Annotated in this window: 101 protein-coding genes, 2 tRNA genes and 1 pseudogene (2 of these 104 only partly in view); 56 read left to right on the forward strand and 48 right to left on the reverse strand. The window is 67.3% G+C overall.

The window, feature by feature from the left end; translation table 11 throughout:
- Positions 1-364, reverse strand: the 5' portion of a protein-coding gene (recA, locus tag AC1RRV_RS04870) for a recombinase RecA (RefSeq protein ID WP_492858453.1). Its footprint begins 707 nt before the window's first position; 364 of the gene's 1,071 nt are visible here — the first part of the coding sequence; it begins with the start codon at positions 362-364; its stop codon lies off the left edge, out of view.
- 255 nt (positions 365-619) lie between these two features.
- On the opposite strand from recA, the gene AC1RRV_RS04875 reads away from it, so the two are divergent.
- Positions 620-2,239: a matrixin family metalloprotease gene (locus AC1RRV_RS04875; RefSeq protein ID WP_492858454.1), complete on the forward strand. Its 1,620-nt coding sequence runs from the start codon at positions 620-622 to the stop codon at positions 2,237-2,239.
- A 93-nt stretch (positions 2,240-2,332) separates the two neighbouring features.
- The gene (locus tag AC1RRV_RS04880; protein WP_492858455.1) at positions 2,333-3,937 is read left to right on the forward strand and encodes an EAL domain-containing protein; all 1,605 of its coding nucleotides are present in this window, start codon (positions 2,333-2,335) and stop codon (positions 3,935-3,937) included.
- A gap of 119 nt (positions 3,938-4,056) precedes the next feature.
- On the opposite strand, the gene AC1RRV_RS04885 is transcribed toward AC1RRV_RS04880, so the two are convergent.
- Both AC1RRV_RS04885 and AC1RRV_RS04890 read right to left on the reverse strand, forming a co-directional pair.
- Positions 4,057-5,880, reverse strand: coding sequence for a DUF885 domain-containing protein (locus AC1RRV_RS04885; protein ID WP_492858456.1), 1,824 nt, complete (start codon positions 5,878-5,880; stop codon positions 4,057-4,059).
- A 112-nt stretch (positions 5,881-5,992) separates the two neighbouring features.
- Complete coding sequence (locus tag AC1RRV_RS04890; protein WP_492858457.1) at positions 5,993-6,370, reverse strand: nuclear transport factor 2 family protein; 378 nt, start codon at positions 6,368-6,370, stop codon at positions 5,993-5,995.
- A gap of 73 nt (positions 6,371-6,443) precedes the next feature.
- On the opposite strand from AC1RRV_RS04890, the gene AC1RRV_RS04895 reads away from it, so the two are divergent.
- Positions 6,444-6,965, forward strand: coding sequence for a GNAT family N-acetyltransferase (locus AC1RRV_RS04895; RefSeq protein ID WP_492858458.1), 522 nt, complete (start codon positions 6,444-6,446; stop codon positions 6,963-6,965).
- Positions 6,966-6,980: 15 nt separating this feature from the next.
- Here AC1RRV_RS04895 and AC1RRV_RS04900 read toward each other — a convergent pair whose 3' ends face one another.
- A complete protein-coding gene (locus AC1RRV_RS04900; RefSeq protein WP_492858459.1) occupies positions 6,981-9,221 on the reverse strand; it encodes a hypothetical protein in 2,241 nt (746 codons plus the stop codon).
- Between the two features lie 179 nt (positions 9,222-9,400).
- Here AC1RRV_RS04900 and AC1RRV_RS04905 point away from each other — a divergent pair, with 179 nt between their 5' ends.
- From AC1RRV_RS04905 to AC1RRV_RS04915, 3 genes are all read left to right on the forward strand, one after another.
- Positions 9,401-9,718: a hypothetical protein gene (locus AC1RRV_RS04905; protein WP_492858460.1), complete on the forward strand. Its 318-nt coding sequence runs from the start codon at positions 9,401-9,403 to the stop codon at positions 9,716-9,718.
- A 48-nt stretch (positions 9,719-9,766) separates the two neighbouring features.
- On the forward strand, positions 9,767-10,180 hold the full coding sequence (locus AC1RRV_RS04910; RefSeq protein WP_492858461.1) for a LuxR C-terminal-related transcriptional regulator: 414 nt from the start codon (positions 9,767-9,769) through the stop codon (positions 10,178-10,180).
- Between the two features lie 120 nt (positions 10,181-10,300).
- Positions 10,301-10,819: a DUF4199 domain-containing protein gene (locus tag AC1RRV_RS04915; RefSeq protein WP_492858462.1), complete on the forward strand. Its 519-nt coding sequence runs from the start codon at positions 10,301-10,303 to the stop codon at positions 10,817-10,819.
- On the opposite strand, the gene AC1RRV_RS04920 is transcribed toward AC1RRV_RS04915, so the two are convergent.
- The 7 genes from AC1RRV_RS04920 to AC1RRV_RS04950 form a co-directional block, all read right to left on the reverse strand.
- Positions 10,816-12,387: a DUF5605 domain-containing protein gene (locus AC1RRV_RS04920; protein ID WP_492858463.1), complete on the reverse strand. Its 1,572-nt coding sequence runs from the start codon at positions 12,385-12,387 to the stop codon at positions 10,816-10,818. The genes AC1RRV_RS04915 and AC1RRV_RS04920 overlap by 4 nt on opposite strands.
- A 141-nt stretch (positions 12,388-12,528) precedes the next feature.
- The gene (gene cckA, locus AC1RRV_RS04925) at positions 12,529-14,610 is read right to left on the reverse strand and encodes a cell cycle histidine kinase CckA (RefSeq protein ID WP_492858464.1); all 2,082 of its coding nucleotides are present in this window, start codon (positions 14,608-14,610) and stop codon (positions 12,529-12,531) included.
- A gap of 103 nt (positions 14,611-14,713) precedes the next feature.
- Entirely contained in the window at positions 14,714-15,808 is a 1,095-nt protein-coding gene (flhB, locus tag AC1RRV_RS04930) for a flagellar biosynthesis protein FlhB (RefSeq protein ID WP_492858465.1), read from the reverse strand.
- 9 nt (positions 15,809-15,817) lie between these two features.
- Complete coding sequence (gene fliR / locus AC1RRV_RS04935) at positions 15,818-16,573, reverse strand: flagellar biosynthetic protein FliR (RefSeq protein ID WP_492858466.1); 756 nt, start codon at positions 16,571-16,573, stop codon at positions 15,818-15,820.
- A gap of 16 nt (positions 16,574-16,589) precedes the next feature.
- Positions 16,590-16,853 (reverse strand): flagellar biosynthesis protein FliQ, encoded by a 264-nt coding sequence (gene fliQ, locus AC1RRV_RS04940; protein ID WP_492858467.1) that lies wholly within the window; start codon positions 16,851-16,853, stop codon positions 16,590-16,592.
- Positions 16,854-17,093: 240 nt separating this feature from the next.
- Entirely contained in the window at positions 17,094-17,393 is a 300-nt protein-coding gene (locus tag AC1RRV_RS04945; RefSeq protein ID WP_492858468.1) for a hypothetical protein, read from the reverse strand.
- Between the two features lie 62 nt (positions 17,394-17,455).
- Positions 17,456-18,835, reverse strand: coding sequence for a hypothetical protein (locus AC1RRV_RS04950; RefSeq protein WP_492858657.1), 1,380 nt, complete (start codon positions 18,833-18,835; stop codon positions 17,456-17,458).
- Between the two features lie 379 nt (positions 18,836-19,214).
- On the opposite strand from AC1RRV_RS04950, the gene AC1RRV_RS04955 reads away from it, so the two are divergent.
- Complete coding sequence (locus AC1RRV_RS04955) at positions 19,215-19,694, forward strand: ribonuclease H family protein (RefSeq protein ID WP_492858469.1); 480 nt, start codon at positions 19,215-19,217, stop codon at positions 19,692-19,694.
- A 108-nt stretch (positions 19,695-19,802) separates the two neighbouring features.
- Here the strand turns inward: AC1RRV_RS04955 and AC1RRV_RS04960 are convergent, their stop codons facing one another.
- Positions 19,803-20,180: a methylglyoxal synthase gene (locus AC1RRV_RS04960; protein WP_492858470.1), complete on the reverse strand. Its 378-nt coding sequence runs from the start codon at positions 20,178-20,180 to the stop codon at positions 19,803-19,805.
- A gap of 163 nt (positions 20,181-20,343) precedes the next feature.
- Between AC1RRV_RS04960 and AC1RRV_RS04965 the strand changes: the two genes are divergently transcribed.
- Entirely contained in the window at positions 20,344-21,546 is a 1,203-nt protein-coding gene (locus tag AC1RRV_RS04965) for a glycosyl hydrolase 53 family protein (protein WP_492858471.1), read from the forward strand.
- 249 nt (positions 21,547-21,795) lie between these two features.
- Here the strand turns inward: AC1RRV_RS04965 and AC1RRV_RS04970 are convergent, their stop codons facing one another.
- The 4 genes from AC1RRV_RS04970 to AC1RRV_RS04985 form a co-directional block, all read right to left on the reverse strand.
- Positions 21,796-23,394, reverse strand: coding sequence for a peptide chain release factor 3 (locus AC1RRV_RS04970; protein WP_492858472.1), 1,599 nt, complete (start codon positions 23,392-23,394; stop codon positions 21,796-21,798).
- A 9-nt stretch (positions 23,395-23,403) separates the two neighbouring features.
- The gene (locus AC1RRV_RS04975) at positions 23,404-24,936 is read right to left on the reverse strand and encodes a tetratricopeptide repeat protein (RefSeq protein WP_492858473.1); all 1,533 of its coding nucleotides are present in this window, start codon (positions 24,934-24,936) and stop codon (positions 23,404-23,406) included.
- A gap of 2 nt (positions 24,937-24,938) precedes the next feature.
- Positions 24,939-26,420, reverse strand: a complete 1,482-nt coding sequence (locus tag AC1RRV_RS04980; protein WP_492858474.1) for a DUF1570 domain-containing protein — start codon at positions 26,418-26,420, stop codon at positions 24,939-24,941.
- Positions 26,421-26,542: 122 nt separating this feature from the next.
- Entirely contained in the window at positions 26,543-28,042 is a 1,500-nt protein-coding gene (locus tag AC1RRV_RS04985) for a DUF1570 domain-containing protein (protein ID WP_492858475.1), read from the reverse strand.
- Between the two features lie 197 nt (positions 28,043-28,239).
- Here AC1RRV_RS04985 and AC1RRV_RS04990 point away from each other — a divergent pair, with 197 nt between their 5' ends.
- The gene (locus tag AC1RRV_RS04990; protein ID WP_492858476.1) at positions 28,240-28,374 is read left to right on the forward strand and encodes a hypothetical protein; all 135 of its coding nucleotides are present in this window, start codon (positions 28,240-28,242) and stop codon (positions 28,372-28,374) included.
- 7 nt (positions 28,375-28,381) lie between these two features.
- Here AC1RRV_RS04990 and AC1RRV_RS04995 read toward each other — a convergent pair whose 3' ends face one another.
- Both AC1RRV_RS04995 and AC1RRV_RS05000 read right to left on the reverse strand, forming a co-directional pair.
- The gene (locus AC1RRV_RS04995; RefSeq protein WP_492858477.1) at positions 28,382-28,762 is read right to left on the reverse strand and encodes a hypothetical protein; all 381 of its coding nucleotides are present in this window, start codon (positions 28,760-28,762) and stop codon (positions 28,382-28,384) included.
- A 136-nt stretch (positions 28,763-28,898) separates the two neighbouring features.
- Positions 28,899-29,228, reverse strand: a complete 330-nt coding sequence (locus AC1RRV_RS05000) for a DUF1491 family protein (protein WP_492858478.1) — start codon at positions 29,226-29,228, stop codon at positions 28,899-28,901.
- A 66-nt stretch (positions 29,229-29,294) separates the two neighbouring features.
- Here AC1RRV_RS05000 and AC1RRV_RS05005 point away from each other — a divergent pair, with 66 nt between their 5' ends.
- A complete protein-coding gene (locus AC1RRV_RS05005) occupies positions 29,295-30,185 on the forward strand; it encodes a hypothetical protein (protein WP_492858479.1) in 891 nt (296 codons plus the stop codon).
- Between the two features lie 124 nt (positions 30,186-30,309).
- Here the strand turns inward: AC1RRV_RS05005 and divJ are convergent, their stop codons facing one another.
- Positions 30,310-32,058, reverse strand: coding sequence for a cell cycle sensor histidine kinase DivJ (gene divJ, locus AC1RRV_RS05010; protein ID WP_492858480.1), 1,749 nt, complete (start codon positions 32,056-32,058; stop codon positions 30,310-30,312).
- A 197-nt stretch (positions 32,059-32,255) separates the two neighbouring features.
- Here divJ and AC1RRV_RS05015 point away from each other — a divergent pair, with 197 nt between their 5' ends.
- The 4 genes from AC1RRV_RS05015 (at position 32,256) to AC1RRV_RS05030 (ending at position 34,998) form a co-directional block, all read left to right on the forward strand.
- A complete protein-coding gene (locus AC1RRV_RS05015) occupies positions 32,256-33,050 on the forward strand; it encodes a sensor histidine kinase (RefSeq protein ID WP_492858481.1) in 795 nt (264 codons plus the stop codon).
- Positions 33,051-33,117: 67 nt separating this feature from the next.
- A complete protein-coding gene (locus AC1RRV_RS05020; protein WP_492858482.1) occupies positions 33,118-33,543 on the forward strand; it encodes a SufE family protein in 426 nt (141 codons plus the stop codon).
- Positions 33,536-34,489: an oxygen-dependent tRNA uridine(34) hydroxylase TrhO gene (gene trhO, locus AC1RRV_RS05025; protein ID WP_492858483.1), complete on the forward strand. Its 954-nt coding sequence runs from the start codon at positions 33,536-33,538 to the stop codon at positions 34,487-34,489. The genes AC1RRV_RS05020 and trhO overlap by 8 nt, the downstream gene beginning before the upstream one ends.
- Positions 34,490-34,548: 59 nt before the next feature.
- Positions 34,549-34,998, forward strand: coding sequence for a PA2169 family four-helix-bundle protein (locus AC1RRV_RS05030; RefSeq protein WP_492858484.1), 450 nt, complete (start codon positions 34,549-34,551; stop codon positions 34,996-34,998).
- A 16-nt stretch (positions 34,999-35,014) separates the two neighbouring features.
- On the opposite strand, the gene AC1RRV_RS05035 is transcribed toward AC1RRV_RS05030, so the two are convergent.
- From AC1RRV_RS05035 to AC1RRV_RS05065, 7 genes are all read right to left on the reverse strand, one after another.
- Positions 35,015-35,683, reverse strand: coding sequence for a DUF6456 domain-containing protein (locus AC1RRV_RS05035; RefSeq protein ID WP_492858659.1), 669 nt, complete (start codon positions 35,681-35,683; stop codon positions 35,015-35,017).
- A gap of 62 nt (positions 35,684-35,745) precedes the next feature.
- A complete protein-coding gene (locus AC1RRV_RS05040; protein ID WP_492858485.1) occupies positions 35,746-36,117 on the reverse strand; it encodes a helix-turn-helix domain-containing protein in 372 nt (123 codons plus the stop codon).
- Positions 36,118-36,237: 120 nt separating this feature from the next.
- The gene (locus AC1RRV_RS05045) at positions 36,238-37,158 is read right to left on the reverse strand and encodes a hypothetical protein (protein WP_492858486.1); all 921 of its coding nucleotides are present in this window, start codon (positions 37,156-37,158) and stop codon (positions 36,238-36,240) included.
- Between the two features lie 13 nt (positions 37,159-37,171).
- Positions 37,172-38,110, reverse strand: coding sequence for a sugar kinase (locus tag AC1RRV_RS05050; protein ID WP_492858487.1), 939 nt, complete (start codon positions 38,108-38,110; stop codon positions 37,172-37,174).
- Positions 38,111-38,112: 2 nt separating this feature from the next.
- Positions 38,113-39,891, reverse strand: coding sequence for a DUF885 domain-containing protein (locus AC1RRV_RS05055; RefSeq protein WP_492858488.1), 1,779 nt, complete (start codon positions 39,889-39,891; stop codon positions 38,113-38,115).
- A 108-nt stretch (positions 39,892-39,999) separates the two neighbouring features.
- Positions 40,000-40,074: transfer RNA gene (locus AC1RRV_RS05060), tRNA-Gly, on the reverse strand.
- A gap of 48 nt (positions 40,075-40,122) precedes the next feature.
- Positions 40,123-40,197: transfer RNA gene (locus AC1RRV_RS05065), tRNA-Gly, on the reverse strand.
- 148 nt (positions 40,198-40,345) lie between these two features.
- Between AC1RRV_RS05065 and AC1RRV_RS05070 the strand changes: the two genes are divergently transcribed.
- The gene (locus tag AC1RRV_RS05070; RefSeq protein ID WP_492858489.1) at positions 40,346-41,206 is read left to right on the forward strand and encodes an SDR family oxidoreductase; all 861 of its coding nucleotides are present in this window, start codon (positions 40,346-40,348) and stop codon (positions 41,204-41,206) included.
- 72 nt (positions 41,207-41,278) lie between these two features.
- Positions 41,279-41,785, forward strand: coding sequence for a cupin domain-containing protein (locus tag AC1RRV_RS05075; protein WP_492858660.1), 507 nt, complete (start codon positions 41,279-41,281; stop codon positions 41,783-41,785).
- Positions 41,786-41,815: 30 nt separating this feature from the next.
- Here AC1RRV_RS05075 and AC1RRV_RS05080 read toward each other — a convergent pair whose 3' ends face one another.
- A complete protein-coding gene (locus AC1RRV_RS05080) occupies positions 41,816-42,688 on the reverse strand; it encodes an alpha/beta hydrolase (RefSeq protein ID WP_492858490.1) in 873 nt (290 codons plus the stop codon).
- Positions 42,689-42,743: 55 nt separating this feature from the next.
- On the opposite strand from AC1RRV_RS05080, the gene AC1RRV_RS05085 reads away from it, so the two are divergent.
- Together AC1RRV_RS05085 and AC1RRV_RS05090 are read left to right on the forward strand one after the other, a co-directional pair.
- A complete protein-coding gene (locus AC1RRV_RS05085; protein WP_492858491.1) occupies positions 42,744-43,931 on the forward strand; it encodes a glycosyltransferase family 4 protein in 1,188 nt (395 codons plus the stop codon).
- Positions 43,928-44,899, forward strand: coding sequence for a glycosyltransferase family 9 protein (locus AC1RRV_RS05090; RefSeq protein WP_492858493.1), 972 nt, complete (start codon positions 43,928-43,930; stop codon positions 44,897-44,899). The genes AC1RRV_RS05085 and AC1RRV_RS05090 overlap by 4 nt, the downstream gene beginning before the upstream one ends.
- Here the strand turns inward: AC1RRV_RS05090 and AC1RRV_RS05095 are convergent.
- Positions 44,896-45,642, reverse strand: coding sequence for a methyl-accepting chemotaxis protein (locus tag AC1RRV_RS05095; protein WP_492858494.1), 747 nt, complete (start codon positions 45,640-45,642; stop codon positions 44,896-44,898). The genes AC1RRV_RS05090 and AC1RRV_RS05095 overlap by 4 nt on opposite strands.
- Before the next feature lie 194 nt (positions 45,643-45,836).
- Positions 45,837-46,436, reverse strand: a complete 600-nt coding sequence (locus AC1RRV_RS05100) for a YitT family protein (protein WP_492858495.1) — start codon at positions 46,434-46,436, stop codon at positions 45,837-45,839.
- Between the two features lie 273 nt (positions 46,437-46,709).
- Between AC1RRV_RS05100 and infC the strand changes: the two genes are divergently transcribed.
- From infC to AC1RRV_RS05175, 15 genes are all read left to right on the forward strand, one after another.
- Positions 46,710-47,231, forward strand: a complete 522-nt coding sequence (infC, locus tag AC1RRV_RS05105) for a translation initiation factor IF-3 (protein WP_492858496.1) — start codon at positions 46,710-46,712, stop codon at positions 47,229-47,231.
- Between the two features lie 136 nt (positions 47,232-47,367).
- Entirely contained in the window at positions 47,368-49,296 is a 1,929-nt protein-coding gene (locus AC1RRV_RS05110) for an alpha/beta hydrolase family protein (protein ID WP_492858497.1), read from the forward strand.
- Positions 49,297-49,387: 91 nt separating this feature from the next.
- Positions 49,388-50,578, forward strand: coding sequence for an MFS transporter (locus tag AC1RRV_RS05115; protein ID WP_492858498.1), 1,191 nt, complete (start codon positions 49,388-49,390; stop codon positions 50,576-50,578).
- Positions 50,579-50,642: 64 nt separating this feature from the next.
- A complete protein-coding gene (locus tag AC1RRV_RS05120; protein WP_492858499.1) occupies positions 50,643-52,592 on the forward strand; it encodes a S9 family peptidase in 1,950 nt (649 codons plus the stop codon).
- A gap of 155 nt (positions 52,593-52,747) precedes the next feature.
- Positions 52,748-52,948, forward strand: coding sequence for a 50S ribosomal protein L35 (rpmI, locus tag AC1RRV_RS05125; RefSeq protein WP_018061454.1), 201 nt, complete (start codon positions 52,748-52,750; stop codon positions 52,946-52,948).
- A gap of 15 nt (positions 52,949-52,963) precedes the next feature.
- Positions 52,964-53,320 carry a 50S ribosomal protein L20 gene (rplT, locus tag AC1RRV_RS05130; RefSeq protein WP_492082977.1) on the forward strand — a complete coding sequence of 119 codons (357 nt, stop codon included), beginning with the start codon at positions 52,964-52,966 and terminating at the stop codon, positions 53,318-53,320.
- A gap of 144 nt (positions 53,321-53,464) precedes the next feature.
- Positions 53,465-54,538, forward strand: a complete 1,074-nt coding sequence (gene pheS, locus AC1RRV_RS05135; RefSeq protein ID WP_492858500.1) for a phenylalanine--tRNA ligase subunit alpha — start codon at positions 53,465-53,467, stop codon at positions 54,536-54,538.
- Positions 54,538-54,936 carry a hypothetical protein gene (locus AC1RRV_RS05140; RefSeq protein WP_492858501.1) on the forward strand — a complete coding sequence of 133 codons (399 nt, stop codon included), beginning with the start codon at positions 54,538-54,540 and terminating at the stop codon, positions 54,934-54,936. Before pheS ends, AC1RRV_RS05140 begins: the two co-directional genes overlap by 1 nt.
- Entirely contained in the window at positions 54,936-57,374 is a 2,439-nt protein-coding gene (gene pheT, locus AC1RRV_RS05145; protein ID WP_492858502.1) for a phenylalanine--tRNA ligase subunit beta, read from the forward strand. The genes AC1RRV_RS05140 and pheT overlap by 1 nt, the downstream gene beginning before the upstream one ends.
- Positions 57,375-57,641: 267 nt before the next feature.
- Positions 57,642-57,788: a hypothetical protein gene (locus tag AC1RRV_RS05150; RefSeq protein WP_492858503.1), complete on the forward strand. Its 147-nt coding sequence runs from the start codon at positions 57,642-57,644 to the stop codon at positions 57,786-57,788.
- Positions 57,789-57,912: 124 nt separating this feature from the next.
- On the forward strand, positions 57,913-58,209 hold the full coding sequence (locus tag AC1RRV_RS05155; protein ID WP_492858504.1) for a hypothetical protein: 297 nt from the start codon (positions 57,913-57,915) through the stop codon (positions 58,207-58,209).
- Positions 58,194-58,493, forward strand: a complete 300-nt coding sequence (locus tag AC1RRV_RS05160; RefSeq protein WP_492858505.1) for an ACT-like domain-containing protein — start codon at positions 58,194-58,196, stop codon at positions 58,491-58,493. The genes AC1RRV_RS05155 and AC1RRV_RS05160 overlap by 16 nt, the downstream gene beginning before the upstream one ends.
- Before the next feature lie 55 nt (positions 58,494-58,548).
- Complete coding sequence (msrA, locus tag AC1RRV_RS05165) at positions 58,549-59,148, forward strand: peptide-methionine (S)-S-oxide reductase MsrA (protein WP_492858506.1); 600 nt, start codon at positions 58,549-58,551, stop codon at positions 59,146-59,148.
- Positions 59,149-59,268: 120 nt separating this feature from the next.
- Entirely contained in the window at positions 59,269-60,645 is a 1,377-nt protein-coding gene (locus tag AC1RRV_RS05170) for a DUF4139 domain-containing protein (protein WP_492858507.1), read from the forward strand.
- Positions 60,645-62,339, forward strand: a complete 1,695-nt coding sequence (locus AC1RRV_RS05175) for a DUF4139 domain-containing protein (protein WP_492858508.1) — start codon at positions 60,645-60,647, stop codon at positions 62,337-62,339. The genes AC1RRV_RS05170 and AC1RRV_RS05175 overlap by 1 nt, the downstream gene beginning before the upstream one ends.
- Positions 62,340-62,351: 12 nt before the next feature.
- On the opposite strand, the gene AC1RRV_RS05180 is transcribed toward AC1RRV_RS05175, so the two are convergent.
- Positions 62,352-63,074: a DUF1134 domain-containing protein gene (locus AC1RRV_RS05180; RefSeq protein WP_492858509.1), complete on the reverse strand. Its 723-nt coding sequence runs from the start codon at positions 63,072-63,074 to the stop codon at positions 62,352-62,354.
- Positions 63,075-63,236: 162 nt separating this feature from the next.
- Between AC1RRV_RS05180 and lepA the strand changes: the two genes are divergently transcribed.
- The 8 genes from lepA (at position 63,237) to AC1RRV_RS05220 (ending at position 74,263) form a co-directional block, all read left to right on the forward strand.
- Positions 63,237-65,045, forward strand: coding sequence for a translation elongation factor 4 (lepA, locus tag AC1RRV_RS05185; protein WP_492858510.1), 1,809 nt, complete (start codon positions 63,237-63,239; stop codon positions 65,043-65,045).
- 31 nt (positions 65,046-65,076) lie between these two features.
- Positions 65,077-65,490: a very short patch repair endonuclease gene (locus AC1RRV_RS05190; RefSeq protein WP_492858511.1), complete on the forward strand. Its 414-nt coding sequence runs from the start codon at positions 65,077-65,079 to the stop codon at positions 65,488-65,490.
- A complete protein-coding gene (locus AC1RRV_RS05195; protein ID WP_492858512.1) occupies positions 65,487-66,650 on the forward strand; it encodes a DNA cytosine methyltransferase in 1,164 nt (387 codons plus the stop codon). The genes AC1RRV_RS05190 and AC1RRV_RS05195 overlap by 4 nt, the downstream gene beginning before the upstream one ends.
- Positions 66,647-67,477: an Eco29kI family restriction endonuclease gene (locus AC1RRV_RS05200; protein WP_492858513.1), complete on the forward strand. Its 831-nt coding sequence runs from the start codon at positions 66,647-66,649 to the stop codon at positions 67,475-67,477. Before AC1RRV_RS05195 ends, AC1RRV_RS05200 begins: the two co-directional genes overlap by 4 nt.
- A gap of 113 nt (positions 67,478-67,590) precedes the next feature.
- The gene (locus tag AC1RRV_RS05205) at positions 67,591-69,969 is read left to right on the forward strand and encodes a glycoside hydrolase family 2 TIM barrel-domain containing protein (RefSeq protein WP_492858514.1); all 2,379 of its coding nucleotides are present in this window, start codon (positions 67,591-67,593) and stop codon (positions 69,967-69,969) included.
- 86 nt (positions 69,970-70,055) lie between these two features.
- Entirely contained in the window at positions 70,056-70,445 is a 390-nt protein-coding gene (locus AC1RRV_RS05210; protein WP_492858515.1) for a hypothetical protein, read from the forward strand.
- Between the two features lie 318 nt (positions 70,446-70,763).
- Positions 70,764-73,778, forward strand: a complete 3,015-nt coding sequence (locus AC1RRV_RS05215; RefSeq protein WP_492858516.1) for a TonB-dependent receptor — start codon at positions 70,764-70,766, stop codon at positions 73,776-73,778.
- 242 nt (positions 73,779-74,020) lie between these two features.
- Entirely contained in the window at positions 74,021-74,263 is a 243-nt protein-coding gene (locus AC1RRV_RS05220) for a RebB family R body protein (RefSeq protein WP_492858517.1), read from the forward strand.
- A 30-nt stretch (positions 74,264-74,293) separates the two neighbouring features.
- Here the strand turns inward: AC1RRV_RS05220 and AC1RRV_RS05225 are convergent, their stop codons facing one another.
- Both AC1RRV_RS05225 and AC1RRV_RS05230 read right to left on the reverse strand, forming a co-directional pair.
- Positions 74,294-75,073: a protein NO VEIN domain-containing protein gene (locus tag AC1RRV_RS05225; protein WP_492858518.1), complete on the reverse strand. Its 780-nt coding sequence runs from the start codon at positions 75,071-75,073 to the stop codon at positions 74,294-74,296.
- Positions 75,074-75,124: 51 nt separating this feature from the next.
- Positions 75,125-75,697, reverse strand: coding sequence for a hypothetical protein (locus tag AC1RRV_RS05230; protein WP_492858520.1), 573 nt, complete (start codon positions 75,695-75,697; stop codon positions 75,125-75,127).
- A 63-nt stretch (positions 75,698-75,760) separates the two neighbouring features.
- Here AC1RRV_RS05230 and AC1RRV_RS05235 point away from each other — a divergent pair, with 63 nt between their 5' ends.
- Entirely contained in the window at positions 75,761-75,934 is a 174-nt protein-coding gene (locus AC1RRV_RS05235; protein WP_492858521.1) for a hypothetical protein, read from the forward strand.
- Entirely contained in the window at positions 75,931-76,551 is a 621-nt protein-coding gene (locus tag AC1RRV_RS05240; protein ID WP_492858522.1) for a glutathione S-transferase family protein, read from the forward strand. The genes AC1RRV_RS05235 and AC1RRV_RS05240 overlap by 4 nt, the downstream gene beginning before the upstream one ends.
- On the opposite strand, the gene AC1RRV_RS05245 is transcribed toward AC1RRV_RS05240, so the two are convergent.
- Positions 76,481-77,581 carry a D-alanyl-D-alanine carboxypeptidase family protein gene (locus AC1RRV_RS05245; RefSeq protein ID WP_492858523.1) on the reverse strand — a complete coding sequence of 367 codons (1,101 nt, stop codon included), beginning with the start codon at positions 77,579-77,581 and terminating at the stop codon, positions 76,481-76,483. The two genes, AC1RRV_RS05240 and AC1RRV_RS05245, sit on opposite strands and share 71 nt — an antisense overlap.
- Before the next feature lie 119 nt (positions 77,582-77,700).
- On the opposite strand from AC1RRV_RS05245, the gene AC1RRV_RS05250 reads away from it, so the two are divergent.
- Complete coding sequence (locus AC1RRV_RS05250; RefSeq protein WP_492858524.1) at positions 77,701-78,780, forward strand: L,D-transpeptidase family protein; 1,080 nt, start codon at positions 77,701-77,703, stop codon at positions 78,778-78,780.
- A 148-nt stretch (positions 78,781-78,928) separates the two neighbouring features.
- On the opposite strand, the gene AC1RRV_RS05255 is transcribed toward AC1RRV_RS05250, so the two are convergent.
- On the reverse strand, positions 78,929-79,681 hold the full coding sequence (locus tag AC1RRV_RS05255) for a class I SAM-dependent methyltransferase (protein ID WP_492858525.1): 753 nt from the start codon (positions 79,679-79,681) through the stop codon (positions 78,929-78,931).
- 166 nt (positions 79,682-79,847) lie between these two features.
- Between AC1RRV_RS05255 and AC1RRV_RS05260 the strand changes: the two genes are divergently transcribed.
- From AC1RRV_RS05260 to AC1RRV_RS05275, 4 genes are all read left to right on the forward strand, one after another.
- Complete coding sequence (locus tag AC1RRV_RS05260) at positions 79,848-81,950, forward strand: acylase (RefSeq protein ID WP_492858526.1); 2,103 nt, start codon at positions 79,848-79,850, stop codon at positions 81,948-81,950.
- An 87-nt stretch (positions 81,951-82,037) separates the two neighbouring features.
- A complete protein-coding gene (locus AC1RRV_RS05265) occupies positions 82,038-82,670 on the forward strand; it encodes a beta/gamma crystallin-related protein (protein ID WP_492858527.1) in 633 nt (210 codons plus the stop codon).
- Between the two features lie 12 nt (positions 82,671-82,682).
- Complete coding sequence (locus AC1RRV_RS05270; protein ID WP_492858528.1) at positions 82,683-83,069, forward strand: beta/gamma crystallin-related protein; 387 nt, start codon at positions 82,683-82,685, stop codon at positions 83,067-83,069.
- An 83-nt stretch (positions 83,070-83,152) separates the two neighbouring features.
- Entirely contained in the window at positions 83,153-83,290 is a 138-nt protein-coding gene (locus tag AC1RRV_RS05275; protein WP_492858529.1) for an entericidin A/B family lipoprotein, read from the forward strand.
- A 6-nt stretch (positions 83,291-83,296) separates the two neighbouring features.
- Here AC1RRV_RS05275 and AC1RRV_RS05280 read toward each other — a convergent pair whose 3' ends face one another.
- A complete protein-coding gene (locus tag AC1RRV_RS05280) occupies positions 83,297-83,461 on the reverse strand; it encodes a hypothetical protein (protein WP_492858530.1) in 165 nt (54 codons plus the stop codon).
- A 272-nt stretch (positions 83,462-83,733) separates the two neighbouring features.
- Here AC1RRV_RS05280 and AC1RRV_RS05285 point away from each other — a divergent pair, with 272 nt between their 5' ends.
- From AC1RRV_RS05285 to AC1RRV_RS05300, 4 genes are all read left to right on the forward strand, one after another.
- A complete protein-coding gene (locus AC1RRV_RS05285; protein WP_492858531.1) occupies positions 83,734-84,138 on the forward strand; it encodes a DUF983 domain-containing protein in 405 nt (134 codons plus the stop codon).
- Positions 84,139-84,274: 136 nt separating this feature from the next.
- Positions 84,275-84,430, forward strand: a complete 156-nt coding sequence (locus tag AC1RRV_RS05290) for a DUF3309 family protein (protein WP_165185512.1) — start codon at positions 84,275-84,277, stop codon at positions 84,428-84,430.
- 66 nt (positions 84,431-84,496) lie between these two features.
- Positions 84,497-85,930 (forward strand): MFS transporter, encoded by a 1,434-nt coding sequence (locus AC1RRV_RS05295; RefSeq protein WP_492858532.1) that lies wholly within the window; start codon positions 84,497-84,499, stop codon positions 85,928-85,930.
- A 98-nt stretch (positions 85,931-86,028) separates the two neighbouring features.
- The gene (locus AC1RRV_RS05300) at positions 86,029-86,778 is read left to right on the forward strand and encodes a DUF599 domain-containing protein (protein WP_492858534.1); all 750 of its coding nucleotides are present in this window, start codon (positions 86,029-86,031) and stop codon (positions 86,776-86,778) included.
- Between the two features lie 572 nt (positions 86,779-87,350).
- Here AC1RRV_RS05300 and AC1RRV_RS05305 read toward each other — a convergent pair.
- Positions 87,351-88,886 (reverse strand): methyltransferase regulatory domain-containing protein, encoded by a 1,536-nt coding sequence (locus AC1RRV_RS05305; protein WP_492858535.1) that lies wholly within the window; start codon positions 88,884-88,886, stop codon positions 87,351-87,353.
- A 184-nt stretch (positions 88,887-89,070) separates the two neighbouring features.
- Between AC1RRV_RS05305 and AC1RRV_RS05310 the strand changes: the two genes are divergently transcribed.
- Positions 89,071-90,360, forward strand: a complete 1,290-nt coding sequence (locus AC1RRV_RS05310) for a glycosyltransferase (protein WP_492858536.1) — start codon at positions 89,071-89,073, stop codon at positions 90,358-90,360.
- Here the strand turns inward: AC1RRV_RS05310 and AC1RRV_RS05315 are convergent.
- The 12 genes from AC1RRV_RS05315 to AC1RRV_RS05370 form a co-directional block, all read right to left on the reverse strand.
- Positions 90,357-91,949 carry a TolC family outer membrane protein gene (locus AC1RRV_RS05315; RefSeq protein ID WP_492858537.1) on the reverse strand — a complete coding sequence of 531 codons (1,593 nt, stop codon included), beginning with the start codon at positions 91,947-91,949 and terminating at the stop codon, positions 90,357-90,359. The two genes, AC1RRV_RS05310 and AC1RRV_RS05315, sit on opposite strands and share 4 nt — an antisense overlap.
- A gap of 56 nt (positions 91,950-92,005) precedes the next feature.
- A complete protein-coding gene (locus AC1RRV_RS05320; RefSeq protein ID WP_492858538.1) occupies positions 92,006-93,043 on the reverse strand; it encodes a glycosyltransferase family 4 protein in 1,038 nt (345 codons plus the stop codon).
- Positions 93,040-94,077, reverse strand: a complete 1,038-nt coding sequence (locus tag AC1RRV_RS05325; RefSeq protein ID WP_492858539.1) for a glycosyltransferase family 4 protein — start codon at positions 94,075-94,077, stop codon at positions 93,040-93,042. The genes AC1RRV_RS05320 and AC1RRV_RS05325 overlap by 4 nt, the downstream gene beginning before the upstream one ends.
- A gap of 3 nt (positions 94,078-94,080) precedes the next feature.
- Positions 94,081-95,196 carry a DegT/DnrJ/EryC1/StrS family aminotransferase gene (locus AC1RRV_RS05330; RefSeq protein ID WP_492858540.1) on the reverse strand — a complete coding sequence of 372 codons (1,116 nt, stop codon included), beginning with the start codon at positions 95,194-95,196 and terminating at the stop codon, positions 94,081-94,083.
- Complete coding sequence (locus AC1RRV_RS05335; RefSeq protein WP_492858541.1) at positions 95,193-95,840, reverse strand: acetyltransferase; 648 nt, start codon at positions 95,838-95,840, stop codon at positions 95,193-95,195. Before AC1RRV_RS05335 ends, AC1RRV_RS05330 begins: the two co-directional genes overlap by 4 nt.
- A complete protein-coding gene (gene gmd / locus AC1RRV_RS05340; RefSeq protein WP_492858542.1) occupies positions 95,840-96,817 on the reverse strand; it encodes a GDP-mannose 4,6-dehydratase in 978 nt (325 codons plus the stop codon). The genes AC1RRV_RS05335 and gmd overlap by 1 nt, the downstream gene beginning before the upstream one ends.
- 139 nt (positions 96,818-96,956) lie before the next feature.
- A complete protein-coding gene (locus AC1RRV_RS05345) occupies positions 96,957-98,267 on the reverse strand; it encodes an HlyD family type I secretion periplasmic adaptor subunit (RefSeq protein WP_492858543.1) in 1,311 nt (436 codons plus the stop codon).
- Positions 98,268-98,323: 56 nt separating this feature from the next.
- Entirely contained in the window at positions 98,324-100,045 is a 1,722-nt protein-coding gene (locus AC1RRV_RS05350; protein WP_492858661.1) for a type I secretion system permease/ATPase, read from the reverse strand.
- Positions 100,046-100,394: 349 nt separating this feature from the next.
- Entirely contained in the window at positions 100,395-101,627 is a 1,233-nt protein-coding gene (locus tag AC1RRV_RS05355) for a glycosyltransferase family 4 protein (protein WP_492858545.1), read from the reverse strand.
- Between the two features lie 31 nt (positions 101,628-101,658).
- On the reverse strand, positions 101,659-102,384 hold the full coding sequence (locus tag AC1RRV_RS05360) for a hypothetical protein (RefSeq protein WP_492858546.1): 726 nt from the start codon (positions 102,382-102,384) through the stop codon (positions 101,659-101,661).
- A 2-nt stretch (positions 102,385-102,386) separates the two neighbouring features.
- Entirely contained in the window at positions 102,387-103,058 is a 672-nt protein-coding gene (locus tag AC1RRV_RS05365) for a Fe2+-dependent dioxygenase (RefSeq protein ID WP_492858548.1), read from the reverse strand.
- A 224-nt stretch (positions 103,059-103,282) separates the two neighbouring features.
- Positions 103,283-109,480 carry a hypothetical protein gene (locus AC1RRV_RS05370; protein WP_492858549.1) on the reverse strand — a complete coding sequence of 2,066 codons (6,198 nt, stop codon included), beginning with the start codon at positions 109,478-109,480 and terminating at the stop codon, positions 103,283-103,285.
- A gap of 266 nt (positions 109,481-109,746) precedes the next feature.
- Here AC1RRV_RS05370 and AC1RRV_RS05375 point away from each other — a divergent pair, with 266 nt between their 5' ends.
- The 3 genes and pseudogenes from AC1RRV_RS05375 to AC1RRV_RS05385 all read left to right on the forward strand — a co-directional run.
- The gene (locus tag AC1RRV_RS05375; RefSeq protein ID WP_492858550.1) at positions 109,747-110,046 is read left to right on the forward strand and encodes a helix-turn-helix domain-containing protein; all 300 of its coding nucleotides are present in this window, start codon (positions 109,747-109,749) and stop codon (positions 110,044-110,046) included.
- Positions 110,047-110,112: 66 nt separating this feature from the next.
- Positions 110,113-111,747 (forward strand): hypothetical protein, encoded by a 1,635-nt coding sequence (locus AC1RRV_RS05380; protein ID WP_492858551.1) that lies wholly within the window; start codon positions 110,113-110,115, stop codon positions 111,745-111,747.
- 653 nt (positions 111,748-112,400) lie between these two features.
- A pseudogene (locus AC1RRV_RS05385) lies at positions 112,401-112,770 on the forward strand (FkbM family methyltransferase) (its annotated part continues 473 nt past the right edge of the window); the annotation flags it as partial.

Genomic DNA, 112,770 nt, shown 5'->3' on the forward strand with positions numbered 1-112,770 from the left:
GATTGACGCCGAGCTTGAACGCATAGCCTGGATCCAGCGCGTGTTCGGCGTCGACGAAGGCGGCGGTGCCGCCGGCCTTCTGGACCTCAGCCACCACGTGCAGGGCCAAGGTCGTCTTGCCCGAGCTTTCCGGGCCATAGATCTCGATGATCCGTCCCTTGGGCAGACCGCCGATGCCGAGCGCGATGTCCAGGCCGAGCGAGCCGGTGGAGACGGACTCCATCTCGACCTTGCCCTTTTCGCCCAGCTTCATCACCGAGCCCTTGCCGAACGCGCGATCGATCTGGGCGAGAGCCGCCTCTAGAGCGCGTTGCTTGTCGCCTTCATCCTTGCCCACGAGTTTCAAAGCCGCCTGACTGGTCATTGGTTGTCCGCCCTTATTCCATGATTCCGGTAGCTCGCCCGGCGCTTCCCGCGCCTCGCCTCAACCACCTGTGGAACACCCTTAATGCGTACACACTTTGTTCCAGGTTCGCAAGATGTTCTCATTCACAGAAACGACCGTTTCTGACGTAGCCCCACAAGGGGTCTGGAGTAGCGGATCAGGCTGGCTTTTCAGCCGATTGACTTTGACCAGCCACCGGCGCCCTCTTTTCCCACGCGAAGCGAAGAGGAAGCCATGCCTGTCCTTTCGGGTGAACGTTGGCCGGCGGCCGGTGGTGTCACGACGATCACCTGGAGCTTCGCGACCGCGAACTACAGCACGCTCCAGACCAAATATTCCGGCTACAAGGACTTCGACTCCCAGATCAACGCCAGCGTCCAGGGGCTGATCCAGAACGCCTTCGCCGCCTGGGAGGCGGTCGCCAACATCGACTTCGTGATGGTGGCCGACTCGTCCATCGTGAACATCCGGGTGGGCAACCTCTATATCGACGGCTACGCCGCGCCGGGCCAAGGCTCGACGCTAGGACGGACCAGCAGCTGGTTCGTCGGCGTCAACTACACCGCCGCCCAGATCGTCTTCGACGTCGACGCCTACGACGACACCGCCACCCTGTACGAGGTGGCCGTCCACGAGATCGGCCACGCGCTGGGGCTGGACCACAGCCCGATCGTCAGTGCGGTCATGTACTATCTGGCCAACAGCCAGAACCTCAGCGGCAAGCTGTCGTCGGACGACATCGCGGGGATCACCGCGATCTACGGCGCGAAGGGCGCAACGGTCGTCGACGACTATCTCGCCACGACGGCCACAACGGGGGTGGTCACCGTCGGAGGCTCCAAGACGGGCGTGATCGAGACCGTCGGCGACGTCGACTGGTTCAAGGTGACCCTGGTCGCCGGCCACACCTATCGGTTCGACCTCGAAGGGTCATCAAGCGGCGCCGGAACCTTGCCGGACCCGATGCTGGAACTGCGGTCGAGCACGGGCGCGCTGTTGGGCTCCTATGACGACGGCGGGACGAACCTGAACTCCCGCGGCTCCTACACCGTCCAGACCGGCGGGACCTACTATCTGGCCGCCCAGTCGCTGATCGCGTCAGACACGGGCTCCTACAAGCTGTCGGTGACCGACATCGCCGCGACCCAGCCGTCGCAAGCCGTGCTGACGGCCGGGACCAACATCCTGCGCCAGACCGCCAACGCCACGGTCACCGACCTGGCGACCAAGGTCGGGGCCGGGACGCTGAGCCAGGCCAGCGCCATCGCCCAGATCGTCAAGACGGCCGACGCCACGACCTCGGTCGCGATCCTGAGCTATCAGTTCTTCACCGGCTCGATCCCGTCGCTGGGCGGCATCGACTATCTGGTCTCACCGACGGGCAGCAATCCCAACAACATCAACTCGGCCTACTACCAGCTGTTCTCGCTGGAGAACCGCTACATCAACTTCGCGGTCAATCTGGGCAAGGTCGGCGCGGGACAGGCCCAGTTCCAGGCGACCTACGGATCGCTCGACCTGTTCGCGGCCACGCGCCAGGCCTATGCAACCATCTTCGGCGCCGCGCCCAGCGACGCCAAGCTGCACGCCCTGCTGGATCCGACGTTCGTGATGAACGGCCAGACCATGACCCGCGCCCAGTACTTCGCCTACTACGGCGGCGACGGCGCCAACGGGCTGGGGACCAAGGCGGCCATGGTCGGCTGGCTGCTGGCCGAGGCCGAAAAGGCGGACGTGGGCTCCTATGCCCTGTCCAACGCCGCCTTCCTGACCGACCTAGCCGACGGCGCGAATTTCGCCGTCAACCTGATCGCCGTCTATGGCCGGCCAGAATATGTCTATCAAGCCGGCTGACCCATAACCGATATCGGGCTTCGCCCGCTCAGCGCGAAACCGGTCCTTAAGTCCCGCCGTGCAAGTCTCCCCGCTCCTTGGGGGATTGCCGTCTTGTCGATCGATCCGCGTCGCCTTCTCGGCCTGGCGTTCGCCAGCGCCGACCTTCTCGTGGAACTGCAGGGCGGCCGCGTGCGCCTGGCGCTGGGCGCCGCCCAGAAGGTCATGGGTCTCAGCGAGGCCAGCCTGACCGGCCAATCCTGGTCCGACCTGTTCCATCCCGACGACCAGCCGCTGATGGACGCGATGCTGGCTTGCGCCGACGACAGTGTGCGTCGCGGCCCCATCGTCCTGCGTCTGGCCGAGAAGGATGGCCGCCATGTCCGTATCATCCTGCGCGCCCTGCCCGAAAACGACGGCCGCGTGTCCTGCGCCATCACCGCCGCCCAGTCGGCCGGTCCGCCGCTGACCGCCAGCAGCCTGCAGGCCCGCGAGTCGTTCGACGACATCGCCCGGGGCCTGTTCGAAGCCGCCCGCGTCACCGGCCTGGAGCTGGAGCTGGCCATGGTCGAGTTCGCCGGCCTGAGCGACATGCGTGAAGGCCTGACGCCCAGCGAGGCCGCCGCCCTGGACGTCCGGGTCGCCAGCGCCGTCCGCGCCGAGTCGCATGGCGGCGCGGCCGCCACTCAATTGTCTCCGGACCGCTTCGCCCTGCTGCGCCAGCGGGACGATCTTCCCGAGAACATGGTCAAGCGCCTGACCCGCATGATCAGCGCCGAGGCCAGCGCCCACGTGGTGCCGATGGAGGGCGGCGGCTCGTCCCGCGCCATGCGGGCCCTGCGCTACGCGCTCGACGACTTCCTGCGGGAAGGCCTGAAGGACATGCCGCCAACGACCCTGTCGGAGGCGATGAACCGCTCGGTCAAGCGCACCCTGGCCCGCGCCGGCGCCCTGGGCGTGGCGGTCAGCCAGCGCCGCTTCACCCTCGCCTACCAGCCCGTGGTTTCGCTGGCGACGGGCCTGGCCCACCACCACGAGGCGCTGGTGCGCTTCGAGGACGGCGGCAGCCCGTTCGCCCTGATCCGCATGGCCGAGGAATTCGACCTGATCGAGGAGCTGGACCACGCGATCGTCGAACAGGCGGTCAAGAAGCTGGCCAACGACCAGGAGCGCAAGCTGCGACTGGCGGTGAACGTCTCGGGTCGCACGATCGGTAACGAGACCTTCGTCGACCATGTCGGTCGGCTGCTGTCGAAATACGACGAGGCCAAGGGCCGGCTGATCTTCGAGATCACCGAGACCTGCGCGATCGACGACCTGGCCGTCGCCAACCAACACATCCAGAGCCTGCGCGGCATGGGCTCGATGGTCTGCCTGGACGATTTCGGCGCGGGCTCGTCCTCGTTCGCCTATCTGCAGCAGTTGCGCCTGGACATCGTCAAGATCGACGGCCGCTACGTCCGCGAGCTGGCCGACAACGGTCGCGACGGAGCGCTGGTGCGCCGGCTGGTCGAGCTCTGCAAGGATCTGAAGGTTCGGACCGTGGCCGAGATGGTCGAGACGGTCGAGGTCGAGGAGGTCTGTCGCCAGGCCGGCGTCGACTTCGCTCAGGGCTGGCTCTACGGCAAGCCGCTCGACAAGCCCGCTCCCGCCCTGCGGCCCAGCGCGCCCGTCAAGGGCGTGGCGCGCCGCGCCGGGGCGTCGGAGAGCTGGGGGTAGAAGCTCCTCCCCTTTGGGGGAGGTGGCCCAGGTGGCCGGAGGGGGGGGCGGCGCCGCATAGGCAGCGCCGCCCCCTCCGTCGCTCCGCGACACCTCCCCCAAAGGGGAGGATCGTTTCCTCAGGCCTTGCCGCCCTTGGCGGCGATGTAGTCGTCGATCGCGCGTTCCAGCACGGTCAGCGGGGTCATGCCCGAGAGCAGGCCCGCATCGTGGAATTCGCGGATGTCGAACTTCTTGCCCAGGGCCTTCTTGGCCTTCTCGCGGATGCGCAGCCAGACGATCTTGCCGATCATGTAGCTGCAGGCCTGGCCCGGCCACACGACATAGCGCTCGATCTCGGTGATCGAACCGCTTTCCTCGTCGCCCATGGTCTCGGCCATGTACTTCACGGCCTGCTCGCGGCTCCACTTCTTGTGGTGCATGCCGGTGTCGACCACCAGGCGCACGGCGCGGAACAGGGCGTCGTGGAGCATGCCGATCTGGCCGCGCGGATCGTCCTTGTAGATGCCCATCTCGACGGCCAGTTGCTCGGAATAGAGCGCCCAGCCTTCGGTGTAGCCCGAGAAGCCGATGATCTTGCGGATCATGGGCAGGCCCTTGGCCTCGTTCGAGATCGACAGCTGCAGGTGGTGGCCCGGGACGCCCTCGTGCACCGTCAGGGTGGTCAGGGTGTACTTGGCCTGTTCGGCCGTGTCGCGCAGGTTGATCCAGTAGATGCCGGGGCGCTTGCCGTCGAGCGAGGGCGAGTTGTAGTAGCCGCCCGGCGCGCCGGCCTCGATGGCCTTCGGCACCCGCCGGATCTCAAGCGGGGCCTTGGGCAGGGCGCCGAAATAGGCCGGCAGCTGCTTTTCGATCCACTTGGCCTTGGTGTTCAGGTCGGCGATCAGCTGTTCCTTGGCCGGGTCGGTGTTCGGATAGATGTCCTTGCCCAGCTCGCGCATGCGGTCGCCGACCGTGCCCTTGGGCATGCCGATCTTCTTGAACAGCTTGTCGGCCTCGGCCTCGATCGACTTCACCATGTCCAGGCCCAGCTGGTGGATCTCGTCGGGCGTCAGGGTCGCGGTCGTATAGTTCTTCAGCGAGGTGACGTAGTAGTCACCGCCGTCCTTCAGGCGCCAGCAGCCGGCGTCGTGCACGGCCTTGCCGCGGACGCTTTCCATCAGGGCGATCTGGCGCTTCAGGGCCGGCAGGACCGACCCTTCATAGACCTTCGAGGCCTCGGCGGCCCAATCGCCGGCGATGTTCTTTTCCTTGGTCCGGCGGGCGATCGACTTGACCAGCGGCGCCTCGGCCGTCGGGGTGTTGGCGAAGGCCTTCATCTGGATCAGGGTCTTGTCGATGATGAAGTCCGGCGGGATCACGCCGTCGGCCATGTCCTGCTTGGCCAGGGCGGTTTCCTGGTCCATCAGGCGGGCGAAGCCCTCCATCCGCGACAGATAGGCGTCAGCGTCGGCCTTGGTCTCGATGCTGTGCTGGGTGTCCAGGAAGTCCGGCATCTGCTGGTAGCTGCCGGTCAGCTGGCTGAGGATGTAGGGCGCGCCCGAACCGCCGCCGCCGTAGCTGAACTTCTTGTTGCCCTCGTCCTGGACGGCCAGCACGAACTCGACGGTGTCGTAATTGACGGCGTCCATGCCCTTCAGGGCGCGGCGGTCGATGCCGCGCAGGGCGGCCAGTTGCTCACCGGTCTGGGCCGCGCCGGCCTTGATCGCGGCGGACGAACGATCGGTCAGCAGGCCCTTGGTCCAGGCCAGGTCACCATGGTCCAGGCCCAGGCCCGTGGCCGTCTCGGGCGACTGGCGCAGCTGCTTGGCCATGATGTCGTCGAACAGGGCGTTCAGCTTGGCCACTTCGCCTTCGCGGGCCAGGGCCATGGACGGCAGTCCGCCCGTGGCGGCGAAGCCCGCGGCGGCAGTGGCGAACATCATATGGCGGCGATTGAGCAAGGCTTTCCCTCCCAGGACGCTAATCGGAGGACGAAGGCGTAAGGCCGCCGCCCGGCGCGGCGAAATTAATTCCGAGTCATGTGCCGCCGTCCAGCGATGGTTCCGGTCACACTCAGATCAAGGTGACGAAAAGCTCGTTTTCGATCATCCACTGGCCGGTGACCTTCTTCCAGGTGGCCAGATAGGTCCCCGATTGCTCGGGCGCGTCCTTCCACGAACCGACCCAGCGGCCGTGTTCGGCGGCGCGAGTCCCCTCGGCGTTCAGCGCGATGGTCTCGGTGGTGCGGACATAGGCCCCGAAGCCCTTCTCGGCGAACTGGCTGGCGAAGGCGGCCAGAACGTCCTCGGCGCCCAGCAGCAGCGAGCCGTCGCCGGCGATCAGGGTGACGCGCGGATCGAAGAACGGCCGCAGGCGCGCGGCGTCCTTGGCGGCGATCAGCTTGTTGGTCAGTTTACGGCGGGCGGCGATGGCGTCTTGCGGCGTGGTCATGGGGCCCTAGATCTTCACGGGTCGGCGAGCCGGTGTAGCTTGCGCGGCGCCAGAACCGCAAACCCGAGTCGTCATGAACGTTCCAACCCTGACCACCGCCCGCCTGACCCTGAGCGCGCCACAGCTGTCGGACTTCGAGGACAGCCGCGCCATGTGGGCCGACCCGCTGGTGGTCAAGCACGTCGGCGGCCGCGCCTTCACCGAAGAGGAAAGCTGGACGCGCCTGATGCGGGCCCGCGGCCTCTGGGAGGTGCTGGGCTACGGCTACTGGGCGGTGCGCGAGACCTCGACCGGCCGCTATGTCGGCGAGGTCGGCTTCGCCGATCTGCGCCGCGACCTGGAGCCCAGCCTCTACGGTCTGCCCGAGATGGGCTGGGTGCTGGCGGCCTGGTCGCACGGCCATGGCTTTGGCACCGAGGCCGTCCGCGCGGGCCTGGCCTGGATCGACGAGGCGATAGCGCCGCCGGTGGTGCCCTGCATCATCGACACCGACAACACCCCGTCGATCGCCCTGGCGACCAAGGTCGGCTTCACGCTGAAGACCCACACGACCTTCAAGGGTTCGCCGATCGTGGTGATGGAGCGGCGGCGCTGACCCTTCGGCGCGAGACTAGCTGAGGGCGAACTCCGGCTTGCCGTAGACCCCGATCATGTCGATGGCCAGGTTGGCGCCGTCGGCCAGGTCGGTCAGGAAGGCGGCGTTGGAGAGCGCGTAGGTGCCGACATTGGCCTTCTCGGCCTCGGCCAGCAGCCAGCCGACCATGGCGGCCTTGGTGCCGATCCCGTTCAGGCCATCCTTGCCGTAGCTGTCGAAATAGGCGTCGCGGCCGCCGCCCAGCAGCAGGGCCACCTTGGCGTCCGTCGGCGTGGTCCCGAAGATCGTGGCGTAGGCCTTCTTGGTCGCCTCGGCCAAGGAAAGCGCGCCGTATTCCGCCGCGAACTTCTGGCTTCCCTCCCCCAGCTTGCCGAGGTTGACGGAGAAGTTGATGTAGCGGTTCTCGAGGTTGAACTTCTCGTAGTAGGCGGAATTGAGATTGTTCGGATTGGGTCCATCCGGCGAGACCAGATAGTCCACGCCCCCGGCGCTCGGGATCTTGCCGGTGAAGAACTGGTACGCCATCAGCGCGACGCTGACCGTGTCCATGGCGAAGCCGATGGTCTTCTGGATGATGGCGGCCGCGCTCTCCCCCGCCTGGACGTTCAGCAGATAGTCGCGGGCGCTGGTCGGAAGAGCGTGGAGGATGTTCTCGAAGACCTTGAGAACTTGGAGTTGGATGGGCGTGAGGTCGATCACGGTCGCCTTCGCGACACCGTTCGCCCCCTTGTCATAGCCCAGCAGGGTCAGGGCGGCGGCGTCCAGCGTCTGAATGTCCTCGAACACGCTGAGGCCGGGCCTCATCAAGGTCGGTTGGCTGTCCTTCAGTGGCACGAAATGATCGCCGGGATTTCCAGATGCGCTGATCAGGGCCCAATCGGTTCCGAGCAGGGATATTTTCCGGGCCGAGGTGTAGTTGACGCCGTCGACCGGCCCAGTGACCTCCGCCTTGGCTTGCGTCACCGCCGTCCACGAGGTCGCCCAGCCCTTGTCGCTGGCGTAGCGTCCAAAGCCCAGGCCGTGCATCAGCTCGTGGACCAGCAGCGACTTGGCGTCGATGCTGGTTCCGAAACTCGAGGCGTCAACCATGGCTTTCGCCGCCCAGTCGAGCAGGGTCGCCTTGTCCTGCTGGCCGGAATAGAAGGCCGACAGCCCCGCCAGATCGACCCCGATCGAGATGTCGGCCGTCGCGGCGTCGCCGTCGCGACCGGTCAGGTAGCGATACAGCGTCTCGGGCATATAGACGGGCCGCAGCTTGGCCGGGTCGCCGTCGGGCGAATAGAGCTTCAGCACCAGATTGCCGATAGCGTCGGCCATGAACTCGCCGCCCAGCGATTTTGGTCCCAGGGCGATGGTGATCCCATTGGGCAGGCCGCCAGAAACCTGATCTGAAATCCGCTGCAGCGCCGCGTTGATGTCGCGCAGAAACGCCTCGATCGCCGGCGTCATCGTCACGCCGGCGGGCAGGGTGACCGTCGCCACGGGCCCCTGGGACCCGAAGGTCAGGGTCTGGACGGCCGTGGCCTGCGAGACGGTTACGGTCTGCTTGACCGGATCGGCGTCCTTCAGCAGCAGGCCCAGGGTTTCCGAGGTCGCGTCTGGAAGCGCGTCCCCGTGGTAGGTGACCTTGATCTCCTTGGAGGTCTCGCCCGGCTTGAAGACGATGCGGCCGACATCCAGCATCGGGTTGTGCGACAGGTCGGGCCGCAGCGTGTAGGCGCCCGTGTCGTTGGTCATCACCCAGTCGGTGTCGTACTGCAGCGTGAGGGGCGTGGTGCTCGACACCATCGGCGCGACGTCCAGCACGATCTCGCCCTTGTTGATCCCCACGTCCAGCTTGACGGTGAAGGTGACCTGTTGATCGCCCGAAGCGCCCGCGACGGGACTCCCCGCCGTGATCTGCGCGACATGCACGCGGTCGGCGATCGTGACCCGATAGATGAAGGTGGTGATGTCTCCGTCGTCGTTCTCGATCACTTCCAGGTCGAAAAACTCGTTTCCTTCCCGCGCGCCGTCCAGGAAGTAGTCCACGACGAACGAATAGCCCGTGCTGGGGTCGACCACCGAACCGCTGGCCCCGAGCACGACCGAAGGGGCCGCGCCCTGCTTGGACCGGAACTGGAAGTCCTCGCCATAGGTCGCCGTCCCGCCGGACAGCACCCGGTAGACGTAGGTCAGTTTCTGGTTGTCCTCGCCGACGATGACCGTGGAATTCGCGCCCTCGGTCTCCGAGATCGATCTGTTCACCGTCGGCATGGGCATCTCCACGAGTCGCGGAAGCGCCTCGGCTGATCAACCTTTGTCGTCATACGGCGAGGCCGCCGGCAAGTGACCCATTCGGTCTACCTGCCGGGCCTCCTTCTTTGTGTTCTTCTGAGGCATTGACGCGCCCGGCGCGGATGGGAACACCGGTCCAACGGTGCTAGGACGGCGGCATGGTTCGCAAAGTCACCGCCAAGATCGTCCCGCCGAAAGACCCTACCGCCGAGGCCGACCGCGCCTGGTTCGAGGCCCATCCGGAGCGCCGGTTCCACCTGCGCGATCCGGCGCCGGTCGAGTTCAAGGACCCGCTGGGCGATCCAGGCGAAGGTTTTTCCTGGCGCGTGCTGATCGCCCGCCTGCCCGACGGCGGCCGCCTGCGCCTGCCGGTCTCGCTGTCGTGGGAACTGCACAACGACCACGCCAAGGACCAGCACCTGAAGATCCTGTTCGACCAGGTCGCCCCGCCCGAAGCCAAGGCGCGGCTGGACTAGGCCAATCCCGCCATTGACGGTCGGCGCGGTTCGCGCACCTTTCCGCCCATGATCCGCACCGTCCTTCTCTGGGCGCTGGTCCTGGCCGTCGGCGCCTTCGCGCTGCAGTGGCTGGAATACCGGTTCCTGGCCCGCGCCTTCTCCTGGCAGATCTATGTGGGGCTGATCGGCATGGCCTTCGCCGCGGGCGGAGTCTGGATCGGCTGGAAGCTGGCGGCGCGCGCTCGCCCGGTGACTTTCGCCCGGAATGACGCCGCCCTCGCCTCCCTGGGCCTGACCGGCCAGGAGGTGAAGGTGCTGGAGCGCCTGGCCGCCGGACGCTCCAACAAGGAGATCGCCCGCGACCTCGGCCTCTCGCCCAATACGGTGAAAACCCACGTCACCAACCTCTACGGCAAGCTGGAGGTCAGCCGCCGCACCCAGGCGGTCGGCAAGGCGCGCGAGCTGGCGCTGATCCCTTAGCTTGACCCTCGCCCGAAGACGCGAAACGGTCGATCTCACCCTTTCGGGCGATACCGTTTCGGCGACGAAACCGGCAACCGTCAGGGCGCGTCGCAGGGGGCGGCGCGGAGGAGGACCACCATGCAACGCACCATCCTGACCTACGGCCTGATCTCGGGCGCGATCATCATCCTGGGCATGATCGCCAGCATAAACCTGTCGGGCCTGCACAGCGTCTGGATCGGCTACCTGATCATGCTGATCGGCCTGTCCTCGATCCTGCTGGCCGTGAAGTCGCATCGCGACAAGGTGCTGGGCGGGGTGATCAAGTTCTGGCCGGCCTTCCTGGTCGGCCTTGGCGTCGCGCTGGTCGCGGGGCTGGCCTACGTGCTGATCTGGGAGGCCTATCTGGCCATCACCCACTACCGCTTCATGGACGAGTACACGGCCAGCATGCTGGCGCAGAAGAAGGCCGCGGGCATCTCCAGCGCCGACTACGCCAAGATGGCCGCCGAGATGGCGGAGATGAAGAAGAACTACGCCAACCCGCTGTTCCGCATGCCCATGACCTTCGCCGAGATCTTCCCGGTCGGCCTGCTGGTCGCCCTGGTCAGCGCGGCCCTGCTGCGCAATCCGAAGTTCCTGCCGGCGAAGGTCTAGACCCGGCTCACGCGCACCGCCATCCACGGCCGGCCGGGCAGCGCCACGGTCGGCCGCTTGGGGTCGTGCAGGAAGTAGGCGTCCTTCTTGGCCATGACGAATTCGCCGTCGACCGGGGTCACGGTCATGTTCCAGGTGTCCAGCACTTCGACCTTGAAGCGCTCGCCACCTTTCAGTTCGTCCTTGGGCAGGGCCACGGCCCACTGGGTGGGCGCGACCTGGCCGAAATAGCGCAGGTAGTAGGACCCGGCCCTGCCGCCCAGGTGCTGGTCCCACCACTTGTCGATCGGCTCGAAGCCGGGTGTCGGGCCCGCCTCCATCACCGTCTTCAGGAAGGCCAGGCGCGGGGTGCTCTGGCCGTGCAGCTTGCCGCCCTTGGCGGTCCAGCCGTCGCCAGCCCCCGTGGGCCCCTTGTAGATCTCGCCGTGGCCGACATAGGTCCCGGCGACCAGGCCGTGCCAGAAGCGCTCGACCATGCCCTCTGGCGTCAGGTCGCCCCAGCGCTGGTCGATATCGCCCTCGTAGCGAACCTCGTCATAGATCACCGGCTTCTTCCAGACGCTGCGCAGGAGTTCGGCCCGGGTGTCGTCCAGCACCGCCGCGCCGTTCTGGATGCTGGCGTGGGTGATCCACGGCCGGCCGTTGTCATAAAGCTCCCGCCAGTTGTGGATCGAGCACAGGCGGCCGTAGGGATCCTCGGCCTTGATCAACTGGCCGATGCGCTCGAAGTCGGCGACGGACTTGGCCTTGACCAGGTCGTACTCATTGGCCAGCGACCACCAGACGTTCGAGAAAGCCGCGAAGCGCGCGACCATGTAGCGGACATAGCGATCGTCCCGCGCCGGGCTCATGGCGTGCCAGCCGCTCTTGGCGTCGTAGGGATGGAACAGGATCAGATCGGCCTGGATCCCCAGCTCGCCCAGCCGCCGGACGCGGTCTTCCAGGCGACGGAAATAGGCCGGGTTCAGGCGGTCGAGGTTCCAGCCTTCGCCCACCTTCTCGAACGGGAAGATCGGCTCGGCCGCCACGTTCGGGAAGACGCACATCCGCACCTTGTTGAACGGCGACGCCTTTAGGCTGGCCAGGGTCTGGTCGCAGAGGGTGTCGCTCTGCTGGGCCCAGGCATAGGCCGTGGTGCCGATCTGGCGATACGCCGTCCCGTCGGCATGGGCGAAGTGATAGCCGCCGGCGACCAGGAGCGGACCATGGTCACCGTCGCGCGGAGCCACGGCGGTCAGTGTTCCGACCTTGCCGTTCAGCGCCGCGACCGGGCTGCTGGTCCGCCAGCGCCAGACGCCCTCGCGCGGCGGACTGAAGCGCAGGCGATAGGTTCCGTCGCCATCGTAGAAGCCGTGAACCTTGAGGCTCGCCTTGCCGTCGGTGAACACGGCCGACAGCGGCGTATCGAAGGGATTGGCCGCGCTCGAGCCCTTGAGGGCGATGTCGTGGACGCCCCAGCGCGGGACGGTCGATCCGGTGGCGCTAGCCGGCCCGGCGAGAAAGGCCAGGCCCAGGCCCGTGGCTTGGCGGCGAGTTAGCGGTAGCGAGCGCATGGTCCGAGTAGGCACGATTCACCGCCGCGCCCCTAGTGGGGAAGCCCTGCGTCCTTCGAGGCCCGCTGCGCGGGCGCCTCAGGATGAGGTGTTCAGTGCAATGAGATCCTCATCCTGAGGTGCGCGCTCCTGAGCGCGCCTCGAAGGACGCAGTGACTAAGCCGCCTGCAGCTGCTGCTTGACCCGTTCGGCCAGGGTCTTGATGTCGATCGGCTTGGGCAGGAAGGTCACGCCGGTCTCGCCTTCCAGCAGGTCGCTGAACTCGGCCTCGGCATAGCCCGAGATGAACATCACCGGGGCGGCGCCCAGATAGACGCGGGCCTTCTTAAGCAAGGTGGGCCCATCGATGCCAGGCATGATCACGTCGCTGATCAGCAGGTCGATCGTGCCGGCGTGTTCCTCGGCGATCAGCAAGGCCTCTTCGCCGTCGCAGGCTTCCAGCACCTCGTAGCCGCGAGCGCGCAGCAGGCGGGCGGCGACGGTGCGGACGGCGTCCTCGTCCTCGACGAACAGGATACGGCCGGCGCCCGACAAGTCGCGGGCGGCGCGCGGCTTGACCGGCTCGGCGGCGGCGGCGGCCTGGGCGGCCACGACGCCCGCCGGGGCCTCGTAGATCGGCAGGAAGATGCGGAAGGCCGCGCCTTCGCCCGGACGGCTATGGACGTGAATCCAGCCGTCGCTCTGCTTGACGATGCCGTAGACCGTGGCCAGGCCCAGGCCCGTGCCCTCGCCCACCGGCTTGGTGGTGAAGAACGGGTCGAAGATCTTGCCCATGACGTCGGGCGGGATGCCGGGACCGTCGTCGCTGACCTCGATGAAGGCCACGTCGCTTTCGGCCGCCGGGTAGCCCAGCTGGATGGCCTCGTCGCGGGTCAGGCGGGCGGTGCGGATGCGCACGATGCCGCCGCCCTTGGCCGCGCGCACGGCGTCGCGGGCGTTGACGGCCAGGTTCATGACCGCCGTCTCGAGCTGGCTCTTGTCGGCCCGCACCTGCGGCAGGTCGCGGCCATAGTCAGTGATCAGCTTGACGTCTTCACGCAGCAGACGGCGCAGCAGGACTTCGAATTCCGAGATCAGCTCGCCCAGGTCCAGCACCTCGCGCTGGACGGTCTGCTTGCGCGAGAAGGCCAGCAGCTTGCGGACCAGGTCCGCCGCGCGCACGCCCGTCTGGCGGATCTCGTTCAGGCCCTCGTACGACGGGTCGCCGACCGGATGGCGGTGCAGCAGCTCGTCCAGGCGCAGCTGGATCGCGGTCAGCAGGTTGTTGAAGTCGTGGGCGACGCCGCCGGCCAGCTGGCCGATGGCCTGCATCTTCTGCGACTGGGCCAGCTGAAGCTCCATCTGCTTCTGCTCGGACACGTCGATCATGTAGGCCACCACGCGGTCCTCGGCGCGGTAGAGATAGAGGTGGACGATCCGGCTGGGGTCGCGGGCCAGGCGCACCTCGAACGGGCCGGCCCGGCCTTCGTTCATGCGCGTCTGGGCCTCGTTGCGGGAGGCGGGGTCGATCAGGTCGCCAAAGACGACGCCGACCTTGCCGCCGGTCATGGTCGTCAGGGCCGTGTTGGTCTCCAAGATCTTCGACTTGAAGGGCTCCAGCCCTTCCAGCAGGGCCGCGCCGAACGGCGAGGCGCTGGCGAAGGCGTCCAGCGAGCTGGGCGGCGGCGCGGCGCGCTCGGCCACGGGAGCCGGGGCGGCGATCTCGGCCGCGGGCTCGGGAACGATGATCGGCGTCAGGCGGATCAGCAGGCGACCGCCGGCCAGGCGCGAGACCTTGGCGGTATGCTCGAGGCCGCTGGCGCGTAGGACGCCCTCGGCCATCTCGCCCTTGCGGGCCTGGACCAGGGCGGCGAACAGGCTGGAGCCGGCCACACCCTTGGGCAGGCGCCGGGACTCGCCCATCACCTCGCGCCAGGACGGGTTGGCGGCTAGGAGGCGACCGTCGGCGGCGGCCAGGGCGGCCGGCTCGCTCAGGGCCTCGATGAAGCTTTCGGCCTGATCAGCGTCGTTGCCCGCCGCACCCGAACCCTTGATGGCCACCAGGCCCAGGATCGAGACGCCGGCCACGCCCAGCAACAACAGCAGGCCCGCCAGGGTCGTCGGGCCGGCCTTCAGCGCCGGAGCAGCCGAAAACGCCGCCGCCGCCACGAAGAACACCGCCGCGCCGACCAGCCACGGATCGAAGCGCCGACGCGATGCGCCGGTCGAAGCTTTATCCTGGAGCTGCAAATCGGCCATGGGCGCGGTGCTTACCTTCGCTACGGTGAGGCTGCGACTCACCCGCAATGGGAGAAACCATAGCCTTTCCCACGCGCTAGGTCAGTTTTTGGAGAATCTGGGTCTAGAGCGGACGCGCGCGGCTCTCGCGGGCCTGCGGCTTCTTCCCGTTCATGATGAAGCTGATGACCTTGGCGACGGCCTCGAAGTGCTCGACCGGGATCTCTTCATCGACCTCGACGGCGGCGTAGAGGGCGCGAGCCAGGGGCGGATCCTCCAGCACCGGCACGCCGTGCTCCTCGGCGACGGCGCGGATCTTCAGGGCCAGTTCGTCCATGCCCTTGGCCACGCACAGAGGCGCGGGGGTCTCGCCGGCTTCGTATTTCAGCGCCACGGCGTAGTGGGTCGGGTTCATGACGACGACGGTCGCCTTGGGCACCGCCTGCATCATCCGCTGGCGCGACCGCTGCATCTGGATCTGGCGACGCTTGCCCTTGATGTGCGGGTCGCCGTCCGACTGCTTGTACTCGTCCTTGATCTCCTGGAGCGTCATGCGCATCCGCTTCATGAAGCGCTGGCGCTGCCAGAAATAGTCAAAGGCCGAGGTGCCGACCAGGAAGATGAGCACCATGATCAGCAGCTTCTTGGAGAGCTTCAGCGCCTCCGGGATCAGCGCCGCCACGTCCATGCCGACGAGGTTGCGCACCTCCTCGACATTGGGCTTCAGCACCATCCAGGCGATGATGCCCGTGACGATGAACTTCACGGCCGACTTGGCGAACTGGACGAAGCCGTCGATGCCGAAGATCCGCCCCAGGCCCTTGAGCAGGTCTAGCTTGCTGAAGTCGGGCTTGATCTTGTCCGGCGTCAGCATGAAGCCGGTCTGGGCGACATTGGCGACCACGCCCAGGAACGCGGTGACGATCATCACCAGCACCAGCGGCGGCAGGGCGGCCATGGTCGCCCGCTTCATGACCACCATGGCGCCGGCGCTCGAAAGGTCGGTCGTGCCGGCATGAGCGATGAACGGAACCAGGGCCGCCATCAGGTCGCGGGTCAGCCAGCCGCCGGCGATCAGGATCACCGAGGTCGCACCGAGCAGCGACGCCAACTGCGGGATGTCCGCGCTCTTGACGACGTCGCCCTTGGCGCGCGCGTCCGAAAGCTTCTTGGCTGACGGTTCTTCTGTTTTCGACTCGGGATCTGTGTCGTCCGCCATGCGCGCCCCCTAGCTGAACACGTTCAGGAGGACGCGGTAGCGGTCGGTCCAGACCATGGCGATGCCGCCGAGCGACAGGGCCAGCAGAGACAGGCCCAGCACGACGCTGAGCGGAGAGGCCACGAAGAAGATCTGGAAGGCGGGCATGACCCGGCCGACCAGGCCCGTGGCGAGGTTGAACACCAGAGAGAACACGATCACCGGCGCGGCCAGTTGGACGCCCAGGGTGAAGGACTGCGCCACCGTCTGCACCGCCAGGGTGACGGCGTCGTTGACTGGCACCGGTCGGGTGAACGGGAACAGGGTGTACGACTTGACGATCGCGCCGATGAACAGGTGATGCAGGCCCGTGGCCATCACCAGGGTCAGGCCCAGCATCGACAGGAAGGTGGCCACCGCCGTGCTCGAGCCCTGCATCGAGGGATTGGTGCTCTGGGCGAACGACAGGGTGGTCTGCATCGAGATGATTTCGCCGGCCGTGGTCAGCGAGGTCATGAACAGTCGCAGCACCGACCCGACCATCAGGCCGATCAGGATCTCGTGGATCACCGCGCCGACCAGGCCGCCCAGCGTCGTCGGGATCGGCGGCACGGTATTGGCGACCAAAGGCCCCAGCAGCAGGGCCAGCAGCAAGGCGAACGAAAGGCGGATACGCGGCGGGACCGATTGGTCGCCGATGCCCGGCATGGTCATAACCATGGCGCCCACTCGCGAGAACACGAGCGCGGCGACATAGACCTCAAATGCCGTGGCGAAGGAATTCACGGGCCTTTGCCCTTCCCTACATGCCAGCGATGCGGGCGGCGATCTGGCGCATGAAGCCGCTCATCAGAGAGCCCATCAGCGGCAGGAAGATCAGCAGCGACACGAAGATCGCGACGATCTTGGGCGCGTAGACCAGGGTCTGTTCCTGGATCTGGGTCAGGGCCTGGAAGAGGCCGATCGAGACGCCGACCACCAGGCCGACGATCAGGACCGGAGCGCAGAGCTGAAGGGTCAGCCAGATCGCATCGCGACCGACATCAAGAACTTCTGCGCCCGTCATGCAAAGCCTCGTCGGATTCGGCCGTACTGGCCGTTGGGATTCGAGACGTGAACATGCGCGAAATATGGTTAACAGGCCGTTAGGACTTGTCGCCAAAAGGTCTCGAAATGGGACCCGCGACGGTGGGTCGCGGCGCCACGCTGAACTGGACCCCAGATGTGGGGAGGGGCGGGCGCGCCCTGCCCTACTATTGGCAAAGCCGCATCCCGCCCCTCTGGGAGACTCTCTGGGTCTTGGCGGTTACCGGATGCGGATACGCACCGGAACCTGAATATAGGAACCCGCGCGGCTCTTGCCGTCCGGGCCCAGCAGGTCGACTTGGAACTGCGAGGCCATCGACAGGGCAGCCTGGCCGACGCCGAGGTCGCCGGGGGTCTCGTCCTGCACGGTGCAGGCCGTCAGGCGGCCGTCGTTCTTGACCAGGCAGTTCAGCACGGCCACGGCCATGCGCGGTTCGGAAGCCGGAATGAGCATGTCGGACGCGCCCTTCGCCGGAGCGGCGTTGGAGATGGCGGCGGCCAGAGCGAGCGAAACGATCACGAGTTCATCCCTTACTTTGTTTTTGTCAGGCGGCCCTTCCGCCGCCTGTGTTCCATTTCGGATCAGGCGGCCTGGGCCTGCTTCAGTCGTTGCAGACCTTGTGCCGCCAGGTCGGTCAGCGAGCGCAGGCCCAGTTCCGAGAAGACGTCGAAGGCGCAGGCCAGGGCCGCGCCGGCCCGGGCCAGGCGGCCATCGTCGCGACCGGTGATCTCGACGCGGGCTTCGTACAGGCGAGCCAGGTTCATCTGGGCCACGGCCCAGCTGGCCGGATCGCGCCCACCGGGCGCGGCGGAAAGCTCGGCCTTGAAGGCCAGCTCGGCGGCGTCCAGCACCGCGAGATCGGCGGTCAGCTCGGCGCAGCGGGCCAGGCAGAGGGCGCGGTTGTTGGCGACCACGGCGCGCAGGGCCAGGGCCGGCTGAAGCTTCAGCACCTGGGTGGCGCGGTCATAGGCCGAGACAGCCTGTTCGAAGGCGCGCTCGTTGGTCGAGGCCTCGCCCAGAGCCTGCAGGGCCGCGCCAAGGGACGCGCCGGTGCGGGCCCAGTCCATCGGGCTGTGGTCGGCGGACAGCACGTCCACAGCGGCGAACTGCGCTTCGACGCCGTCGGTGATGCGCGACAGCTCGCCGTCCAGTTCGCCCAGCATCACCAGAGCCTGGCCGCGCAGGCTTTCCAGCCGGGCCCAGGCCAGGGGTTCGAAATCGGGATCCAGCACGCCGGCGGCCGTCTTGGCCTCCGAGATGGCCAGTTCGGCCAGGCCCCGGTCCTTCAGGCGTTCGCCACAGGCCAGGATCAGCTCGATACGGGCGGCGCGCTGGTCGGCCAGCAGCAGACGCGCCGGACCGCCCTTCACGCGCTTGGCGGCGGCCAGAGCGCGCAGCGGCGCTTCATAGGCCTGCACGGCGGTGAGCGCGCGCTCGACGTCATTCTGGGACAGGGCCACGCGGCCATCCAGGCCGGCGGCGAGCGCGCCGCACAGGGCGGTGCGCTGATTGGCCGGCGTGCGGGCCAGGGTCGCCGAGGCGGCCGCGACCAGCCCCTCGTCGCCGAACAGGTCGGCGCCCAGCACCGCCAGCACCGCCTGCTCGCAACGGGCGGCGGCCAAGGCGTCGTGGCGACGCTCGGTCTCGAAGATCTTCACGGCAGCTTCGGCCTGGGCCGCGCCCTTTCTAAGGGCGGTGGCGTCGCCGTTGCGACGGGCCAGCTCGCGCCAGACCACGGCGGCTTCCAGAAGGCGGGCCCCGCGATCCTTGGCGCCGATCCGGCCGGCGACCACATCGGCCGATCGCGCTTCATTGGTCAGAAGGCGCACATCCAGCAATTCCAGCAGCGAAGTGTCGCCGCCAGTCAGGCCTTCACGCCATGCCCCCTTGAAGCCGCTATCGGCGTCGACGCCGAACAATCGCTTCAGATCCCGCCCGAACTCGAACATCGCCTCGCGCACTCCGCCTACGGATCGTCCCACGTCGGGACGTCCGACGAAGGTTCAACGCGTAATCAGCAAAACCGGAGCCAACGCCTTTAACAAGTGGTTAACATGTGTTTACGCGCCGTTAACCATAAATATTTCCCATATATTTATGCCTTGATCGAATTTTCGACCAAAATGGGTGAAGACGTATTGAATTGGCACACTTCTTGCTATGCCGAATACAAGCAGAGCCTCAAGGTGTTGTCATTTGTTAGAACATTGTTCATTGAACTTAAAATGACGTTAACCCTAAGAATTCATCCCCAGTTTACCTTTCGTTCACGGACACCCTCCCCCAGCGCCGGCGAAGCACGCTAGAATTCCAACGGAATCGTTGTTTCGGAGCCTGCCCATGGCCGCTGTCACCCTGTGGATCGCCAGCCTCTGCCGTCCCGATCCGGGCTATGGCGGCTGGGCCTATGTGCGGCGGCTGAACGGCGAGACCGACCCCGCAGCGATCAAGGGCGCCGCCGGTGGCGAGCGGCGCACCACCGCCGCGGCGATGAGCCTGACGGCTCTGACCGAAGCGCTGGGAAGCCTTTCGGACCTGCCGGCGGACATCTCGGTGACGCTGCGGTTCCTGGACATCGACCTGGCCGGCCAGTTGGTCGCCTCGGACGGCGTCTACGCCACCGCCGAGCCCGCGGCCTGGGCCGCCGCCCGCGCGGCGGTCGCGGCCCGTCCCGCCCTGGCGCTGGTCCCATCCTCGCCCAGCGACGCGGCCAATGGCTTCCTGGCCGCCTGGGCCGAGTTCGGGCTGGACACGGCCAAGACGCGCGGCAGTTTCAAGGCCGCGATCCCCAAACCGAACCTGTTGAAGTTCCCAGGCTGATCCTCCCCCGCTGGGGGAGGTGGCCCAGAGGGCCGGAGGGGGCAGCGCGGCCTATGCTGCATTAGCCCCCTCAGTCGCTCCGCGACAGCTCCCCCAGAAGGGGAGCACCTACTGGCAACCCACGATCAGGTCCGCCGTCGCCGGATTGCAAGCGAACGGGATGTTGGCCAGGGTCGCCAGGCGGATCAGCGCCTTGACGTCGACGTCGTGCGGCTGGGGCGACAGCGGGTCCACGAAGAAGATCAGCACGTCCAGCCGATCCTCGGCGATCATGGCCCCCAGCTGCTGGTCGCCGCCGAGAGGGCCGCTCTTCAGCCGCACCAGGTTCAGCTTCGGCAGCGCGTCCAGGATCCGCCCGCCGGTGGTGCCCGTGGCGAACAAAGCCTTGTCCTTCAGGAAGTCGGCATGGGCCTTGGCCCATTCGACCAGCTCGGCCTTCTTGTCGTCGTGGGCCACCAGGCCGATGGCGAGCGGAGCGACAGTCATGCGGACGATCCCGAACAGCGGTTTCCGGCTGGTATAGCGACTCGACGCGGCCCCGCCAGCCCAGCCCCTTCCCTTGCGGCCGCCCGCGTGGCTAAAATCATAAAATGAGACAATGTCTCAATTTATGAGACTAAGCGCGAACAACGCGCCTGGGAGGATAGCCATGCCGCCGCTCGATCGCCGCGCCCTGATAACGAGTCTGCCTCTGCTGGCGGCCGCCCCCACGGCCTTCGCGGCCCAGAAGGGCGTGCGGCCGGGTCCGTTCCTGCTGGGCGCCGACGTCTCGTGGATCCCGCAGGACGAGGCCGACGGCGCCGCCTACTTCCTCAACGGCCAGAAGCGCGACGTCCTGGCCATCCTGGGCGACGCGGGCTTCAACGCCGTCAAGCTGCGGGTCTTCGTCGATCCGGCCAATGGCTATTCGCGATCCCGGCCCGTCGATCCCTGGTGCGGCAAGGACCAGACCGTGGCCATGGCCAAGCGGGTCAAGGCCGCCGGCCTGCACCTGACGATCAGCTTCCACTACAGCGACACCTGGGCCGACCCGCAGAAGCAGGCCAAGCCCGCCGCCTGGAAGGACCTGCCGTTCGATGGCCTGGTCAAGGCGGTCGGCGACCACACCCGCGACGTGCTGAACGCCCTGAACAAGGCCGGCGCCCCGGCCGACATGGTGGTGATCGGCAACGAGATCACCTTCGGCCTGCTGTGGCCCGACGGCCGCGTGCCGTTGCCGATGAAGACGGGCAATCCCAATACCGACGCCGTCCACCTGGACGTCCCCGACGCTGGCGGCTTCGACCAGCTGGCCGCCCTGCTCAGCGCCGGCCTCGACGCCTCCCGCCAAGTCGCGCCCAAGGCCCGGACCAGCGTCCACAACCACCTGGGCCGCCACTGGCCCATCGTCCAGCACTGGATGGACAGCCTGCTGGCGCGCGGCGTGCGCTTCGACGCCACCGGCTTCTCCTGCTACCAGCAGGCGGCCGAGGGCGACTGGGCCAGGACCTTCGGCGGCTTCACGGAACGCTATCGCGACCTCGGCTTCTACGCGGCCGAATATTCCAGCCGGAAGCGCTACGTGAACGACCTCGTCCATGACGCGCCGGGCCAGCGCGGCTGGGGGACCTTCATCTGGGAGCCGACCCGCCACCAGGAGGCGGTGTTCGACCAGGACGGCCATAACGCCGGCGAAGGCCCGCGCCCTAACCTGCTGTCCCAGGGGATCAACGGCGCCGAGGCTCCCGGCGCGCCCCAGGCCGTTCCGTCGCCCCGTCCGGAGCGCAAGACCCACGGCGGGCGGTATGACGCCAATGGGTTGCTGGAGGTCTATCGGGGGATGGCGCGGGCGTATGGGCTGCGGAGGGCGTAGGTCGCAGGAGGCCTGCGTCAGCTCAGGGTGGGGAGCGGCCGCATAAGATCCTCCCCCTTTGGGGGAGGTGGCCCAGAGGGCCGGAGGGGGCAAGCTGGGCATATGCCGCATTAGCCCCCTCAGTCGCTCCGCGACAGCTCCCCCAGAGGGGGAGCATCTGAACTTCCGCTCAGCGCCGTTTGCGGACATTGAGTTTGGCCGCCTGGCGCACCGAGACCCTCTCTCTCAGAGAGAGAGAGGAGTCAGCCCCTAGCCCCGTTCCTTCGTCCGCTCGAAGCGCACCTTCGGGTAGCGCTCCGCCACGTAGCCGATCTCCCAGGACGACTTGCCCAGGAACACCGGGGCTTCGTCGATGTCCTGGCCCATGGCCGACTTGTGCTTGCTGACGAAGTCCTCGACGTCGGCCCGGTCGCCGACCAGCCAGCGGGCCTCGGCGTAGGGGCTGGCCTCGAAGATGCAGTCCAGCTGGTATTCGTTGGCCAGGCGATCGGCCATGACCTCGAACTGCAGTTGCCCGACGGCGCCGACGATGAAGTCGCTGCCGATCATCGGACGGAACAGCTGGGTGACGCCCTCCTCGGCCAGGCCTTCCAGCGCCTTCTTCAGGTGCTTGGCCTTCAGCGGGTCCTTGACCCGTACGCGGCGCAGGATTTCCGGCGCGAAGTTCGGCAGGCCCGCGAAGCGCAGGGCGCCGGTCTCGGACAGGCTGTCGCCCACCCGCAGGACGCCGTGGTTGGGGATGCCGATCACGTCGCCGGCGAAGGCGTCCTCGGCCAGTTCGCGGTCGGAGGCGAAGAACATGATCGGCGCGTTGACGCTCATGGCCTTGCCGGTGTTCTGGGCCTTCAGCTTCATGCCGCGCGTGAAGCGGCCGCTGGTCAGGCGCAGGAAGGCGATCCGGTCGCGGTGGTTGGGGTCCATGTTCGCCTGGACCTTGAAGACGAAGCCCGACACCTCGTTGTCGCCCGGGGCGACATGGGTCTCCACGCCGGCCTTGGTGACCTTGGCCGGATGCGGCGGCGGGGCGTAGCTGCCGATCCCGCCCAGCAGTTCCGACACCCCGAAGTGGCGCAGGGCCGAACCGAAGAACACCGGGGTCATGTGGCCTTCCAGGAACGACTGGACGTCGAACGGCTTGCTGGCCTCGGACACCAGCATGGCGCCCTCCTCGACCTCGGCCTGTTCCTCGGGCGTCAGATACTGGACCACCGCGTTGGAGTTGATCGGCACCGGATCGGGGTGACCTTCCTCGTCCGTCGAGCTCTTCTTGGCGTAGGGGATGAACTTCTGGCCGCGCAGGTCCAGCATGCCCTTGAAGCGCCCGCCCGAGCCGGCGGGCCAGTACAGCGGCGCCGGGTCCAGGGCCAGCTTGGACGAGACCTCGTCCAGCAGCTCGAACGGGTCCTGGGCCTCACGGTCCATCTTGTTGATGAAGGTGATGATCGGGATGTCGCGCAGGCGGCAGACCTCGAACAGCTTCAAGGTCTGGGGCTCGATGCCCTTGGCGGCGTCCAGCACCATGATCGCCGCGTCGGCGGCCGTCAGGGTGCGATAGGTGTCTTCCGAGAAGTCCTCGTGGCCCGGGGTGTCCAGCAGGTTGAACATCAGGCCGTCGTGGTCGAACGTCATCACCGACGCCGAGACCGAGATCCCGCGTTCGCGTTCGATCTTCATCCAGTCCGACTGGGTCCGGCGGGTCTGGCCGCGGGCGCGCACGGCGCCGGCCGCGCGGATCGCTCCGCCGGCCAGCAGCAGGTTTTCCGTCAGCGTGGTCTTGCCGGCGTCGGGGTGGCTGATGATGGCGAAGGTGCGCCGACGGGCGGCTTCAGCGGCGGGGGAAGAGCTCATGGCGGGGGACTACCCCTCCGGAGCGTCCTTGTCACCTTCCTCGGCGGTTCCGGTCGGTCGACGTCGGGCGATGGCCTCCTCGAAACGCCGCCTGGCCTCGGCCGCCTGGGGGCCAGCGTGCGGATCGTTGAACACCGGCTCCACCAGGGCGGCGGCCTCGTCGAAGCGGTCGCGCCTCATCAAGGCGTCGGCGGCGGCCAGGCGGAATTGCGCCACCTGAGGGGCCAGTTGCTGGGCCCGCAGCAGCACGTTCACGGCGTTGTCGTTGGGATAACCCGGCTCGCCGCGCCGACTGATCCCGTAGTCATAGAGTAGCAGCGCGTTGTTGGTATCGACGGCGAAGCCCTTGCCGAACCAGTCGCGGGCTTCCTTCAGGTGCTTCGGCGCCTGGGCGGGTTCGGCCCGGGCCTGCAACATGCACGACCAGCCCATGATCTGGATGGCCTCCACGTCGCGCGGGTCGATCTCGATACGGCGTTTCAGCAGGGTCTGGGCCTTGGCACGGTCGCCGAAGTCGTTCTCCGCCCGCGCCAGGGTCAGGTCGGCCAGGCGATCGCCGGGATGGCGGGCCGCGCGCTCGCGGATCATGGCCAGGACCTCGGGACGCTGTTCCTTCGGCACGCCCATCTTCAGCCGCTGGTTCTCCAGCAGCAGGTCGTCGGCCGAGGCTGGCAAGCGGATGACCGCCAGCTGCCCCGCGCTCGACGGCGGACGCGCCATGCGCCGCCCCGGCAGGGCGCCCATATAGCGCCTCAGCACCCGTTCCAGGTCCGCCAGCGGAACGCCGACCGCCTCGGGCGCCAGGGCCACCGGATCGCCGCCCTCGGCCACGGCCTGGGCGTAGCGGGTCAAGCGCGCCAGCCGTTCGGGATCGGACATCATGTAGTGGGTCAGGATCCAGGATTGGGCGTAGAAGGCGGCGATGTCCGTCCTTCGGCCGGTCAGGGCCCGCCGCCCCAGGATCTCTTCGAACGGCGTCCAGGTGTTGGTGCCGCGCAACCAGGCGATCCGCCGACTGGTGACCCCCACCTCCACGACATCGGGCTTGAAACGCGCCGTCATGAAGTACTCGGCATAGCCCTCGACCAGCCACGAGGCGTAGGCGGCCGGCGCGTTCTGCTTCATGAAGTGGTGGGCGTACTCATGGAACAGCACCTGACGGCCGCGTTCGTCGTCGCCTTCCAAACACAGCGCGGCGAAGACGTCGCCGATGGAGGCGCTGTAGAAGCCGCTGATATGGGGCGCCAGCTCCGGCCGCACACGTCGAAGGTCGATCTGGCGCGGCGTCAGGTAGATCGGCAACGGCCGCTCGTCGCCCGGACCGCTCAGTCCGTGCAGGGCGCGCAACAAGCCCGCGAAGTCCTCGAGGTCGTTGGCCATCTCGACCAGCGCCTTCTGGCCCACGCGGCCGTAGAGCGAGAACGATGGCGTGCTCGTGTGCAGCCAGTCGCCCGCCGCTTGAGCGCGCGCGCCGACCGCGAGAGCCAGGGGCGCCATCCCGACGCTGACCGCGAACGTTCGCCGCGACATCGATCCAGACATACTCAGTCCTTCTTGTCCGTGGCCGGCTTCTCTTCCGGCATGGCCTTCAGCATGGCCTGAGCCGCCTCCGAGTCGCCACCGCCATGGGGACTGCCGGCCAGGGGGCGCAGGACGATGCGGGCGTTCTCGTAGTCCTTGGTCTCGACCAGCACCCTGCCGGCGTCCAGCCGCAAATGCCCCACCTGGGGCGCCAGCAGCATGGCGCGCAGGCGCACATTGACCAGATTGTCGTTCAGCGGCTCCATCAGCTTGGCGTCGGCATAGCCGTGCAGCACGCGCGGGTCGTCCGGATCGATCTTGAAAGCCCGCGCGAACAGCTTGCCCGCCTCGCCCAGGATCTCCTTGCGCCGCGCCTCGTCCGCCCGGGCCGCGGACAATCGGCTTTCGCCCAGAACGACCAGCGCCTCCTTGTCCTGCGGATTGGTCGCCAGAAGCGCGTTCAGGGCCGCCTCCCCCGCCGCCCGGTCGCCGAACTGGGTCTCGGCCTGGCCGCGGACCAGCTTGGCGAACCGATCGTCGGGATAGCGCGCCGCCGCCGCCCGGATCGCCTCCAGCGCCTTGGGCTGATCGGCTTTGGGGACGCCCAGTTTCAGGCGCTGCCCTTCCAGGAGCAAGGCTTCGGCGGCGGGGCTGAGCGCGGTGACGGTCATGGACGCTTCCTGCGGCGTGGTGCGCGGCAATGCGCCCGCCGCCAGCGGATGATCCATGTAGGTCCGCAAGTTCCTGCGCAGTCCCTCCATGTCGTCGCCATAGATCGCCTGCCAGGCCTCGGGCGGCTTCCGTCCACCCCGCACGGCCTCGAGATACGTGCTGAGCTTCTTGCGGCGTTCCGGATCCGAGAGGATGTAGTGGGTCAGCAGCCACGCCTGGGCGTAGAAGTTGGCCGTCTCCCACTTGCCGAGCTCTCCGGGACGCTTGCTCAGGATGTCGCCCATCGGCAGCCAGGTCATGCCGGGCGCGGTCAGGGCGTAGGCGCGGGCCTTGTTGTAGCCGCCTACGATCATGCGTTGGGCGCCCAGGTCCACGGTCATGTAGTACTCGGCATAGCCCTCGACCAACCAGGCCGGATAGGCGCTGGGATAGTACCGCAGCATGAAGTGGTGCGTGTACTCGTGCAGCACCACGTCATCGCCGCGGTTGGGATCGTTCTCGTAGCCGCCCCCGTCGCGGATGGCCAAGGCGAAGACCTCGGTCGGCGCGGTGATGTAGAGCCCTGCCGTATGGTCCCGGGCCTGGGGAACGGCGCGGCGAAGCTGATCGAGATCGGCGACCAGATACACCGGCAGCTTGATCAGGGTGAGCTCGTCCTTGGGCCGCCCATGCAGGCGACGCAGCAGGGCGTCGAAATCCTCGAGCATCGACGCGTACTCGCGGACAGAGCGATCGCTGCGCCCATAGACGACGAAGTGCTCGCTTTCGGCGCGCTTCCACTCGGCATGGGCGGCCAGCGGGGCAGACAGCGCCAGCGCCGCCAGCCCAGCCATCACGGACGCTCGCCTCGACTTCGAACCCGCCCGCATGACGCCACCCCAACTTCAATCTTAAATTGAGCCTAAACGGCCTGCCGACACGAATTCAAGGTCAAAGACCGGCGAGAGCGTCGTCCCTACTTCGCCGGCGTCGCCATCTTCTCCTGGATCGTCTTCAGCAGGCCGGCCGCCGCCTCGGCGCCCTTGCCGCCGTGGGGATTGTTGGCCACCGGCTCCAGCATCCGGACCGCGTCGGCATAGCGCCCCCGCGCCGCCATGGCCTGGCCAGCGGTCAGGCGTATCGTCAGCACCTGGGGCGCCAACTGGGCGGCCAACTCCAGGACATTGAGCGTATTCTCGGTCGGATAGCCGGGCTCGCCCATCCGGGTTCGCGCGAAATCGTAGAGCGTCTGGTAGCTGTCGGGCTGGGCCTTGTTGGCGCGGCCGAAGTACCGGGCCGCCTCGGCGACCATGGCCTTGCTCTCTTCCGGCTTGCCTTGCAGCGCCTTGGCCGCGTCCAGGCGGCTCTCCCCCGCCAGGCGCAGGGCCTCGGCGTCGTCGGCGTGGCCGGCGATCCAGTCGTCGAGAAGCCTATGAGCCACCGCCCGGTCGCCATGATCGGCTTCGACTCGAGCGAGGGTCAGGGTCGCCAGGCGATCACCGGGATATCTGGCCGCGTCGGCGCGCACGGTCTTGAGCAGCTTCGCGCCCAGTTCCTTGGGCGGCCCACGCTTGGCCATCTGGTTCTCGAGCAGCAGGTCGGCGGTCGAGGCCGGCAGGGCGGTGACCGCCATCGGGAAGTCCGGCTGTTTGTCGCGAACCAGGGTCTTGTTGGGAATGGCGCTGCGCAGATAGCCGAGCAGGACGCGCTCCAGGTCGTTGACGGCGATGCCGGTGGCCTTGGGCCAGGCGATCAGAGCGTCCTCGCCCCGGGCCGTGGCCGCCACGAAGGCCGATAGCCGCCTCTTCCGCTCCGGATCCGACAGCATGTAGTGGGTCAGCAGCCAGGACTGGCCGTAATAGAGAAAGCCCTGCTGCTCGGTCAGCTGGCCAGGCCGCTTGGTCAACAGGTCGCGCGACGACACCCAGGACCCATTCAAGAGACCCGAGACGCGCCCGCCGTTCGGCGCCCCGACCAGGATCTTCCTGTCCTCGAAATTGGCCGTCATGAAGTATTCGGCGTAGCCCTCGATCAGCCAGGCGGGATAGGCGCCGGGATAGTGCTGCAGCATGAAGTGGTGGACGTACTCGTGCAGCACCGCGTCATCGGCCAAGCCGTTCGACTTGCGGATCGCGATGGCGAAGATGTCGGTCGCGCCCGCCGTATAGACGCCGGCCGCGTGCTCCTGCTCCGGAAAGACGCGGCGCAACTGATCGGCGCTACGCACCAAGTAGATGTCCAGCTTGCGGGCGCCGTCCTCCTGATCCGCCGCGCGACCGTGGAACAGCCGCAGCAGGGCGTCGAAATCCTCCAGCTTGGCCGTGAAGTCGCGCAGGCTGCTTTCGCCGCCGTCGCTGTAGACCACGAAGTGGGCGCTCTCGGCCTTCTGCCATTCCGCGTGGGCCGCGCCGGCTCCGCCCAGCATCGCCGCCCCAAGGGCCGCGCTCAGCATCGCGCGACCGAATCCCGAAACCATGACGCCCCCTTTCACAACTCGGAATTGAGGCTAGGCAGCGAGACGCGCCCGTAGCAAGGCAAACCCGCCCGCTGGCGCGCCGGACCTGCCCGGAACCGCGACAAAATATCCCTATTCGAATAATGGGTTTGGAGTCATGCTTCCCAAATCCCGCACCGTCGACGTCAGATCGGCGGGTGGATGGAGGAAATCGAAAGATGGCTCTGCTTGACCATCATCGCGGTCACGACCGGCAGCATCCCGCCGGCAGCGCGCTGTGCATCGGCGTCACCCTGGCCGGACTGGTCGTCCTGGCCGTGACCTTGAGCTGGTTGTTGAGCTTGGTCGGTTGAGACCGACCTAGGCCGCCAGTCGCCGCCAGACCTGGCGGTCGGCTTCGAGGTTGGTGAGGGCGCCGGCCTTCTGGCGCTCCAAAAGCGCGCCCATGACCTCCAGGCTCAGCTGAGCGTAACGCACCTGCACATCGTCCACCCGGCATCCGCGCCCCGGCGCCACGAACAAGGCCGCGTTGATCTCCGGCGCCTTGGCCACGATCAGCGCCGCAAGGCGTTGGACCCGTTCAAGATCCTTGCGGTGCAGCAGCGGCTCTTCCGCGAACAGCTCCTTGCCCAGCTCACCGACATAGCTCAGCGACAGCGCCGCGAACCGGTCGCGCGCCATCGGCGGGGCCAACTCGGCCACGTCGAAGCTCAAGACAGTGTCGTTCATGAGGAAAAGCATGGCGCTACTGGATGCGTGTCTCTGGGAGGGGTTGAAGCCCACGCACTCTGCGCCAAACACGCTTTAGGTCCCGTTTAGGAGCAGGGTTAACGCCCCCTTTGAGTCGAGTTGTCCACACCCGCTCCACCTATGAGATTCAGGCTTCGACGGGTTCGGTCAGGAAATGACGCCCGTCGCGGTCCTCGATCTCGACCACCCAGACGTCGGGATCGATCCGGGCGGTGCGCTCGGCATAGGCGTCGAGATCGGGCTCGAACTCGGAGCGGATGGGCTGCATCCAGAAGCGCTCGCCGTCGCCGCGCGTGGCCTCGCTGTAAAGGTGCGCGGTTCCGGCCCGGCGGTCGACCACCTTGACCAGCACAGCCCCCGCCCGCGCGTCGCCCTTGCGGGCCACCATGGCGAAGGCGCCGCCCAATTCGGCGCGGCGGATCAGCGCCCCAACCCAGATATCCGTCGAAAGAAGCATCGCTAACCGAACCGCAACCACACAGGGGTTATAGGTCGCCCCCTAAGTCTCGAAGCATACGAGAAAATGACGCCAAGTACCGACCAGAAAGGTCGCGTGGCGCGATGGATCGGGGTGTCGATTGGGTTGGCGGCCATGGCCGCTCCCACCGCGCTGCTTGCCGCCAACGCCGCCGACCAGCTTTACGAACGCACGCTGATGACAGCGGCCGATGGCCGCTGCCGGCTGTTCGCGCCCTCGATCTCGGCGGCGCTCGACGCCTCACGGGCCCAGGCGCGGGGCGCGACGCTGCGGTCTGGGGCCAGCGAGCAGCAGGTCAGCGCCCTGGAGCAGCGCGCGCGCGTCAAGGCCGCCGGCGCGGCCTGCGATTCAAAGGACCTGACGCTGGCCGCCTCGCGGGTGAAGTCCGCGTTCGACGGCTATTCGCAGATGCTGAGCATGAACTATCCGGGCGACGTCGCGGCCTGGAAGGCTGAACGCTCGGTCTCGGCGACCATCCCCGTCTGGCGGCTGTCGCAGCCGTCGACCTTCGGCGTCGATCGCCTGATGTTCGGCCTGGCCGGCCGCGCCAAGGCCCTGACCGCCGTGGCCACCTTCGACAGCGGCCAGCGCCCCTATGCCGCGCGGATCATCGTGCGCGACACCGGCCGGACGCTGGGCCCCTATATCGACGCGCGCTCGGGTCGGAACCTCAGCGGCAAGGTCGCGCCGCGCAACGCCAGCCTGGTGTTCATCGCCGAGACCCGCGAGGAGGCTCCCCTCACCCTGCTGCCGACCGGCGCCAAGACGGGCCTGGCCTTCCGGTTTCCGACGGCGGCGGCCGACGCGATCTCTCGGTTGGACCCGCGCGAGGCGGTGACGGTTGAATTCGCCTTCACCGGTCGCGGCGAGGAGGTCACCCGCAAGGCCTATGTCGAGGTCGGGGACTTCGCTGCGGGACGGGCGTTCCTGCGCTGAGGCCTCGCCCGGCCTAGAGCGCGTTGGGCGAAAGTGTGAGCGGTTTCGCCCGGCAACCGCGCTCTAAGTATTTGAAGATAGAGCCTGTTTATCGGGTCAGAGGTCCCTCTGAACCCGACAGGCTCTAGCGCGGCGAGAAGGCGATGACGTTGTCGCCCAGGTCCGCCGGCGTGATCTTGACCTGATGAATGACCGGCGGCGCGGGCGCCGCGGCGGGCGCTACCTCGACGGGCGGGGTCTCGCCGACCGGCGCCAGCAGAACCGGCAGGCGCACCGAAACGGTGGTCCCGGCGCCCAGACGGCTCTCGATGATCATTTCGCCGCCGTGCAGCTTGGCGAAGGCGCGCACCAGGGAAAGTCCCAGGCCCGTGCCGCGCGCGCGCTGCTCGGCGCCGCCGGCCTGCTCATACGGACGGCCCAGGCGCTCGAGGTCCTCGGGGCTGATGCCGACGCCGGTGTCGGCGACGACGATCTCCAGCACCCCGTCATAGCCATGCGCCGTGACCGTCACCTGGCCGCCGCGCGGGGTGAACTTCAGGGCGTTGGAGACCAGGTTCAGCACGATCTGCTTCAGGGCCCGGCGGTCGGCGTCGACCTCCAGCTCACCCGGCGGCAGCACGCCGCGCAGCTGGACGCCGGCGGTGTCGGACTGGACGCGCAGCAGGCGCATGGCCGCCTGCACCGCCTCGCGGGCGTCGAACACGCCGCGCTGCAGCTCGAAGCGCTCGGCCTCGATCTTCGACATGTCCAGCACGTCGTTGATCAGGTCCAGCAGGTGGCCGCCGCTCTCGTGGATCAGCTCGGCGTATTCGGCGTAGCGGTCGCTGAGCGTGCCGAACATCTTGGCGCGCATGATGTCGGAGAAGCCCATGATGGCGTTGAGCGGCGTGCGCAGTTCGTGGCTCATATTGGCCAGGAAGCGGGCGCGGCCCGCGGCCAGGCCCTCGGCTTCGGCGCGGGCCTGGTCGAGCGCGGTCTCGCGGTTGCGGTCGACCGTAACGTCGCGCAGCACGCCCACCAGATGGTTCGGGGCGACGCGATGCAGGTCCAGGGCCACAGTGCGCTCGACGCCCAGGACCGGATTGAAGATCAGGCCGGCCTCGCCTTCGCGATGCGCCGCGACGATGGCGGCGGTCAGGCGCTGGCGGTCGCCCGGCGCGGCCGCGGCGATCAGGCCCTTGTTGACCAGATCGACGGCGGTGATCCCAGGCGGCGGCGCGCCGCGCACCGCGGTCACAGCGCCCTGCCCCCGCACGGCGATCGCCAGGTGGGGCAGACCGTCCAGCAGGGTCTCCAGCGACATGATCTCGGTGGCGTGACGGTCGCCGCGCGCGCCCTGGCGGCGGTGGCCGATCAGCAGGCCCGCCGAAAGGCCAAGGCCGGTGGTGACCAGGGCCAGGAAGCCCAGCACGAAGGCCAGCGGACCGGTCGGGATCGGCGGGGCCAGGCCGGAAAGTTGGGTCAGGGCGGCGACGCAGCCGCCGATCAGGGCCAGGGCCGCGCCCTCGGCCAGACGCCGGGGCTGGTCCAGGATCGAGGCCGCGGCGACCGGCGCCAGGCACCAGGCGGCCATCGCGCCCGAGACGCCGCCGGTCAGCACCGCCGCCAGCGAGCCCCCTACAGCCCACAGAACCAGCAGTAGCGACTGGGTGCGCTCGTCATTGCGGGTGAACACCAGGGCCGCCAGGGCCGGGACCGCGCCCGAGATCAGGGCCGCCCATACGGGCCAACCACCAGGGTTCTGGGCGAACAGGGTCGCGGCGGCCGCCAGACAGATGAAGGCCAGCCAGCCCATGCGCCACACGTGCGCGGGATCGAACCCCGCCGGTGGGGCGGAGCGTCGGAGCGGGTCTGGAAGCGTTTCGATTTCCAAGGCCGGTCGACTTAAAGCCCGGTGGACAAGTTTCACCGTCGTCAAAGCTTAACGCGGAGGGACCGTTCCCTCCAAGGCCGCACAATCGTTAAGCGACCTTTCCGCGTCGGTTCGTTGTGGACGGAAACGGAATCGTAAGCGCCGTAGGGCATCTTCCGGGCTCAAGCCATCACGGACAGAAGGTCCGGGAGCCCACCATGCCAGAACCGGCGTCCCTGGACGCGTCGCTCGACCGCACGTTCGCGGACCCTTCCCCGGCGGATCGCCGGGCGGCCGCGCTGGAGCGTCGACGCGTGGCTCTCGACGAGCGGAAGCGCTCGTTCCTGCGCATGGTCAGCCACGAGCTGCGCACCCCGCTGAACGCCGTGATCGGCTTTTCCGAGATCCTGTCCCAGGAGCTCTACGGACCGCTGGGAAGCCCGCAGTACAAGGAATACGCGACGATCGTGCACGACAGCGGCATGAAGCTGCTGAAGCTCGTGAACCAGATCGTCGAGCTGGCCAGGCTGGAGGGCCACGTCACCGATATCGAGATGACGCCCGAGCCGATCGACGAGGCGCTCGAGGACGTGCTTGAGGGCCTGCAGCCCGAGATCGCGCGCCGCGAGGTGATCGTCCATGTGGTCGGCCAGGGCGCCCTGCCCAGCGTCACCGCCGACAGCCGGGGTCTTCGGACCATGCTGCACAATCTTTTGCAGAACGCCGTTACGCACTCGCCCGCTGGGGGAGTCGTGCATGTCACCGCCGCCCGCATCGGCCGCGAGATCGAGATTACCGTCCGCGACCAGGGCCCCGGCGTCGAGAGCGCCGAGCTGCCGCGCCTGCTGCAGCCGTTCGAACAGGGCGGCTCGACGCTGACGCGCGCCAACGAAGGCGCGGGCCTGGGCCTGCCGATCGTCGACCTGCTGTCACGGGCCATGGGCGGCCAGCTGAAGCTGTCGTCCAGCCTGGGCGCGGGCTTCCTCGCGCGGCTCATCCTGCCGGCGGGATAGGGGCGAAACTCGCTCCTTCCGCCGCCCGCGCTTGCCTTGGGCGGGCGAGGCTCCTAAACGCCGCGCCATGACCAGTCCGATCGACATCGCCCTCAACGACCTCGCCGACGAGTTCGAGCTCCTCGGCGACTGGGAGGAGCGCTACCGCTACGTGATCGAGCTGGGCAAGGAACTGGCCCCGCTGACCGACGCCGAGCGCTCGGACGAGAACAAGGTGCGCGGCTGCGCCAGCCAGGTGTGGCTGGTCACCCAGCCCCAGGCCGACGGGACCCTCAAGTTCCGCGGCGATAGCGACGCTCACATCGTCAGCGGCCTGGTGGCCATCATGCTGCGGCTCTATTCGGGCCGCGCGCCGGCCGACATCGTCGCCTTCGACGCCAAGGAGGCCATGGACAAGCTGGGCCTCTCCGGCGCGCTGTCGTCGCAGCGCTCCAACGGCCTGAAGTCGATGGTCGCGCGCATCCAGCACGATGCGAAGGTCGCCCTTGGCTAACTACCGCGTCGCCGCGCTCTACCGCTTCACGCGGTTTCCGGACCCGGCGGCGATCCAAGGCCCGCTGGCGGCGCTGTGCTGCGGCCTGGGCGTCAAGGGCACCCTGCTCCTGGCCCCCGAGGGGATCAACGGCACCATCGCCGGCGAGGACTCCGCCATCGAGGCGGTGCTGGACCACATCCGCGCCCTGCCCGGCTGCGAAGGCCTGGCGCCCAAGACCGCCTGGGCCGAGCGCATGCCGTTCTACCGGATGAAGGTGCGGCTGAAGAAAGAGATCGTCACCCTGGGCGAGCCCGACCTCGATCCGGCCGCCAACGCCGGGACCTATGTCGAGCCCGCCGACTGGAACGCCCTGATCGCCGACCCCGATGTCCTGGTCATCGACACCCGCAACGACTACGAGGTCGCCGTCGGCGCGTTCGAGCGCGCCGTCGATCCCAAGACCGCCAGCTTCTCGGCCTTCCCCGCCTGGTTTCGGGACTATCGCCAAGGCCTCGAGGCCGAGCGCGGCCCCGACGCGCCGCCGCTGAAGGTCGCCATGTACTGCACGGGCGGCATTCGCTGCGAGAAATCGACCGCCTTCCTGAAGTCGGAGGGGATCGAGGACGTCTTCCACCTCAGGGGCGGCATCCTCGACTATTTGGAGCAGGTTCCCGAGCCCGAAAGCCTGTGGCGCGGCGAGTGCTTCGTCTTCGACGAGCGCGTCGCGGTCGGCCATGGCCTCTCCCCCGGGACCCACGTCCTGTGCCGCGGCTGCCGCATGCCGGTCAGCCCCGCGGGCCGCCGCTCGCCGCTCTATGTCGAGGGCGTTTCCTGCCCCGCTTGCCACGACCAGCGCGGCGAGGACCAGAAGGCCCGGGCCGCCGAGCGTCATCGTCAGGCCCTGCACTGCGAGGCCTTGGGCATCGAGCACGTCGGCGCGACCTTGCCGCCCAAAGAGGGCTGAACCCTTACCCCTCGCCCCGCGTTGACACGGCTCCCCCTTCTCAACGCGGAGCCCGCGCGATGCACACCAACGAAGACCACATCAAGCTCGTCAACGGCCTGGTGGAGACCACCATCGACAGCGCCGACGGCTATGCCGAAGCCGCCAAGGACGCCGACGCCTCTCGCTACCAGGACCTGTTCCAGCGTCGCGCCCAGGAGCGCCGCTCGGTCGCCTCGGAACTGCAGGACGAGGTCCGTCGCCTGGGCGGCGAGGCCAAGGACGACGGCACCATCCTGGCCGCCGCCCACCGCGCCTTCCTGAATCTCAAGGACGCCGTCACCAAGGGCGACGAGGCCGTCGTCAGCGAGGTCGAGGCCGGCGAGGACTACATCAAGGCCAAGTATGAAAAGGCCCTGAAGGACACCGACGTCGATCCCCAGACCCGCGCCGTGATCGAAAAGGCCTGGACCTCGGTGAAGTCCGGTCACGACCAGATGCGCGATATCAAGCACGCGCTGAACAGCTAGGTCCGGCCGGGGACCCTCACCCCATCCGATAATGCCGCGCCAGGCGCTGCAGGGCGAGCTTCAGCACCGCCTTGCCCGCCCGGCGCGGCAGCTTCAACGCGCGCTCGGCCGCTTCCAGGGCCGAGCCCATCAGGCAGACCCGTTCGAGGATCTCGCGCAGGCCTGGTCCCACCGCCGCAAGGGCCCTGGCGATCCGTTCGCGCGTGGCGTGGTCGCGCTCGGCGGGGGCCAGGCCCGGACGGCCGCCGGAAACCCTGGGCGTGGCCTCCCACCGCATGGTCATGCGGCCCTGGACGCCCAGGCTCTCGAACTCCTCGCGCAAGCGCTCGGCGGCGGCGGCCTCGACCGAGGTCAGCCAGGGCCTTCCTTCGCCGTCGCGGCGGCGGGCCAGCCAGGCGATCGGCGACTCTCCGAGATTGCGGCGCGCCGTTCCAGCGGGCAGGTCGACGGCTTCCTCGATGACGCCCGGACGGCCGGGCGGCGGCAGAACCACCGGATCTGGACGGTCCGTCATGGTCCAGCCGCCTTGCGGTCGGGGCCTCAGCGTCGCTTCGCGGGCCAGGGCCTGAAAGGCCGCCTCGTCCAGGGTCAGCATCACGCTGCGCCGGCGGCTCGCACCCAGCCGTACGCCGTAGCCCAGCCCCAAGGCCTCGACCACGGCTCCCGGGCGCGAGAGCAGCCGCATGGCCCGCTCGGCCAGACGACGAGCCTCCAATTCGGCGTCGAAGATCTCGTTGGGAGCCGCCCTCACTGCGGAATGTCCTCGGCGTGGGCTGGCGCCTGCCGCAGGCAGGCCTCCAGATCGGTGAGCCGGCGGTCGAAGGCCGCGTCCTCGCGCATGTCCTCGATCTTGCGACAGGCGTGGCCGCAGGTCGTCCGGTCGCGGCCGAATGCGAAGGCCACCCGGGCCAGGGGCCAGTGGAACGTGATGTGGGTCAGGTAGATGGCCAGCTGCCGCGCGCGGACGGCCGCCTGCGACGCTCGTCTGGGCGCGGTGATCTCGGCCGCCGACACGCCGGTGGCCAGGGAAACGAGATTAGTGACAAAGCCGACCGTCAGGCGGTCGCGTCGGGGATCGGGCGAAATCGCCCAAATGTCCTCAAGGGCTTGAACCAACATGGCGTCCTCTCCTCCCGGCCGCGAGCACGACCGGCGAACACCACTATAGGTTTATTTTCCCAATGAGAGGAAGATATTCCTATTGCACCCGCACCCCTGAAGCCTAAGCCATTGATATGCCTAACCCATGACCTCCACTACACCCGCCGGTGCGCGGGGATTCATGGGCATTGGCCCCGGTTCGGCGCCCTCCTCTTCCGGCGCTCGCACCGAAGGGATTCGGTCGAAAGCCGCGAAGAGCTTCGCCACGCCCGCTTCGTTCAAGACGGCTTTGCGTCCGCCCGCCCGACGGCAAGCTTCCAGCGCCAAGGAAAGCCCCGCCCCGTCATCGGCCAGCATGTCCGAAGGACAGCCGGCGCGAAGCGCTTCGACCATGGCTGGCGACGGTTGCGGCCCTTCCCGTAGCCATTGCTCGGCGAGGCGGACATTCCGACCGAACAGCCGGACCATGTAGGCGTTGCGGGAGGCGAGCTGCAGGTAGCCCGCCGGGTGCTTGAGGATCATCGGGAAGTAGGGCGCGAGGGATGGCAGCGCCGTGTTGGCGTAGAATTCCGCGCCCCAATAGGCCTCACCGATCCCGGCATAGTGGGCGGCGTCGCGCACCAGCGCCATGCCGGACTCCGCGACCGGCAGGATCTCGACCTTCGGCTTGCGGATGTCGACGGTGTCGTTGGCGACATCGACGTACAGCGAGCCCAGTTGGATGGCGTTCTGGAAATAGCGCTCCCGCAGCACGCCCCACATCGTGTTGATGCGACCGCCGCGTTTGACGAAGGCGTTGAGCGCCCTCTCGGCCGCCGAATGACGGCTGCTCAACCGAGTCGGCAAACGTCGCAGGACGTCGCCGGTGATCTCCATGCAAAGCCCATACGGATAAGGCTTTCCGTGGCCGCCGCGCGGCGCGGCGCCGAGCTCCCGGTCGGTCTCGGCGCGAAGGTCGAGGAACAGCGCCTCCAGCGCCGGAAGCGCCGGAACCAGGAACTGGCGAGTCAGCCCCGCCTGCAGGCGATCGACGGCGAGGCTCTCGGTGAAATCAAGCATACGGGGACCATGGTCAGACCGAGCACAGCGCCTCCAGAGAGGCCTCGGCGGGCAGAATCGCGCCGCGATGGGATACCACGAGCGCCGCCAGGGCATGGGCGCGTCGTACGGCCGCATCGATCGGCAGGCCGGCCAGGCGCGAGGACAGATAGGCGGCGTTGAAGCTGTCCCCCGCCCCCGTGGTGTCGACCGCCTTGACGCGACCGGGCGCCGGCGTGGCCGTGCGGCCATCGGGCCGATGGACGTTGACGGCGTGGCTCTCGTCGCGGGCCACGACCTCCGCGCCGGCGGCGGCCCACTCGGCGGCCAGGTCCTCGGCCTCGCGGTCATAGAGCGGGCGGCTGTCCTCGCTGCTCAGCGAGATGTAGCGGCACGAGGCCACGACGCCGTCCAGGGCGGAGCGCGCGGCCTCCGCGTTCGGCCACAGGGCCGGGCGGTAGTTGAAATCCAGGGCCACGGCCACGCCATGCGAGTGGACATAGGCCAGGACGTCGCGCAGCCGCGCGCGGCCGATGTCGCCGATCACCGCCAGGGTCACGCCCGACAGGTAGACGAGGTCACTGGCCTTGGCCGCCTCGATCAGCTGGTCGGCGGTATGGGCCGAGAACAGGTCGCGGATCGGGGCCCGCTCGCGCCAGTAATGGAACTTCCGCTCGCCCTGATCGTCCAGGACGATGGCGTAGAGCCCCGGCAGGCGGTTCTCGACCTGGCGGACCAGGCGGGTGTCCATGGCCTCGCGGCGCATGGTGGCCATCACGCCCTCGCTGAACGGGTCGCCCTCGCCCAACGCCGTGCAGTAGGCGACGTCGTCGCCCAGGCGGGCCATGTAGATCGCGGTGTTGAAGGTGTCGCCGGCGAAGCCCATCCGGTACAGCGGCGCGCCGCCCGCTTCGGGCGCTGCTTCCGGCGACAGCTCGACCATGCATTCGCCGAGGACGGTGATCTTGGCCACGGTCAGCCCTTCTTCTTGGTTGGCTTGCCCTGCTGGGCGATCCAGGCGTCGATCCGCGTCTCCAGCACCGACAGCGGCAGCGAGCCGTGCAGCAGCACGGCGTCATGGAAGCCGCGCTCGTCGAAGCGGTCGCCCAGCTTCTGTTCGGCGCGCTTGCGCAGCTCGATCAGCTTCAGCTCGCCCATCTTGTAGGCCAGGGCCTGGCCGGGCCAGGAGACGTAGCGCTTGAGCTCGACCTCGATATTGACCGGCGAGAGCGCGGTGTTGTCGGTGAAGCAGGCGCGGGCCTGGTCCAGGCTCCAGCCCTTCCAATGCATGCCCGTGTCGGCCACCAGACGGCAGGCGCGCCACATCTCGTAGGACAGCCGGCCGAACAGCTCATAGGGGTCGCGATAGATCCCCATCTCCTCGCCCAGCCACTCCGAATAGAGCCCCCAGCCCTCGCCATAGGCGGTGAAGTAGGTGTTGCGGCGGAACTCCGGGACGCCGACCTGCTCCTGGGCCAGGGCGGTCTGGATGTGGTGGCCGGGCGCGCCTTCGTGCAGCACCAGGGCCGGCAGCTCGTAGAGCGGCCGCTGGTCCAGCTCCGAGGTGTTGATCATCAGTCCGCCGGCCCGGCCGATCTTGGGGTCGCCGCCGAAATAACGGCCGGTGGTGTAGCCCCGCTCGATGCTGGCCGGCACGGGCCGCACGCCATAGGTCAGGCGCGGCAAGACCCCGAAGTGGGCCGGCAGCTGGTCATCGGCGCGCTTGGCGATCTCGCTGGATTTCTCCAGCAGCTCCTGGCGGCTGGTGGCGTAGAAGCGCGGCTCCTTGCGCAGCATGGCGATGAAGGCGGTCAGGTCGCCCTGGAAGCCGGCGGCCTTCATCGTCTCCTGCATCCGGGCCCGGATACGCGCCACCTCGGCCTGACCGACATCGTGGATCTGGTCCGGCGTCAGATCGGTGGTCGTGTGCCGGCGAGCCAGGAACGCGTAGTAGCGCTTGCCGTCCGGCAGGTCCGAAGCCGCCAGGCTCTTGGCCGCGTGCGGGACGTATTCCTCGCTCATGAACTTGACGAAGTCGGCGCGGGCCGGGGCGACCTTGGCGGTGAGCGCCTTCTCGCCCTCGGCGACCAGGGCCACGCGGGTGGCGGCGGGGACGCTATCCGGCAACACGCGCAGCGGCGCCATCAGCGGATCCTCGGCCAAGGGCGTGGCGGCCGCGCGCTGGGCGCGCTCCAGCACCGTCTGAGCCGTCGACACCGCCTGGACAAAGCCCGTGCTCACGCCGCGTCGGGCATTGGCGATATTGGCCGCGTACCAACCTGGCATGCCGTTCAAGAGGGAGATCCAGCGCCTGGCCTCGCCCTCGTTGCGCAGCTTCATGCCGCTGGCGCGGTACAGCATCATGACGTCGAAGCCGCCGTCGCTGCTGAACGGCATCCGCGCCTCGTCGAAGCCGCCGGCCTCGATCCGCTCGCGCAGGCTGAAGCGCAACAGGTCCCGGGTCAGACGCTCCTCGTCGGTGAGCCCCTTGGCGTCGAGCGAGATGAGCTCGGCCTGGATCTTCTTCAGCTTGGCGGCGCGGTCCGCGTCGGCGGCCGGCGAGACGTCGGGCAAGCGCCAGCGGGCGTCCGCGGCGCCGCCGGAATCGGGATCCTCGCCGGGATCGCCCAGCGCCTCGTAGCGCACGACCAGGCCCGTCAGGGTGGAGGAAGGGCCGGCCCAGGCGGCCGAGGCCGTCAACGCGGCGAGACAGGCGCCAGCGAGGCCGGCGCGCCAGGAAGCGGTGCGAGTCATGCGGCGGAGCTTAGGCCAAGGCCCAGCGCGGATCGACACGCGAATCGTCGATCGAGCCCTCTCGGGGCGACCGTCGGATGCATCAAATATTGGGAAGAAGATCGAGAATGGAGCGGGCGAAGAGATTCGAACTCTCGACCCCAACCTTGGCAAGGTTGTGCTCTACCACTGAGCTACGCCCGCCCATTCGCGAGATATGGTCTCATCCAGACTTCCCGGAGACCGGGAGAATGGAGCGGGCGAAGAGATTCGAACTCTCGACATCAACCTTGGCAAGGTTGCGCTCTACCACTGAGCTACGCCCGCATCGGCGAGGCTCAAAAGGAGCGCCCCGCGACGAGGAGGCGGCTTATGGCAGAGGGCTTCGCGCTTGGCAAGCACCCTTTGAGGGGTTGCGAAGCGGGTTTTTTCAGAGGCTTGATCCTGGCAGGTTTCCGGGGGCGGAGTTCTAGCGTTGCGTCTGTTCGTGTTCGGTCTGGGCTATGTCGGCGAGGCCTTCGCCAACGCCTTGCGGGCGCGCGGCTGGGAGGTCGCCGCCACGGCGCGGGACGGCGATCAGGCCGCCGCGCTGCGCGCCCGGGGAATCACGCCCGCCGATCCGACCGACCGCGACGCCATGGCCGCCGCGCTGGTCGGCGTGAACGCCATACTGGTCACCTCGCCCCCTGGACCCGACGGTTGTCCCGCCTTGGAATCGGTGATCCCGGCCCTCGCCCAGGCCCAGGCCTTTCCCGACTGGATCGGCTATCTCTCGACCACCGGCGTCTACGGCGACTTCGAGGGGCGCTGGGTGTTCGAGAGCTCGCCCCTGAAGGCCCAGTCGGTCGAAGGCGCTCGCCGCGTGGGGGCCGAACGGGACTGGCGCCAGGTCGGGCGCGGCATGGGCCTGACGGTCACGACCTTCCGCCTGCCCGGCATCTACGGCCCTGGCCGCAGCGCCCTGGACCGCCTGCGGGCCGGCGAGGGCCGGCGCATCGTCAAGCCGGGCCAGGTGTTCAGCCGCATCCATGTCGACGACATCGTCTCGGGGCTGCTGGCCTCGCTGGACCGGCCGCGCGCGGGCGGCGTCTACAACCTCGTGGACGACGAACCGGCCCCACCGCAGGACGTCATGGAGCACGCCGCCAAGCTGCTGGGCGTCCCGGTCCCGCCAGACCTACCCTTCAATGAACTGGGCATGTCGCCCGCCACCCGCCGCTTCTACGCCGAGAACAAGCGCGTCTCGAACGCGCGGGCGAAAGCGGAGCTTGGGTGGCGGCCGGCCTATCCGACGTATCGCGAAGGGCTGGCGGGGATCTTGAAGGCGGGCGGCTGAAGGCGGCTAAGGGTGGTAAGCGGTTATCCGCGTTCATGGCTTGGCGACCTAGGGAGAGCTGCGGTGAAGACAATGGCTAGAACCTTCGCAATCGGCGCGACGTTATTCGTGTTCTCAGTCTCGTCGGGCGTCGCCACCGCCGCCGCGCAGACGAACTCCGCTCAGGCGGCCGAGCCGTCCGGTTTCGCGAGCGGCGCGGATGTCCAGGCCCAGCTACGCCAGATGCTCGCCACGATGAAACCCGATCAAGGATTCATGTGGCGTCCCTTGGTTCGTGACGGCGCCACCGTGGCGGCGATCGAAATATGGAAGAAGCCGGGCCGTCCCGCTGTTCACCCCGCCGAAGCGGAATACGCCATCGTGCTGGAAGGCTCGGGCACGCTTGTTTCGGGCGGCGCCATGGCCGATTCAAAAGTCAGCAACGCCAACCTGGTTGAGGGAAGCCGGATCGAGGGCGGCACGACACGGTCACTCGGACCAGGCGACGTCATCCTGATTCCAGCAGGCGTACCCCACTGGTTCGGCATTACCGGCGACCGGCTGGTCCTGGTGGGAATCAAATTGCCCAGCGCGAAATGACCGGTCCGGCGAGAGCGTATTGGCGCCGGGCTACTCGTCGTCGATCGCTGGCGTCCGCGGCGTGATCCCCACCGCGTCCAGTCCCGCAGCATTGCGCAGCCGCGCCGCGCGGGCCAGGCGGCGGGAAACGAGATCCCCCTCCTCCGGCTCGGCCAGGCCTCGCGCCTCGGCGACAGCGGCGACCAGGCGCTGCAGGTCCTGCGGGCGCGACAGGCGGTGGTCGCCGTCCTTGATCAGGCTGAAGACGACGTCGGTCGAATTCATCGCATTGGCCAGCTCCAGAGCATGGGTCCACGGCACGTCCGGGTCGGCCCCGCCCTGTAGAACCCGCACTGGGACATCGATCGGCACGGGGCCCGGCAGGATCGACCACCGCGCCCCGTCCTCGAGCAGTTCGCGGGTGATGGCGTAGCCGCCGTCGTCATAGTCGGACGGTCGGATCCAGAAGCCGTCGCGAGCGATCGCCGCCTTGGCCTCGGCCGAGAGCTCGGGCTCCATCAGCTTTTCGGTGAAGTCCGGGGCCGGCGCGATCAGCACCATCGCCTTCACCCGGTCGGGTCGGGCGATCGCCGCCAGGCACGACAGCCAGCCGCCCATGGAAGAACCGACCAATACCAGCGGCCCTTGCGTCAGTTCGTCGATCACCGCCAGGGCGTCCTCGCGCCAGCGGCTGATCGTGCCGTCCCGGAACGCGCCGTCCGACTCGCCGTGGCCGAAATAGTCGAAGCGGAGGTACGACCCGCCGGTCGCCTGGGCCTGCTCGGCCAGCACCTCGGCCTTGGTCCCGGTCATGTCGGAATGGAAGCCGCCCAGCCACACGACGGTAGGCCCCTCGCCGTCCACGCGGCGGAACGCCAGCTTCGCGCCGTCTTCGCGCGTCAGGGCGCTTCGGTATTCGGCCATGGCGTCGCCTCGATCCTTTCGGTAACTACAACCGCGTTGTTTTCGCGAGAGTCGCGTGCCCGACCTACCCGCCGATTTCACCCTGCTGCAAGTGACGCCGGAACTGGAAACCGGCGGCGCCGAACAGACGACGATTGATGTCGCCCATGCGGTTGTGGCGCAAGGCGGCAAGGCCTTGGTCGCGACCAAGGGCGGCCGCATGGCCGCGCGCCTGGAGGCCGACGGCGGCCGTCTGGCCCAGATGCCGGCCCAGTCCAAGAACCCCCTGATCATGCTGGGCAACGCCGCGCGGCTGATCGACCTGATCCGGCGCGAGAAGGTCAGCCTGGTCCACGCCCGCTCGCGCGCGCCGGCCTTCAGCGCCCTGTGGGCGGCCCACGCCACCAAGACCCCGTTCGTGGCCACCTATCACGGCGTCTACAACGCCAAGTCCAACCTCAAGCGCTGGTACAACGCGGTCATGACCAAGGGCGACCTGGTCATCGCCAATTCCGAATACACCCGCGAGCACGTGATCAGGGAACACGGCATCCCGCCCGAGAAGGTCGTGGCGATCCCGCGCGGTGTCGACCTGTCGCGCTTCGAGCCCGGCGTGGTCGGGGCCGATCGCGTGGACGCCCTGCGCAAGGCCTGGGGCGTGGCGCCGGGCGAGCGACGACTGAAGGTTCTGCTGGCCGGCCGCCTGACCCGCTGGAAGGGCCAGGCCCTGCTGGTCGAGGCCATGACGCTGCTCAAGGCGCGCGGCCAGGACAAGATCCTGCTGCTCCTGGCCGGCGACGACCAGGGCCGCAAGGCCTATCGGGCCGAGCTGACCACCGCCATCGCCGCCGCCGGCCTGGAGGACGCGGTCAGGCTGGTCGGTCATTGCGACGACATGCCGGCGGCCTATCTGCTGGCGGATCTCGCCATCGCGCCCTCGCTGGAGCCCGAAGCCTTCGGCCGCACCGCCGTCGAGCCCCAGGTGATGGGCCGCCCCGTCCTGGCCTCGGACCACGGCGCCACGCGCGAGACGGTTCTGCTCGGCGAAACCGGCTGGCTTGTCGCGCCCGGCGACGCCAAGGCCTGGGCCGACGCCCTGCTCGAAGCCTGCGAAGTCGGCGCGGCTCGGCGACAAACCATGGGACAAACGGCCCGAACGCGAGCCCGGCGGTTGTATTCGGTGGACGCCATGTGCGAAGCGACGCTCAAGGTCTATGCCCACATCTTGGGGGCGCGTGCATTGGGTTCGGAGCGTTCGTCTTGAGCAAGGAGATCAAGAAGGTCCTGGTCATCAAGCTGGGAGCCCTGGGCGACTTCGTCCTGGCGCTCGCCGCGATGAAGAAGATCCGCGAGGCTCATCCCAAGGCCAAGATCACCCTGCTGACGACCCCGCCGTTCGAGGCCTTGGCCAAGCTCAGCCCCTATTTCAACACCGTCGAGACCGATGGCCGCCCCGGCGACTTCGGCGAGACGATGGCCATGATCGGCCGGATCCGTAAGGCGCGCTACGACCGCATCTACGATCTGCAGACCAACAGCCGGACCAACTGGTACTTCCAGCTGCTGCGCCCGTTCGCGCCGCAATGGAACGGCATCGCCTTCGGCTGCGCCCTGCCCCAGAAGGGCAAGTCGCGCCTGCACATGCACACGCTGGAGCGCCATGCCGACCAGCTGCGCGCGGCCGGCATCTGGCCCGACGCCCCGACCGAGCCGGGCAGCGCGCCGCCGCCGGACCTGTCGTGGATCCTGCGCAAGCAAAAGGAGCTGCGCCCCGTCGCCGGCGCCGCCACGCCTAAGCCCTACGTCCTCATCGTGCCCGGCGGTTCGTCCCATCGGCCCGAGAAGCGCTGGCCGATCGAGTGCTACGCCCAACTGGCCTCGCACCTGAAGGCGCGGGGCCTGGACATCGTCATCATCGGCGGTCCGCAGGAGAGCGCCATGGCCCGCCATATCCAGAAGGCCACCGGCGGCGCGCGCGACCTCACCGGCCGCACCGACTTCGCTCAGCTTGCGGTGCTCGGCGCCAAGGCGGCCCTGGTCGTCGGCAACGACACCGGCCCGACCCACTTGCTGGCCGCCGCCGGCGCCCCGACCATCGCCCTGTTCTCCGACGCCTCGGATCCCGAGCTGTGCGGCCCGCGCGGACACGTGGCGGTGATCCGCTCGCCGGACCTGAAGGCCCTGCCGGTCAGCACCGTGGCCAGCGCCGCGTTGTCACTGCTGCCGCACTAGCGCGCCAGCACCACGCCCAGATCGCGCATGATCCGCTGGGTGGCCGACTGCATGCGGCCGGCCAGGTCCTTGATCTCGTTGGCGATCACCGCGAAGCCCGCCCCCGCCTCGCCGGCGCGGGTGGCCTGGATCAGGGCGTTGATCGAGATCATCCGCACCCGGGCGCCGATCTCCTCGATCTCCTCCAGCAACTGAGCCGCCGTCTTGCCGGCCGAGGCGGCCTGGCGGCGCTCGCTCTCCGCGATGGCCGAGAGTTCGCTGTTCAGCACCGCCACAACCTCGTTCAGCACCTTCAGGAGGTTCTCGGCGACGAAGTCGGCCAGCCGTTGCAGCTCGCGCGCGTCCGGCTCGCCGCTCGCCGCCACGCCGCTCAGCCCCTCGAAGCCGCGCGTGAAGCGACCGACAGCCGGCGCATAGCCGGGCGCGCGGGTCTCGATCAGCCGGGCCAGCCAGGCGGCCACCGGCTCCGGCAGATCGCCGCCGCCGCGCCCCAGGAAGCGCCCGGCGATGGCGGCGAAGGCCTGGGCCGCCGCGCGGGCCCCGCCGCGCGCCATCTCGGCCTCCGGACCGCGAGCCAGCGCCAGGAACATCACCGCCCGGTGGGACAGCATCCGCTGCCGCCCGGCCTGATCGATCAGCGGGCCGAGATGGTCCTTGAGGCCCGGCGGCGGCGGAAGCGCGTCGGAAACCACCGACTGGGCGGACGAGAGGGACTTCTGGAACGAGACGTTGAAGGCGGACATGGCGCTCTCGACTTCGCGCGAACCGTGATCCGCGCCGCCGGAGCGCCCTTGCTCCTCAGGATGCGCCAGACGCCGTTGCCTGCGCGTCGCCGACTAGACCTCAGGTTTAGACGCCGCGCCGTCGGAGAAAGCGCCGGCCCGCCCCAAAACGTTCGCGGCGCCCAAGCCGCGCGCATGGCGAGCATGTTTCAGCGTCAGTAGCCCGCATAGCGTCCAGGCTTATGGTTGGCGATGATCACCGCGCTCAGGGCCACGGCGCTGGCGATCGACAGCAGCAGCTTGTCGAAGCTGATGGTGAAGAAGGCGGCGGCGACCACCAGGCAGTCGGCGGCCAGCTGCACCTTGCCGGCGCTGATCCCGCGACGCTCCTGCAGATAGAGCGCCAGCACGCCGACCCCGCCGACGCTGGATCGGTGACGGGCCAAAGCCAGAATGCCCATGCCGATGATCGTGCCGCCGAACACCGCCGAGAACACCGGATCGACGCTTCCGACCTTCAGCCAGTAGGGCATGGCGAAGGCCAGGCCCGCCAGCAGGAGGTTGGTCGCCAGGGTCTTGGCCGTGAACGTCCAGCCCAGGGTGCGCTGGGCCAGGATGTAGAACGGCAGGTTCAGGACGAAGAACAGCACGCCCACCGGCCAGCCGCTCAGATACGAGACGATCAGCGCCACCCCGGCCACCCCGCCCGTCACCAGGCCGGCGGCCTTGAGCAACGTCAGGCCCACGGCGATGAAACTGGAGCCGATCAGAAGGGCGTGGACGTCCTCAAGGGCGGAATGGCGGTGCTGATTCATGCGGTCGGGACAGGCGTTCTGATCAGGGAAAACTCGTCCCCGCCTCGCCGTTCCCGCCCCTTTATCCGCCGAAGACGCTTCGGGGGCCGGCCAGAGTCAAAAAAACTGGACCGCCCGGCGTCTCTTTGGTCGCCTTCGCTTGATACAGCGCGGCCGGCGCGTCATATATCACTTTCTCGCGGCGCGCCCAGCGCGGTGCGCGCGCGTTCAGCTATACCTTCAATATCTACTCTTCACATCAACAGCCCCGGAGCCGCCCCTATTCGCCGTCCTATGCAAACGCCGCCCGTTAAAGACGGACCGCGTATCAACGATGAAATCCGCGTCCCCCGCGTCCTGCTGATCGACCAAAACGGCGAGAAGCAGGGTGAGATGCCGACCTCCTCCGCGCTTGAAGCGGCGGAAGAAGCTGGCATGGACCTGGTGGAAATCGTTCCGAACGCCAATCCGCCCGTCTGCAAGATCCTGGACTATGGCAAGTTCAAGTTCCAGGAGCAGAAGAAGAAGAACGAGGCGCGCAAGCGGCAGAAGGTGGTCGAGCTCAAGGAGATCAAACTCCGCCCGAACATCGACATCCACGACTACGAGGTTAAGGCCAAGGCCATGACCCGTTTCTTCGAGGAAGGCGACAAGGTGAAGGTCACCCTGCGCTTCCGCGGTCGTGAAATGGCGCACCCCGAGCTGGGCATGAAGCTGCTGCACAAGGTCAAGGCCGACTTCGACGAAGTCGCCAAGGTCGAGTACGAGCCGCGCATGGAAGGCCGGCAGATGATCATGATCCTGGCCCCGCGCTAGATCTGGTCTTCAGGCAGATATCGAAACGCCCCGGTCCTCGCGACCGGGGCGTTTTGCTTTGTCCGCCCGATCCGATTTCGAGCACCTCGACAGCCCCGCAGCCCCTGGTAGAGTTTCGCCAAGTAGGGGGATTCACGTGCTCAAGACCTTGTTCGCCGCCCTCGCGGCGTGCTCCGCCCTGATCGCCTCGCCGGCGCTGGCGGCTAAGCCCGACCTCGCCGTCTATGGCCGTCTGCCCAATGTCGAGGATGCGGCGATGTCGCCGGATGGCTCGAAGATGGCGATCATCGTCACCAACGGCGACCAGCGCTACCTCGCGATCCGTACGATCCAGGGCCAGTTGCTGAAGGGCGTCGTGGCCGGGACCACCAAGCTGCGCAGCATCGGCTGGGCCGGCGATCAACACGTGATCATCGTCGCCTCGCAGACCACCGCCGTATTCGGCCTGCAGGGTCCCAAGCGCGAATACTACTCGGCGATCGACTTCGACGTGGCCACCGGCAAGCTGAAGCCTCTGCTCCAGACCCAGAAGGACTCGATGAACGTCATCCTCGGCGCGCCGATGGTGCGGACGATCGATGGCGACCCGACCGTGTTCCTCGAAGGCGTCCACTTCGTCAACGACGTCGGCCTGGACATACTGTTCCAGATCAACCTGCGGACGGGCGCCACCCGCATGCTGGACTCCGGGGCAACCGAGGACACCGACGGCTGGCTGGTCGACGCCGCCGGCAAGCCGGTCGCCATGACCGCCTATGACAGCCGTCGCGGGAAATGGCTGCTGCGGCTGAGAAGCGATCGCTGGCGCACGATCGACGAGGCCGACACGCCGATGGGTTCGTATGGCCTCTCCGGCTTCGGCCGCGACGGCAAGTCGGTGCTGGTCTGGCGGACCACGGACGACAACAAGAGCGTGCTGCGCGAATACCATGCCGACGGGACCAAGGAAGATGTCGCCGAGGGGGCCGAGTTGGACGGCCTCCTGCACGACCCGGGCAGCTTGGCGCTGCTGGGCGGCTATCAGCTGAAGGGCGACGAACTCCGCTACATCTTCTTCGACAAGTCCAGCCAGGCGACCTGGAACGCCGTGGTCAAGGCGTTCGAGGGCGACCGCGTGACCCTGGCCTCTTGGTCGGCCAACCGGCGCAAGGTTATCGTGGTCGTCGACTCCGCCACCCTGGGCCCGGCCTACGCCCTGGTGGACCTGGACGCCAAGAGCGCCAGCTTCCTGGGTTCGGTCCATCAGGGCCTGACGCCCGAGGGCGTCTCGCCGGTCCGCTCGATCAAGTACAAGGCCGCCGATGGGCTGGAGATCAGCGGCTACCTGACCCTGCCGCAAGGTCGCGATCCGAAGAACTTGCCGCTGATCGTCCTGCCGCACGGCGGCCCAGAAGGTCGCGACGCACCTGGCTTCAACTGGTGGAGCCAGGCCCTGGCCTCGCGCGGCTACGCCGTCCTGCAACCGAATTTCCGAGGGTCGGAGGGCTTCGGCTGGGACTTTATCAAGGCCGGCTTCGGCGAGTGGGGCAAGAAGATGCAGACCGACCTATCGGACGGCGTCCGCCATCTCGCCAAGCAGGGGATCGTCAATCCCAAACGGGTCTGCATCGTCGGGGCCAGCTATGGCGGCTACGCGGCGCTCGCCGGCGCGACCCTGGACAAAGGTGTCTACCGCTGCGCCGTGTCGGTGGCCGGCCCGTCGGATCTCAAGCGGTTCCTGCTGACCAACATCCGCAACAGCAATGGCGAGATTGGCGCCTCCCAGCGCTACTGGTTGCGGTTCATGGGCGCGGACGGCGCCCGCGACCCCGACCTTGCCGCCCTCTCGCCCGCCCAGCAGGCCTCCGGCGTCGACATCCCCGTGCTGCTGATCCACGGCAAGGACGACACCGTGGTCCGCTACGACCAGAGCCAGGCGATGGCCGACGCTCTGCGGAGGGCCGGAAAGCCGGTGAACTTCGTCACCCTGGACGGCGAGGACCATTGGCTCTCGCGCGGCGGGTCGCGACTGAAGATGCTGACCGAGACCGTCGCCTTCGTCGAACAACACAACCCGCCCGATTGAACCCGCGCGGCCCCGCCGTCTCGACGTGGGTCCCCATGGGGCGCCGGAAGGGTCGCCAAGCTGGAGGTTCGAGCGTAAACCGCCCGTCCTGATGTCCGAACCCGCCCACAGCAATCGCGCCCTGGCCGTCCTGCTCCTGGTTGTCTTCATCAACCTGGTGGGCTTCGGCGTGGTCATCCCGCTGCTGCCGTTCTACGCCAAGTCGATGAACGCGGCGCCGTGGCAGGTGACGACGATGTTCGCCTGCTACAGCCTCGGCCAATTCTTCGGCGAACCGTTCTGGGGACGCCTGTCGGACCGGATCGGCCGGCGGCCGGTCCTGATCGTCACCATCCTGGCCAACACCCTGGCCTATATCGCCCTGGCCTTCGCGCCGAACATCTGGATCGCCATGGCCGTGCGGCTGCTCGGCGGCTTCGGTAGCGGCAACATCTCGACGATCCAGGGCTACATGGCCGACGTCACCCCGCCCGAGAAGCGGGCCGGGCGCATGGGCCTGCTGGGCTCGGCCTTCGGCGCGGGCTTTGTCATCGGCCCGGCCCTGGTCATCGTCATCCACCCGGGTGCGGGGCACCTGGGCTACCAGCTGCCGCTGTTCCTGGCCGCCGCCATGGCGGCGACCGCCGCCGTGGGCGTTATCCTGTTCGTCAGCGAAAGCCGCGCGCCGTCCGCGCCCGGAACGCCCCAGGTTCACCGGCGCGAGGCCCTGGCCGCCGCGGCCGCCCACCCGATCCTGTCGCGCGTGCTGCTGGTGACCCTGGTCTCGACCGGCGCCTTCGCGGGGATGGAGTCGGTGTTCGGCCTCTATGCCGACGTTCGTTTCGGCTGGGGCGCCAGCCAGGTGGCCGCCTGCTTCGCGCTGATCGGGATCATCGCCTCGGTGGGCCAGGGCCTGCTGACCGGGCGGCTGGCGCGGCGTTTCGGAGAGGGGCGCGTGCTGGCCACGGGCCTGTCGATCATCGCCCTCAGCCTGCTGATCACCCCGTTCGTGGCGATTCCCGCCCTGGCCGTCGTGGCCGTCGGCTGCACCGCCTTTGGCCAGTCCCTCGTCTTCCCATGCGTGGCCGCGCTGATCTCGCGCGCCAGCCCACCGGACCGCCAGGGACAGATGCTGGGCCTGAACATGGCCGCGGGCTCACTGGCCCGCATCGGCGGCCCGCTGCTGGCCGGCCCGCTGTTCGGCCTGACGATCGGCGGCCCCTACTGGTTCGGCGCGGCCCTGATGCTGCCGGCCATCGGCCTGGCCCTGGTGATTGTCCACAGGACGAAGGCGGCGGCCTAGACTTCCCGGCTGGACAGTCGAAAATCGCAACCCTACCGTGCCGCCCCTGTCTTGGGGGACGTTAATGTTGAAATTGTTCGCGGCCGCGTCGATGGCGCTGGCCCTGTGCGTTGGCGCGGCCGAAGCCGCGGCTCCGCTGGAGGCCTATGGCCGCCTCCCCGCCATCGAGAGCGTGCAAATCTCGCCCGACGGCGCGGCGATCGCCCTGATCGCCTCGATCAACGACGAGCGGCACGTCATCGTGCGGTCGCTGACCGGCCAGGTGTTGGCCTCCGCGACAATCGGCTTTCGCAAGGTGCGGGACGTGCAGTGGGCCGACGCCGATCACGTGCTGATCGTCGTCTCCACGACCTCGGCGATCGACGGGGTCAGCTATGTTCGTGAGAACGGCCAGGTCGTCAGCCTGAACATCCGTGACGGAAAGCTTCAGCAGTTGCCGGCCAAGGCCCTGGACACCGTTCTAAACGTGGTGGCGGGTCGGCTGCAGCCGGGCGTGGATGGCAAGGAGGCGGTGCTCTACACGCCGCTCTACGTCACCGACAAAGACAACATGCAGTACCGCTCCGGCCACCTCGACCTGTTCAGAATCGATCTGGACACCGGCGTCGCTCGCCGTGTGCAGATGGGCGACAGCGAGACCTATGACTATCTGGCCAGGGCCGACGGCGCCGTGCTCGCCAAGGCCAGCTATCGCGAGCGCGGACAACTGGACGCGGCTAGTTGGACCCTGGCGCTGCGTAAGGGCGGTGGCTGGCAGACGGTCTTCTCGACGAACGACGCGGTCGACTTCCCGGACCTCTGGGGCGTAACGCCGGATGGCCAAGCCGTCATCATCGACACCTGGGATGAGACCGCCAAGATCTGGCGTCCGACTCCTGTCGCGCTCGCTGACGGCAAGATCGGCGCTTTCATCGGGCCAGCGCGCGAACAGGGAGGCGTCGTGGGCCCGGACGGCGTTGTCCTAGCCTTCACCCGCGCTCAAGGCGACTTCTACGAATACGATTTCCAGGACCCGAGGATGAAGGCGATCTGGCCGGCATTCCGCAACGCGTTCAAGGGCCAGCAGGTGACGCTGTCGTCATGGACCCCGGACTTCCGAAAGCTGATCCTGTTCGTCAGCGGCGTAACAAACGCCGGCGGCTACTATCTGGCCGACACCGTGACCAAGCGGGTCGACCCGATCGGCTCGGCCTACCCGAAGATCGCGGCGGCGGATGTCTCGACGATCCGGGTGGTGCGCTACCCGGCGACCGACGGCCTGGAGATCGAGGGCGTGCTCACCCTGCCCAAGGGCAAGCCCGAAGCTGGTCTGCCCCTGGTCGTGCTGCCGCATGGCGGTCCACGCGCCAAGGATGATGCGACCTTCGACTGGTGGGCGCAGGCGCTCGCTTCGCGCGGCTACGCGGTCCTCCAGCCCAACTTCCGAGGCTCGACGGGATATGGACCGGCCTTCAAGGAGGCCGGCTATGGCGAATGGGGCGCTAAGATGCAGACCGACGTCTCGGACGGTGTCGCCTATCTCGCCAAACAGGGAACCATCGATCCCAAACGGGTGTGCATTGTAGGGGCCAGCTACGGCGGCTACGCGGCCTTGGCCGGGGTGACGCTGCAGAAGGGCGTCTATCGCTGCGCCGTCTCGGTGGCTGGCGTGTCGGACCTCGGCAAGATGATGACCGACGACAGCCTGCGCTACGGCGAGCGCAGCGCTCGTGTCCGCGACATGAAGCGGCTGTTCGGGACCGAGACCGCGACGGATCCCAAGCTCGACGCCCGGTCGCCTGCGACCCAAGCGGCCCGGTCCGACGCCCCGATTCTGCTGATTCACGGCAAGGACGACACCGTCGTGCCGATCGCCCACAGCCAGAAGATGGCCAATGCCTTGAAGAGCGCCGGCAAGCCTTACGAGTTCGTGGTCCTGGATGGCGAAGACCACTGGCTGTCCACCAGCGCCACGCGGCTCCAGATGCTGGGCGCCGCCGTGACCTTCCTGGAAAAGAACAATCCGCCGAACTGAGACCGGGGATCCGAACGGTGTTCGGGGAGAGGATGCTTGCGTTGTCTCCCCGTTTCGCCTACTAACCCCGCCTTTCCGGAACCGCCTGGCCAATTGGCATGCCATGGCGGTTCGTCTTGCTATCCCAGAGGACGGGGCGAAAGCTCCGACGCGAAATGCCTAAGTTGAAGACCAAGTCGGGCGCTAAGAAGCGCTTCAAGATCACGGCCACGGGTAAGCTGAAAGCCGGCGTCGCCGGCAAGCGCCACCGTCTGATCGGCCACAACGGCAAGTACATCCGCCAAAACCGCGGAACGAAGGTGATGAGCGAGGCTGACGCCAAGACCATCCGTTCGTACCTGCCCTACGGCCTTTAAGAGGAGCGCTGACACATGGCTCGCGTCAAACGGGGCGTTACCGCCCACGCCAAGCACAAGAAGGTTCTTGAGCAGGCGAAAGGCTTCTACGGCCGCCGCAAGAACACCATCCGCACCGCCAAGGCCGCCGTCGATAAGGCCGGCCAATACGCGTACCGTGACCGCAAGGTGCGCAAGCGCGCCTTCCGCTCGCTGTGGATCCAACGCATCAACGCCGGTGCTCGCCTCGAAGGCTTCACCTACTCGCAGTTTATCCACGGCCTGGACGTGGCGAACATCGAGATGGACCGCAAGGTCCTGGCCGATATCGCGGGCAACGACCCGGCTGCGTTCAAGGCTATCGCTGACAAGGTCCGCGCCGCCTTGGCTTAAGGATATCTGGGCTTCTTGAAGTCCAATCGATCCTGAAAAGCCCTCCGGTGCGAACCGGAGGGCTTTTTGCTGCGCGTTTCCTTGGCGCGGCGGGACGCTTCCCGGTTCCAACCGCCCCCAAAACCGCCTAGACGGATGCCCGTCATGACCGATCTCAACACTCTCGAATCCGACGTTCTGGCCCAGGTGGCTGGCGCGGCCGACCTCCAAGCGCTCGACGCCGTCCGCGTGGCCGCCGTCGGCAAGACTGGCTCGATCTCGGGCCTGCTCAAGACCTTGGGCGCCATGAGCCCCGAGGAGCGCAAGACCCGGGGCGCGGCGATCAACGCCTTGCGCGACAAGGTCGCCGAGGCCATCGCCGACAGGAAGGCCGTCCTGGAGGCCGCCGAACTGGACGCGCGCCTGGCCAGCGAGACCCTGGACCTGTCCCTGCCCGCCCCGCATCGCCGCAAGGGCAGCGTCCACCCGACCATGCAGACCATGGACGAGATGGTCGCCATCTTCGCCGAGATGGGCTTCGCCGTGGCCGAAGGTCCGGACATCGAGGACGACTTCCACAATTTCACGGCCCTGAACTTCCCCGAGAAGCACCCGGCCCGCGAGATGCACGACACCTTCTTCTTCAACACGAAGGAGACGGGCGAGCGCATGCTGCTGCGCACCCACACCAGCCCCGTGCAGGTGCGGACCATGGTGTCGCAGAAGCCGCCGATCCGCATCATCGCGCCGGGCCGCACCTATCGCGTGGACAACGACGCCACCCACACCCCGGTATTCCACCAGGTCGAGGGCCTGGTGATCGACAAGGGCATCCACATGGGCCACCTGAAGTGGACCCTGGAGACCTTCCTGGCCCGGTTCTTCGAGACCGACGCGGTGACCACCCAGTTCCGCCCGCACCACTTCCCGTTCACCGAGCCGTCGGCCGAGATGGACGTGCAGTGCGACCGCACCGGCGGCGAGATCAAGATCGGCCAGGGCACGTCGTGGCTCGAGATCCTGGGCTGCGGCATGGTTCACCCGAACGTGCTGCGCGCCTGCGGCATCGATCCGGACGAGTACCAGGGCTTCGCCTTCGGCATGGGCGTCGATCGCCTGGGCATGCTGAAATACGGCATGCCGGACCTGCGCGACATGTGGTCGTCGGACGTCCGCTGGCTGGCCCACTACGGCTTCAGCGCCTTCGCCGCGCCGAACCCGGCCTCGGGCCTCAGCTGATGAGCGGCCAATCGTTCCAGCCGGGCGGCCGCCCGGGCCGCATCCCGACGGACGCCAACGCGGCGCTGTTCGAGAACGTCGACATCTCGCTGTTCGACCTCTACCGGACGGTGCTGGCCAAGGGCGAGAGCGTGATCCGCGACCGCACGTTCCGGAACTGCCGGATCGAAGGTCCGGTGGTGATGCTGGTGCGTCCGGGCACGACGTTCGACGCCACTGATTTCGGCCCTACCGAGGGCGACATTCGCAACATCGTTCTGCGGCCCGCTGGTCCGGAGAGGGTGATCGGGGCGATCCCCGTCGAGAACTGCGCGTTCGAGCGCTGCCAGTTCCAGGGCGTCGGGTTCACCGGCGCCGAACCCTTCCTGCAGCAGGTCCTGGCTCTGGATACGCACTGATGAAATTCACCCTGTCCTGGCTCAAGGACCACCTTGAGACCACCGCCACCGTCCCCGAGATCGTCGCGGCCATGACCATGGCCGGGCTCGAGGTCGAGCACGTGATCGATCCGGCGACCAAGCTGGCCCCGTTCACGGTCTGCAAGATCGTCGAGGCCGCGCGCCACCCCAACGCCGACCGCCTCCAGGTCTGCCAGGTCGACACGGTCGACGGCCGCAAGGAGATCGTCTGCGGCGCGCCCAACGCTCGTCCCGGCCTGACCACCATCTACGCCCCGATCGGCGCCTATGTGCCCGGCCTGGACGTGACCCTGGTCGAGAAGCCGGTGCGCGGCGTCGTGTCGAACGGCATGCTCTGCTCGGCCGCCGAGCTGGAATACGCCAGCGAGAGCGACGGCATCATGGAGCTGCCCGACGCCCTGCCGGTCGGCGCGTCGGCCGTGGACGCCCTGGGCCTGGAAGCCGTCATTGACTTCGAGGTCACGCCGAACCGCCCCGACTGGCTGGGCGTCGCCGGCATCGCCCGCGACCTGGCGGCCGCCGGGGTGGGCAAGCTGAAGGACCTGTCGATCGCGTCGATCCCGGGAACCTTCGCCTCGCCGATCACCGTCAAGGTCGACGGCGACGCCTGCCCGGCCTTCGCCGGCCGCTATATCCGCGGCGTCAAGAACGGTCCCTCGCCGAAGTGGCTGGCCGACCGCCTGACCGCCATCGGGCTGCGCCCGATCAGCACCCTGGTGGATATCACCAACCTGATCACCTACGACCGCGCCCGCCCGCTGCACGTCTATGACGTCGCCAAGCTGTCGGGGACGGTGATCTCCACGCGCCTGGGCCGCCACGGCCAGAACGGCGACGAGCACCTGATCGCGCTGGACGGCAAGACCTACGAACTGACGCCCGAGATGTCGGTGATCGCCGACGCCAACGGCGAGCGGCCGATCGGCCTGGGCGGCGTGATGGGCGGCGAGAGCACCGGCTGCTCGGACGACACCGTCGACGTCTTCGTCGAGAGCGCCTGGTTCGACCCGATCCGCACGGCCCAGACCGGCCGCGCCACCGGCATCGCCAGCGACGCCCAGTACCGCTTCGCCCGCACCGTCGACACCGGCTCGCTGGTTCCCGGCATCGAGCTGGCCACTAAGCTGATCCTGGACCTCTGCGGCGGCGAGCCGTCGGAAGTCGTCTTCGTCGGCGAACTGCCGGCCGCCCCGGGCCCGATCCTGTTCGACCCGGCCTATGTCGGCCAGCTGTCGGGCCTGGAGATCGAGCCCGAGAAGTCGCTGAAGATCCTGACCGACCTCGGCTTCAAGCTGGACGCCCCCAAGGATGTCTCGCCGACCGAGTTCGCCACCCATGCCGAGAGCGCGGTCTGCGTGACCCCGCCCACCTTCCGCCGTGACGTGGAAGGCAAGGCCGACCTGGTGGAAGAAGTCGCCCGCATCGCCGGCTACGGCGCCCTGCCCTCGACGCCGCTGCCGGAAGTCGGACGCGCCGTCGGCGGCGTGCTGACCGCCAAGCAGGCTCGCGGCCGTATGGCGCGCCGCGCCCTGGCGGCCGCCGGCTATGCCGAGGCCGTGACCTTCAGCTTCACCAGCCGCAAGACGGCCGCCCTGTTCGGCGGCGGTCAGCCCGAGTTGCTGCTCGCCAATCCGATCGCCTCGGAGCTGGACTGCATGCGCCCGTCGCTGCTGCCCAACCTGATCGAGGCGGCCGGCCGCAATGCGCGCCAGGGCTTCCCCGACGCGGCCCTGTTCGAGATCGGCCCGACCTTCCACGGCGAGCGCCCGAACGACCAGCGCACCGTGGTCTCGGCCATCCTGGTTCCGAAGGCCCCGCGCGGCTGGGACAAGGCGGCGCAAGGCGATGTGTTCACGGTGAAGGCCGACCTGCTGGCCCTGCTGGAAGAGCTGGGCGCGCCGGTCGCTTCGCTGCAGACGGCGCAGGGCTCGGCCTCGCCCTGGTGGCATCCGGGCCGCTCGGCGCGCCTGCAACTGGGCCCCAAGGCGGTGATGGCCGAGTTCGGCGAGATCCACCCGGCGGTCCTGAAGGCTCTGGACGTGGCCGGCCCGGTCTTCGGCTTCGAGATCACCCTGGAGGCGATCCCCGAGCCGAAGAAGAAGTCGATCAAGTCGCGCCCGGCCTTCTCGCCCTCGGCCCTGATGCCTCTGACCCGCGACTTCGCCTTCCTGGTCGAAAAGGCCAAGCCGGCGGGCGACCTGGTCAAGGCCGCCGTCGGCGCCGACAAAGCGCTGATCACGGCCGCGCGCGTATTCGACGTCTATGAGGGTCCCGGCGTGCCGGAAGGCTTCAAGTCGGTGGCCATCGAGGTGGTCGTGCAGCCGCGCGAAGCCACCCTCACCGACGCCGAGATCGAGGCCCTGTCGGCCAAGGTCCTGGCGGCGGCCGAAAAGGTCGGCGGCAAGCTGCGGTCGTAAGACCTAAATCCTCCCCCTAGCGGGGGAGGTGTCCGCAAAGCGGACGGAGGGGGAAGTTCTGCGCGCTTGCGACTTCCCCCTCCATCGTCCCCGCAGGCCGACACCTCCCCCGCTAGGGGAGGATTGCTGAGTTTCTGGGCGCCGCGCCCTCACCCGGGCAAAACCCGCCTCCCCCGCGACCGATCGCCTCCCGAACAGGCAAGACCTTGCGCGATCCGAAACGTCACGCTACCTGTAACAAGCGCTAACTGGATTCATCGCTTCCACATGCAATCGACCTTCGCCTTTGCCGCCTTTGCTGCCACCGGCCTCGCCGCTGTGGTCGCGATGTCGTGCGTGGCGATGTGGAGCATGATTAACAACCAGATTAAAACCGTTCCCATTCGGACGGGGCAAATTCGGCGCAAGCGGTAGGAACCCTACCCACCAAACAGCCGAAGGATCGCAAGATCTCCAAAAAGCCCCGCTCCCACGAGCGGGGTTTTTTGTTGCGCGGTTCCTCGGTCCTCAAAGTCTCTCAAGCAAGGACCAACCACCAATGAGCTACCTGCCCTCTCCACCCGCTTTCCATAGCGACCAGGACGGGATCACCGTCCATCAGCTGCTGCTGGCCGCCCAGGACGCCCCGAGCGCGCTCGACGCCGTCCGCCAGGGCCTGGCCGACAGCGGCGCCGAACTGTGCGGCCTGACCCTGAAGCCCGTGGGTCAGATCGTCGAAGCCAGCTTGCGCGTCCGTCACCTGGGCGACCAGGCCGCCCGCCTGCTGGCCCGCGACCTCGCCGCCTGGCCTGGCGTGAGCTCGGCCTCGGTAGAGCACCAGTGGGTGCGACCGTGAGCCTCGCCGAAGACTCGAAACCGGACGACGACGCCCTTGCTGGTCTTCGGCGCCGTCTCTTCCTCGTCACCGCCGACGACACGCCTGACGCCCTCATGCGGGTGTTAAACGTGGCGTCGGTGCAGCAGACCCGCCTGCGCGCCCTGTCCGCCGCTCCCGAGGGCCAGCACCTGGCCATTAGGCTCGAGATCGACGACCAGGGCGACGCCCGGGCCGAGGTGCTGGCGTCGCGGCTGTCGGCCTGTCCGTCGGTGCGCGGCGTCGGCTTCGGTTGGCGGGCGTAACCTTTCGGACTTTCCGTGCGTATCTAGGACGACACCCCGCGTGAAAGAGTCCTCGATGCGCCGCTTCCTCGTCACCCTCGCCGCGACCTTCGCCATGTTCGGCCTGACCAACGCCTTCGCCGCGACGCCGAAACCCGCCAAGACGGAGACCGCTGTCTTCGCCGGCGGCTGCTTCTGGTGCATGGAGCACGACATGCAGGGCGTGCCGGGCGTCATCAAGGTCGAGAGCGGCTACACCGGCGGCCACGTCAAGAATCCGACCTATCGGGACGTCACCAGCGAGACCAGCGGCCACTACGAGGCCGTGCGCGTCACCTACGACCCCGCCAAGCTGGAATATGGCTTCCTGCTCTATCGGTACTGGAAGCTGGTCGACCCCACCGACGACGGGGGTCAATTCTGCGATCGCGGCCCGTCGTATCGCCCCGCCGTCTTCGTCTCCCCCGCCCAGCGCCCGATCGCCGAGAAGTCCCGCGCCGAGGCCGCCAAGCGCCTGAAGATGGGCTCGATGAAGGCCCAGATCCTGGACCTGAAGACCTTCTATCCGGCCGAGGAATACCACCGCGACTACGCCAAGCGGCACGCGCTGGACTACAATCTCTACCGCACCGGCTGCGGGCGGGACGCCCGCCTTAAGCAAGTTTGGGGCGGCTAAGCCGCCCCAAGGGCGGGACGCTCGCCTTAGGCAGATCTGGGGCGGCTAAGCCCAACCCCGTCTCGACTCCGCCCCAATCCCGTGTAGCTCTACCTTTCGTAGAGACACGGGAGGACCACGATGAATCGTCGCGCGCTGCTGGCCACGGCCGGCCTGTTGCTGGTCCCTCTCACCGCCCATGCCCAAGGCCGCGAGGTCTCGGTCACCATCTACAATTCCGACCTCGCGCTGGTCGAAGACGCCCGGCCGCTGGACCTGAAGGCCGGTCGCCAGCGGCTGGAGTTCAAGGACGTCTCGGCCGCCATCCGCCCCGAGACGGTCAGCCTGTCCGCGCAGGGCGTGACGATCCTGGAGCAGAACTTCGACTACGACCTGCTGACGCCCGACAAGCTGATGGAGAAGGCGGTCGGCCAGCAGGTGAAGATCGTCCGCACCAATCCCGGCGACGGCAAGGAGACCACCGAGGTCGCCACCGTTCTGGCCGCCAATGAGGGCGTGGTGCTGAAGATCGGCGACCGCATCGAGGTGCTGCGCGACGACGGCGTCCCAACCCGGGTGATCTTCGACAAGGTGCCCGAGACCCTGCGCGCCCGTCCGACCCTGTCGGTCAGCGTCGAGGCCGCCAGCGCCGGTTCGCGCCAGGCCAAGCTGAGCTACCTGACCTCGGGCCTGTCGTGGAAGGCCGACTATGTCGCCCTGTTCGACGAGGCCAAGGCCGCCCTGGACCTGCAGGGCTGGATCACCCTGTCCAACACCTCGGGCACGCCGTTCGAGAACGCCAAGACCCAACTGGTGGCCGGCGACGTCAACCAGCTGAACCAGAACACCGGCTACCGCCCGCCGCGCCGCGCCCCCGGCATGATCAGCGCCGGAACCGAGAGCGGTACGGGCGAGCGCGTCGCCGACTACTACGTCTATCCCCTGGCCGAACGGACCACGATCGCCTCGAACCAGAACAAGCAGGTCGGCTTCCTGTCGGCCCAGGGCGTGGCGGCCAAGAAGGTCTACGAAGTGCGCGAGGGCTGGTTCTCCAGCGACGCCGAGCCGGTCAAGGCCGTCGTCGCCATCCAGTTCAGCAACGCCAAGCTGGCCGGCCTGGGCAGTCAGCTGCCGGCTGGGACCATGCGGGTCTATGTGCGCGACGCGGCCGGCGATCCCAAGTTCGTCGGCGAGAACGCCATCGGTCACACGCCGGGCGGCTCGGAGCTGTCGATCAAAACCGGCGAGGCCTTCGACGTCTCCAGCCAGGCGACCCTTGTGGCCGAAACCAAGGTCTCCAAGACCCGCTCGCGCTACGAGATGCGCTACCTGCTGCGCAACGCCAAGGACCAGCCGGTGACCGTCGAACTGCGCCAGGCCGGCCTGTGGCGCGACGGCGAGGTCAAGGCCGAGAGCCTGAAAAGCCGCCGCATCGACGCCCGCACCCTGGGCTGGAGCGTGCCCGTGCCGGCCAATGGCGAGACGGTTCTGACCTTCACGGTCGAGACGGGGTGGTGATGACCTGCCGTAGATCCTCCCCCGCTGGGGGAGGTGTCGCCGGAGGCGACGGAGGGGGCAGACCCGCCGTCTCCGAGCCCGCCCCCTCCGGCCCTCCGGGCCACCTCCCCCGAAAGGGGAGGATCTGGGCCTGCGCGCTCGCCCTCGCCGCCGCCCTCCCCGCCCAAGCCGACACCATCGCCTCGCGGGCGCCCGAGAAGGTCGCCATCACCCTGTACCGGGACGGCGACGGCCCATTCCAGGCCATGGACGACTGGCAGCGCCAGCAGGCCAAGGAGAAGGGCCTGATCCTGGTCACCGAGACCCGCACGGTCGACCTGCCGGCCGGCCGGCACACCATCCGCTTCGACGGCGTCGCCGAGGGCCTGATCCCGCAGAGCGCGGCGGTTGAAGGCCTGCCGGGCAAGGCGGTGGAGCGGAACTACGACTACGCCCTGCTCAGCCCCGGAACCCTGGTCGAACGGTCGCTGGGCCAGCCGATCAAGGTCGTGCGCACCGACCGCAAGACCGGCCGCCAGCGCACCGTCGACGCCACCCTGTTGCAAGGCCCCAAGGGCCTGATGGTCCAGACGGCCGAGGGTGTCGAGGCGCTGGGTTGCTCGGGCGGTCCCGAGCGTCTGGTGCTGGGCCGCGTCCCAGATGGCCTGACCGACAAGCCCAGCCTGTCGACGATTATCGACGTCCCCTCGCCGTCCCGCGCGCGGCTGACGCTGTCCTACCTGGCGCTCGGCGTGAACTGGCAGGCCGACTATGTCGCGCGCATCCACCCGGACGGCAAGCGGCTGGACCTGACCGGTTGGCTGACACTGGTCAACAGCGGCGGCAGCCAGTTCGCAGACGCCCGGACCCAGGCGGTGGCCGGCAAGCTGTCGCGCCAATATGTCCGCGTCGACAGGGGCCAGGCCAAGGCGGTCCGTCGCGACTGTTGGCCCATGGACACCACCCACCTCCGGCAAGACGCCATCGTGGCGGCCGATGTCGGCGCCCTGCCTTCGCCGCCAGTCCCTATGTCCGCCCCCTCACGCGCGGAGGTTCGGCTCGAAGGCGTCGTCGTCACCGGTCATCGCGCCAAGCTCGCCGAGCAATCGAACCTCGGCGACTACAAGCTCTACACCCTGCCCGAACCCGTGACGCTGAACGCGCGCCAGACCAAGCAGGTCGCGTTCCTCGACCAGAAGAACGTCGCCTTCCAGCGGCTCTACGTCGTGAGCGTGAACGTCTGGGAGCGGCAGGATCCGGAAAACGCCTTCACGACGCCGACCGTCGTGCTGCGCCTTGAGAACAAGACCGCCAACGGCCTGGGCAAGCCGCTGCCGTCCGGCGCCCTGTCGGCGATGGAAACCCTGGACGGCCGCCCGACCTTCGCGGGCGAGCAGGCCGTGCGGGACGTCGCCGTGGGCGAGCCGCTCGACCTCTTCATCGGCCAGGCCATGGATATCCTGGCGCGCCCACGCCTGGTCTCGGAAGAAAAGCTCTCGAAGACCCGCGTGAGGCGGACCTACGAGGTCGACCTCTCCAACGCCAAGACCGCCTCCGTGACCGTCGAACTGAGGCAGAATCCTTATCTGAAGGCCTTCAAGGTCGTGGCCGAGCCGCAAAAGCACGACATCCGCCAGGGCCAGGTCGCCTGGCGCATCGGCTTGGCCGCCGGCCAGGCCCGCACCTTCCGCTACGCGATCGAATACGACGGCTGAGCCGTCAGATCGCTAGAACGGCAGCTTCCGGCGCTTACGGCTGTAGCCGAGGTAGCCGATATTGGCGCCCAGACGCAGGCCGACGCCCGCGCGGATCGGGGCCAGGGTGATCTCGTCGGCCTTCTGGTAGTTCACGCCCAGGCCGCCCACGAGATAGGCGCTGCCCTCCACGCCCGGGAAGCGGCGGAAGATGGCGTCCGGATACTGCAGATTATAGCAGAGGGTGAAGACGCGGCTGGCGTTACCGCCCCAGTCCCACCCGATCGACGGGCCCTGCCAATAGACTTCCAGGGTCGGGCGGCCCTTCATGTACATCAGGCCCCGGCCGTAGCGCAGGCCGGCGACGAACGCGCCCGAACCCTCTTCGCCGGCGATGTAGGCGGTGGGCTGCCCCTTGTCCCGGAACACCTTCTCGATCGCCGCCCCGGCGCTCTCGGCGGTCACGCCCAGGAAGTCGGAGGTGGCGCGGACGATCTCGTCGGCGGAATAGGTCTGGGCCCGCCCGGTGTCATAGGCCGGCGTCGCGCCATTCGAACCCGGCGTCGGAGACGGCGGCGGCGCGTAGGACGGCTGCACGTAAGACGGCTGCGCGGCCGGCGGCGAACCGTTCTGGTCGGTGATCGGCTGGGCCGGCGGCAATTGTTCGGAGGTGATCCGCTGGCGGGCCATGGCCTCCGTCGCGGCGGCGGTCAGGCTGGCGGCGGCGCCCGAGAGGATCAGCTTGCGACGGTCCATGTCAGGGCCTCCGTATCGAATTGATTGCAACGTTGTTGCAAGTCATTGAGACCGGTTTGCGGCTCCAAACTTAACGACCGGTTAAGCATGCGCGACCCGTCGCCGCATCCGAGAGCGCCAACGCCCCTCGCGAACCGGGCCAAATGTGCTATGCGCACGCCCATGACTTCGACGCCTCTCGACAAGATCCGCAACTTTTCCATCGTGGCCCACATCGACCACGGCAAGTCCACGCTGTCCGACCGCCTGATCCAGGAGACGGGCGGCCTGACCGCGCGCGAGATGAGCGCGCAGGTTCTCGACAACATGGACATCGAGAAGGAGCGCGGCATCACCATCAAGGCGCAGACCGTGCGCCTGAAGTACAAGGCCGATGACGGCGAGGACTACATCCTCAACCTGATGGACACCCCCGGCCACGTCGACTTCGCCTACGAAGTCTCGCGCAGCCTGGCCGCGTGTGAAGGTTCGATCCTGGTCGTCGACGCTTCGCAGGGCGTGGAAGCCCAGACCCTGGCCAACGTCTATTCGGCCATCGACAACAATCACGAGATCGTCCCGGTCCTCAACAAGATCGACCTGCCGGCCGCCGAGCCCGAGCGCGTCCGCGCCCAGATCGAGGACCTGATCGGCCTCGACGCCAGCGACGCCGTCCTGGCCAGCGCCAAGTCGGGCCTGGGCATCCACGACGTGCTGGAAGCCATCGTCACCCGCCTGCCGCCCCCCAAGGGCGAGCGCGACGCGCCGCTGAAGGCCCTGCTGGTCGACGCCTGGTACGACGCCTATCTGGGCGTGGTCGTTCTGGTCCGCATCTTCGACGGCACGCTGAAGGCCGGCCAGCAGGTCCGCATGATGCAGACCGGCGCCACCCATCGCATCGACAAGGTCGGCGTGTTCACGCCCAAGGCCACCGATGTCGCCGAGCTCGGCCCCGGCGAGGTCGGCTTCTTCACCGCCTCGATCAAGGAAGTGGCCGACGCCGCCGTCGGCGACACCATCACCGACGAGAAGAAGCAGACCGCCCAGGCCCTGCCGGGCTTCAAGGAAGTCCAGCCGGTCGTGTTCTGCGGCCTCTTCCCCGTCGACGCCGCCGACTTCGAGGACCTGCGCGCCGCCGTCGGCCGCCTGCGCCTCAACGACGGCAGCTTCACCTACGAGATGGAATCCAGCGCCGCCCTCGGCTTCGGCTTCCGCTGCGGGTTCCTCGGCCTGCTGCACCTGGAAATCATTCAGGAGCGCCTGTCGCGCGAGTTCGACCTCGACCTGATCGCGACGGCCCCCTCGGTCGTCTACAAGATCCACATGCGCGACGGGACGGAGAAGGAACTCCACAATCCCGCCGACCTGCCCGACGTGATGCAGATCGAGAGCATCAGCGAGCCCTGGATCAAGGCCACCATCTTCACCCCCGACGACTATCTCGGCGGCGTGATCAAGCTGTGCCAGGACCGTCGCGGCATGCAGCGCGAGCTCAGCTACGTCGGCAACCGCGCCATGGTCATCTACGACCTGCCGCTGAACGAGGTCGTCTTCGACTTCTACGACCGCCTGAAGTCGATCTCGAAGGGCTATGCCAGCTTCGACTACCAGGTCGAGGACTACCGCCCGGGCGACCTCGTCAAGATGTCGATCCTGGTCAATGCCGAGCCCGTCGACGCCCTCTCCATGCTGGTCCACCGCGACCGCGCCGAGAGCCGCGGCCGGGGCATGTGCGAGAAGATGAAGGAACTCATCCCGCAGCACATGTTCGTCATCCCCATCCAGGCGGCCATCGGCGGCCGGATCATCGCCCGCGAAACCGTCCGCGCCCTGCGCAAGGACGTGACCGCCAAGTGCTACGGCGGCGACGCCTCGCGTAAGCGCAAGCTGCTGGACAAGCAAAAGGCCGGCAAGAAGCGCATGCGCCAATTCGGCAAGGTCGAGATCCCGCAGGAAGCCTTCATCGCGGCGTTGAAGATGGACGAGGATTGATCGGCTAGTCCAGACACCCGTTTAGAGCGCTATGGACACCCTCTCCCCCACCGAACGCAGCGCTCGCATGGCCCGCGTCAAGGGCAAGGGGTCCAGCGCCGAGATGACCGTGCGGCGGCTCGTCCACCGCCTCGGCTACCGCCATCGCCTGCATGGCGCGAAGCTGCCCGGGCGGCCGGACCTGGTGTTCCCCGGCCGCAAGAAGGTGATCTTCGTCCACGGGTGTTTCTGGCATCGTCATCCCGATCCGGACTGCAAGCTGGCGCGGCTGCCCAAATCACGGCACGAGTTCTGGATCCCGAAGCTGGAGGGGAATCGCGTCCGCGATCTTCGCAAGCTGGCGGAGCTTGAAGCCCTGGGCTGGAGCGCGCTGACCCTCTGGGAATGTGGGCTCAAGGACGAGGCTTTCCTCGAGAACGAAATTAGAACATTCTTGGACTCATGAAGTCGATCGAACTGTTCGCGGGGGCCGGAGGGCTGGGCATCGGCCTGTGCCAGGCCGGGTTCAAGCCGGCCAAGGTGGTCGAGTGGAACCGCTATTGCCGCGAGACCATCGCCGAGAATCGCCAGAGCCCGCTGTCGCCCATGGCTGGCTGGCCCGAGGTCGAAGGAGACGTGCGCCACGTCGATTTCAGGAGCCTTGAAGGCAAGGTTGACCTGGTGTCGGGCGGTCCTCCCTGTCAGCCCTTCTCCCTGGGCGGCAAGCACCGGGCCTATGACGACACGCGCGACATGTTTCCTCACGCGATCCGCGCCGTGCGCGAGACGCGCCCGCGGGCCTTCGTGTTCGAGAACGTGAAAGGCCTGACCCGGGCAAGCTTCCGCAACTACTTCGAATATATCCGCCTGCAGCTGGAGCATCCGGAGGTTATCGCCCGCCCGGACGAGGACTGGTCCGAGCACCTGGCGCGGCTGGAAGAGCATCACCTGCGCGGCGCGCGTGATGGCCTGGCCTATCGGGTCGTGGCCCGCGTGCTGAACGCCGCCGACTATGGCGTGCCGCAGAAGCGCGAGCGGGTGATCTTCGTGGGCTTCCGCGACGACCTGGACCTGGAGTGGTCGTTCCCGGTCGCCACCCACTCGGCCGAGGCCCTGCTGTGGTCGCAATACCGCTCCGGCGACTATTGGGACGCGCACAACGTGGCTAAGGCCCGGCGGCCCGATCCGTCCGAGGCGCCCGCTCGCGCTATGGCCCTGCGCGACAAGCCGACCGAGATCGCCTGGCGCACCGTACGCGACGCGATCGCCAACCTGCCCGATCCCGAGTTGGATCCCAAGCGCGCGGCCGAGGTCGCCTATCACCGCTTCCAGCCCGGCGCCCGCTCTTATCCCGGCCATACCGGCAGCCCCCTGGACGAGCCGGCCAAGACTTTGAAGGCCGGCGTTCATGGCGTACCGGGCGGCGAGAACATGCTGGCGCGTCCGGACGGTACGGTGCGCTACTTCACCGTCCGCGAGAGCGCGCGCCTGCAGACCTTCCCCGACAGCTTCATCTTCCACGGAGCGTGGAGCGAGGTCATGCGCCAGCTCGGCAACGCCGTGCCGGTTCGCCTAGCGGAGGTCATTGGCAAGGACGTCGCACGGAAGCTACGCTACGCGGCGTGAGCAAGACCAATTCCCTCGACATTGAGATCGCCGCGCTGCGCGAGCGCGTGACAGCCCTGACCGGCTTGGCCGACGGCGCGCCCTTTTCGCCGGTCGCGCGCCGCAAGGTCGATCATGAGTTGCGCGATGTAATCGAGACGCTGGAGGCGGCTCTGCGTCGACTGGACCCGATCGCCATGCCGCGCTCGGTCTTCGATCCTAGCAACCCCAAGGTGATTGGGCGGTTCACGGCCCTCGCCATGGTCGCCCAAGAACGCACGCCCTTGAGCAAAGTCGGCCAGTTCTACGGATCGGGCGTCTACGCGATCTACTATCGTGGAGCCTACCCGCTCTACGCACCGCTTTCAGGAACCGAGACACCGATCTACGTCGGCCAGGCGGCTCCCAGCCAGCAAGGCGCTCATAGTGCTCGCGATCAGGGCCCAAGACTCGCGGCCCGCCTTAATGAGCACCGAAAGAACATCGGCAAGGCGACCTCGACGTTGGATATCGCCGACTTCGACGCCCGCTTTCTCGTTGTCCAATCGGGTTGGGAGACCGCGGCCGAAGACTACTTGATCCATCTCTTCAAGCCGATCTGGAACAACGAAACAAACCTGCTCTACGGTTTGGGTAAGCACGGCGACAGCGCCACCACACGAGCCAACAAGCGCTCCCCGTGGGACACATTGCACCCTGGGCGCGCCTGGGCTGCCAATTCGACGGAAGACGCTCGCGCGCCAGCGCAGATCGTCGCCGAGGTCACCGCGCATTTTGGCCGTCATGCGCCGTACCGTGAACGCGCCACGCTGTTGGAAGACTTTTTCGCCGAGCTCAAGCAGAGCTAAACCGCCACTTGAATCCCACCCCCAAGCTCCTTGCTTGACAAAGCCGCCCTATAAAATCTCAATATGTCGGACAATATCCCAAATATAGGGATTATCTGATTGGGGAGAGTGGGATGAGCCATCGCGCAGTTTTGGCCGGCGTGTTGCTGGCGCTGATGGCGTCGTCCGCCCTCGCCGATCCGCGGGACACGACGGAGCTGGCTTCCGGCTGGCGCTTCGTCCAGGGCGATCCCGAGCGGGCCGAGGCTCGCGACTTCGACGACGCCGCCTGGAGCAAGGTCAGCGTTCCCCACGACTGGCAGATCGCCGGGCCCGTCGACGCCAAGGCCATGGCCGGCGGGGCGGGCGGGTTCTTCCCCACGGGCGTGGCCTGGTATCGCCGCGACCTCGACGTCCGCCCGGCCGCGGGCCGTCGCTGGTTCGTCGAGCTGGACGGGGTGATGGAGCGCGGCGGGGTCTGGATCAACGGCCAGAACCTGGGCTTCCGGCCCAACGGCTATGTCGCCCAGCGCTATGACATCACGCCCTTCCTGCGCGCTGACGGCCGCAACGTGCTAGCGGTCCGCGCCGACACCTCGCACGCGCCGTCCTCGCGCTGGTACGCGGGCGGCGGTCTCTATCGGAAGGTCCGGCTGGTCTCGACCAGCGACGCGTTCATCGCCGCCGACAGCGCCTTCGTCAGCACCCCGACGATCACCGCCGAGACCGCGACGACGCGGGTCCAGGCCGGCCTGTCCAACCTCGGCGCCGCCGGGCAGGCCCTGAAACTGGAGGTGGTCGTCACGGATCCGGACGGCAAGGAGGCGGCGCGCGCCACGACCGCGCCCCAGACCGTGGACGCCGGCCGCACCGTGCGCACCGAGGCCACGCTCGCCTTGAAGAGCCCCAGGCTCTGGGACCTCGACCACCCCGTCCTCTACCGCGCGCGCCTGCGGGTGCTGGCCGCCGATGGCCAGGTGCTGGACGAGCAGGTCGTGCCGTTCGGCGTGCGCACCGCCGAGTTCCGCGCCGACAGCGGCTTCTGGCTGAACGGCCGTAATTTCAAGCTCAAGGGCGTGGCCTTGCACGAGGACGGTGGGGCGGTCGGCATGGCCGTGCCGCTGGACGTCTGGCGCCAGCGCCTGGTCAAGCTGAAGGCCATGGGCGTCAACGCCATCCGCACCGCCCACAATCCCCCGACGCCCGGCTTCCTGGATCTCACCGACGCGCTTGGCCTGGTGGTGATGGACGAGCTGTTCGACCAGTGGAACGTGGCCAAGACTCCGGGTGACTACCACCTGTTCTTCGGCGACTGGGCCAAGAAGGACGCCTTCGACATCGTCGCCCGCGACCGCAACCACCCCAGCATCGTGATCTGGAGCATCGGCAACGAGATCCACGACACCGCCTTCCCCGTCCAGGCCAAGGCGGCGATGCGTACGCTGATCGACATCACCCACGCCGCCGATCCCAGCCGTCCGGTCACCCAGGCCCTGTTCCGGCCCAATGTCACTGGCGACTACAAGAACGGCCTGGCCGACCTGCTGGACGTGGTCGGCCAGAACTATCGCGAGAACGAGCTGACCCAGGCGCACAAGGACAAGCCCACGCGCAAGATCGTCGGGACGGAGAACTCGCACAACCGCGCCAGCTGGCTGGCCGTGCGCGACTACCCCGCCTATGCCGGCATGTTCCTGTGGACCGGGGTCGACTATCTGGGCGAGGCCGATCGCCGAGGCTGGCCGAATATCGACAATCCGGCCGGCCTGCTGGACCGCACCGGCGCCCCGCGCATCCGGGGCCTGGAGCGCGAAAGCTGGTGGTCGGAGAAGCCCGTCGTGCACGTGGTGCGCAATTCGGCGCCGGACGCCGTTCCGGTCCCCAACGACGGCGCGGGCCCCACGGCGCCGATGCCGGTGACCATTCAGGTCGCCACGCCCGCCGCCGCGCCTCAGCTCTATGCCGACTGGACGCCCGCGAACCTGTCGCCGCATACCGAGACGATCGAGGTCTACAGCAACTGCGCCAGCGTGCGGGTTTCGTTGAACGGTCGCGATCTGGGCGCCCAGCCCTTGCCCGCCAACGCCGCCCCCCGCCGCTGGCCGGTCTCGTTCGAGCCCGGCGTCGTGGCCGCCACCTGCCTGGACACCCCGCAAGGCCCGCGCGCCGAACTGCGCACCGCCGGCGCGGCCGCCCGCATCGTCCTGGAGCCCGACAGCCGCGCGGTCGGCGCCGGTTTCGACGACGCGGCCTATGTGCGCGCCCGGATCGTCGACGCCCAGGGCGTGACCGTCCCCTCGGCCCAGACGCCGGTGACCTTCGCGGTCGAGGGCGGCGAACTGGTGGCCACCGACAACGGCTCGAGCATCGACCACACGCCCTTCAAGTCCCCGACCCGCGCACCGCTGCTGGGCAAGCTGGTCGCTCTGGTCCGTGGCCAGGGCGCGGGAACGGTGAAGGTCACGGCGACGGCGCCGGGACTCAAGGCGGCGACGGTGACACTGACACGCTAGGTCGGCGGCGGCGTCATTACCTCCGGCGTAATCGACCGGGGTCCTGGTCGGCGCGAAAACGGGGGCGTCAACCAAGGAGACGCCCCATGACCCCGACGACGAAGATGGATGTCCGCCCGATCCTGGCGGTGGATGCGCTGACCTGCCTGGCGGCCGGCGCGCTGATGCTGCTGGGCGCTGGCCTGCTGTCGCCCCTGCTGGGCCTGCCCTCGATCCTGCTGACCGTGGCCGGCGCGGCGCTCCTGCCCATCGCGGCGCTGTTCGGCTGGATGTCGCGCCAGCGGGCCGTCACGCCGCCGCTGCTTCTGCTGGCCGTGGTCGGCAACGCCGGCTGGGTGCTGGGCAGCATCGCCGTGCTCTTCATCTACCCGCCGTCGATGCTCGGCGTCGCCTTCGTGGGCGGTCAGGCGGCGGTCGTGGCCGTGCTGGCGGCGCTGGAAGCCCGCGGCCTCGGCCAAGTCACAGCGAGCGCCTGAGCGCGACGCGGGGGTGTAGGCGGCGGCCGCCTCCGGCCCCGCCTCCACCCTTGGTCGACCCGATCCCAGCATGCGGGACGCAATGTTGCATATTCGCAATAAGGTGACGCTGGGTGAACTTTTGGACTGGCGGAAACCGTTGTCAGGCGTATCCTAACCTACAAGTTGGGATACCTTCTCACTATGTGAGATTAAAGCGGGTTTCTGTTACCGAGTTTTGTAAGCCTACCAACCCCGCCCTCCCAACGGAGAGCCGTCGAAAAGGCGGCCCCAACAATCAAGCGGCCGCGTGAGCACGGCCGAAAAGGGAGAGGAACGATGGGCTTGCAGTCCAAGACTCGAGGCGCCTTGCGCGCCGGCTGTTCGGTGGCGGCCTTGTCGCTGGGCGCCTCGCTGCTGACCGCCTTCGCGGCGGCGGCGCAAACCGCGCCCGCGCCGGCCGCGCAGGACAACACCGCCGTCGAAGAGGTGGTGGTCACCGGCTTCCGGGCCAGCCTGACCAGCGCGATCAACACCAAGCGGATCTCCAACAACATCGTCGACGTCATCAAGGCGGACGACATGGCCAGCTTCCCCGATGCGAACCTGGCCGAGTCGATCCAGCGCATCCCGGGCGTCTCGATCACCCGCGACGGCGGCGAAGGCCGCAACATCACCGTGCGCGGCCTGGGCGGCGACTTCGTCCGCACCACCCTGAACGGCATCGAGGCCTATTCGGCCACGACCGGCTCGACCCTGGGCGTGGTGGCCGGCATCAACCGCTCGCGCGGCTTCGACTTCTCGACCTTCGCCTCGGAGCTGTTCAACAGCGTCACCGTCAGCAAGTCGCAGTCGTCCGAGATGGACGAGGGCTCGCTGGCCGCCAATGTCGACCTGCAGACCGGCCGCCCGTTCGACAAGAAGGGCTTCCGCGCCGCCGCCTCGCTGCAGGGCGCCTACTACGACAACAACAAGACCAAGGCCCCGCGCTTCGCCGGCCTGATCAGCGACACCTGGGGCGACTTCGGGGCCCTGTTCTCGCTGGCCTACAACGAGCGCAAGCAGCAGGAAGAGGGCTACAGCGACACCTCGCAGTCGGACTATTCGGACGCCAACAACGGCTTCTGCGGCACGGCGGTCGACATCGCGTCACAGGCCGGCAGCCAGGTGGTCAACACCGCCATCCCGTACGTGAACCCGCTGTCGGGCGCGGGCAACCGCCCCGCCGGCCAGTGCTTCTCGGGCCTGCCGTCGGACCCGATCGCCTATGCGGCGATCAACCAGCCGAACGTCTTCCTGCCGCGCAATCCGGGCCTGGGCCGCTTCCAGCTGGACCAGAAGCGCCTGGGCATGACCGGCGGCCTGCAATGGCGGCCGAGCGACAAGACCGATGTGACCCTCGACATCGTCTATTCGAAGTTCGACCAGGACCGCACCGACTACGCCCTGTCGAACGCCTCGCTGAACCGCAACGTCAACGGCGCCAGCGCGGCCTTCCCGCTGTTCGCCGGCCGGGTCGACGCCCAGATCATGGACGTCCACGTGCTGCCCAGCGGCCAGGTCGACTACATGAAGATCAACAATGTCGACATCAAGCACATCGAGGAAAAGAGCGTCACCACCACCAAGACGCACCAGATCGGCCTGACCCTCGACCACCGCTTCAACGATCGCCTGAGCGGTCGGGTGAAGGTCGGCCACTCGGGATCGGACTTCAAGCAGCCCTGGGACGTCCTGATGTCCTATGACGGCTTCAACAAGGCCGGCTACACCTGGGATTCCCGCGAGGACGCGCGCCGGCCGCTGATCAACTACGGCTACGACGTCGCCAATCCGGCCAATGTCACCTTCACCAACGCCGGCACGGGCCTGACGCCCGACATCCGCGTGGTCAAGGCCGCGGTGTTCAACACCCTGACCACCGCCCAGGCCGACGCCAAGTACCGCCTCACCGACATCTTCACCGTGAAGGGCGGCGTGTCGCTGAAGTCGTTCGACTTCCAGACCAAGCAGGTCCAGCGCCTCTATGGCAACAACGGCCCGACGGCGGTGACGGCGACGGGCACCATCCCGTTCAACTTCGCCAATTTCGCCGCCGACTTCCCTGGCTCGGCCCCGCTGAACCACGTGGTCACGGGCTTTGGCAAGCAGCTGAACCTGCCGACCGGCTCTGTGACCAGCTGGGTGGTGCCGGACGTCTCGGCCTACATCGACAAGCTCGGCCTGCTCTGCAACTGCTCGAACAAGTACGGCGACTTCACCCTGGCCATCAATTCGGCCCTGGGGAACAACCGCGCGGTCCAGGAGAAGGACACCGCCGCCTACCTGCAGGTCGACTTCGACAGCGAGATCCTCAGCGGCCACCGCCTGCGCGGCAACGCCGGCCTGCGCTATGTGAAGACCGACCTGGACGCCACCGGCTACACGTCGCTGACCTCGCAGATCACGGTCAACAACAAGTACAGCGACTGGCTGCCGTCGCTGAACCTGGCCCTGGACGTGCGCGAGAACCTGGTCGCCCGCTTCGCCGCGGCCCGGGTCATGGCCCGTCCCAGCTTCGGCAACCTGACGCCCGGCGGCTCGGTCAACACCACCTTCGGCGCCCAGTCGGCCACGATCGGCAACCCGTTCCTGGATCCCTATCGCGCCAAGAACTACGACTTCAGCCTGGAATGGTACCCGAGCGAGGGCGTGATCCTGAGCGCCACGGCGTTCGACAAGGAGATCGAGAGCTCGATCCAGACGATCGCCACCACCGAGGCCTATGGCAACACCGGCCTGCCGCTGGGTCTGTTGCCCGCCGGCCAGGACGCCAATACCCCGTACCTGGTGACCCGTTCGCGTAACACCCAGGGCGGCTATATCCGCGGCATCGAGCTGAACTACCAGCAGCCGTTCAAGTTCCTGCCCGCGCCGTTCAACAACATGGGCTCGATGGTCAACTACACCTATGTCGACAGCTCGGTGCTCTACTACCTGTCGACCGGCACGGCCACGACCCCGGCGACGCAGATCCACGACCAGTTCCTGAACGTCTCGCCGCACTCGGTGAACGCCACGGTGTACTACGAGGACGAAAAGCTCTCGGCCCGCGTCTCGGTGGCCTATCGCGACGAGTACCTGACGGCCCTGCCCTTCAAGTCCGAAGTGCCGGACGCCAACGGCAGCTATGCGACGACCAACATCGACGCCTCGGTCTCGTACAAGCTGACCGACAAGCTGAAGCTGACCTTCGACGCCCTGAACCTGACCAACCAGGAAGCCGACCAGTGGAGCGGCAAGCAGCGTCGCTCGCAGCGGGTGTTCAGCACCACGGGCCGCCAGTTCTTCTTCGGCGCCTCGTACGTGTTCTAGGGCCGTCTTCTAGATCTTGGATCCCCTCCAAGGCGCACTGGCGCTGGTCGAAAGGCCAGCGCCTTTTCTTTTGGCCGCCGTCAGCTCGTCCTAGAACACGCGCCGAAAACTTCAGCCCGACAACCTTGGGAACAATCGCCGAAAAACACACGTTTCGCTAACGCACTTGGTCGCCAATTTCGCCTGCGGGCCTCGTTCCCGCGCCAGTGAGTCGTGCGTTCCCCTCCAACGTGAGAGATCCCATGGCCTTCCCGACCCTCGTCAATTCAAAGATCACCGACGCCGTCACCCAAGCCAATGTCGAGATGCTGGGCTCAGCCCCGGCGATGGCGATGGGCAGCCTCTACATCGCCACCAGCCAGGCGCTGGCCAACGCGGCGCAGAACGCCACGGCGGCCCAGTCGAACACCAATCAGCTTGCCCAGGCCGCCACGAACCAGGGCGTGTCCCTCATCTACAGCATCAAACTGCCCAAAGGCCTCTAGGCGCCAGGAGCGTCTACCCGCCAAGGGGTCTTAGACGAAAGGCGGCTTCAGCCGGTAGAACCGCGCCTCGCCCATCAGGTCGTAGACGCGGCGGATGCGGAAGGCTTCCGGACGGGCTTGGGCCAACTCGAACTCGGCGGAGCTCAGGCCGAACGGCGCGCACTCGGCGCCGAGCGTGGTCTTGACCGCGATCAGGCGCGGGGCCTCGTCCAGGCCGAAGCCGATGGCGTCGCAGCCATCGGGGTCGCCGGCGCCCGCTGGACGAACCTTGGCGGCCAGATCGGCGCGACCACGGCCCGTGAGCCAACGGGCCTCGTGCGCGACGACGCTGGCTACACCCAGTTCCCGCAAGAAGCGGTCCTCGGCCTCGCGCCGCCACATGTCGAAGCGCTGGGCGACGCGGATCAGGCGGTCGTCCATCGACATGGGCTTGGGCGGCGCGGTCTCGAGCAAGGCGACGGCCGGCGGCGCGGCGAACAGGGCGGCGGGACGAATGGCGGCGGCCAGCAGGGCGGGCTTGGCGGCCAGCTGCTCCTCGACGGCCTCGACCAGGGCGTGGTCGTAGGACCAGCGCGGCGGCTGGTCTCTCAGCGGCGGCAGGCCGATCAGCGACAGCACCGCCGAGATCTCCCCCTGCTTCCAGATGATCGGCATGTCCGCCTTGCCGGTGACGAAGCGGACGGTGCGGTCGTGGCTGGCGCGGTCGACGGGCTTGCCGGCGAGCGTCTTTTCCAGCTGGGCCACATAGTCGCCCACCACCACCGCCAGGTCGGCTCCCGACCAGTCCCGCGCGCTCGATTCTCCCGTCATCGGAGGATGATGCCGAGCCGCGCCCTTCGGCGCCACAAGCTTGAGTATAGGTTAGCGGCTCGCCCCCGAGGCCACGGCCATCGGGGCGTCCTGCACCGGCATCTGGTCGGGCAGCAGCTTGGCCGCCTCCATGGCCCGGCGGACGGTGGTGATCGGGTATTCGGAATCGACCTTGAAGGTCAGGGCCGCCGTCTTGGCCGGGTTGTCGCCGAGATTGGCGAAGCCGCCGCTGCGCTCGGCGTTGAAGGTCACGCCATAGGTCTTGTTGGACAGCACCCGGCACAGCAGGACGAAGGTCTTCTGGTCGGGCAACAGCCGGGGCGTCTTCACGCAATCCATCGGCTCGGCGCCCGGCGCGGGGGCGTAGTTCCAGGCGGTGGGCGCCATCTGCTGGTCGAAGGCGACCTTCAGGATCAGCACGCCCGGCGCCACCGTCTCGTCCTGGGCCGGATAGGACGACACCACATTGGGCGGCAGGGTCGGCGGCAGGATCAGCACCGGCGAAACGGCGTTGGGCTCGTCCTTCGGCTCGCTCTGGGCGACGGGCTTGCTCTGGGCCCAGGCGGACGACGCCGACAGGGCGGCGACGGCGATCAGGACGGGAACCGAACGGCGGAACGACATCTTTCCAGACTGACGTTGAAGCGCGGCCTTCTCAAGGCGCCATTCGAGGCCTACATCGCCCCTATGACCGATAAAACCGACATCCCGGCCGATGAAACGCCGATGCAGCGCGCTCTGCGCCTGAAGAAGGCCGCCCAAGGCAAGCACGGCCATGGCGCGAAGGCCTCGACCGGGAAGGTCGAGCGCGCCAGCGCCGTCGCGCCGACGGGCAAGTCCCGGCCCTGGATGACCCGTTGACGATCCCCAAGGTCCTCGGCCGAACCTCCTCCATCAACGTCCGCAAGGTCCTCTGGACCCTGGACGAGCTGGAACTGGCCTACGAGCGCGAGGACTGGGGCGCGGGTTATGCGCCCACCAACGACCCCAAGTTCCTGCAGTGGAACCCCAACGCCTTGGTGCCGGTCCTGATCGACGAGGACGGCCCGATCTGGGAGAGCAACGCCATCTGCCGCTATGTGGCGTCCGATACGCCGCTGTTCTCCGGCGACCGCCGCCGGCGAGGCCTGGTCGATCAGTGGATGGACTGGCAGGCCACCGAGCTGAATACCGCCTGGCGCTACGCCTTCGCGGGCCTGGTGCGAAAGTTCCCCGGTTTCGAGGATCCCAAGCAGATCGAGGCCAGCGTCACAGCCTGGAACACGGCGATGGGCCTGCTGGACGCGCGGTTGGTCGATACCGGCGCCTATGTGGCCGGCGACCATTTCACCCTGGCCGACATCGTGCTGGGCCTGTCGGTGCATCGCTGGCTGTACAGCCCGATCGAACGCGAAGAGTGGCCCGCCCTCATGGCCTATTACGAACGCCTGAAGCAGCGGCCGGCGTTTTCGAAGTGGAGCCTTCCGGAGGTTCCTTGAGGGTTTCGGGGCGAGGCTCCGAGCCCGCTTTGGGCAGGCTGGAAATGGGCACGCCGGGCAGCAGCGGCTCGCCTGTCCACTCCCAGTGCCAGGGCTCGTAGGCATAGTTGACGAAGCCGAACCGGCCGGCGTTGACGACCATCCAGCGATAGAGCGGCGAGCGCGCCATCGCCAGCCGATTGGCGTCGGCCGACGAGTCCGGCCCAAAGCCCGGCGCGGCCTCGATGAAGACGTCCATGGCCAGGCCGGTGCGGTGCGCCGAGCAGATGGTGCGGATCAGGCCCTGGCAGTTGTTGTCCCGGGCGCAGCGCTGGGCGTCGGCGTCCGGAGCGCGGAAGCCGGAGAAGATGGTCAGCGCCTCGGGTCGACGCAGCACCCCGGCCGCCCTCGCCTCGCCCACCATCCGGCGATAGGCCTCCAGCGCGCCGGGCCGCAGGCGGACGGCCTTGCCGCCGTAGCTCTCCTTGGGATCGGCCAAGCTGAGATTGGCCTCGGGCGGCGCGCCGGGGCAGACCCCCTCGCGGTTCACCCGCACGAACGGCCGCGCTAGGTGCCAGCGCGTCAGCATGGCGGCGAAGACGACGGGTTCGACGACGCCGGTGGGCTGCTGGCCGCGCCCGCGCTGCCATCGCGCCAGGGCCGAGGCGAAGCCGTTCGAGCCCGGCGCGCAGGTCGTACCGATCTCGGCGGCGATGCGCGGGGCGTAGGTCTCCCAGCCCGTCTCTTCCTTTCCAAACGGCGCCCAGACCATGGTCGCCAAAGAGGCGGCGTTGACGGCGGCGGCGCTGTCCGGCGCATCGGCCCCGTCACAGGCCTCGGGCGCGCCCGCCAGGGCCGGTGACGACGAGGGCGGATCGATTGACGGCACGTGCTGCGGAGGCAGGAAGGCGGCCTGGTCACGCGGCTGGGCCGGCTGCCGTGAGGCGCCGGCGCCCGAGCCCATCGGCGGCCAGATCACCCAAAGCCAGAAGCCGCCGATGGCGACCGCCAGCAGACCCAGACCCCACAACAGACGACGCAGCGCCTTCAAACCGATCCTCGCATCCTACGGAACTTCGCCATGGCTCAAGCCTTGAGACGGGAGACTCGTTCCCCCGCCCTTTGGCCCCCGCCCTTTGCCCCCCGCCCTTTGCCCCGCCTGGAGTATGCATGACCGGTCTGGTTTCCCGCTTCGCTCTGCTCGCCGTCCTGGTCCTTGCGGCTTGCGACGATACTCCGCCGGCGAAACCCGCCCCCGCCAAGACCGTGGAGAAGACCGAAACCCCACCGCCGGTGGTCGCTGCGCCGCCGGCCATCGCCGCGGCCTCCCCGATCGCCCAGGCGATCAACGCGGCGAGCTTCGAGTCGGCGACACCCGATACGCGCCGCAATGTTCTGGTCCGCGTCCAGACCCTGCTGGATCGCGCCCACTTCTCGCCCGGCGTCATCGATGGTCGCGATGGGACCAACCTGAAGCTGGCGATCCAGGCCTTCCAGGCTTCGCGCAGCCTCACGGCCGATGGCGAGGTGACCAAGGAACTGCTGGACACCCTGGCCGCGGGTGACGGCGGCGCGGTGCTGGTCGACTACCAGATCACGCCCCAGGACGCGGCCGGGCCGTTCTCGCCCGCCATCCCGAAGGACGACTACGAGGCCATGGCCGCCCTGCCGGCCCTGAACTACCAGACCCCGCTGGAGATGCTGGCCGAGCGCTTCCACATGGACGAGGCCCTGCTGCAGGCGCTCAATCCGGGCGTCGACTTCAGCGCGGCGGGGACGACGATCGTGGTGACGGCGGCCGGCGCGGACACGCTGGATCGCAAGGTCGATCGCATCGAGATCGACAAGGCCCTGGGCCAGGTCCGCGCCTTCGACAAGGACGGCGTCGAACTGGCGGTCTATCCGGCCACGGTCGGCAGCACGGAACGCCCCGCCCCGGCCGGCGAGTGGGCCGTGCGCACCCTGGCGCCCCGCCCGACCTACACCTATGACCCCACCCGTCTGACCTTCGGCAAGCCCAAGGGCAAGCTGACCATCAAGGCGGGGCCGAACAACCCGGTCGGCTCGACCTGGATCGACCTGACCAAGGACACCTACGGCATCCACGGCACGCCGGATCCCAAGCTGGTCAACAAGCGCGCCTCGCACGGCTGCGTGCGCCTGACCAACTGGGACGCGGCCGAGCTGGGCTCGGCGGTGAACAAGGGCGCGCAGGTGGTGTTCATGGGCGCGGAGGCGCGGGCGTCCTAGGCTCTACAGTCTGACGCAAAACAACGCGTCATCCCGGCCGCAGCGTAGCGGAGAGCCGGGCCCCAGGGGCCGCCGCACAGCGCTTGGCCCCTGGGTCCCGGGTCGGCTTCGCCGCCCGGGATGACACGGCTTTTGAGGTTTTCGCGCCCTACTTCGGCTTGCGGAACTTCAGGATGAACTGATCCGTCTTGCCGCGAATGCTCGGGTCAAAGACGCTGGCCGTGTGCGGATCCGCGCTGCTGGCCAGCAGCTTGCTCTCGGACTCCAGCTTGAAGCCGGCGGCCTCGACCTCGCTCTTCACGGCGGCGATGTCGATGCGGTGCAGGGTATCGGCGGCGGTGACGCCCGAGCCGGCGACGGCGGCGTGGTCGATGACCAGGAAGACGCCGCCCGGCTTCAGCGACTTGAAGATCTCGGCATTGGCCTTGGCGGCCGTGTCCACCGGGAACGGCTTCAGGTGCATGTCGTGATAGTTCTGGACGGTGATCACCGTGTCGACATTGTCGGGCAGGTCCAGCGCCGTCATCGGGCCGTCCATCGGCTTGCTGTTGGACAGAGCCGCCGTGGTGTTCTTCAGGTCCTCCCCGTACTTGGGCATGAACTTGATGAACTCGGCCGGCTGATAGGCGTAGACCGTACCCTTGGGACCGACCGCCTTCGACAGGATGCGCGTGAAGTAGCCGCCGCCCATCACGTAGTCGACGACGGTGTCGCCCGACTTGACCTCGGCCAGGGCCAGGATCTCGCCCGGATGACGCCCCGCGTCGCGGGCCGTATCGGCGGCTGGACGCGACGGATCGGCCAGGGCCTTGACGATGTTGGCGGGAACCTCGGCGAACGCCGCCCCGCCGACACTGAGCGCCAGAACAGCCAGAACCGAAACCACATGCTTGCGAGCCATGAGCGCGCCTCCTCCTTGTTGTGGCGCTTGTCGTAGCAGGCCCGGCGCGCTCGGCGAACGGCGTTATCATGAAGTTTCAGCAAGGTTTCGTCGAACGCGGCTCTTTCCTCGACCAAACCCGCCACGCATGATCGCCGATAATAAATAGACGACCGGGGAGGCTTGGATGAGGTGGGTTCTGCGTGGGATCGGCGCCTTGCTGGCGCTCGTGGTGCTGGCGGCCGCGACGCTGATCGTCATCGATCGCGCCAGCTTGCCCAAGGCGCCGGATCGCCAGGTCCTGCTGGACAAGGCCAAGGCCTATGACGTCCGCATCCGCCGCGACGACTGGGGCGTGCCGCACATCCTGGGGCGCACGGACGCCGACGCCGCCTTCGGCTTGGCCTACGCCCAGAGCGAGGACGACTTCGCCACCCTGCAGGACGTGGTGCTGGCCACGCGGGGCGTCCTGGCCCGCAGCAAGGGCGTCAAGGCCGCGCCGACCGACTATGTCGCCGCCCTGCTCGACGTCTGGCCGACCGTCGACAAGCACTATGCCGAGCTGCCGGCCGACCTGCGCAAGCTGATGGAGGCCTATGCCGACGGGGTCAGCGTCTATGCCGCCAAGCACCCCGAGCAGGTCAAGCCGGGCTTCCTGCCGCTGACGGGAAAGGATGTTCAGGCCGGCTTCGTCTTCAAGCAGCCGTTCTTCTACGGCCTGGACGGAGAGCTGCGCCGCTTGACGGCTCCGGCCACGAAAGGAACACCGCCGAAGGGCTCCAACGGCCTGGCCACCGCGCCCTCGCGCAGCGTCGATGGCGCCACGCGCCTGCTGGTCAATTCGCACCAGCCCTATACCGGCCCGGTCGCCTGGTACGAGGCCGTGGTCGAGAGCGGTCAGGGCTGGCATGTGGCCGGCGGCTTCTTCCCCGGCGCGCCGTTCATGTTGCACGGCCACAACGCCACCCTGGGCTGGGCCAATACGGTCTCCAAGCCGGACCTGGTCGACATCTATCGGCTGACGATCAACCCCGCGAACAAGAACCAGTACCGCCTGGACGGCCAGTGGAAGGACTTCGACAAGCGCTATGTCACCCTGCGCGTGAAGCTGCTGGGGGCGATCGTCCTGCCGGTGAAGAAGGCGGTGCTGCGCTCGGTCCACGGGCCGGTGCTGGAGACCGATCACGGCGTCTTCGCCGTCCGCTATGCCGGGATGGGCGAATGGCGCCAGCCGCTGCAGTACTGGCGCCTGAACCGGGCCCGGACCATGGACGAGTGGCGGGCGGCCATCGCCACCCACGCCATTCCCAGCCTGAACTACGTCTATGCCGACGCGGCCGGGAACATCGGCTTCGTCCACAACGGCCAGTATCCGAACCGCACCGTCGCCGCCGACTGGGCCGGGATCTTGCCCGGCGACCGCTCCGACCTTGTCTGGAACGGCTATCGCCCGGTCGACCAGAGCCCGCAGCTGTGGAATCCGAAGTCGGGCCTGGTGTTCAACTCCAACAACACGCCGTTCCGGGCCAGCGAAGACGCCGACAACCTCAAGCCCGCCGACTTCCCGGCCTCGATGGGCCTGCAGAGCAACATGACCAACCGCGCCTGGCGGGCGCTGGAGACCTTCGGGACCGACCACGCCATCACCGACGCCAGCTTCCGGACCCACAAGTTCGACGTGGCGTTCAGCGACCGCTCCAGCGTCATGGCGATGGTCCGCGAGGTGCTGGCGGTCGATCCCAAGGGCGACGCCGACCTCGCCAAGGCCCAGGCCATCCTTCGCACCTGGGACAAGAAGGCCGACGTCCACGATCGCGGCGCGGCCCTGGCGGCTCTGATGACCCAGACCATCCTGTTCGCCCGCTCCAACGGCGATCCGGCCCCGCCGCCGATCGACAGCCTGCGCGCGGCGATCACCACGCTGAAAACCCACTTCGGCCGGCTCGACCCCGAGTGGGGCGAGGTCAACCGCATCCGGCGCGGAACCGTGAACCTGCCCATCGACGGCGCGGCCGACACCTATCGCTCGGTGTGGGGCACGCCCCAGGACGACGGCACCACCACGGCCGACGGGGGCGACACCTTCGTGATGTTCGTGACCTGGGACAAAGCCGGGACGCTCCATTCGGAGAGCATCCACCAGTTCGGCTCGGCCACCTTGGACGCCAAGTCGCCCCACTACGCCGACCAGACCCCGCTCTTCGTGGCCATGAAAACCAAGCCGGTCTGGTTCACCGAGGAACAGCTGAAGGGACACGTAAAGGTGGACTATCGCCCCGGAGACCGTTGATCGCTAAAAAGCTTCGCTGTTCAGGCGCCGTTCAGTTGGGAGACGGCTAGCTCGGTTTCGACAACGAACTCCAGGTGGGGAATTCTGATGCGCAAGACCTTCGGCCTGATGGCCTTATCCGTGTCCGTCCTGACGCTGGCCGGGGCCGCCTCGGCCCAGGCGCCGAGCTGGAACGGCCAGTACGACGAACCGCCGCGCGGTTCCTATACGCGCTCGTGCCGCGAGATCACCGCCTACAACGGTCAGGTCTGGGCCCTGTGCCAGACGGGACGCGGCAGCTGGAACTGGACAAGCGCCCGCACCCGCGACTGCGGCAGCCAGGGCCTGGAGAACCGTGACGGTCGCCTGCAATGCGTCGGCTGGAGCGGCGGCGGCGGTGGCGGCGGCGGCGGCTGGAACAATGGCGGCAACAATGGCGGCGGCTGGAACAATGGCGGCGGCGGCCGTCCCGGCGGTGGCGGTGGCGGTGGCGGTGGCGTCGTGATGTTCGAGGATCCCCACTATCAGGGTCGCCCCTACGAGGTGATCGGCGACATGCCGGACCTCGGCGCGGTCAAGTTCAACGACAAGGCGTCGTCCATCCAGATCGGCCGCGGCGGCCGGTGGGAGATCTGCGAACACGCCAACTACCAGGGCCGCTGCAGCCGCCTCGACGCTGACCAGGCGATCCTGCCGCGCGAATGGAACGACCAGATCAGCTCGATCCGCAAAGTCCGCTAAGGAGATCTTCCCATGCGCAAGTCCGCTTTCCTGATCATCTGCGGGTCCATCGCCCTGATGGCCGGCGGCGCGGTCGCTCAGGACCGCCACTACGACCGCGACCGTCGCGACGGCTATGATCGACGTGACGACCGTCGCGACGGCCGCTGGGGCGGTGAGGTCGTCCTGTTCGAGCACGACGGCTTCCGCGGCGAGGCCCGTCCGCTACGCGGCGACGAGCCGGACCTGTCGCGCCTCGGCTTCAATGACCGCGTCTCGTCGATGCGCCTTCAGCGCGGGTCGTGGGAATTCTGCGAGCACGCCTACTATCAGGGCAAATGCTGGCGCTACGACTACGATACGGCGAGCCTGCCCAAGAAGCAGAACGACCGCTACAGCTCGGTCCGCCGCGTCCGCTGAGCATGAGCCGCCGCGCCGAGCTCTTGAAGCTCGGCGCGCGCCATGGCTAAGGTCCCGCCGCCTAACAGGTGGAGCTTACATTCATGCGCAAGATCATCGTCCTCGCCGCCGCCGCGGCCGCCTTGCTGGTTTCGGCTTGCAACACCATCGAAGGCGCGGGGCGCGACGTATCGGCCGCCGGTAAAGCCGTCGCCGGCGCCGCGCGCGACGCCAAGAACTAGAAGGCTCTAGGCGTCTTCCTCACGCGACGTCTCCGCGCCGATCGCTCGCTTCTCATGCGCGGCGACGGCGCCTTCGGGCGCGTGACGGACGGCGTGCTCGGCCTTCGAAGCGGCGGCCCCCTTTCGCGGCGGCGTCGCCTCTTCGGGGGGCTCGGGATGCTGGATCGCCATCTGGGCTCTCGCCTTCTTGAGTTCCGACGATCAACGTAGAAGCATCCGACGAGTTCCATAGACCTCAGATCGAGGATCCAGGATCCAGGAACGCCGGTCTAAAAACATCCTTCATTAACCAGGATCGATCGATAAGTTCGAACGGACATCGTTTGCACGGCTTGACCTAGGTCAAATCTGAAACTGGGTTGACCGTTACTTACCGACACCATGGACAAAACGTCGCCGTGCGACGGCAGGTCGCCCTTTTCTTGCCGCGCTCGAAGGCGCATATGAGCGCCATGTCCGAGTTCCCACCAGCGTCCCCGCCCGCTTCCCCCCTGCTTACCGGCCTCAAGCGCGGCCTGCTGCACCGTTGCCCCAACTGCGGCGACGGTCGCCTGTACATGCGCTATCTGAAGGTCGATCCCGAGTGCGAGGCCTGCGGCCACGAGCTGGCGTGCTATCCGGCCGACGACGGCCCGGCCTATTTCACGATCCTGCTGATCGGTCACCTGGTCGTGGCCCCGCTGTTGTTCTTCCGTTGGATCTGGGAGGCATCACCCATGCTGGTCGCGCCCCTGACCCTTATCCCGCTGGCCGCGCTCACCCTGCTCCTGCTGCCTCGGGTGAAGGGCGGCGTGATCGGCGCGCTATGGGCATTCCGCATGCGCAAGGCTGGGGACACGCCCGCCTAGCGCCGGGAAAAACGCGAGATCTTGACGCCCGGCGGGAACCAAACCGCGCGGAACCGACAAGCGCCGCCGCGAATTCCGAGAGCATGACCCCAGCGGCGCCGTGGTGGCGAACGCGGGCTTCAAGGACTTTCGGACCATGCTTGGCACGATCCTCATCATCATCTTGATCCTGGCCCTGATCGGCGCTCTGCCGACCTGGGGCCACAGCCGTTCGTGGGGCTATTTCCCCAGCGGGGGCCTGGGCCTGATCCTGGTCATCCTGATCATTCTGGTCCTGCTCGGTCGGATCTAGCTTAGCCCCTTTGCCCTAGAACGGCGTTCGCCTAATCTCCCCCTCCGAAACGGGTGGGGAGATTACATGACGGCGACCGCCGAGGCCGCGCGCCTCTCGCCTCTGGCTCGGGCCAAGGCCATTCTAGGCGGCTCCGCCGGCAACCTGGTCGAATGGTACGACTGGTTCGCCTACGCTGCCTTCACCCTCTATTTCGCGCCCGCCTTCTTCCCCAAGGGCGACCAGACCGTGCAGCTGTTGCAGGCCGCGGCTGTGTTTTTCCTCGGCTTCGTCGCCCGACCGATCGGCGCCTGGCTGATGGGGATGTACGCCGACCACGCCGGTCGCCGCGCGGCCCTGTCGGCCTCGGTGGCCCTGATGTGCGGCGGCGCGCTGATCATCGCCCTCACGCCCGGCTTCGCGACCATCGGCCTCTGGGCCCCGGCCATTCTGCTGTTCGCGCGCGTCCTGCAAGGCCTGTCGGTGGGCGGCGAATACGGGGCCAGCGCCACCTATATGAGCGAGATGGCCGGCAAGGCCCGCCGGGGCTTCTGGTCCAGCTTCCACTACGTGACCCTGATCGCCGGCCAGTTGCTGGCCCTGGGCGTCCTGATCGTGCTGCAGCGCTGCCTGCCCGAGGCCGACCTGAAGGCGTGGGGCTGGCGCGTGCCCTTCGTGATCGGCGCCCTGCTGGCCGTGGTCGTCTTCTGGATCCGGCGAGGCCTGGACGAGAGCATCGCCTTCAAGCGGCCCGCCCAGCGCGAAACCCTGTCGCGCGGCCAGGTCGCCAGCGCCGCCGCCCTCCTGGCGCTGACCGTGATCGCCGGCGTCGCGGGCGTCACCACCGGTCCCTGGGCCCGGCCCGGCCAGATCGCCGCGGCGGTGTTCCTGGTGCTGTTCTTCGTCTCGCTGATCGTGCCGCTGATCCGTCGCCACCCGCGCGAGAGCCTGCTGATCATGGGCCTGACGGCCGGCGGCTCGCTGACCTTCTATGTCTACACGACCTACATGCAGAAGTTCCTGGTCAACACGGCCGGCTTCACCAAGGCCCAGGCCTCGGAAGTCAGCGCGCTCAGCCTGATCGGCTTCATGCTGGCCCAGCCCCTGGCCGGCTGGCTCTCGGACAAGTTCGGCCGCAAGCCGATGCTGATTCTGGCCTTCGGCGGGGGCGCCCTCACGATCTGGCCGATCATGACCGGCATCAGCCACGCCACCTCGGTGACCGGCGCCCTGTGGCTGATCCTGGCCGGCATGGCTTTCCAGTCCTGCTACACCTCGATCAGCGCCGTGGTGAAGGCCGAGATGTTTCCGGCCGAGATCCGCGCCCTGGGCGTCGCCCTGCCCTACGCCCTGGCCAATGTGCTGTTCGGCGGAACGGCCGAAATGGCGGCCCTGGCCTTCAAGCACGGCGGCATCGAAAGCACCTTCTACATCTATGTCGCCGGCGTGATGACCTTGGGCCTGATCTGCTCGATCATCCTGAAGGACACCGGCCGCAACAGTCTCATTCACGAGGACTAGCATGGCGGCCGAACGTCAGCGGTTCGCGGCCCGCCGTGCGCCCAATGAAAGAAACTAAGCCGGTTTTCCGACTCTTCGCGTCGGTCTAGATTTCGCCCATGCAACTGCTCGACATCATCGTCCTGTCCGTCTTCGCCGCCTGCTGGCTGCTGTACGAGCCCATGCTCAAGCGGCTGGGCAAGGGCGGCGGCGTGCTGAACGCCGACATGACCGTGATCCGCCGTCGCTGGATGCAGGAGATGGCGGTGCGGGAAATCGCCCTGCTGGACGGCCAGCTGCTGGGCCACGCGATCAACTCGGCCAGTTTCTTCGCCTCGTCGAACCTGATCCTGATCGCCGCGGCGGGCAGCATGCTGTTCGGCGGCGACAGCGCCTGGAAGAGCGTCGAGGGCCTGACCGTCCTGGCCAAGACCACGCCGATGATGTTCCAGATCAAGCTGGGCCTCGTTCTGGTGGCCCTGGCCCGCGGCCTGCTCGACTTCATCTGGGCGATCCGCCAGATGAACTACTGCGTGGCCGCGATCGGCGCCGCGCCGATGTGGGCTCCGCCCCCGGTGCTGGCTGAATATGCCGAAGCCACCGGAGGCATCCTCAATCCGGCCCTGTCGGCCTTCAACGCCGGCGTCCGCGCCTACTATTTCGCCCTGGCCGCCGCTGTCTGGCTGCTGGGCCCGATACCCTTCCTGGTGGCCACCGCCGGAGCCATGGCCCTGCTGCTCTGGCGCCAACGCCGCAGCAGCGCCTCAGCCGCCGTGCGCAAGGTTCGCCAGATCCTGGAGCGCCAGCCCGTGGTCCACGGCCCACACCTCACGGCCCTGAACCGAGAACCGCCGGAAGATCGCATCTAGGAAACCGGAGTGGAGGAACGCAGCCCCGAGGGCGGCGTTCATAGGCCGCCAACAGCAAGACCCCAAATGCAATAAGCCCCGCCGGTGACTCGGTCTCCGGCGGGGCTAATGGGAAGTCTTGTGGGTAGACAACACCTTCATACCTTAACCGGCCGGGGTGTGCAACCACTCTGCTACGAGAATCCGACATTTCGTCGTGAATTCAAACTGCAACTTCCGCTATTGCGACAGGGCCGTCAGATTCTCGCGCCCGCCGTAGAAATATCGGACCCCGATCGAGGCCGCCGGGAAGCGCATCGGAGACTCTTCAATTTATAGAGTTCTCCAAAGCAGGTTTACTGCGCGATCCGCTAATCCAGCATCAAGGCCTAAACATTGATTTTTTGACCGCACTTTCCGGCAGCCTTCAAACTACACTTCTCAAGGCTTAAACTACGCCAGAAAGCGTTTGAAGATTTGGCGATCACTCTCCATCCAGGTGAGAATCGTTACCAGACGATTCACGATCCGATAGCGGCGCTCAGCGAGTTCCGTCAGCCCGGCTCTCGCTAAGCGCGTGCGTTTCGGGCGCCCTAGATCCCCAGCGCCGTCCAGAGCGGCAGGATTCTATTACCCCATTCCTCGGCCTGCAGCTTGAGCTCGGCCAGATTGTCGTCGCCCTTCAGAGGCGCGCCGTCCTTGACCAACGCTTGGTTCAGCGCCGACAGGTGCTTCCACGCGAAGCTGGCCCAATCCGCCGGCGTCTTGCCGCCGCTCTGCTTGCTGAGCCAGAAGAGTTGCTGGAAACGCGGCGCCGAGATGCCGCCGCCAAACAGCGGCGAGGCGAAATAGGCGATGTCGCCGACCGACAGCGACCGCTGCGCGATCGCGGTGTTCAGGGCGTGGACCCGCGGCTTGGCCGTCTCGAAATGCTGGGCCGGCGCGACTGACTGGATGACGCCCAGACCCAACAGGATGGTCACGGCCGAGGTCAGCTTGCCGAAATTGATGTCCTTGCCGGCGAGGTGGGCCTCCAGCTCCGCGATCGAATGGGGCTTATGGTCCAGGAGGAACTCGTAGATCGGGTCGTAGACGGCGTCGACCAGTCCCGCCTCGCGGCCTGGGCCGCGCACCTTCTTGGGCAGGCTCTCCTTGCTGGCGGTCAGGACGATGCGTTCCTCGCGCAGGGCCGCCAGCTGCTCGTGCCCTGTCATGTTGCGCACGCCGCGGATCCAGTAGTCGCGACGGAACTGCTGATTGGTGCAGAAGTCGCGCAGGGTTTCACGCAGCGACAGATCGGGAACGGCCTGGATGAACTCGGCCTGTTTGGCGCTCATGCTCAGATCGTAGAGATGATCGAGAACGTGGGCCGAAGCGGCGAAGCCGACCTTGGCGTCGCCAAGCCAGTTCTCCAGGTCCGAGAAGTACATCGGGTCCCAGTCCCGGTTCATGTACTCGTGGGCCAGGTACTTCCGGTCCTGCCCCTTGATCTGCTTGAACCGCTCCATTGCGGCGGCATTGAGCCGCGCATAGGCGGGTTCGAGTTCGAAGAACTTCTCGATAAACCCGAGGGCGGCGTCGGTGGTGGAGATGATGCCCGCCCCCGACGAGCCCATGACGTCGGCATGGCGCTTCATCAGATGGCGGATGGGGGCGTGGGCGGCCCAGCCGGGATTGGTGTTGTAGGAGATGTACAGCACGCCGCCCGGACGCAGCTTGCGACGAACGAAATCGACCAACACGCTGCGGTTCTCGTCGGAGATCCAGGTCCAGATGCCGTGCAGGCCGATGAAGTCGAAGTCCGGCAGATCCTTGCGATTGCAGAACTCGGCGAAGGCTTCGTCATAGAGCTTGGCGTCCGCGCCGGACAGCCGGACCAGCTCCGAAGCGAACGCCGCCTGGGACGGGTTGAAGTCGGTGCCATACCAGTTGACGCCGGGCTGCGAGGCGGCGTGGATCGCCACCGAAAGCCCCTGGCCGAAGCCCAGCTCGCAGGCATTCTCGATCTTCGGCGCGTGCTGACCGACCAGCAGCAAGGGCAACCGGCAGCGGAGCGGGCTGAGCTCCCCATAGTAGCCGAAGGTGTAGTTCACGTCGGTGACGTAGCCGGCATTCCACTCAGTCGACACGAAGCCCTCATTCTCGGCGCAGGAAGGGTTGCATTGCTGCATTGAAACGCCCGCCCTGACAAGTTCGCGGAACGTGTTCGCGGAACGGGCCCGGACGCCTTTCCGATGGCGCTCGCTCATAGCAAATCGCTATAGGTCGACGGCTCGCCGCGATCGGCGCGTGATTCCGCATGCCCGACCGCCCATGACGTCCAAACTTCTCGCGCTATGGCGAACTCTGCCGGCTCCGGTGCGTCGGGCGGCCCACCTGACCGTCGGCGCGCCCGGCGCGGCGTTTGAGGCCCTGGCCGGGACTCTGGACCGCGCGGCGAAGGCCCACGCGGAGCGCTCGGCCCAGTCGCGGGCGCGGCGACGGGCCAGGCGCGGGAATCTGCCACCGACCCTTCCGATCACCATCATCGGCTTCCACGGCGCCATTCACGGCCTGGGAGAAGGCGCCCGCATGCTGGCCCGTGGCTTCGCCGACGCCGGCCTGCCCACGCGGGCCGTGGACCTCTCGGCCCAGGTCGGTTTCCCGATCGAGCTGCCGGCCGTCTTCCCGCCCCCGGCCGCCGGCGAACGCGGCGTGGTGATCTCGCACATCAATCCTCCCGAACTGCTGCGCTGGGCGCGCGAGACCGAGGGGCGCGGCCTCGAGGGTCGGCGGCACATCGGCTACTGGGCCTGGGAGCTGGAAGACGCCCCCGCCGAATGGGCGCCGGCCTTCGATCTGGTGGACGAGGTCTGGACCCCGTCGGCCTTCGCCGCCGACGCCGTCCGCAAGATCGCTCCGGCCCGGGTAAAGGTCTCGCCGGTCCCCTACCCCCTCTATCTGAATCCGCGCCCGGCGGCGGATCGCGCCCGTTTCGACCTGCCCGACGACCGGGTGGTGGTGCTGATGGCCTTCGACCTGCGCTCCACCGCCCACCGCAAGAACCCTCGCGCCAGCCTGCGCGCCTTCCAGAAGGCCCAGGCGACGGCGAACCGCCCCGCCCTGCTGCTCTGCAAGGTCGTGGGGGCCGAGCTCTATCCCGAGACCTTCGAGGCCTTGCGGATCGACGTCGCCGACGATCCCGCCATCCGGCTGATGGCCCAGAACCTGTCGGCTGAGGACATGGCGATCCTGACGGCCAGCGCCGACATCGTCCTGTCTCTGCACCGCTCCGAGGGCTACGGCCTGCTGCTGGCGGAGGCGATGTGGCTGGGCAAGCCGACCCTGGCCACCGGCTGGTCCTCGAACGTCGAGTTCACGGACCCGGCCTCGGGCTTGCTGGTCGACTTCACCCTGGTCCGGGTGGAACGCGACGGCGCCATCTATCGCGCCGGACGCTGGGCCGACGCTGATGTCGACGACGCCGCCGTCAAGCTGGCCCGGCTGATCGCCGACGAGGCCCGACGCAAGGAAATGGCGGCTGCGACTAAACGCAACCGCCATGTCTCGTTCGATAGAGAAGCCTGGCTACGGATGATCCGCGGCCTGCTGCCGCTGACTTAGGGCTTCGGGGCCGTCGTCACCGGCGCGTCGCTCAGGGCCGGAAGATCCAGGATCGACTGGGGCGCCTCAACCTTGTCGGCCGACACCGGCCTGGCCGGCAGTTCCGAGGACGGCGGCCGGATCGGCGTCGTATCGCCGGCCTTGGGCTTGCGGGCCTTCATCGGCGGCACGAGCGGCGCGGCGATGTGGTCCAGCGTCAGAGCGACCAGATCCGTCGGCAGCATGCCCTTGTAGCGGACCTTCTTGAAGTGCCGCTCGGGATCATAGGGCTGGACGCCCGGCGCCAGGTTGCCGACTTCCAACGTGCCGACCTGGGCCAGCAGTTGCACCCGGCCGACATATTCGTTGGCGCGGCCACGCACGAAGTTGATCTGGGCGTTCTGCAGTTCGGCCTGGGCGTTCAGCACCTCGATGGTGCTGCGCAGGGCGAAGCGTTCTTCCTCGCGCACGCCGTAGAAGGCGATCGTGTCGGCCTTCATTTCCTCTTCAAGGCTGACCAGCGAGGTTCGCGCCGAGATCAGTTGATCCCAGTCCTGCGAGACGTTGAGCACCATGGTGCGGCGCGCGTCCTCGATCAGGAGCTTGTCGCGGTTGTTTTCCTCGACCGACTGGCGGACGGCCGCGGCCAGTTGACCGCCGGAGAAGAGCGGCTGGCTCAGCGTCACGCCGGCGCTCACCGAGCTCTCGCGGAACGGTTCCTTGGCCGATGTCGAAGCGCTGGGACCATTGCGGTAGTCGGCGCGCGCGCTGATCGAGAACAGGCGCTGGGCCTTGGCTTCGGAGACGCCCAGGCGCGAGGCCTTCTCGGTATACAGCGCGCTCAGCAGAACGGGATTGGACTCCTCGGCGATGTTGAACGCTTCGTCGAGGGTCTTGGGCAGGTCGTCGATGTCGGGCTCGGGCTCGAGCGTATCCGGCAGGTGACCGACAAGCGAGGCGTAGAAGGCGACGCTGACATTGAGCTGGGCCTGGGCGTTGGTCAGCTGGGTGGTGGCGCCCGCGAGGCGCGCCTTGGCCTGCTGGACGTCGGTCAGGGTGACCTGACGGACGCTGTACTTGTCCTGGGTGTCCTGCAACTGCTTGCGCAGCCAGGCCTCGCCGCCCTGGGCGATCCGGAATACTTCGCGGTCGCGACGGACCGAGACATAGGCGTTGGTGACGCGAACCAGCAGGTCCATCTCCAGCCGGCGCAGGCTTTCGCGCGAGGCGCGGATCTGGGCTTCGACACCGCCCAGCCGCGAGGCGTAGCGGCCGTTGCTGTAGATGATCTGGCTGATCGAGAGCTGGTTCGTCTGGCTCGCGGCTTCCGAACCCCTCACACGGCCGTTCAGCTTGCTCCAGCCGTAGTTTTCCGAGACCGAGGCGCTGGCCTGAGGACCATAGACCGCGCGGGCCTGAGCATAGTTCTCGTCCAGGGCGCGCATCGCCGCGCGCTGGGCCTGGATGTTGGGATTGGTCTGATAGGCCGCGGTGATCGCGTCGGCCAGGGTCTCGGCGTGCGCGCGTTCGGCATGACCGGACATGGCCATGGCGAGCGCCAAGGCGATTACGGACGTCCGAAGGGACAAGACTTTCGACAGCACTCGCATATCCTAAACCTGGGCGGACTTGGCCATAACGCGGCCTTCAACCCAATCTTTGTGGCTTAATCAAGAAGACGGCGGACCGTCTCTTCCCATGTGACGTTCTTATCGCGCCAGAGCTTTCGCGCCGCGCCTCCCAGCGATATCGCCCGCGCCTTGTCCGACGTCAAACGATCAAGCGCCTGGGCCAGGGCCTCCGGCGTCGGTTCGGCGACCGCGCCGGTGTCCGTGCTGACGATCTCCAGCAGACCGCCGGCGTCGGTGACGGTCAGCATGGGCTTGCCCGCGGCGAAGGCTTCCATGGTCACATAGCCCACGCTGTCCTCGTCGAAGGGCAGGTAGGCGCAGGCCAGGGCGCCGTTGGCCCACCGGGCGATGTCCGCGCGCGGGTGGAAACCGAAGCGCAGATCGACGCGATCCTTCAGGTCCAGATCCTCGACCAGCTTGGTCAGGCGATCGGCATAGGCCTGGTTTTCCGGCGGCCCGGCGATGACCAAACGCGGGCCGTTCGGCAGCAGGGCCAGAGCCTCGATCAGCAGATGCTGGCGCTTGCCCGCCGCCACCCGGCCGCCGGCGAAGACATAGTCGCCATAGTCGCCGCCGGTGAACAACTCGCCGTCGTTCAGCGGCGGGTACAGGACCTCGCTACCGACGCCGTTGAACTTCATCAGGCGGTTCTGGGTGACCGGCGAGTTGCAGTAGATCTTGCTGCACTCGGCGAAGCAGGCGTTATCGGCCGCGCGGATCGCCGCCTTCACCGCCCTGCCCGTGTCGTCGAAGTCGAGGTGGCTCTGGCCGGCCTCGGAGAGATCATAGGCCTGGCGGAACTGATGCAGCAGCCACAGGACCTTGTCCTGGTGCGGGACCAGATAGGCCGGAAACTTCAGGCCGATGACGCGGTCGACATTGTAAAGCCGCATGCCCTTGGAGATCAGCATCTCCTCGATCAGGCGCTCGGCCGGCTCCCAGGTGAAAGGGATGCGAACCAGTTCGGACTGGACGCCGGGCGTGGCGTTCAGGCGACGGACCAGGTGGTCGGCCAGTTCCTCCGCGCCCCCGCGCTGGAACGGGGCGGCGTTGTTGACGACGAGCACCTTCATGCGGTCAGCCGCTCCACGACGGTGCTCCAGTCGATCTTCATTTCGGCCAGGCGGTTCAGGGACGCGGTCCCCATCTTGGCCACGCCCTTCTTGTCGGCGTGCAGACGGTCGAACTGCTCGGCCAGGGCCTTGGCGTCCGGCTCGCTGATCAGGCCGTTGCGACCGTGCTCGACCAGTTCCAGCACGCCGCCCGAGTCGGTGGTGGTGATGATCGGCTTGCGGGCGTGAGCGCCTTCCAGGGACGGGTAGCCGTAGCTGTCCTCGTCCTTGGGCAGGTAGGCGATGGCCAGAGCCTCCTTCAGCATCTGCGCCTTCTCGTCCTCGCTGATCCAGCGGTCTTCGAGAATGACGCGATCCTCGACGCCAAGGTCCTTGGTCATCTGGACCAGCTGGCGGCCGTATTCCGGGCTCGACGCCGTGCCGGCGAGACGCAGCTTCACGCCGGTCTTCACATGCTGCATGGCCTGGATCATCAGGGCCTGGCGCTTGTGCGGCTCCAGGCGCGAGATGGCGACGATCTCGTCGCCATAGCCCGTGTGGCTGAAGCGCTCGGGCTGGTAGATCGGCGGATACAGCGGCGTGGCGTCCAGGCCGTTGAACTTCTTGAGACGGTCGGCGACCACCTGGGAATTGGTGAACACCGCCCGGGACTCGGCGATCGAGCGCGTGTCGAGGGCGCGCAGGTTATCGCGGACGGCGCGCATGTTGGCGTCATCCGGCATGCCGCGATAGGGCGTGTCCCACAGGTCGTAGAAGGTGCGGATGTGGTGGATGAACCACAGCACCTTGTTCGGGTGCTCCACCACATAGGCCGGCGGCCGGAAACAGATGACCCGGTCGCACCACTCGGTCAGGTCCATCATCCGCCAGGCGGCGATCTGGTGCAGGATCTCGTTCGGATCGTCGACGAACGGCAGATAGAACCGTTCGACCTCATGGCCGGCCTCGAGCAGCTTCTCCTCGAGCCACTCGACGATGAAGCGCGCCCCGCCGTTGATGAACGGTACGATCGAGGACAGCAGGACGATGCGCATCGGCTAGACCAGCACCTGGTCGAGCGCGGCGACGACACGGTCGATGTCGGCCTCGGTCAGGCCCGCGTGGGTGGGCAGGTTCAGGCCATCGGCGCCGCAGCGCTCGGCATTGGTCAGGTCGCCGCTCGCCAGATGGGCATAGGGCGGCATGACGTGCATCGGGTGGAACACCGGACGGCTCTCGACGCCCAGGGCGTCCAGGTCCTTGATCACCTGGTCGCGCGAGACGGCCAGGCCCTCGCCCAGACGCACGGTGTACATCCAGAACACATGGCGGCCGGTGTCCTCGACGTGCGGCTTGATCACCCGGTTGCCCAGGCGCGCCAGTTTTTCCTCGTACCAGGCCACGACCTGCTCGCGGGCGGCCAGGTGGGTGTCGACCCGTTCCAGCTGGGCCAGGCCGATGGCGGCCTGGATGTTGGTCATGCGGTAGTTGAAGCCGACGACCGGGAACCAGTAGCGGCGGTTCGGATCCATGCCCTGGCTGCGATACAGGCGCATGACCCGGGCCAGTTCGTCGTCATTCGTCGTGATCATCCCGCCTTCGCCGGTGGTGATGATCTTGTTGCCGAAGAAGCTGAACGTGGCGCAGTCGCCCAGCGAGCCGGACATCTTGCCCTTGTAGGTCGCGCCGACGGCCTCGGCCGCGTCCTCGATGACCATCAGGCCATGCTTCCTGGCGATCTCCAGGATCGGATCCATGTCGGCCACCTGGCCATACAGGTGCACGGGCATGATCGCCTTGGTGCGCGGCGTGATCTTGGCCTCGATCAGGGCCGGATCGACATTGAAGGTGCGCGGGTCGTTGTCGACCAGCACGACCGTGCCGCCGCAGTAGGTCACCGCGTTGCACGAGGCGATGTAGGTCAGGCTGGGGATGATCACCTCATCCCCGGGGCCGATTCCCATGGCCACCAGGGCCAGGTGGAGGGCCGTAGTGCCGTTGTTGCAGGTAATGGCGTGCTTGACGCCACAATAGTCGGCGAAGGCCTTCTCGAAGTCCGTGATGAAGCGGCCGGCCGACGAGATCCACGTCGAGTCCAGGCACTCCAGCACATAGTCGCGCTCATTGCCGTCGAGGCTGGGGGCGGCGACGGAAATACGCGGAAGACTGGTCAAGAACGCTCTCCTTTGATCCTGGCGGGCACCCCGATGGCCACGACCGCGTCCGGAAGGTCACGGACCACGGCGCCGCCGGCGCCGACGATGGTGTCCGCCCCGATCGTCACGCCGGGGATGACCCGCGCGCCGACGCCGAGGAAGGTCCGCTCGCCGACGGTCACGCCGCCGGCCAGGGCCGAGGCCGGACCAAGATGGCAGGCCGCGCCCAGGTCACAGTCGTGATCCACGACCGCGCCGGTATTGATGATGGATAGATCGCCGACCCGGCTGTCGGCATTGATCGCCACGCCGGCCATGATCGCCACGCCCTCGCCGATCCGCGCCGACGGCGAGACGATCGCCGAAGGGTGGATGGCGTTGACGAGGGTGAAGCCGAGACCCTGGGCCTTGCGTCCCAGTTTCTCACGCAGCCGGTTGTCGCCGATCGCGACGAACAGTTCGGAAAACCCCTGCCCTTTCAGGCCGGGCAAGGCCAGGTCGTCACCGACCACCGGGACGCCCAGGACCTCGCGCGGGGTCGGATCGGCGTCGATGATCGCCGCCACCGTCTTGCCGGAGGCCCGCAGGCTTTCGATGACCACCTTGGCGTGGCCGCCGCCGCCGATGATGACGACGCCCCCGATATCGAGGGTTGGGCTCATCAGTTCCTGGACCGGCGAGCGAGATCGGCCTCGACCATCTCGGCGATCAGCTCTTGCATGGTGATCTTGGGCTCCCAGCCCAATTTCTCCTTGGCCTTGGTCGGGTCGCCCAGCAGCAGTTCGACTTCGGCGGGGCGCAGAAACTTCGGATTGATGGTGATGTGGTCCTGATAGTTCAGGCCGACGGTGGCGAAGGCCACCTCGCACATCTCGCGGACCGTCCAGGTCTTGCCGGTGGCGACCACGTAGTCGTCCGGCGTCTCCTGCTGCAGCATCATCCACATGGCCTCGACGTAGTCCTTGGCGTGGCCCCAGTCGCGCTTGGCGTCCAGGTTGCCCAGGTCGACGGTCTTCTGCTGGCCCAGCTTGATGGCCGCCACGGCGTCGGTGACCTTGCGGGTCACGAATTCGATGCCCCGCAGCGGGCTCTCGTGGTTGAACAGGATGCCCGCCGAGGCGTGCATGCCGAAGCTCTCGCGATAGTTCACCGTCATCCAGTGGGCGTACATCTTGGCCACGGCGTACGGCGAGCGCGGATAGAACGGGGTCTTCTCGGACTGGATCGGGTGCTGCACCAGGCCGTACATCTCGGACGACGAGGCCTGATAGAAGCGGGCCTGCGGGCATTCCAGGCGCACGGCTTCCAGCATGTTGGTCGTGCCCAGGCCGGTGACCGAGCCTGTCAGGTGGGGCTGGTCCCACGAAGCGCCCACGAAGCTCTGGGCGGCCAGGTTGTAGACTTCGTCAGGCTGCAGGCGGCGCACCAGGCGCGACAGGCCGCCCGGATCCAGCAGGTCGCCCAGTTCGAGCTGAACGTCGTCATAGACGCCGATCCAGCGCAGACGATCACCGATCACGTCGGCCGAGGCCGAGCGACGCAGCATGCCGTGGACGTTGTAGCCCTTCTCCAGCAGCAGCTTGGCGAGGTACGCCCCGTCCTGACCGGTGACCCCGGTGATCAAAGCCGTCTTCGCCACGCTCTCATCGACTCCAGTAAGAAAGAAAGGCTCTGACTACACTATTGGAAGCGATTGGAAAGCGGCGCCGACGACATTTCGCTGGTCGATCGCCGCTTTCCGAAAAGCGTTGTAAATCAGGCGTTTGAAATCGCCTGCCCTACTCCTCGCGCATGGTGGTGCGCAGGGTGTCGCGCAGCGGCGAGAACAGGTACTGCAGCATCGTCCGGTTGCTCGTCGGCACGAAGACCTGAGCGGGCATGCCGGCGGTCACCTTCGAGCGCAGTTCGGGCGGCAGCTGCTTGATATCCACGGTCACGATACCGAGGAAGTAGACAACCTTGCCCTCCGGATCGCTCAGGCGGTCACCCGAGATCGAGACGATCTTGCCGTTCAGGATCGGGATTTCACGCGAGTGGAAGGCCGGCAGACGCACCTCGGTGACCATCCCCGGACGGATGTTGTCCACGTCGGTGGGCTGGAAGTGGGCCTGGATGACGAGGGCGTCGCTATCCGGCGCGATCTCGACCATCGGCTCGGCCGGACGGATGACCGCGCCTTCGGTGAAGAAGCGCAGGTTCTGGGCGGTGCCGCTGACCGGCGCCCGGACGGTGATCCGGCGCTGGGCGTCGGACGCCACGACTTCCTTCTCGGTCACCTCGGCCAGCTTCACCCGGGTCTCGGCGATGGCCTGGCTGACCTCTTCGTAGAACTGCTGCTTGACCTGACGGATCTTCAGCTGGGTTTCGCTCAGGCCTTGCGTCGCCTTGGCGCGGTCGGCCGCCAGGCGGCCGATGCTGCCCGACAGCGAGGCCTGCTCACGCTCCAGCGCCAGCAGGCGCGGACGCGGCACCAGGCCCTTGTCGTAGATCTTGCGGACGTCGCCCAACTCGTCCTGGATGAAGCCGAGCTGGCTCTTCAGGCTTTCGGTCTGACGATCGATGCCCTGGATCTCGCTCTGGAACTGGTCGCGCTGAGCGTTGAACAGATCGACCTGGCCGGAGATCGTCCGCCGGCGCTCGTAGAACTGGGACTCTTCGTCGGCCAGGGCGCGAGCCACCACCGGATCGGCCCGCTGGCTGACGAGATCGGCCGGGAAACTGACCGTCGCCCGTTGGTCGCGCTCGGCCAGCAGCCGGGCTTCCATGGCCTTCAACGTCACGTACTGGCTACGCGTGATGCCGGCGGCGGCGTCGACCTGAGTCGCGTCCAGTTCGAACAGGACCTGGCCGGCCTTAACGCGCTGGCCTTCGTGGACCAGGATCTTGCTGAGAATCCCGCCCTCAAGGTGCTGAACCGTCTTGCGGCTGCCCTCGGCCGAAACGATGCCCTGAGCGATCACGGCGCTGCCGAGCGGCGCGAACGCCGCCCAACCCAGACACCCGACGAAGGTGAAGAGGATAATCGCGTAGCCAATGCGGGCCACGCGTTTGTAGTTGTCCGTGGGACGTTGGATCTTCGGGGGCTGCATATTTTTCGGCCTAAGAGGCGCGCCCGAAGGGCGGCCGTTGGAACTCGGTCAGCGGATCAGTGAGCACTCGGGATCGGCGCCGGCGGCGTCGGGGGCGGCATCGCTCCCGTCAGCTTGGCCAGCATCGGGTCGCGCTCGCCGAAGTCGGAGATCACACCCTGGTTGATGACCATGATGTAGTCGGCCTGAGCCAGGAGATTGAGCTTGTGCGTGGTGTAGATGACCGTCCGCTTGGCAGCCTTGAGGCCCTTGAAGGCCTCGACCAGGGCGGCTTCGCCCGATTGGTCCAGGCTGGCGTTCGGCTCGTCCAGCACCAGCAGGGCCGGCAAGCGGAACACGGCGCGCGCCAGGGCGATCCGTTGACGTTGACCGCCCGACAGCGAGGCGCCGCCTTCACCGATCGGCGTGTCGTAGCCGCCCGGCAGGGTCTGGATCATCTCGTGGACGCCGGCCAGCTTGGCCGCGTCGATGACGTCCTGGGACTCGTACTCGGTGAAGCGGGCGATGTTCTGCGCCACCGTGCCGGTGAACAGCTCGATGTCCTGCGGCAGGTAGCCGACGTGACGACCCAGCTTCTCCGGATCCCATTGCTTGATGTCATAGCCGTCCAGGCGGACGACGCCCGCGACGCACGGCCAGACACCGACGAGGCCGCGCATCAGCGAGGACTTGCCCGCCGCGCTGGGACCGACGATGGCCAGCGAAGTGCCAACGTCGACGCGGAAGCTGATCTGACGGGCCGTCGGGGTTTGCGCGCCGGGAGGCGTGATCGAGGCGGCTTCGCACGACAGGACGCCACGCGGATCCGGCAGCGGCATGTGTTCCGCGGTCGAGGACTGCTCGCGCAGCATGGTTTGCAGACGGTCCCAAGCGCCACGAGCGCCGAGCAGGCCTTTCCATTGGCCAACCGCGCCTTCGATCGGCGCGAGGGCGCGACCGACGAGGATCGAGCCGGCGATCATCGAACCCGGCGAGATCTTGCCCTGGATGGCGAGATAGGCGCCGCCACCGAGGATCAAAGTCTGGACGATTTGACGGAAGACCTTGATGCCCGACATCACGGCGCCGCCGGAGTCGCTGGCGGCGGCCTGCCAGGCCACCTGCTCGTCACGACGCACGCGCCAGCGGGTTTGCAGGCCGCCCCACATGCCCATGGCCTTCATGACCTCGGCGTTGCGCAGCGTCGAGCTGGCGTCGTTCTGGGCGGCGATCGAGGCCATGGTGGCCATGCCCAGCGGGGTCTTGGTCGCGCGATCGTTCATGACCGCGAGAACGAAGATGATGATGCAGCTGATGATCGCCAGGATCCCGAAGAACGGGTGCAGGAACCACGAGACCACGATGAACACCGGCGTCCAGGGCGCGTCGCAGAACGCGATCAGGCCCGAGGTCATGAATTCGCGGACCTGGTCCATGTCGCGGAACGCCTGACCGCCCGCGCCACGGCGCGTGAGGGTCGAGTCGAGCACCGACTTGAAGATGGGATCGCGCGCCTTGGCGTCGAACTTGAGGCCGCCGCGCACCAGGACCTGGGTCCGCAGCGCTTCCAGGAAGCCATAAACAACGAACAGGAAGACGCAGATGAGCGTCAGGGCGACCAAAGTCATCACGTTCCGGCTGGACAGCACGCGGTCATAGACCTGCAGCATGTACATCGGGCTGACGAGCGCCAGGATGTTGATGAAGAAGCTGAAGACCATGGCGGTGATTACCGCCGGCTTCGTCACGCTTACGGCCTGATCCAGAATGGTAGGCTTGGCGCCAGAGCGATTGAACAGCATTTCGAGCCTTAACGACTACACGTGACGCGCGTATCTGTCACCCCGACAGGACATTGGCGACGCCCCGGCCGCGCGACGGAGGCAGCGGTGGCTTGCTAAATCACTTTCCGTGTTCAAACGCAAGGCCACCAATACTCCGCCCTATTCCCGCCGCCGATAAGTAACCCGTCAGTTGTGAAGCCTTTCGCCTTAAGGGAAAAGTGTATCAAAACCTGAAATAACAAGGCCAAAATGCGGCGAAACTCATGGCCTTTGAATTTCTCTTCAACGCCGCAAGATAAAACATGGCCACCGGCCGGCTTTTGAAGTTCCCCAAAGGATTCGAAATCCGGGACCGACAGCCGATCTAGTTCGCCATCGACTCAACCCACTGCAACTGCCGGGGCAGGCACACGGTGTCGAGATCGTAGCGAGTCTGGGCGAAACGCCGCGCCGCCTCCCCCAGACGCGATCGGGCCGCCGAATCCGCCAATAGACCGCAGACCTCGTCCGCCAACCGGGCGACATCGAAGAAGTCCGTGAGGCGTCCCGTCTCGTCATGGACGATCGCCTCGCGCACCGGCTGGGTGTCGCTGGCGACGATCGCGCAGCCCGCGCTCATGGCCTCGAGCAGGCTCCAACTGAGCACGAACGGGTAGGTCAGGTAGACATGGACCCGCGACAGCTGCAGCAGCGGGATGAAGTGCTTGTAGGCGATGTTCCCCAGGAAATGGACGCGGGCCCAATCCTCGTTGGAAACGCGAGGCCGGACTTCGTCGATGAAGATGTCCTTCCAGCTCGCCCCGGCCGGCGCCTTGGCCCCATAGCTGACCCCATCGCCACCGACGATCAGCACCCGCGCCTGGGGTCGCCGCTTCAGGATCTCCGGCAGCGCCCGCAGGAAGACGTGATAGCCGCGATAGGGCTCGAGGTTGCGATTGACGAAGGTGATGATCTCATCATCCCGCGTCAGGGTCAGGTCGCCGTTCAGGGTCAGGCTGGCCGCTGGATCGGGCGCGATCGCGTTGGTGTCGATACCGTCGTGGATGACGCTGATCCGGCCGCGGAACGGTTCGGGGAAGGTGCTGGCCTGCCAGTGCGTCGGGCTGATTCCCGCGTCCGCGGCCTGGAAGTGCATGAGACTGTTGAGGTTCTTCAGGCGCAGCCGGCAGGCGTCTCCGGGATCGGCGACGAGGAATTCCGGATCGAAACCGACGTCCGCCCCGGTCGGGGCATAGAAGAACTCGCAGTAGACGCCCAGCCGGGCCCGCGGCCAGACTTCCTTGAGGAACAGGCTTTCACCCCACCCCGGATGGGCGATGATCACGTCGGGCGAGAAGCCTTCGGCCTTCAGCGCCAGGGCGGCGCGGAAACAGGCCTCGCCCCGGATGGTCTTGGTCTCGAAGTCGGCCAGCCACGGATGCACCCCGGGGGTCGTCCCGCGCTTCGTCGCATAAGGATAGAGTCTGACGCCGCGCCATTCGGCGACCCCGACCTTCTGGGTGGTCATCGCCACCACCGTATGCCCGTCGCGCGCCAGGGCCGGCGCCAGCGACTTGAACTGGCCGGGGAAGTTCTGGTGGATGATGAGGATGTTCATGGGCGCGATCGGCCGCCGGCGCGAAGCGGCCTCAGAGCTCGCTGTCCCAGGGATTATCCACCGGGCGCGTATAGGGAACGTCCAGAACGTCCTTCGCTCGGAAGAGTGGCGCGCCCCTGCGGATGAACAGGCTGGTGACCGAGACGAATGACTGGAAGCTCTTCAGGCCCGCGAACGGGATCTCCTGATAGCCGTGCTCAGCCAGGATCTTGGCCCCGTTGCGGTACCATTCGGCGTTGTCCAGCACGACATAGTCCGGAAGCTGGTCGGCCGAGACGCGGGACACCAGGCTGCGGATGAACTTCGTCCGCTTGCCGGCGAAATCGATCAGCAGCCACTGGGCGGCGGGCAGTTCGAAATCCAACGCCTCGATCTGCTCCACGGGCAGGCCGGTCAGCGAGACGTTCGGCGCGATCCGGGGACGCAGCTGCTCAAGCCAGTTGGCGTCGGTCTCGTACGAATGGACGGCCTTGAACGCCTTCTGGAAGTAGAGCGTGGACTGTCCGCTGCCCAGCTCGACGATCGCGTGGTCGGAGAGGTCCTGGCAGCTCAGGAAGTCCAGGAACGACAGCGTCAGCAGCGGCCGAGGCTCAGTTCCGAACTCCAGCCCGCCCTTCTGGAAATAGCCCTGGCTCTCCAGCACCGACATGGCGACGCCGATCAGCTTGCCGGCGCTGCTCAGGTGGATATTGGCCGAGTGCTGCAGGATTTCCGGCGGGGCCTTGCGACGGTCGAACTCGAAATAGCTGTGTTGCATGATCAGCTCGCGAACCGTCGGAACAGCATGTGGAAGGCCTCGCCCTGGCGCAGGCTCATGACCTTGGGAAAGCCTTCCAGGCGCTCGCATTCCAGGTTCAGCGCCCGCAGCTTCGTCAGCGCCTGGCGCACGTCGTTGTCCTGGATCCAGGACTGGAACCAGCCCACGCACGAGGTGCGCTCGCCGCGCGTCACGGGTGTCACCTGGTGCAGCATGCCGGTGGGATAGAGGATCATCTCGCCCAGTTCGAGGCGAATGCTCTGCAGCGTTTCGCCCTCGTAGAACTGCAGTTCGCCGCCCTCGTAGGCGTCGGACCGGCTGAGCGCAATGGTGAAGCTGAAGTCGGTCCGGCAGCGGCGGCCGACGGCGTTCATGGTCGAATTGTCGACGTGCCAGCCATAGGTCTCGCCGGGCCCGTAGCTGTTGATCATCAAGCCGACCACGTATTTCGGGAAGGCCTGAACGTGGACCAGAGCGCTGGTCAGCAGGAACTCTTCGATCTGCGAGAGGACGGCGGCGCCGCCGTTCTCATGGGTCATCTGCCTGTTGTTCTTGATGTCCTTGGCCTTGCCGGTGGCCGAGATCTTGCCGTCGATATAACCGACCTCGCCGGCCTGCCGGGCCCAGCCCAGCGCCGTATCCGCGTCGAACAACTTGAACCGTGCATAGGTCATCGACCCGCGCTTCCCCATGACTCAACCCGGGACCATCAAGCGCATTCGTCCAGGCAGTTCAATCCGAAACGAGCGTGAAAGCGGCTCGCGGCCGGCTTGAGCCAGGCCTGAGCTGGGCGGCAGAAACGGCAAAAAAGAACCCTGCCCCACCGAAGTGGGACAGGGTCCAATCTTTGGGAGTTCGAGGAAGCCGGCGAACCGGCTCCCTCTGGTACTCAGTGGTCTTAGAGGATGTCGGCGGCGGAGAAGCCCGCGCCCACGCCCGTGAAGACCGTACCGACCGTCGTCACCGAACCGCCCGTGACGTTGCCGTCCCAGACGACCAGGGCGTCAGCGCCGGCCGCGTTGTAGGTGAAGACGTTACCAGCCAGGGTACCGCGGAGGATCTGGTAGGTGCCGTCCGCGACGCCCGCGCCATCGGCGGTGAACGTCACGCCGGCAACGGCCTGAACCACGTTGAAGGTCGAGAGGTCGACCTTGTCGGTGCCGCCCGTCGTGAAGCCCGTGACCACGTCCGGCGCCGAAGCGAAGGTGAACGTGTCGCCGTTCGTCAGCGAGGTGCTGGCGTCCGCGTCGGAGAACAGGAAGGTCTTCGACTGGTTAGCAGCGGTGTAGGCCAGATTGACCGCAGCGGTGCCCAGTTGGGCATCGGCGAAGTCGAAAATGTCCAGACCGGTCGAGGCCGAAACCTTCACCAGGTCGCCACCGTCGACGATGGCGAAGCCGCCGGTCAGGGTGGTGAACTGAGCGGCCGACAGGTTGAAGACGTTGTCCGAAGCGTTGAGGGCGTCGAACTTGGCTTCAGCCGCGATGGCCGTCAGGTTGGCGATGATGTTGGCGCTCGTGTCGGCCACCGTGATGGTGTCACCGGCGACCAGCTTGGCGACGTTGCCCGCCACGGTGGCTTGCGCCGCCGTGATGTTGATCGTCGTGGCTTCGGTCGAGTCGATGGTGTCGACCTTGGCTTCGGCGAACAGGGCGGCCAGGTTGGTCTGGATGTTGGCCGAGGTGTCCGAAACCACAACCGTGTCAGCGGTTTGCAGCTTGGCCACGTTGCCGGCCACGATCGCTTGAGCCGAGGTGACGTTGAAGCCAACGCCGTCTTCGGTCGAGTTGATCGCGTCAACCTTGGTGTCGGCGAACAGAGCGGTCACCGAAGCGCCGATGTTGGCCGAGGTGTCGACCACCGTCACCGTGTCGCCCGTTTGCAGCTTGGCCATGTTGGCGGCCACGCCTTCTTGAGCGGCGGTGATGTCGATCGAGACGCTGTTTTCCGTCGAGTCGATGTTGTCGACCTTCACGTCGGCGAACAGAGCGGCGAGAGCGCCGTTGATGTTGGCCGAGGTGTCCGACACCGTGATGGTGTCGCCGGCAACCAGCTTCGCCATGTTGGCCGCGACCGCTTCTTGAGCAGCCGAGATCGTCAGGGCGGCGGTTTCCGTCGAGTCGATGGTGTCGACCTTCACTTCAGCGAACAGGGTGGCCAGTTGGGCCTGGATGTTCGCCGAGGTGTCCGAGACGTTGATGGTGTCGGCGGCTTGCAGCTTACCAACACCCGTCAGGATGTTGTTGACCGAAGCGTTGAACACCGTCGCGTCTTGCGTCGAGTCGATGTTGTCGACCTTGGCGTCGGCGATCAGGGCCGTCAGCGTGGTTTGGATGTTGGCCGAGGAGTCAGCGACGGTGATCGTATCGCCAGCTTGCAGCTTGGCCATGTTGGCCGCGACCGCTTCTTGAGCGCTGGTGATCGTGATCGCCGTGGCGTTTTCCGTCGAGTCGATGTTGTCGACCTTGGTGTCAGCCAGCAGGGCGGTCAGCACGGCTTGGATGTTGGCCGTGGTGTCGTTCACCGTGACGGTGTCGCCGGTGTTCAGCTTGGCCATGTTGCCCGCGACTTGCTCTTGAGCAGCCGTGAGGACCAGGGCGACGCTGTCTTCCGTCGAGTCGATGGTGTCGACCTTAACTTCGGCGAACAGAGCGGCCAGCGAACCTTGGATGTTCGCCGTGCTGTCGAACACGTTGATCGTGTCGGCGGCTTGCAGCTTGGCCAGGTTCGGAGCACCGGTGACGTTGGCGACCGAGGCGTTGAACGCCACGCCGTCTTGCGTCGAGTCGATGTTGTCGACCTTGGCGTCGGCCAGCAGCGCGCTCAGCGAACCACCGATGTTGGCCGAGGTATCGGCCACCGTGATGGTGTCACCAGCTTGCAGCTTGTTCATGTTCGCCACGACGTTGCGCTGAGCGACCGAGATGTTGATCGCCGAAGCTTCCGTCGAGTCGATGTTGTCGACCTTGGCGTCGGCCAGCAGAGCAGCCAGGCTAGCCTGGATGTTCGTGGTGGTGTCCGAAACCGTGATCGTGTCGCCGGCTTGCAGCTTGGCCATGTTGGCCGAGACCGCTTCTTGAGCCGCCGTGATCACCAGGGCCACGCCGTTTTCCGTCGAGTCGATGTTGTCGACCTTCGTGTCGGCCAGCAGAGCCGACAGCGGAGCGCCTTGCAGGTTCGCCGAGGTATCGGTGACCGTCACGACGTCGTTGACCGTCAGGCCAGCCTTCGTGGCGTTGTAGCTCACCACCGAGCCGCTGAAGCTCACGGCCGACGAGGACAGAACCGCACCGCCAACCACGTCACCAGCCTTCAGAGCGGTGACGCCCGTCAGCTTGATCTGCAGGTCGTTGCCGTTCAGCGTGCCGTCGTCGTTCAGGTCGATCCACAGCGTGTTCGTGTCTTTTTGGTACACGTAATCGATGATGCCATCGAGTTCCTTGGTGCCGCCTTGAGCAGCGCCGAAGGTGTCGAAGTTACCAGCGAAGTTCAGCGCGCCGAGCAGCAGCGGATTGTTGACGACGATCGTGTCGGTGCCCGAGACGAAGTCAACGATCGTGTCCGCCGTGGTCGAGGACGACTGAGCCAGGGCCGAGTAGGTGAACTGGTCAGCACCAGCGCCACCGGTCAGCTGGTCAGCGCCAGCGCCACCGAACAGGATGTCAGCGCCGCCGCCGCCCGAGATCGAGTCAGCGCCCGCACCACCGTAGACGGTGTCAGCGCCGGCGCCGCCGGTGAAGACAACCTTCTTGGTGCTGGTGACGATGTCCGAAGCGTCGAGCGTAGCCGTCGCGCCCGTGTTGGTCAGGCCAGCGGCCGAAACCGTCAGCGTGCCGTTAGCGGCGATCACGGCGTCGCTGTTCAGGTCGATGATCACGTCGTCGGTAGCGGCAGCGCCGACCGTGACGTTGACCGTTTCGACCGCGCGCAGGTTCACCAGATCAGCGCGGCTGTTGTCAGCCTTGATGTTCAGGACGTCGCTGGACGAGGTGCCACCGGTGATGAAGTCGTTCGCACCGATGTTGGCGGCCAGACCGTTGACGGTCACGGCGCCCGGAGCGGTCGTGGCGTTCACGGTGTCGTCGCCACCAGCCAGGTTCACCGTCAGATTGTTGGTGAAGCCTTCGCCGAGGTTCACGGCATTGACGCCGCCCGACAGGTTGACCGTGGTGAACGACTTCGCGTTGGCGATGGCGTTCATCGTGACGGTCGAGTTGTTGTCCAGGTTCAGTTGCTCAACGCCGACCCAGTTGTTGAAGGCCGAGTCGTTGATGTTGGCCGCACCCGTGACCACCAGCTTGTCAGCGCCCAGACCACCCGTGATCGAGTCGGCCGAGGTCAGCTCACCAGCGACGAAGTTGAAGGTGTCGTCGCCGTCGCCGCCGTCGAGGCTGACAACGCCCACGCCGACGGTGATGACGTCGTCACCAGCGCCCGACGAAACGGTGTCGTTGCCGGCGCCCGAGTTGATGACGTCGTTACCGGCGCCCGTCGTGATGCTGTCGATGCCGCCAGCGCTGGCGGTGTTGACAGTCCAGCCACCCGTGCCGGCCGTGATGACCGTCTTGGTGTCAGCGCCACCCGACACGAAGATCGTGCCGCTAGCGACGTCAACCGGGCTGTCGACCGTGGCGTTGCCGGCCGTGATGGTGTGGGTCACCTTCGCGGCAGCGGCCGAGGTCACAACGATGGTGTCATCGCCGTTGCCCGAAGCAACCGTGTAAGCGCCGAAGTTGTTGGCGCCGCCGACTTGGATGACGTCGTTGCCCGAACCCGACGTGATCGAGACGTTCTGGGCCGTGGCCGTCGAAACGTCGTCCGCGTCGTCGATGTTGATCGAGAGACCGCCAGTGTTGGTGCCGGCGTTCACGGTGGTCAGAGCGCCAGCCGTGACTTGAGCCGTCACAACAACCTTCGCGCTGCCCGAAACGTTCAGGGTGGTCAGGTCGCCGTCGGTGATCGAGGCGATGGTCACCACGTCCACCTTCGTACCGGTCACGTCCGTAACGGTCGTGTTGGTGTCGTTGGCGGTGATGTTCAGGGTTTCAGCGTCGCCCGTCGTGACAGCGCCGACGAAGTAGTCCGACGTGTCGGTGGTGATCACGACGTTCAGCGAGTCAGCGGCCGTGTCCGTACCGTGGGTCACGGTCAGGGCGTCAGCGCCGGCCAGGCCGGTCGTCGCGGTCTTGGCGTTCAGGTTCACGGTCGAAGCGTCGGTGACCTTGTTCAGGACCACGCCGCCATTGGTGCCGTCCTGGAAGTCATAGGTCAGGACGCCAGCGGCGGCAGCGCCGGTGCCGGTCGCGTTCGACGTGGCGTTGAAGGCGCCGGCGTTCAGCGTGCCGCTGGTGGCGGTCGTGAAGGCCAGGGTCTCGACGCTGGTCGTGTTGTTGAAGGTCTTGGCCGTGTTGACCGAGCCGACCGAGGTCGCGGCGACCGTATCAGCGCCCAGGCCACCCGCGACGGTGTCGTCGCCGGTGTAGTTGGCGCCCAGGGTGATGACGTCGTCGCCAGCGCCGGCGTTGACGTTCGCCTTACCGGTGTGGTTGCCGACATCCAGGGTGTCGCTGCCCGAACCGCTCGTGACGGTCAGGGTGGTCAGGACGCCCGCGTCGCCCGACTTCACAGCCAGAGCGCCCGTGAACGTGTTCGCGTCGATGGTCGACACGGTGTTGTTCAGAGCGTTGGTGATCGTCAGGGCCTTGTCGCCGGAGACCGTGACGGTCGCGGCGTCGGTGTTGATGCCCGTCACCGTCGAGGCGGCGCCCGACGAGGTGATGGCGACCGTTTCGATGCCGGTGTTACCAGCGCCGGCCAGGTTGTCGGTGTTCGCGCCGACCTTGATCGTGCCAACGGCGTTGCCGTTCAGAGCGATCTTCTGGACGTCGGTGGTGCCGGCGACCGCGGCGGCCTTGTAGGCCACGGTGACGTTGGCGTTGTTCAGGGCGTTGGCGATTTGCAGCTCAACGACTTGACCAACGTTCTTCACCGTCAGGGCGGCGTTCGACGAGCTCGAGCGGATCGTGGTCAGAGCGACGTCGACGTTTTCCAGACCCAGGGTCGTGCCGTTGGCGTTTTGCGCCTGGACTTCAACGACCTCAACGCCAGCGACCGTGAAGCCCTGGACGTTGGCCGGGAAGGCGTTGTTGCCGCCGGTCGGGTTGATGTCGGTGACGACGCGCAGAACGTCGGTGCCGCCGCCGGCCGAGATGTTGTCCGAGGCTTGCAGGGTGGTCGTTTGACCCCACGAACCGATGAACGTGTCGTTGCCGTTCGTGCCCGACAGAATGTCGGTGGCGGCGGGCGTCAGGTCGACGATCTTGCCGGCCGTCGGATCCGAACCAGCGCCGTAGCTGGTGAAGATGTTGATGCCCGAGGCGTTGTTGGCCGTCAGGATGCCGTCGGTGATCAGGTCGAGCAGCAGGTTGTTCGTCGCCGTGGCGTACGAGCCGAGGTACGAACCGCCAGCGGTCGAGTACGACGTGGCGGCGTTCATGATCACGCCGGCCAGAGCGGCGCGAACGGCCAGCTCGACGTCAGCGCCGGCCAGGCCGGGGACGTTCGCCTTCACGAAGGTGTTGTAGTAGGCGAGCGCTTCCGGACGGGTCAGGTAAGCGACAGCCGAGTCGATGTTGATGCCGGCAGCGGTGGCGGCCGAGGAGCCGATGATGCTGAGGTACATCGCCTTGGCGGCTTCCGCCGTCGTGGCGTAGGCGGCCGTGCCGTAGCCGGCCGAGAAGGCGGCCTTGGCGGTCGCGTTCGAGGTGGCCAGCGAGATCGACTGAGCGATGAAGCGGTTTTCCGAGTTCATGCCGGCTTGAGCGCCCGAGCCGACATAAGCGGCGTTCAGGGCGGCCAGGCCAGCTTGGCTCGGCGCGAAGCCGAGGAAGAACTGGTAGGTTTCGATGCTGACAGCGGTCGTGCCGTCGGCAGCCAGGTTAATGACGGCCTGCAGCGCTTGGCTGTCCGTCAGACCCCCGGTCTGGTTCCCGGTCCAGATCGTGTTGTTCAGGACAGCGAGCTGCGCCTGGTTCGGACCGGTACCAGCGTTGACGTTCGTGAAGAACGTCAGAAGCTGCGCTTGTGTGTAAGCCATGTGGCTTGTCTCCCAAAGATAATCCCACACCCCCCCGCGACCATTCGGCACGCATGAGGGCAGCGACGGCTATAGAGCAAACGACATACGTCGACAATACCCGAAATTCGGCCGGTACAGCATTTTTCATACCGGTACAGCAAATTCCTATGTCGCGTTCCTTGAACCCCCCTCCGGAAGGATGTATATAGAGTGCATGTGAGTTCACTCGGGGCGGGGCGCGGCGACGTGTCTTCGCGCACGGCGTGAAGCGCGAGGTATTTGAAATGTATGGCAACCCTCAACGTCGCAGCGCTCCAGAGGTCCAAGATCTCCGGCGAGAAGGCGGTCGCTGGCTGAAGGAAGTGAGAGAAGCCGCCGGCCTCTCTCAACGGCAGCTCGCCGCCAAGGTCGGCGCGGACTACTACACTTTCATCTCCCAGCTTGAGACGGGGCGAGGTCGCATCCCGCCCGATCGGTATCGCGACTGGGCCCAGGCCCTGGCGCTGGACCATCGGATGTTCGTTCGCGAACTGATGCGGTTCTACGACCCGATCACCTACGAGATCCTATTCAGCGAGAATTAATTCGTTTAACCTTATGCGACCGGTGGGGGCCGGTCGTGTTCACTGGCGTGGGGAACCTTCCGCCGAATGGTTGCGCAGGTAATTTCGTTTTTTCAGCGTCCGCAGCGTCAGGGGTCGGCCTATGCCGACTGGACGCAGCAGGAGCTCGCCGAGTTCTACCGCGTTGAAAGCGCACTCATTCGCGCCGGGATTCGCGTCGGCACCGATCGAGGCCTGAGCGACGAGGACGAACCTTGGTTCATCTTCTACCGCGCCGACGACGGCGAGGTGGTCATCCACTTCGCGCGTATCGACGGCGAATACATCATCGCGGGCCCCGCCTATGAAGAGATCGCGCGCGGCGTTGATTTCTCGGGCCTCGTCCGCAACATGGTCGCCCGCCATCCGCTGATCCGCCGGTCGGAGCGAGGCAACAACGTCTCGATCCACCCGGCCGCCTTGCTCATCGCCGTGGTCGGCACCGCTTTCTTCAAGACTGGCGAGGCGCGAGCCGCCGAGAGCGGCGCGACGAACGCCCATTCCGGTCACAACCGGCCGGTCTTGCTGCAGAGCAGTTCGAGCTCGACCCTGGCGACCGCGACGGGATCGGCTCAGCCGTCCCCGTACGACACGGCCTACCTTCCCGCCAACCAAGCGGTCCTGGTCCTGGCCGCGGCGCTGCTCGCCTCCGACTATCGCCTGGCCTCGGCGTCGGCCACGCATGAAGCCACGGCCAGCATCGCGGCCGCCGCGGCGGCGATGGACTTCGGCGGCGCGACCGCCGTGGTCGGCGCGGACAGTGACCTGTTCGTCCCCGCCCCCAGCCGTGGACAGGCTGTCGACAACACGCCCACCCAGGCTGTCTCTTCGGTGCTGTCGCTGATGGCTCTGCTCTCGACCATGCCGAGCACGGTCGACGCACCGGCAGGCGTCCTTTCGGGCCTGGGCGGCGGCGGTGGCGGCGGACCGACGGACACCGGCTTCGATATCTTGACTCCGCGCACGGCCGACCCGACGGCCGGCCAATGGTCGATCGAAGTCCGTCTGGACTGGACCCATACGCTGAACATCGAGGCCGTGCAGCTGGTGCGCGCCGCGGTCGGCGACGGCCCGGCGCAGAAGATCGCGGTCATCGAGGTCGACAAGCTTCCAGACGCCCTGGCTGATATCATCGCCCGGGGAGCCCACTATGTGGTGACTCCGCCGTCGGCCAACGATCACGACACACCCGCGGTCGTCACACCGCCGCCCGCGACGAGCGGCGGCGCGACCGATCCCAACGATCACGGCACGGGAGCGGGCTCGACGGGCGACGGCTCGACGGGCGGCGGCGCCACGGACGGCGGCCTGACCGGTGGCTCGACGGGCGGCGCTACAGACGGTGGCCTGACCGGCGGATCGTCGGGCGGCCCGACCGGCGGAAACTCGGCGATCCAAGAGCCGACGCCCAGTCAACCGCCCCAGACCCCGGCTCCGCCTCCCATGCTGGGTTTCGCGAGCCAGGAACTGGTCAAGCAGTTCATTGACTACTTCATCTCGCACACCGCCGATGTCGATGTCCTGACCAACGGCCTGCAGGTGTCGATCGTCGACTCGCGCGTCCTGCACAATCCCAGCGCCATCGATCACCTGACCAGCATCACCTTCACCCTCTTCGACGGAAGCTCGGTCAATCTGGTTGGCGATCATTCCTCCTTCCTCCACGGGGGCGTTCTGGTCTAGACGAGACACGCGACGCGCCCAGGCGCGGCGCATGTTCCAAGATCAGCGGAACGCGGCCACAAGCCCGTTCAGGAAGTACTGACGTGAGACCTGCACGCCTGGATCTGGCGATCCGTTCCGTCATGAAAGACGCACCGGTCGTCGCCCCCGAAGGCGTGCACGCCTCCGCCGCGCCCGACGCGTCCGACGCGGATCCCGCCCCCGCACCGACCGCGCGCCGACGGTTTCATCTGGCGCGCCGACTGGTCTCCTCGGTGTTTGGCAGGGCCGCCGACTATACGCGACGCTATCTCCAGGCCTCGGTCGTGCACGAACTGCACGAAACCCGCGCCCAGCTGAGCGGACTGGCCGCCGAGTTGCAGCTTGCCCGCATGCAACTCGACCACACCCAGAACCAGCTGCACACGACACACGGCCTGCTGCACGCCATGATGGCCGACAACGCCGCGACGGCGCGGGCCCTGTCCGATCACCTGTCCCGCATCGACGGCCAGGGCGCGCGGCTCGGCGCGCGGCTCGACGCCATGCAGGTCCAGGCCGACCGGATCGAGACCAACACTGGCCATCTGATGTCTCAGACGGGCCACATCCTCCCCTTGCTGTCGAGCATCGACGCCGTCGGCGTACGGACCTTCGACCAGGTCGAGGCGATCCCCGCCCTGTTCGGCCCGCGCTTCGACGAGCTGGAAATCAAGGCGCGGCCGATGATCGCCTATGACGGCGACTCCACGGCCATCCGCATGCGCGACGGCTATGTCATGGCCCCCAGCAACCTGCCGACCTTCGTGACCATGCTGGCCAACGCGACCAGCAAGGGCCTCGAGCCCGGCACCGGCGACGTGCTGCGCCGCCTAGTGCAGCCCGGCATGATTGTCGCCGACGTCGGCGCCAATATCGGTCTCCTGACCCTGCTCCTGGCCTGGGCCACGGGTCCGGGCGGTAAGGTCATCGCCTTCGAGCCCGAGGCCATTCCGCGCTCGAACCTGGAAAAGATGCGCTATATCAATGGCCTGTCGTGGGTCG

Source organism: Caulobacter sp. GW821-FHT11E10, assembly GCF_058808375.1.

Excerpts from the sequence above, each read along its gene's own strand:
- AC1RRV_RS05380 (WP_492858551.1), top strand. The coding sequence starts at position 110,113 with ATGGTTGCGCAGGTAATTTCGTTTTTTCAGCGTCCGCAGCGTCAGGGG.
- AC1RRV_RS05260 (WP_492858526.1), top strand. The coding sequence starts at position 79,848 with ATGAGGTGGGTTCTGCGTGGGATCGGCGCCTTGCTGGCGCTCGTGGTG.
- AC1RRV_RS04990 (WP_492858476.1), top strand. The coding sequence starts at position 28,240 with ATGGCTCTGCTTGACCATCATCGCGGTCACGACCGGCAGCATCCCGCC.
- AC1RRV_RS04980 (WP_492858474.1), bottom strand. The coding sequence starts at position 26,420 with ATGGCTGGGCTGGCGGCGCTGGCGCTGTCTGCCCCGCTGGCCGCCCAT.
- AC1RRV_RS05285 (WP_492858531.1), top strand. The coding sequence starts at position 83,734 with ATGAGCGCCATGTCCGAGTTCCCACCAGCGTCCCCGCCCGCTTCCCCC.
- AC1RRV_RS05080 (WP_492858490.1), bottom strand. The coding sequence starts at position 42,688 with ATGGCCGAATACCGAAGCGCCCTGACGCGCGAAGACGGCGCGAAGCTG.
- AC1RRV_RS04875 (WP_492858454.1), top strand. The coding sequence starts at position 620 with ATGCCTGTCCTTTCGGGTGAACGTTGGCCGGCGGCCGGTGGTGTCACG.
- AC1RRV_RS05170 (WP_492858507.1), top strand. The coding sequence starts at position 59,269 with ATGAATCGTCGCGCGCTGCTGGCCACGGCCGGCCTGTTGCTGGTCCCT.
- AC1RRV_RS05270 (WP_492858528.1), top strand. The coding sequence starts at position 82,683 with ATGCGCAAGTCCGCTTTCCTGATCATCTGCGGGTCCATCGCCCTGATG.
- AC1RRV_RS05225 (WP_492858518.1), bottom strand. The coding sequence starts at position 75,073 with ATGACGGGAGAATCGAGCGCGCGGGACTGGTCGGGAGCCGACCTGGCG.
- AC1RRV_RS04905 (WP_492858460.1), top strand. The coding sequence starts at position 9,401 with ATGGTTCGCAAAGTCACCGCCAAGATCGTCCCGCCGAAAGACCCTACC.
- AC1RRV_RS05255 (WP_492858525.1), bottom strand. The coding sequence starts at position 79,681 with ATGGCTCGCAAGCATGTGGTTTCGGTTCTGGCTGTTCTGGCGCTCAGT.
- AC1RRV_RS05205 (WP_492858514.1), top strand. The coding sequence starts at position 67,591 with ATGAGCCATCGCGCAGTTTTGGCCGGCGTGTTGCTGGCGCTGATGGCG.
- AC1RRV_RS04955 (WP_492858469.1), top strand. The coding sequence starts at position 19,215 with ATGGCCGCTGTCACCCTGTGGATCGCCAGCCTCTGCCGTCCCGATCCG.
- AC1RRV_RS05295 (WP_492858532.1), top strand. The coding sequence starts at position 84,497 with ATGACGGCGACCGCCGAGGCCGCGCGCCTCTCGCCTCTGGCTCGGGCC.
- rpmI (WP_018061454.1), top strand. The coding sequence starts at position 52,748 with ATGCCTAAGTTGAAGACCAAGTCGGGCGCTAAGAAGCGCTTCAAGATC.
- AC1RRV_RS05095 (WP_492858494.1), bottom strand. The coding sequence starts at position 45,642 with ATGTCCGCCTTCAACGTCTCGTTCCAGAAGTCCCTCTCGTCCGCCCAG.
- AC1RRV_RS05000 (WP_492858478.1), bottom strand. The coding sequence starts at position 29,228 with ATGCTTCTTTCGACGGATATCTGGGTTGGGGCGCTGATCCGCCGCGCC.
- msrA (WP_492858506.1), top strand. The coding sequence starts at position 58,549 with ATGCGCCGCTTCCTCGTCACCCTCGCCGCGACCTTCGCCATGTTCGGC.
- AC1RRV_RS05300 (WP_492858534.1), top strand. The coding sequence starts at position 86,029 with ATGCAACTGCTCGACATCATCGTCCTGTCCGTCTTCGCCGCCTGCTGG.
- AC1RRV_RS05235 (WP_492858521.1), top strand. The coding sequence starts at position 75,761 with ATGACCGATAAAACCGACATCCCGGCCGATGAAACGCCGATGCAGCGC.
- AC1RRV_RS05175 (WP_492858508.1), top strand. The coding sequence starts at position 60,645 with ATGACCTGCCGTAGATCCTCCCCCGCTGGGGGAGGTGTCGCCGGAGGC.
- AC1RRV_RS05215 (WP_492858516.1), top strand. The coding sequence starts at position 70,764 with ATGGGCTTGCAGTCCAAGACTCGAGGCGCCTTGCGCGCCGGCTGTTCG.
- AC1RRV_RS04915 (WP_492858462.1), top strand. The coding sequence starts at position 10,301 with ATGCAACGCACCATCCTGACCTACGGCCTGATCTCGGGCGCGATCATC.
- AC1RRV_RS05150 (WP_492858503.1), top strand. The coding sequence starts at position 57,642 with ATGCAATCGACCTTCGCCTTTGCCGCCTTTGCTGCCACCGGCCTCGCC.
- AC1RRV_RS05230 (WP_492858520.1), bottom strand. The coding sequence starts at position 75,697 with ATGTCGTTCCGCCGTTCGGTTCCCGTCCTGATCGCCGTCGCCGCCCTG.
- flhB (WP_492858465.1), bottom strand. The coding sequence starts at position 15,808 with ATGGCGGACGACACAGATCCCGAGTCGAAAACAGAAGAACCGTCAGCC.
- AC1RRV_RS05030 (WP_492858484.1), top strand. The coding sequence starts at position 34,549 with ATGCACACCAACGAAGACCACATCAAGCTCGTCAACGGCCTGGTGGAG.
- AC1RRV_RS05335 (WP_492858541.1), bottom strand. The coding sequence starts at position 95,840 with ATGAGCCCAACCCTCGATATCGGGGGCGTCGTCATCATCGGCGGCGGC.
- AC1RRV_RS05075 (WP_492858660.1), top strand. The coding sequence starts at position 41,279 with ATGGCTAGAACCTTCGCAATCGGCGCGACGTTATTCGTGTTCTCAGTC.
- cckA (WP_492858464.1), bottom strand. The coding sequence starts at position 14,610 with ATGGCCGATTTGCAGCTCCAGGATAAAGCTTCGACCGGCGCATCGCGT.
- AC1RRV_RS05040 (WP_492858485.1), bottom strand. The coding sequence starts at position 36,117 with ATGTTGGTTCAAGCCCTTGAGGACATTTGGGCGATTTCGCCCGATCCC.
- AC1RRV_RS05320 (WP_492858538.1), bottom strand. The coding sequence starts at position 93,043 with ATGAAGGTGCTCGTCGTCAACAACGCCGCCCCGTTCCAGCGCGGGGGC.
- AC1RRV_RS05055 (WP_492858488.1), bottom strand. The coding sequence starts at position 39,891 with ATGACTCGCACCGCTTCCTGGCGCGCCGGCCTCGCTGGCGCCTGTCTC.
- pheT (WP_492858502.1), top strand. The coding sequence starts at position 54,936 with ATGAAATTCACCCTGTCCTGGCTCAAGGACCACCTTGAGACCACCGCC.
- lepA (WP_492858510.1), top strand. The coding sequence starts at position 63,237 with ATGACTTCGACGCCTCTCGACAAGATCCGCAACTTTTCCATCGTGGCC.
- AC1RRV_RS05045 (WP_492858486.1), bottom strand. The coding sequence starts at position 37,158 with ATGCTTGATTTCACCGAGAGCCTCGCCGTCGATCGCCTGCAGGCGGGG.
- AC1RRV_RS05015 (WP_492858481.1), top strand. The coding sequence starts at position 32,256 with ATGCCAGAACCGGCGTCCCTGGACGCGTCGCTCGACCGCACGTTCGCG.
- AC1RRV_RS05365 (WP_492858548.1), bottom strand. The coding sequence starts at position 103,058 with ATGACCTATGCACGGTTCAAGTTGTTCGACGCGGATACGGCGCTGGGC.
- fliQ (WP_492858467.1), bottom strand. The coding sequence starts at position 16,853 with ATGACGGGCGCAGAAGTTCTTGATGTCGGTCGCGATGCGATCTGGCTG.
- AC1RRV_RS04965 (WP_492858471.1), top strand. The coding sequence starts at position 20,344 with ATGCCGCCGCTCGATCGCCGCGCCCTGATAACGAGTCTGCCTCTGCTG.
- infC (WP_492858496.1), top strand. The coding sequence starts at position 46,710 with ATGCAAACGCCGCCCGTTAAAGACGGACCGCGTATCAACGATGAAATC.
- AC1RRV_RS04975 (WP_492858473.1), bottom strand. The coding sequence starts at position 24,936 with ATGTCTGGATCGATGTCGCGGCGAACGTTCGCGGTCAGCGTCGGGATG.
- AC1RRV_RS05115 (WP_492858498.1), top strand. The coding sequence starts at position 49,388 with ATGTCCGAACCCGCCCACAGCAATCGCGCCCTGGCCGTCCTGCTCCTG.
- AC1RRV_RS05190 (WP_492858511.1), top strand. The coding sequence starts at position 65,077 with ATGGACACCCTCTCCCCCACCGAACGCAGCGCTCGCATGGCCCGCGTC.
- AC1RRV_RS05345 (WP_492858543.1), bottom strand. The coding sequence starts at position 98,267 with ATGCAGCCCCCGAAGATCCAACGTCCCACGGACAACTACAAACGCGTG.
- AC1RRV_RS05140 (WP_492858501.1), top strand. The coding sequence starts at position 54,538 with ATGAGCGGCCAATCGTTCCAGCCGGGCGGCCGCCCGGGCCGCATCCCG.
- AC1RRV_RS04985 (WP_492858475.1), bottom strand. The coding sequence starts at position 28,042 with ATGGTTTCGGGATTCGGTCGCGCGATGCTGAGCGCGGCCCTTGGGGCG.
- AC1RRV_RS05120 (WP_492858499.1), top strand. The coding sequence starts at position 50,643 with ATGTTGAAATTGTTCGCGGCCGCGTCGATGGCGCTGGCCCTGTGCGTT.
- AC1RRV_RS05290 (WP_165185512.1), top strand. The coding sequence starts at position 84,275 with ATGCTTGGCACGATCCTCATCATCATCTTGATCCTGGCCCTGATCGGC.
- AC1RRV_RS05310 (WP_492858536.1), top strand. The coding sequence starts at position 89,071 with ATGACGTCCAAACTTCTCGCGCTATGGCGAACTCTGCCGGCTCCGGTG.
- AC1RRV_RS04970 (WP_492858472.1), bottom strand. The coding sequence starts at position 23,394 with ATGAGCTCTTCCCCCGCCGCTGAAGCCGCCCGTCGGCGCACCTTCGCC.
- AC1RRV_RS05370 (WP_492858549.1), bottom strand. The coding sequence starts at position 109,480 with ATGGCTTACACACAAGCGCAGCTTCTGACGTTCTTCACGAACGTCAAC.
- AC1RRV_RS05100 (WP_492858495.1), bottom strand. The coding sequence starts at position 46,436 with ATGAATCAGCACCGCCATTCCGCCCTTGAGGACGTCCACGCCCTTCTG.
- AC1RRV_RS05035 (WP_492858659.1), bottom strand. The coding sequence starts at position 35,683 with ATGCGGCTGCTCTCGCGCCCGGGAGCCGTGGTCGAGGCCTTGGGGCTG.
- AC1RRV_RS05155 (WP_492858504.1), top strand. The coding sequence starts at position 57,913 with ATGAGCTACCTGCCCTCTCCACCCGCTTTCCATAGCGACCAGGACGGG.
- AC1RRV_RS05250 (WP_492858524.1), top strand. The coding sequence starts at position 77,701 with ATGACCGGTCTGGTTTCCCGCTTCGCTCTGCTCGCCGTCCTGGTCCTT.
- AC1RRV_RS05355 (WP_492858545.1), bottom strand. The coding sequence starts at position 101,627 with ATGAACATCCTCATCATCCACCAGAACTTCCCCGGCCAGTTCAAGTCG.
- AC1RRV_RS05275 (WP_492858529.1), top strand. The coding sequence starts at position 83,153 with ATGCGCAAGATCATCGTCCTCGCCGCCGCCGCGGCCGCCTTGCTGGTT.
- AC1RRV_RS05195 (WP_492858512.1), top strand. The coding sequence starts at position 65,487 with ATGAAGTCGATCGAACTGTTCGCGGGGGCCGGAGGGCTGGGCATCGGC.
- rplT (WP_492082977.1), top strand. The coding sequence starts at position 52,964 with ATGGCTCGCGTCAAACGGGGCGTTACCGCCCACGCCAAGCACAAGAAG.
- AC1RRV_RS05315 (WP_492858537.1), bottom strand. The coding sequence starts at position 91,949 with ATGCGAGTGCTGTCGAAAGTCTTGTCCCTTCGGACGTCCGTAATCGCC.
- AC1RRV_RS05210 (WP_492858515.1), top strand. The coding sequence starts at position 70,056 with ATGACCCCGACGACGAAGATGGATGTCCGCCCGATCCTGGCGGTGGAT.
- AC1RRV_RS05220 (WP_492858517.1), top strand. The coding sequence starts at position 74,021 with ATGGCCTTCCCGACCCTCGTCAATTCAAAGATCACCGACGCCGTCACC.
- AC1RRV_RS05180 (WP_492858509.1), bottom strand. The coding sequence starts at position 63,074 with ATGGACCGTCGCAAGCTGATCCTCTCGGGCGCCGCCGCCAGCCTGACC.
- AC1RRV_RS05375 (WP_492858550.1), top strand. The coding sequence starts at position 109,747 with ATGTATGGCAACCCTCAACGTCGCAGCGCTCCAGAGGTCCAAGATCTC.
- AC1RRV_RS04900 (WP_492858459.1), bottom strand. The coding sequence starts at position 9,221 with ATGCCGACGGTGAACAGATCGATCTCGGAGACCGAGGGCGCGAATTCC.
- AC1RRV_RS04895 (WP_492858458.1), top strand. The coding sequence starts at position 6,444 with ATGAACGTTCCAACCCTGACCACCGCCCGCCTGACCCTGAGCGCGCCA.
- AC1RRV_RS05020 (WP_492858482.1), top strand. The coding sequence starts at position 33,118 with ATGACCAGTCCGATCGACATCGCCCTCAACGACCTCGCCGACGAGTTC.
- AC1RRV_RS05265 (WP_492858527.1), top strand. The coding sequence starts at position 82,038 with ATGCGCAAGACCTTCGGCCTGATGGCCTTATCCGTGTCCGTCCTGACG.
- AC1RRV_RS05280 (WP_492858530.1), bottom strand. The coding sequence starts at position 83,461 with ATGGCGATCCAGCATCCCGAGCCCCCCGAAGAGGCGACGCCGCCGCGA.
- AC1RRV_RS05005 (WP_492858479.1), top strand. The coding sequence starts at position 29,295 with ATGACGCCAAGTACCGACCAGAAAGGTCGCGTGGCGCGATGGATCGGG.
- AC1RRV_RS04995 (WP_492858477.1), bottom strand. The coding sequence starts at position 28,762 with ATGCTTTTCCTCATGAACGACACTGTCTTGAGCTTCGACGTGGCCGAG.
- pheS (WP_492858500.1), top strand. The coding sequence starts at position 53,465 with ATGACCGATCTCAACACTCTCGAATCCGACGTTCTGGCCCAGGTGGCT.
- AC1RRV_RS04960 (WP_492858470.1), bottom strand. The coding sequence starts at position 20,180 with ATGACTGTCGCTCCGCTCGCCATCGGCCTGGTGGCCCACGACGACAAG.
- AC1RRV_RS04910 (WP_492858461.1), top strand. The coding sequence starts at position 9,767 with ATGATCCGCACCGTCCTTCTCTGGGCGCTGGTCCTGGCCGTCGGCGCC.
- AC1RRV_RS04890 (WP_492858457.1), bottom strand. The coding sequence starts at position 6,370 with ATGACCACGCCGCAAGACGCCATCGCCGCCCGCCGTAAACTGACCAAC.
- AC1RRV_RS05360 (WP_492858546.1), bottom strand. The coding sequence starts at position 102,384 with ATGCAACACAGCTATTTCGAGTTCGACCGTCGCAAGGCCCCGCCGGAA.
- AC1RRV_RS05325 (WP_492858539.1), bottom strand. The coding sequence starts at position 94,077 with ATGCGCATCGTCCTGCTGTCCTCGATCGTACCGTTCATCAACGGCGGG.